The following is an 89,329-nucleotide window of genomic DNA, read 5'->3' on the forward strand; positions in this document are numbered from 1 at the left end:
GCCGGGACTAAACACCTAGTGGTGACTTTTCCCGTTATATGCTGTGCAAGCAAATCACCGCAATAGCTGGCCATGGCCACACCATTGCCGTGATAAGCCAGCGATGCCCATATTCGTTGCTGGCTGGTGATTTTTCCGACAAACGGCCGATAGGATTGTGACAGACAGGCAAGACCATTCCAGTGGTGGGTGATTTCTATATTGCGCCATGCTGGAAACATGGTGTGAAATTCACGAATTAATGTGGCACGGGCCTTTTTCTGCCCGTCTGGTGTGGCGTTAAGGCCGCCGCGGCCGCCAAACATGAAACGCCCGTCAGGCAATTTACGAAAATAATGCAGCAAAACTCGTGTATCATAGGCCATCATATCGCTGGTCCAGCCTTGCGCGCGCCATTCGCTGTCGCTTAGCGGGCGGGTAACCAGAATGCCCGATATGACAGGCAATAACCGCCCGGCCAGCCATTGGGGCAGGTTTTCAGCACTGTATCCGTTGGTGGCGATGATGGCGTGGTCTGCGGTGATGCGGCAATCCCCGCATTGCAGGATGACGTTTGCGGGGGTTTCATCAATGTCTTGAATTTCCGCCTGTTCGAAAATCTGAACACCTGCGGCAAGGCAGGCCTTGTGCAGCGCAGCAAGATATTTGAACGGATGAAGGCCAAATCCTGCTTTTACATGCAACCCTCCTGCAACACCATTGGCATTCATACCCATTTCGCGTAACGAATCTGCAGTGTGAAATGTACTTTTGATATCGGTGAAATGGCTTAATTCGCGCGCTTCTTCGTGTAAGTCTTCAATGCGGCTGGCTTTGTGGGCCAAGACCATTTCGCCGTCAGAATGGCGATCGACATTTGCCTGCCAATTTGAAATGCGGTGGGCAACCAGGTCAATCGCGGCGCGCTGGTGGGTCGCAAACTGGCGGCTGGCGTCCTCGCCAAATTGTTTTGCCAATATACCAAATGAATGAATTGACCCACCCAGACAGCAAAACCCGCCATTGCGGCCAGATGCACCCCAGCCCGGGCGACCCGCTTCAAATACCGATACTGATCGCCCTGATTGTGCAAGGCGCAAAGCCGCCGATAACCCGGTATAACCACCCCCAATGATAGCGATGTCGGTTTTCAGGGTATCGGCGGTGGGGGCTACCTGACAGGCGGGAAGGGCACCTACGCTATCTGCCCAAAAGCTGCGGGGAAGCGTGGTTGTTTGGTAAGCGTCTGGTTCATACAGACGGCGAAGGGGCGATGCAGTTTGGGGCATATCTGGTTTTCACCATTATTGGCAAATATGAATGACGCGGCGCAGGATAAGGCAGTTTTGATAATGGGCGTCGCTATCTTTCGTAATTGGCATGATTTTGGCTGCGCGGGACGTATAATCATTTGAGCATAAAGCAAACAGATTAATCCTTCCCATGGCACCGGAATACGAGCCTGATTGTTGTGACAAAATAAAACACCCGGCACAATCATGATCATGCCGGGTGTTCGCAATGGCGCCAATCGGTAAAGTTTACATCACGCCAATCTTTTTGGCCGTAGCATCAAAGGCCGCACGGGCACGTTTGACAACTTCGTCAACTTCATCCTGGCTGATAATCAGCGGTGGTGATAGCACCATGCGGTCACCACAGGCCCGCATGATAACGCCATTCGCAACACAGAAATCACGGCAAATGGTGCCAACAGTGCCGGGTTTATCAAAACCTTTGCGGGTTTTCTTGTCGGCCACCAGTGGCATGCCGGCAATTAACCCGACACTTTCAACGGCACCAACCAACGGGTGGTCTTCCAGTGTCGCCAGTTGTTTACGGAAATACGGGCCAATATCATCGCGTACCCGCTCGATCATTTTTTCGTCGCGAATGATGCGAATATTTTCAAGCGCGACCGCCGCTGATGCCGGGTGCCCCGAATAGGTAAAGCCGTGGGTGAATTCTCCGCATTCATTGATAAGAACATCGGCAACACGGTCACCAACCATAACAGCCGAAATCGGCAAATAGCCTGACGACATGCCCTTTGCCATCGGCATCAGGTCGGGTTTGATATCAAAAGTATCGGACCCAAACCAGTTGCCGGTACGACCAAAGCCGCAAATGACTTCGTCAGCAATCAGCAAAATATCGTATTTCTTGCAAATACGCTGAATTTCGGGCCAATAGGTTGATGGTGGAATAATGACGCCGCCCGCGCCCTGGATCGGTTCGCCGATAAAGGCACCGACATTTTCCGCGCCCAGTTCCTCGATTTTCGCTTCCAGCTTTTGTGCGGAGATCAAACCGAATTCTTCGGGGGTGTAATCACCACCTTCGCCGTACCAGTACGGCTGATCAATATGCACTACATTGGGCAGCATCGGACCGCCCTGTGCATGCATTCCGGCCATTCCGCCCAGGGATGCTCCTGCTACGGTTGATCCGTGATAGGCATTTTTGCGGCTGACAATATAGTTTTTGTCCGGCTTGCCTTTCAGGTTCCAGTATTGGCGGACCATCCGAACAACGGTATCATTCGCTTCGGACCCTGAATTGGCATAAAAAACATGGTTCATATGCGCAGGCGTAATTTCAGCCAGAACCTTTGAAAGTTCGATCACCGGTTCATGCGCGCATTGGAAAAAGTTATTGTAGTACGGCAGTTCAAGCATTTGCTTATAGGCTGCTTCTGCCAGTTCCTTGCGACCATAGCCGATATTGACGCACCACAGACCTGCCATGCCATCAAGGTATTTGTTACCGTCGCTGTCTTCAATAAAGACACCTGATGCCGATTTGATAATGCGCGCGCCGCGTTTGTTCAGATCGGCCGTGTCGGTAAACGGATGGATATGGTGTTGTTGGTCAAGATTTTGCCAATAGGCAGTTTTTTCGGGCTTGTTCATGACTTCTCCTGACGGCGTAACAGGGCTTTCTTGTCCGAAATGTCGAACGTTTGAACCAAGTGTTCGTTTTTTTGAACACCTTTGCAAGTGATAAATTTATTCGCACGTCATAAGAATTAGTGGCGGGTTTTCACCGATGTGGTTTGATATAACCTTGTTGTCGGGTGTGGTTCTGTATTTAAGGTAACTCTGTAATTTGGGGAACTTGAACGATATATCGAACGAAGGCTTGACCGTTTTGATGCGGCGCGGCACGATGACAATGTTATGACATAAATGAACAGCCGTGCAGGGAGTATTAGACGATGAACACGTCGTTCGTCGAAGACAGTAGGGCGGAAGCCCAGCGGTTTTTTGAGGCAAATCCTGATATTGAACTGGTTGAGTTGTTGCTCCCGGATATCAATGGGGTTTTTCGTGGCAAGCGTGTCACGAAAAACAAGTTCCTCAAAAGCTACGGCGAAGGCATTAATATGCCGGGGTCGATCTGTCTGGTCGATATTACCGGGGATAACCCGGAAGGAACCGGTCTTTTATGGTCCAGTGGAGACCGTGACAGTGTTGCCAAACCGATTACGGGCACACTTCATCGTGTTCCCTATGGGGAACAGGCGCTGGCACAGGTTATGGTCTCGCTTTACGATCTGGATGGAGAGCCATTTTTCGCTGATCCGCGTAATGTGTTGCAATCTGTCGTAAATCGTTTGGCTGCAGACGGGTTTTACCCGACTGTGGCGCTGGAACTGGAATTTTATCTGGCTGATCAGAACGAAACCGGGCGGCCCATTCCACCCGCACCTCTTGATGGCAGTTATGCGTCCGACGGTATTCAGGTTTATGGCCTTCAGGAAATTGAAAATTTTGACCGGGTTTTGCACGATGCTGTAAGCGAGTTAAACCGGCAGGGTATTCCGGCCGATACGATTGTTGCAGAAGCAGGCCCCGGCCAGTTTGAGATTAATCTCGGCCATGTCAGCGACCCGATGGAAGCTGCGGATCACGCCATGCAGCTTAAACGCGTTGTCAAAGGCATCGCCTGGGACAACAAGGTGACAGCAACCTTCATGGCAAAACCGTATTCTGATCAGGCGGGCAACGGGCTGCATATTCATGTCAGCTTGCGTGATGCCGAAGGAAACAATGTTTTCAGCCCGGTTGGTGACGAAGAAGTTTCCGATCTGTTGAAAAATGCCATTGGTGGCTTGCAGGCATCCATGTTTGAAAGCATGGCTGTTTTTGCTCCCAATCCGAATTCCTATCGCCGGTTTCAGAATAAGGCCTATGCGCCGATGTCGCCGAACTGGGGCCTGAACAACCGGACTGTGGCGTTGCGTGTCCCTGCGGGCAATGCCAAGGCCGCACGGGTAGAACACCGGGTTTCAGGGGCCGATGCAAACCCGTATCTGGTGTTGGCATGTGTGTTGGCCGGTGTTCATTATGGTTTGAAAAACAAGCTTGACCCTGGTGAACCGGTTGAAGGCAATGGCTACGAGCAAAACAATGGCCTGGTTGTGCCGCGCAGCATGATTTCGGCATTGGACCATTTTGTGAATGGCAAGATCATGCGCGATTATTTGGGTGAACAGTTTGTCGAGGTGTTCGATGTTTGCCGCCGTGCCGAGTATGACGAGTTTTTTGCCGAGGTCACACCGCTGGAACATCGTTGGTATCTGGACGCCGTTTGAGTGTCGGGATTGCCGGTGCCGAGGATAAAAAGATGAGCCACAAGGTCGGAGATCGTCTGAAGGCAATCCGGAATATGTATGGTCTGTCGCAACGTGAACTGGCACGACGTGCCGGGGTGACAAACAGTACGATTTCCACCATCGAGCAAAACCGGGTTAGCCCGTCGGTAGACTCGCTGGCAAAGGTGTTGCAGGGCATACCGATTACGATGATAGATTTCTTCACCATTGATATCGACAATGGTGAAGAAATTTTCTTTAAACGCGATGATCTGGTTGAACTGTCCGACGGCACAATGTCGATGCGTTTGGTCGGGGCAACCCGCAAGGATCGGCAGTTGCGCGTTTTGCACGAAATTTACCCGGTCGGTGGTGATACCGGCAGTAAACTGATTGTGCAAAAAGGCGAAGAGGCCGGTGTTGTGGTGCGAGGCAAACTTGAAGTAACGGTTGGCGATCGGGTGCAGATATTAAGTGCCGGAGATGCCTATTATTTTAATGCCGAAATTCCGCATCGGTTTCGCAATTCGGGTGACGTTGAATGCGAAGTGGTCAGTGCCGCAACACCACCGTCATACTGAATTCACAATTATGCGCAAGCAAGGTGCGGCACACTAAAGGCCAGCCCTGCGAAAGGAGTTATCCCATGACAAGCCCCCTTAGTTTTGAAGCCCTTAAATCGCAGGCCAGCAGCCTGAGTTTCCGTAACAAGGCGTTTATCAACGGTGATTATGTTGATGCGCTGTCGGGCAAGACATTTGATTGCATCAGCCCGCGTGATGGCGCGGTTCTGACCAAAATTGCCGAATGTGACCTGGCCGACGTGGATCGTGCGGTTGTGGCGGCACGGGCCGTGTTTGAAAAAGGTAGCTGGTCGGAAGCATCGCCTGGCACGCGCAAGGCGGTGATGATGCGATTTGCCGACCTGATGGAAAAACATGCAAGCGAACTGGCCCTGCTCGAAAGCCTTGATATGGGCAAGCCGATTACGCTGGCTGTGCGTGATGATATTCCTTTGTCCTATAAATGCATTCGCTGGTACGCCGAAGCAATCGACAAGATTTACGACGAAATTTCGCCATCTGACCCGCATTCGATCGGTATGATTACGCGCGAACCATTGGGCGTCGTTGCTGCTGTGGTGCCATGGAATTTTCCGTTGATGATGGCGGTGTGGAAATTGGGCCCGGCCTTGGCGATGGGGAATTCGATTATCCTTAAACCGGCAGAGCAATCGTCCTTGACCGCACTTCGCGTGGCTGAATTGGCGGTTGAAGCAGGTTTGCCCGAAGGTGTTTTGAATGTGGTGCCCGGGTTTGGCCCGACCGCGGGCAAGGCCCTTGGCCTGCACGAAGATGTGGACTGTATTGCCTTTACCGGGTCGGGCGAAGTGGGCAAGCTGTTTTTGCAATATGCGGGGCAGTCCAACATGAAGCGGGTGTGGCTGGAATGTGGGGGCAAAAGCCCAAATATTGTTCTGGCTGATTGCCCGGACCTGGACGCGGCAGCAGAAGCAGCGGCAGGCGGTATCTTTTATAATCAGGGTGAAGTCTGTACGGCAGGGTCACGTTTGATTGTCGAAGAATCAATCAGGGATGAACTGATTGAAAAAGTGATTGCGGCTGGCAAAGCCATGCAGCCGGGCGACCCGTTGGACCCTGCCAGCGAAATGGGCGCTATTGTGGATGAAACCCAGATGAACCGGGTTTTGGGTTATATTGAAAAGGGCCAGTCCGAAGGGGCGCGCTTGTCTATGGGGGGCAAGCAGGTGCGGACCGAAACGGGTGGTTATTACGTTGAACCCACGGTGTTTGACGGCGTTAACAATGATATGACCATTGCGCGGGAAGAAATTTTTGGCCCGGTCCTGTCGGTGATTTCAGTTGCCGATTGGAAAGAAGCCGTTAAAACCGCCAACGATACGCCTTACGGGCTTGCTGCAGCGGTCTGGACCAGCGACATCAACAAGGCGCATCTCGCAGCACGCAAATTGCGGGCCGGGCTGGTTTGGGTCAATTGCTGGGATGGCGGGTCGATGACCATGCCGTTTGGCGGCTATAAACAGTCTGGCACCGGTCGTGACCGGTCGCTTCATGCACTGGACAAATATTGTGAAATCAAGTCGACCTGGATTGCACTGGGCGACGCCTGAGATTGAAAGGGCGGATTAAAAATGAGCAGTACCGGCGTCATTGACACCAAAGGCGGCGATAACGCCTTTACCGCAAAATCGGTGCATCAAAACACCAGCGAGCCGATGTATTCCGGTGCGTTGTCTTTTATGCGCCGCCGTTATAGCCGCGATCTCAATGGTATTGATGTGGCGGTAACGGGTGTACCCTATGATTTGGCAACATCAAGCCGCCCGGGCACACGTCTTGGGCCGCAGGGCGTGCGCCGTGCGTCGGCGAACCTTGCATGGGCACCGCACTTTCCCTCGGGCCGCGATATTTTTGCCGAACTGGCCGTGATCGATTACGGCGATATGGTGATTGATCCTGGTCATCCGGAAAAACTGCCGGAAATGATCGAGGATCATGCACGTGATATCGTGCAGTCGGGGGCCAAAATGCTGACGATTGGCGGTGATCATTTTATCAGCTATCCGATCCTCAAGGCCCATGCAGAAAAATATGGTGATGGCATTTCGCTTATTCAGTTCGATGCCCATTCCGATACCTGGGAAGATGATGGCGACCGGATCGACCATGGCACTATGTTTTGGCACGCGGCACAGAAGGGCATTGTCGATCCGTCAAAATCGATCCAGGTGGGTATTCGTACCCACAATGAATCAACGCACGGGTACAACATTTTGTACGGCCCCGATGTGCAGGCGATGTCGATTGCGGAAATTGTTACCCGTATCAAGGAAACAGTTGGTGATCGCCCGACCTATATCACCTTTGATATCGACGGGCTTGATCCGTGCTATGCGCCAGGTACCGGAACACCGGTTCTGGGCGGATTAACCAGCCACCAGGCGGTGTCGATTTTGCGCGGGCTTGAAGGCATCAATCTGATCGGTAGCGACGTGGTTGAAGTGTCTCCTCCGTTTGATGTGTCCGACATTACCTCGCTTGCCGGGGCGACAATGGCGTGGGAAATGCTGAATTTGCACGCGGCAAATAAGAAATAATCGCTAAACCTTCTGTTGATGCGTTTAAAAATGGCCGGTGTCCGGGTAGGATGCCGGTCGTTTCTTTTTTACGCCACAACAGGATGATGCCATGCAATCGGTTTCGATTTCGCTGCTGACGATCTGCGGTATTGAAGAACTTCCCAGCCATGCTGAACGCAAAGTAACCCATATTTTGTCGGTGCTGGACCCGGAAACCCCGGACCCGGAAGCCTTTCAGAACTTTGCGCCGCATGAACGCACGATTTTGCGGTTCCATGATATTATCGAGGACCGGCCGGGCATGGAAATGCCCCGGCGCGACCACGTGGAAAAAGTGCTGGCCTTTGGCGATGAACTGGCGAAATCCTGCGATTTGCGCGAAGACGGGCATTTACTGGTGCATTGCCATATGGGGGTTTCACGATCAACGGCATCAATGGCAATGTTGATGGCACAGGCCCAGCCTGAAATTTCCGAGGATGACCTGTTTGAACAGATCGTTTTCATTCGCCCCCAGGCCTGGCCCAATTCCGTTATGATTGACTATGCCGACGATATCCTGGGCCGTGAAGGCCGTTTTAGTGCAGCACTTCGTCGTCATTATGGCCGCCAGATCAAACGCGATCCGCATTTTGTAACCTGGATGACCGAAATTGGCCGCAAACGCGAAGTCGATATGGCGACCGATTGAAATTTGTACTGATTGATCAAGCCGTTGTCTGGTGCAGCGGCTTTTTCTTTGCGCGGCGGATTGAATCGATTAAAAGAAGGCAGTCCCACACCGGTAACGTTACAGGTCGGTTTTATACCGGCGAAAAAAAGCGGAGAATATAGATGACGGCAAAAGCAGTTTGCCTTGGCGAGTTGTTGATTGATTTTGTGCCGACAGTCACCGGCACAGGACTTGCCGACGCGCCAGCCTTTGCCAAGGCTGCCGGTGGGGCGCCGGGCAACGTGGCTGTGGGTTTGCAACGGCTGGGCATTGAAACCGGCTTTATTGGCAAGTTGGGTGATGATGCCTTTGGGCATTTTCTGGTTGATACGTTGAAAGCCGACAATGTTGATACATCGGGCATTGTTTTGACCAAGGAAGCCTTAACCGGGCTGGCGTTTGTGTCGTTGCGTGCGGATGGGGAACGCGAATTTTCGTTCTATCGTTCGCCCTCGGCCGATATGCTGTTGTCACCGGCTGACCTTGATACCGGAATGCTGACCGGGTGCGAGCTGTTTCATTACGGCACATTGTGCATGATTGATGATGACCCGCGTGCTGCAACCTTGCGCGCCATTGAAATTGCCCGTGAAGGCGGCGCGATTATTTCGTGTGATCCCAACTTGCGTTTGCCACTGTGGCCCAACGAGGACAAGGCACGCGAAATTTTACGCCTGGCGATTTCAAAAGCCGATATTGTTAAAATTTCGGATGATGAAGTGACATTCCTGACCGGTGAAGAAGACTTTGAAGCCGGGGTCAAGCAGCTGTGGTGTGATCACTGGAAACTGGTTATCGTGACCATGGGGTCAAAAGGCAGCCGGTTTTATACCACCCGGTGGAATGGTTTTGCCGAACCCTTTTCAGTAACATCGGTCGATGCGACAGGGGCGGGCGATGGTTTTACCGCCGGGTTTTTGTCACGTTTGTTAAAAAACAGCGAATTGTTATCGTCGGCGGAACAGGTTAAGGCTGCGTGTCGTTTTGCCAATGCGGTTGGTGCGTTAACTGCAACCAAGCGCGGGGCCATTAACGCCTTGCCGACGGAAAGCGAAGTTTTGACATTTATGGCTGCGGTCTGATTTCGTTATTTAATCAAAATATTCAATATAGGGCGATTGTTCACAGGATCGCCCTATATTGTCTATAGACTGTCCCACACAGTATTGCACCGGCCACACGGCCCAACGACCTGTAAATCGAGGATAGCATGTCGACAGACCATTTAAGCGAATGCTGGGAAAACCTGAAACAGATTGGTGAAGATGTTTCCGCCAATCTGAACCTGCGTGAAGCCTTTGCCGAAGATCCGGCGCGTTTTTTGCGCTATCATTCCACACTGGATGATTTATTTGTCGATTATTCCAAAAATCTGATCACCGACAATGTGTTAAATGGCCTTCTTGAGCTGGCAAAAGAGGCGGGCGTTATTGATTGGCGCGACCGGATGTTTGCGGGCGAACGTATCAACATTACCGAACACCGTGCCGTATTGCACACCGCCTTGCGCAACCTGGATGGCGATGCCATTGAGGTGGATGGCGAAGATATTATGCCCGGCATCAAGGATGTTTTGGCCCGCTTAAAGGACTTTGCCAGCCGTGTTCATAATGGACAATGGCAGGGACACACGGGTAAAAAAATTACCGATGTGGTCAATATTGGTATTGGCGGGTCCGACCTTGGCCCGGTGATGGTGAATGAGGCCCTGAGGCCCTATCATATTGACGGGATTACCTGCCATTTTGTTTCCAATGTCGACGGGGCCCATATTGTTGATACGCTAAAGGGCCTGGATGCGGAAACAACCCTGTTTATCATCGCTTCAAAAACCTTCACTACCGATGAAACCCTGACCAATGCCTATTCTGCGCGGTCATGGCTGGTGAATGCGCTTGGCGATGATGCGGCAGTGGCAAAGCATTTTGTTGCGGTTTCAACAGCGCTGGATAAAGTTGCCGAATTTGGCATTGATACTGAAAATGCCTTTGGTTTCTGGGACTGGGTTGGTGGCCGCTACAGCCTGTGGTCGGCTATTGGTTTGCCGATTATATTGGCTGTTGGTTATGACCGGTTTGAAGAAATGCTACGCGGCGGTGCCGCAATGGACGAGCATTTTAAAACGGCTCCGCTGGCGGAAAATATTCCGGTTATTCTGGGGTTGATCGGGGTGTGGTATCGCAACATTCTAGGGGCATCCAGCCACGCTATTTTGCCCTATGACCAGCATTTATCGCGTTTGCCGGCTTATTTGCAGCAAGCCGATATGGAAAGTAATGGTAAATCTGTTACCCGCGATGGCAAGCCGGTACAAACTTCTACCGGGCCGGTGATCTGGGGCGAACCTGGTACGAATGGGCAGCATGCCTTTTATCAGTTGATCCATCAGGGAACCGAACTTATCCCGGTTGATTTTCTGATTGCGGCAAAACCGCTTCATGACTTGCAAAATCACCATGACAAACTGGTGGCCAATTGTTTTGCCCAGGCTGAAGCCCTGATGGTTGGTAAAACCGAAACAGAAGTGCGCCAGGAGCTTGATTTACAAGGTATAGCTGCCGATGAAATCGATGTTTTAGCACCGCATAAGGTTTTTGCCGGGAATAAACCCAGCACCATGATCCTGTATCGCCAGTTGGACCCGTTCACGCTGGGGCGGTTGATTGCCATGTATGAACATAAGATTTTTGTTCAGGGTGTTGTTTGGAATGTAAATTCCTACGACCAGTGGGGTGTTGAACTTGGCAAACAGTTGGCAAAGGAGCTGTTGCCGATGGTGCAAGGGGCTGAAAGTGCAGACCAGCGCGATGCCTCGACCGCAGGCCTGATTGCAGAATTGCGAACGTTGCAATCCTGATCTTTCCGGGTTTTCTTGGATTTTACAAAGGCAGCGCAATACGTGGCGCTGCCTTTCTGTTTGGGCTGCAGTCGCACAAGTTTTAATACGAAGACGCACTTATCGGTCATTGGATAGATGCGTTGGCGTCGGGCGGCCCGTGCGGCGAAAGGCAAGGGCTTTGTCGAGCCCGACCGCCGATTGAGGGGCTTGTTGGCCGGTTTTGATCAACAAGCTTTGATATAGCAGGCACGGACTATTTACAAACCGCCATGATTGCACGGGCAGCTGATTCGCCGCTTTGAAACGCAGCTTCGATCCTTGCGCCCATGCACCAGTCGCCAGCGGCAACGATCCGGCCATCAAGCGATGACAGGTGACTTTGGCCCAGTGGCTTGATTGTGCGGGCATAACGCCAGCGATGGGCTTGCCGCATGACAATTGGCGGGGTGGTGATGTTCATGTCTTTAAACAATGATTGCAGGCGGGTTTCTATCAGATGGCCGACTGTTTCGGCGTCATTTTCCAGATGGTCCTGTGACCACTGTGGGGATGCGTGAATTGTCCAGCGGTCAAACATATTGTCTGGTGCTGCGGAAGGCGCGTTATTCGGGTTACGTCCGATCCATGCAATATCGGGATGGGCATCGGGTAAAACATCAAAACCCGTTGCTGCCTTGTTTTGGAATGCGATCATGACAGCCCAGCAAGGTGCCATTGTAACATCGCCAATGCCATCAAATCTGGGCGACAATGGCATGAGAATTTCGGCGCATTGCGGTGCGGGTATGGCAACGATAACGCCGTCAAAGATGCCGTGGGACTGTGGTTTTATACGGTGCCCGGAACGTGGTCCTTCCTGACTGAACAGTTCGAACTGTTCATTATCCAGTGGGCGGATTGCGGAGATGCGGGTGTTTTTATTGATGGTAAAACCACAATCAAGAGGTGCCACCAGATTGTTCATTGCCGGCGTGCCACGGAACCAGCCAGCATTGCTATCTTGATGGTTTTGCCTGTCGAGCGAGCCACCAGGTATGGAACGGGTGTTATTGTTTTGCTGTGGCACATGGGGTGTAGGAACCCATTGTTCTGCGGCACCTTTTTGTTGGGCCATTTTCAGGTATTTGATAAAATCAGGGTGGCGGGCCGTGGCAAATTGCGCACCGTGATTAAATATTCCAAAATCGCTACGCCGTGTTGCCAGTCGACCACCAAGGCCCCGGCTTTTTTCAAAAACATGCACGTCCAGACCTGCCAGGTGAAGAATGCAGGCTGCGTTTAACCCGGTAATGCCCGCTCCGATCACTGCAATTTTTTGTAAGGTCATGGTAAATGCGTTTCCTGTTGAAAATGCTACCTTTCTAATACGGTTCAGTGGCGTGAATGGCGCACAGCATTTGCAAAGATATTTATCAAAGCATCATATTACGGTCATGAAACTGTTACGCCCTTGTCCCATTGTGCGTGGCTTAACAAATTTCATTAATACAAAGGGCCAAGTCATGCGTCGTTCCATATTGCTGGCAGGTGTTGCCATTTCGGGCTTTTTATTGGCCAGCACAGGTAATGCAGCACAAATGAAAAACGACATTTCATTGCGTAGCGCCAACAGCCCGCTACATTCGCTGTCGATTACGCCGCTGGGTGAATATCGGACACAATTGTTTGATGAAGGTGGTGCTGAAATTGTTACGTTTGACGGGGCTAGCAAACGGGCATTTGTCGTCAATGGTGGCGATAAGGGAATTGATATTCTTGATTTGGCCGACCCGCTGAATGTGCGCAAAATTTCGACAATCGACCTGGCAAAATGGGGTAAGGCAGCCAACAGTGTTTCGGTACATGATGGGCTGGTTGTTGCAGCAGTTGAAAACACCGACAAGCAAGCACCTGGAAAGGCCGTTTTTTTTGACGTTAATGGTCACTTCAAAGCAGCCGTAACGGTTGGTGCACTGCCAGACATGATTAAATTTACTCATGACGGTAAATATGTGCTGGTAGCCAATGAAGGTGAACCGAATGACGCATTTGATAACGACCCGGAAGGAAGCGTTGCCGTTATTTCTGTGCCGTCGGATATTTCTAAAATTACAGATGAAAATGTCAGATTTGCCACCTTTGAGGGGCTAAATAATATTGATTTGCCGGTTGGCATGCGCACGGCAAATCCCGGTACATCCAGCGTCGCCCAGGATGTGGAGCCGGAATATATTGCGGTTAGCGCCGATGGCAGCAAAGCTTATGTGACATTGCAGGAAAACAACGCTATCGCGATTGTTGATATTGCAACCGCACGTGTGACGGATGTTGTTGGCCTTGGTTTTAAAAACCATTCTGTAAATGCCCTTGATGCTAGCAACAAAGATGATGCCATCAATATAAAGCCGTGGCCGGTGTTTGGCATGTATATGCCTGACACTATTGATGGTATTGAAATTGATGGGAAAAACTATTTTATTATCGCCAATGAAGGCGATTCTCGTGATTATGCCGGGTATAGCGAAGAGGCTCGCATTGGCGATTTAAAGTTGGACCCAACGGCGTTTCCTGATGCGAAAACATTGCAGGAAAAGAAAAATCTTGGCCGCCTGAAAGTCACAACGGCACAGGGTGACGTGGATGGGGACGGTGATTTTGACCAGCTTTATACCTTCGGCGGGCGGTCATTTTCGGTACTGAACGAGCAGGCCGGGATGATTTTTGACAGCGGGGACCAGTTCGAACAATATCTGTCTGCGCATTTTGCGAAGAATTTTAATTCTGACAGCAGTGAAAATGGCAGTTTTGATGATCGTTCGGATGATAAAGGCCCGGAACCGGAAGGGGTTACCAGTGGCTATGTCAACGGTACACCCTATGCATTTATCGGTTTGGAACGTCAGGGCGGTTTTATGGTTTATGACCTTACCAACCCTGCAAACCCGCAATTTGTGACTTATCATACCGACCGCAAATTTGATGGGGATCCCAAAAATGACAGTGCAGGTGAACTGGCCCCCGAAGGTATGTTGTTTATTGATGCTGATAACAGCCCAACCGGTAATGCGATGTTGGTGATCGCCTCGGAGGTTTCGGGTAGTACCAAGGTTTATGACCTTAAATAAAATTCCGCCCGGCCCATAAGTGCTGTACGGATAGAAGTGTTTTAATGGCGGGCCAGGTTTTAATTTGGCTCGTCATTTTTGCCTGTGAAGTGAAATTGGCAGGGGGACACACGCAGAATGCTTCAAATTGTTACAAAAACCGACTACACTCCGCCGCAATCGGCCAAAGCCATTGATTTTACAGGAGACAGAGCCTGAATTCCCGTCGTGAACCCCATATTCTTGTTGTCGATGATGACCAGGAAATACAGAAACTGTTGAAAAAGTTTCTGATGCAGCACGGATATCGTATGACCACGGTTTCCGACGGGACGGAAATGCGCAAGGCATTGCGGGACTGGAATATTGATCTTTTGATTCTCGATATCATGCTGCCCGGCGAAGATGGCTTTGCCCTGTGCCGGGACGTGCGTCGCACCTCGAAAATTCCGATTATCATGCTGACTGCTGTTGGCGAGGATACCGACCGGATTTTGGGGCTGGAACTGGGCGCAGATGATTATTTGACCAAACCGTTTAACCCGCGTGAATTGCTGGCGCGCATTCGTGCCATTTTCCGTCGGGCCGAAACCGGCACGACGGAAATTGTTGAAAACAGTTCCGAAAAAGTTCGTTTTGGTAATTGGGTGCTGAATTTGGGATCGCGGGAATTGCGCGATGCGGATGACGTGGTCGTTCATTTATCAACCGGAGAATTTTCTCTGCTGCGTGCCCTGGTAAAGCATAACAAGCGCCCGTTATCGCGCGACCAGCTGGTTGATATTGTTCGCGGGCAAAGTTCGATCCCGTTTGATCGCAGTATTGATATTCAGATCAGCCGGTTGCGGCGTAAAATTGAAAAAGATGCCAAAAACCCGAAACTGATAAAAACTGTGCGCGGTATTGGTTATCAGTTTTGCGCCGACGTTTCCCCGCTTTAGGCCGGAGGGCAGGCGGTGCAGGGTGTATTGGAAAAATCCCGCAGGTTTAAACCGCGCACTTTGGGCGGTCGCATTTTTTTGATCATGATGATTGGCGGGCTGATTATTGCCGGGCTTGCCAGCATGGCATCAATTTACGTTATTGACCGCTCGGAACGCATCAGCAAAGCCTATACGCTGGGTTTTACCATTCGTGAGCTGGTACTGATTGCGGAAAACCCCGAATTGCGCGGCAACGCCCGCAATGTTGGTGCGCAGGATGGCCTTCATGTCGAATTGTTGCCAGTACAGGAAGTCGAAAGCCTGCTTTTGTATTCGCGCCCGGCCCAGCATATTGCCATGCCGGTGCGGTTGGGGGATGCAGGATGGCCCAGTGCGGTGAAAGTTCATTTTCGACACGGAAGGCTTAGTGTTGAACAGCGCGACGTGATTGAACAAGCCAAAAGCCCCAGTCTGTTTTTTGCCCAGTTATCCCGCGAAATTGCCCGGTTGGGGTTAAAGGCCCAGATCGAGCTTACCCTGCCATCGGGGCGCCGTATGATGCTGTCTCATGCCCGGTTATGGAACGATTATGCGTCGCCCTCGGTTGTATTTATTATGTTTTTGGTGGGCGTTATTGCCGTTCTGGCAGTATTTGCCGCATTGGCCGATTTGTTGGCGGGACCATTTAAAACACTGGCAAGCGCCATTCGCAAAAATGGTGACGAGGTTGAAGGCGAACCAGTTGAAGAACGTGGCCCAACCGAAGCGCGATCAATGGCGGAAGCCTATAATGCCCTACGTCAGCGCATAGCCCGGATGCTGGAAGATCGCACCCGGATGCTGGCTGCCATCTCGCATGATTTGCGGACACCCAGCACAAGGTTGCGGTTGCGGGCCGAATTTATTGATAATGATGAATTACGTGAAACCGTGTTGCGTGACCTTGATGAAATGGATGAACTTCTAAGTGACGCACTGGATTTTCTGGGTGACTGGATTCACAAGGAAGAGGAACGGACTGTCGATTTTACATCTGTTCTTGAAGCCATTTGTGATGACTACGCCGATTTGGGGCGCCCGGTGATGTTTGAAGGGCCGAAGCCGCTAACATTTAATCTGGTGAACACCGTGTTTGGCAGCAAAAATGATGAAGCCCATTCGTTTGGAGATAAACGCAGTATTCGCCTGACCTGCCGGGCGGGCACATTGAAGCGGGCCTTTACCAACCTGATTAACAATGCGCTGAAATATGGTCATCGGGCCTATGTTAGCCTGGATGCTACCGCAGATGACGTTATTGTGGTTATTCATGATGAAGGACCGGGCATCCCCGAAGACGAACAGGACAAGGTGTTTTTGCCGTTTTACCGGGTTGAAGGATCGCGTGCGCGCAGCACTGGCGGGAGCGGGCTGGGACTATCGATTGTGAAAACAGTCATTGATGCACATGAGGGGCATATTACCCTTGGCAATATGCCCCGTCGCGGGTTGAAGGTCACGATAAGGCTGCCCCGCAAAGTACAAATGCAGGCACCGTCTGGCAGTTAAATTACCAGACGGTTACGGTATGATGGGCCTGCTCACGAATTTCGGACATCGCGTAAAAAGGCATCGACTTCACGTTGAATGTGCGCAGCACGTTCACTTAGATCGCGGGCAGATCCCAAAACGTCCTTTGATATTTCACCCGTTTCCAAAACAACCTGGTTGGCCTGGCCGACATCATCGGCGGCGCGCCGGGTGGTGGAATTGGCAGCTTGGGCATTTTGTGAAATTTCGCGTGTGGCCGATGCCTGCTGTTCGATGGCATCCGACAAATTGGCCGTGATTGCATCTAGCGCACCGATGGTATCGCTGATTGCCTTTATTTCGCCGCGGGTTTCTTGTGTTGCGGTTTGAACCGCTTTAACACGGGTTTCTATATCCGCTGTTGCCTTTGCTGTCTGGTCCGCCAGATGTTTGACCTCGTTGGCAACAACGGCAAAACCTTTACCGGCGTCGCCAGCGCGGGCTGCTTCGATGGTGGCATTCAAGGCCAGCATATTGGTTTGGGTAGCGATATCGGAAATCAGGGTAATAACATCGCCAATTTCAATGGCAAGCTGGTTAAGCTGATCCATGCTTTGGGCGGAATCTTCGGCCCGGGCCGAGGTTGATTTGGCAATATGGGTGGATTCACTTGTTTGACGGCGAATTTCACCAATAGAGGCCATCAGCTGTTCGGCAGCGGCCGCAACTGTTTGTACGGATGATGCCGTTTCCCGCGTGGCGCGTGCCGCACTATCGGAACGTTCGGCACTTAATGTGCTGTGTTTGCCCAGACTTTCAGCTGACTGGTGCATGGTTTGGGCGGCAACGCCAATATCACTGGCAAGCGATTTGATCCGTTTTTCAAAATTGTCTGCCATGGCATTAAGTGCGTTTTTGCGTTCCTGTGTTGCCTGTACACGCTGGTTTTCCTCGCGGTCGTTGGCAACACGAATTTCAGCGGCATTATTACGGAAAACCTCTAATGTACGGTTCATTGCCGAAATTTCGTCGGAACCTTTGTCTTCAATGGTGATGTCGGTATTGCCATGGGCAATTTCATTCATGGCGTTGCGCATGCCTTCCAGCCGCGCAATCAGGCCGCGCCCAACATACAGCCACGCAAGCAACCCGGCAAAAACCAGTGATGCAATGCCAATGGCGATTAAGGCCCACCGTCCCTGAATGATAACCCTGGTTGATTGTTCTTCCACCGCACGGGCCTGCTTTCCGGCGGCGGTTGCAACTCCCTGAACTCCCATTGTTTCAACGGTTTCACGCACATTGTTCAGTTCGTTTCCAGCCGTTTGGCGGGCTTCAATTGCTGTGTGTTGCGGGCCGATGATAACATCGGGTACGCCCAGTTTTTGTGCTGCTGATATTAAATCAGCCTGGTTTTTAAGGGTGTTTGATAATTGGTTGGTGGTTTTACCAATGTCGCCGAGGCGGTTTGAAAGTTCGTTAAGGACGGCCATGTCGGGGGTGGCTGCCGCCTGATTTTGATAGCCGATGGCTAGATTGCCAACGGATTCAAGCCGGGCCATTGTAATGAGGGCCGTCAAGTCGTGGTTTAATAATCCGCCCAGATCAGACTGGGTTTGTTGCTGGATGCTGGCTGTTTTGGTGCGCAAACTTTCATCGGCCGCATTTACCACAGGTAAAATGGCGTCACGAAAAGCGGTTTGTGTGGCTAATAATTCGGTTTTGCGGTCATTGGCAAGTCGCGACCAGGTTGTTGTCGCCCGTTCGATGGCATCAAGTTCCTGTTTGCGCAAGTCAAACAACCCGCCGCGTGTGCTTCCCAGTTTGAAAAAATCACCAATTGGCTTTTTAAGGGTGGGCGCAATTGTTTCGGGGATTTTACGATTGTCGCGGTAAAATTTCAGAAACTGTTTTTTGAATTCTTTGGCCTGGTCTGCGGTTTGCGATGCGGTTCCGGCAACCATCAGGGCATAGGCCTCGGCGACCAGTGCGTTTAAATGAAACCGTTCAGCATCGGGTAGGGAAAGACCATTGACCGATTGATTAAGGCTGCCGAAGGTTTCGTGTAATTTGGCTTCCAGTCCTTCGCGGGCATTGCGAAAAACAGCACTGGATTGCGTTGTTGCCGTGATTTCGTTTTGGCGAATGGCGAAGATATTGTTGTTACCCTGCCCAAACCCGATCAGGGTTTCCGTAATCTGTTGCAGGTCCGGCGAGCCTGAGGCGCCGCCTAATTCTTGCAATTGCTGACTGGCGGCGTCAAATTTGGTTTGTAGTTCGTTTAACAGGGCAGGGCTTGCGGCATTTGCAGCCTCGATGAGCAAGCCCACCACCCGGTTTCCTTCTGCTTGCAAGGTCAGGGTCGTGCGTAGCGTACCAACTTCGTTGGAAATAAGTTGGTCAAGGTTTTTGCTGGCAGTTGCAATGACGTTATTGCTGTTATTAACCAGGTTGGCATTTGCCGCATCAATATGCTGGCTAACCTGTTTGCGAAACTCGTCGTGCTGATTGCGCAGCGCGGCGATGTTTTGTGTGACCTGATTATCATTTTTCTGCCGGGTTTGTGCCGCCGAGATCAGGGATGATAAATGTGGGCGCAATTGCCCGGCATCTTTTTCAAGGTCGGTGCCGGTTGTTGCTTCTTCCAGCTTTTCCATCCGGCTGATAGCCCGTGTCGACAGACTTTGAATATCAGCCTGGGGGTTGGTTGCCATTTCGGATGCCAGAACAGCAATCGCGTTGCTTTCGTCGGCCGCTTTTAAGGCCGATGTCACAGAGGATGTGTGAGTAACTTCATTTAGCGAAGAGGCAATCCGCTCGATTGATATAATGCCAACGATTGCGGCAATTGCAGTCAGTGCTGCCATTGCGCCAAAAGATGCCCCCAATTTAAAACGTATTCCTGCACCTTTGGTGCGGTTCGGGGTGGTCATATGTCGTTCCTCCCTAAAAGAACGTATTTTTTATGTGTTATTTATACGCACGATAAATGCCGGTTCTAATTGACCAGCTTGCTTATCAGCGCATTCACAATAGCAAAAATAATGGCGGGTGGCCCCCAGAACCACCCGCCATTCAGATCAGATCCGAAGTTCCGTTGTTGGATCAAACAGACTGATCTGATTCATATCCGCAGAGAATGTCATCATTTCTCCGGGGTTTGTCGCGCGGTCCGGTCTGACGCGGGCGACGATTTCCTTTCCACCAAGATTGATCACCGTCATGGTGTCGGCACCGGTGGGTTCAATGACTTCGACTTTGGCATCGAAATTGACATATTGGCTGCCGGGTTTATCCGACCCTGTGCGTTTGTGGGTCAGCCCTTCGGGGCGAATACCAAAAACAACATCCTTGCCAACCCAGGACTTATAGCTTTCCGGGCTGTTTTCAAGCAGCGGCAAAACAACTTTTTGGCCGTTATTGTCAAACGTCACGGCAATTTTACCGTTATCGTCAACCAGTTTGGCTTCAATGAAATTCATCGACGGCGAGCCGATGAAACCGGCAACAAACATGTTGTTCGGTTTTTCATAGATATGTTGCGGCGTATCGAACTGTTGCAGGATGCCGCCTTTCATCACGGCAATGCGTGATGCCAGGGTCATGGCTTCGATCTGGTCGTGGGTTACGTAAACGATGGTGGACCCAAGACGATGATGAAGTTTTTTGATTTCGGTACGCATATCAACGCGCAGCTTGGCATCCAGGTTTGACAATGGTTCGTCAAACAGGAAAATGTCCGGGTTCCGCACCAGTGCACGGCCCATGGCAACACGCTGACGCTGACCACCGGAAAGCTGGGACGGTTTGCGGTCCAGCAGGTTTTCGATTTGTAGCAGGCGAGCGACATCATCGACGGCCTTGTCACGTTCGGATGCCGAAACACCCCGAATTTCAAGACCAAAGGTGATGTTTTTGCGAACTGTCATGTTGGGATAAAGCGCATAGGACTGGAACACCATGGCGATGTTACGATCCTTGGGATGCACGTTATTGATAACGCGATCACCAATGCGAATTTCACCGTCAGACGATGTTTCCAGACCGGCTATCAGGTTAAGCAGGGTCGATTTGCCGCAGCCAGACGGGCCAACAAGAACGAGAAACTCGCCGTCTTCAATCGCCAGATTGATTTCTTTGAGGACCTCGACAGATCCGAAAGTCTTGCGGACTTTATCAAGGGTGAGTGATGCCATTTCTTTATCCCTTCACCGAACCGGCGGTCAGGCCACGGACGAAATATTTACCTGCCAGCACATAGACAAGCAGTGTCGGAAGCCCGGTCAGCAATGCTGAGGCCATATCAACGTTGTATTGCTTAACGCCCGTCGTGGTGTTGACGATATTATTGAGGGCGACAGTCATCGGTGCACTGCCACCAGAACTAAACGAAGCACCGAACAGGAAGTCATTCCAGATCTGGGTAAACTGCCAGATGATGGAAACAACAATGATCGGGCCGGAAATCGGCAGGATGATCCGCCAGAAAATGGTAAAGAAACCGGCACCGTCGATGGTTGCCGCTTTGACCAGTTCATCCGGGATCGACACGTAGTAATTGCGGAAGAACAACGTGGTAAAGCACAGGCCATATACCACATGGACCAGAACCAGCCCCATGGTTGAATTGGCGATACCAAGTTTGCCCAAGGTCACTGACATTGGTAAAAGCACAACCTGAAAAGGCACAAAGCAGCCAAACAACAACATGGCAAAGACGATGTTCGCGCCCTTGAACCGGAATTTGGTCAGGGCATAGCCGTTTAACGCCCCAAGGATGGTCGAGATCAAAACTGCCGGAATGGCCATCTGGACCGAGTTCCAGAAGAAGGTTTTGATGCCTGAGCATTCAACACCCACGCAGGCTTCGTTCCAGGCATAATTCCAGGCGTCGAAGGTAACTACACGGGGTAGGGAGATGAGCGATCCTTCGCGAATTTCCGTTAGTGATTTCAGCGATGTCGTAATCATCACAAATAACGGAAACAGGTAATAGATCGAAAACAGGATCAGAACCAGATAGAGCAGGCCGCGCAAGAGGGTATGTTTTAACCCTGAATCCTGACCGTAGGTTTGGAGATCAGCCATTTTTCTTGCCCCCGCGCAGTTCGGAATACAGATATGGCACAATGATCGCCATCACGGTTGCCAGCATCATCATGGCACTGGCGGCACTGATGCCCAGCTGGTTACGCTGGAAGGCCATTGTGTACATGAAGGTTGCCGGAAGATCGGATGAATAACCTGGTCCACCACCGGTAAGGGCAATCACCAGGTCGAAACTTTTGACTGCCAGATGGGCAAGAACGACGATTGCGCTTAGAAATACCGGGCGGATCGAGGGAATGATAATGCCGAAATAAATACGTGGCAGGCTTGCACCATCCATATAGGCAGCACGGATAATGTCCTGATCTACGCCGCGCAGGGCGGCAAGGAACATGGCCATGATAAAGCCCGATGCCTGCCAGACGGCGGCAATGACAACTGTGTAAATCGCAAAATCGGAATTCACCAGCCAGTCAAACTTGAAACTTGCCCATCCCAGATCATGCATCATCTTTTCAAGACCAAGACCGGGATTGAGGATCCATTTCCATGTGGTGCCGGTCACAATGAAGGACAGCGCCATCGGGTAAAGGAATATTGTTCGCAGAACGCCTTCTGCCCGGATGCGCTGATCAAGCAAAACAGCCAGCAGGCAGCCCAGGAAAAGGCAGATAACGATAAAAAGACCGCCGAAAATCAGCAGGTTTTCGATGGCAACATGCCAGCGTTCCATTTGCCACAGGCGTTCATATTGCCGCAGCCCGGCCCAGTCATAGACCGGCATCATGCGCGATTTGGAAAACGCCATCCAGGCGGTCCAAATAATGAAGCCGTAGACGAAAAACAGGGACGCCGCAAAGGATGGTGCCACAACGATCTTGGACAGATTGCGTTGCAGGCTGGCCATCAGGTTGCTTTCGGTGCTTGAAGAAGCCCCCATGCCCTTTGCCTCAAAATAATTAAAAGATAAGGGAAGCTGGCCCCGAAACCGTGTTTCGGGGCCAGTGATTATTGCCAGATCGGCAATGCGGATGCGATCTTAAGATCAGTCTTTGGCAAGCTCGATTGCTTCAGCAAGGCGGTTGACCGCTTCGTCCGAAGACATATCCGAGTTGAAGTGTGCCGTTACGACGTCAACAATGGCGCCCGAGAGATGACCGGGCAGTGCCATGCCATGTGCCATTGACGGCAGGAAACCACCGGTTTTTTCGTCAGCAGCCATGTCGGCAGCCGATTTTTTGGCGCAATCGTCAAAATCATCCAGTGACACACCGGTACGTGCCGGGATCGAACCCTTGAGAAGGTTGAAGGTTTTCTGGAATTTTTTGCCGACGATCAGCTCGGCCAGAAGTTTTTGACCTTCGATTTTGTCTTCGCCGTCAACTTTGAACATTGCAAAGCTGTCAGTGTTAAACAAGAAGCCATTGCCATTGTCAGCCGGGGTTGCAGAGCAAAGGAAGTCTTTGCCCGGGACTTTACCCGCTGCAAGGAATTCGCCTTTTGCCCAGTCGCCCATGATTTGCATGGCGGCTTTGCCATTCATAACCATGGCAGTTGCCAGGTTCCAGTCACGACCCGGGAAGTCCGGATCAACATAACCGCGGATCTGGCGCATTTCGTCGAACACTTTTTTCATGGTGTCAGATTTGAGTGCGTCTTCGTCGAGGTCTACCAGAGCTTTCTGGAAGAATTCCGGACCACCCATGCCAAGGACGACGGTTTCAAAAATCGTCGCGTCCTGCCACGGCTGACCACCATGTGCCAACGGCGTAATGCCGGCAGCTTTCAGTTTGTCTGCCAGGGTGTTGAATTCTGCCCAGGTTTTCGGTCCTTCCTTCGCGCCGACTTTTGCCAGCAGTTCCGGGTTTGACCAAATCCAGTTGACCCGGTGAATGTTCACCGGAACGGCGACATAATCACCCTTGTATTTCATGATGTCCTGGATGCGCTTGGGAATGACTTCATCCCAATTTTCTTTTTTTGCGACATCATCCAGGTTTGCCAGTGCACCCTGTTCGGCCCATTCCTGAATGGACGGGCCTTTAAGCTGTACGGCACTTGGGGCATCGCCGGAAAGAACGCGTGACCGCAGAACAGTCATTGCAGCATCGCCAGCGCCGCCCGCTACCGGGCTGTCCTGCCATTTGCCACCGTGTTCCTCGAAATCCTTTTTCAGGGCTGCAACAGCTTTTGCTTCTCCGCCCGAAGTCCACCAATGCAGGACTTCGGCGGTCGGTTCTGCATGTGCCAACGATGCAGAAGCAAGTGCGGCAATACCGACACTGGCAGCGAGAATGGATTTGCTAAGTTTCATTTAGGGTTTCCTCCCTGGTTTTAAACCAATTGCAGCGACACCATGCTGCGAGAGGGCCTTTATTGCATCCACAAAACTGTAACAGGTCGTTTCTGGATATGGATTTGAAATGTATTGTTACAAAAAATACAATTCCATCATGATTATAATGGGATTCAGGCAATGTTGATTAGTACATTTTACAGAATGGTAGTTTGCACGCGTGGGAATAAATGCGGCAGGTGCCGGTTTTCTGTTGTTATCGTGCAATGAGCCGAAGCGGGTAGGGCATTTTACACTACATGTAACAAAAGTAGTTCCCGGTCAGGGCTTCCTCGCAAATTTAGGGGCCCTGGCCGGCGAACCAACATCACATTTTATTCTTTTGCCAGTTCAAGAGACTGAACCAGTTTGTCGACAGCATCTTGCGACGACATTTCAGAATTAAAGTGCGCTGTAACGGTATCGACAATGGTGCCTGTCAGGTTGCCCGGCAGCGCCATGTCTACACCGACCGAGGGTAAAAAGCCGTCAGATGCCTGTGAAGCCTTCATGTCTTTTTCCGATTGCAGAGCGCATTCGTCGAATTTATCCATCGGCACGCCAAGGCGCGCCGGAATAGAGCCTTTAAGCAGGTTAAAGGTTTCCTGGAATTTTTGACCCAGAATTAAACTGGCAAGCAGGTTTTGCCCCTCGACCTTATCCGCGCCTTCGACATGGAACATGGCGAAGCTGTCGGTATTAAACAGATAGCCATGGTTTGACGGTGTGGCCGTACAGAGGAAATCTTTACCAGGGACTTTCCCTGCTGCCATGAATTCGCCTTTTGCCCAATCTCCCATGACTTGCATGGCGGCTTTGCCATTCATAACCATGGCCGTTGCCAGGTTCCAGTCACGACCGGAAAAGTCATTATCGACAAAACCGCGTAGAATGCGCATTTCGTCGAACACCTTTTTCATGGTGTCAGATTTCAGAGCGTCTTCGTCTTGTTCAATAAGGGCCTTTTGATAGAAGCCGGTACCACCAATACCCAAAACGACATTCTCAAACAGAATGGTTTCCTGCCATGGTTGCCCGCCAAGAGCGAGCGGGACAATGCCTTGCGCCTGCAGCTTTTCGGCCAGTTTGTTGAAGTCCTCCCAGTTTGAGGGAACTTCGGATGCCCCGGCTTTGGCCAGAACTTCGGGGTTGGCCCATATCATATCGGTGCGGTGAATATTGACCGGCACGGCGACATAATGCCCGTCATATTTCATAAGGGTGCTAAGGCGTTTAGGCAGGATTTCGTCCCATTTTTCTTTTTGGGCGACGTCATCGAGATTAGCAAGAGCCCCTTGTTCAGCCCATTCCATGATCGCAGGGCTTTTTAATTGTACAGCGGTTGGGGCATCCCCTGATAAAACCCGGGAACGCAATACTGTCATGGCGGCAGAGCCACCACCACCAGCCACGGGGCTATCGATCCATTTGCCGCCATGGGCTTCAAAGTCGTTTTTTAGGGCAACGGCGGCTTTGGCCTCTCCACCCGAGGTCCAGTAGTGCAAAACTTCGACTGTTGGTTCGGCCTGGGCGAGTGCCGGGGTGACCAGCGCTGTTGCACAAAGAATAGCGCCAAGTGTTTTCGTGTTGAACCGTGATTTAAGCGAATACATTTTTTCCTCCCGTTTTTTATGATGTAGCGACCATGCGACGGGAAGTCGGGTTTTGCATCCCGAATGGTGTAACAGAATATTGCCAGACGCCATTTTGAAACGAACTGTTACAATAAATGATAGCGCTAACATTGTATCTGTGATGATGGAGCGTTCTTTGCGCTGTCAGATGAACTTCACTTGGTCACTGATCCAAAGTTGCAAGCGCCTTGTTGCCGACTTTGGGGAGCAGGCAAGTTTCCACTTTGACGAGGTCACGGGAGGGGAAAGAGGGCTTTTTATTTCATTGTACAAGGGGCGACGACGGAATGAAGCGAATGTGGGTGCGGTGCGATATAATTGCGCAGAAGCAAAAAAGGCTTGTTTTTCTGTTGTTTATGGACGGATAGGTAGTTCAAAATCTAATTGAACCCATTCAATTATGACTATTTGGAACAGATGATATGCAATCTTGGTGGATTGAGATGTTTGATCAATTTCGTCATATTGCAACGCAGAAGAACGGAGCAGAGCGCATCCGGCAACATAATGAAGCCGAGATTTGAGCGCTCATCAGTTTGAAACACAGGAGGTTCAACATGTTCTTGTCCAGTATCATCGTTGCTGTTCGTCGTTGGGCCTATGCACGGTCAGTCGCGAACGAACTTTACGATCTCGACAGCCGTGATTTGGATGATGTCGGGATTTCCCGCTGGCAGATCAAAGACGTTGCACGCAAAGCTGCACGTGACGCGATCGCTTAAGCAGGCGGAAATAGATCGACAGCGTCTAACTAGTAGGCTGCTGTATGCAGAAGCCGGGCCATTGTGACCCGGCTTTTTGTATGTCTGGTCATCCTCTGCGCGCCAGCACCATATATAAATGACGATATGAACGCCGTCCGGTTCAGATTTTCATCCATCCATATATTTTAATCGGTATTGACCACAATCGACCTTATCTTTCCTGCAAGCCCGCCCCGGAGGGGCTGTCAGATGGTACTTCCGATTCGCATCGCCAGTTAAACAGATGTATCGATGAAATAATCCTCAAACTGCGTAACGATAATTGTTTGCACGATGTTTGTTAAGATTGATTTTTACTTCGACAAATTCTTTACCATGTTTTGCAAAAAATCGTTAAGTTATTGATAGTGGTAATCAATGACGTCGTTTTCCCTTGAATTAATTGGTGCTACTTCCCAGAATAGGCGTTAGCCAAATGGAGGAGACCCAATATGAAAGGTGATCGGCAGATCATTGGTTACCTTAATCGCATCCTCACGAACCAGTTGACCGCGATTAATCAATATTTTTTGCACGCCCGCATGCTCAAAAACTGGGGTGTCGCGGAAATGGGCGAATATGAATTCAAATTGTCCATCAAGGAAATGAAGCGCGCCGACGATTTGATCGAGCGCATTTTGTTTCTTGACGGGCTGCCGAACTTGCAGAATCTCAACAAATTGCTGATTGGCGAGAATGTTGGCGAGATCGTTGAATGTGACGTGAAGTACGAGCTGTCTGCGTTGCCATTGCTGCGTGAAGCTATTTCTGCCTGCGAAAAGGCAGAAGACTTTGTTACCCGCGATTTGCTTGTTTCTTTTCTGGAAGATCAGGAAGAGCATGTCGACTGGCTCGAAACCGAGCAGTGGCAGCTTGATAATGTCGGTGTTCAGAATTACATCCAGAGCCGTTCAGGCGACGGCGACTAATCATTCAGGGAGCGTGCGCCATGAAAGGCAGCCAGAAGGTTATTGATATTCTTAATCGGCAATTAACCGCCGAATTGTCCGCTGCGGACCAATATAACACCCATGCGGAAATGTATCTCGATTGGGGGCTTCATGCCCTGTATGAGCGGATGCATCATGAAAAAGACGAAGAACTTGATCACGCCAAGCGTTTGATCGAGCGTATTTTGTTTCTGGAAGGGGTGCCCGATACGGCATCGCGTACGCCGATTAGCGTTGGCCAGACGGTTCCGGAAATGATGAAAAACGATCTTGATCATGAATATATGGTGATCAAGTATCTTAAAGAATCCATCAAGGTTTGCGAAGCCGAGGGTGACTATCAGACCCGTAATGTTCTGACTCAGCTTCTTGACGATAGCGAGGAAGATCATGCGCACTGGATCGAACAGCAGATTCGCCTGATCGATATGATGGGTCTTCAAAATTATATTCAGTTCCGCGCTGTAGGTGAACCTTCGCCGCATGGCTAAGGCTTACACTCAAGTCTAAGGCGGACGTTTAAATAACGTGTCGAGGAAAGGGCTGCCAGATTTGGCGGCCCTTTCTGTTTTTGGGTGCAAATTTTTGTAAACGTACAATATGAAGCCCGCCTTTGATTGGGGCTGTTTTGCGGACAGAAAGGGCATTTGTGATCGGAGGTGGTGGTTCGGGCCCGCCGCGGCGAATTTACTTTAACAGAATGCTTGACCTTCCTGTCGCTGGAAACTTTATGTTGTCATACATATTGAAAAAGCGAGGTGTTCGCGATGACAGCAATGACAAAGCCACAGAGTGAAGGCAGCGATGTGACGTTACAGGTGGACGGCATGAGCTGTGCATCGTGTGCGGGGCGCGTGGAGAAGGCGATCAACAAGATCGATGGTATTGGCGAGGTGGATGTCAACCTGGCCATGAATACCGCCCATGTTCGGTTTGACGAAAATGGCAAGGCTGGAATTCGCGATGTCGCGTCCGCCATTCGTAACGCGGGCTATAGTGTTTCAGAACAGAAGCTGGCCTATGATATTGATGGCATGACTTGTGCCAGCTGTTCCGGACGGGTGGAAAAGGCGCTGGGTAAACTGCCCGGTGTGACCGAAGCAACGGTTAATTTGGCGATGGAACGGGCCGATATTTCAGTGATTTCTGGAATGGTAAGTGACAGTCAGGTGATTGCAGCAGTTGAGAAAGCGGGCTATCACGCAGTTTCCCGTAATCAAAAACTGTCTAATGACAATAAGGCCGAAAAAACCTCCGATCATGCTTTGTGGTGGTTGGCTGCGTCGATCATATTATCGGCGCCGTTAATCGGACAAATGATATGGATGTATCTTGGGGTTGATTTTCGCCTGTCCGCCTGGGTTGAGCTTGCCTTGGCAACACCGGTGCAGTTTGTCATTGGCTGGCGGTTTTACCGCGGGGCGTGGTTGGCATTGCGCAACCGTGCAGCCAATATGGATGTGCTGGTCGCATTGGGCACGTCGGCAGCCTATTTTCTGAGCCTTTATAATATGGTGCAACCTGGCATAAGTGGGGCAGGGCACCTGTATTTTGAGGCATCAGCCACGATCATTACCCTGATCCTGGGGGGTAAGATTATGGAAGAACGCGCCAAGCGTGGGGCATCGGCCGCCATTCGTGAATTGATGGCGCTACGCCCACGCAAGGCGCGCAGGCTGGATGTTGAAACGGGTGCAGAAACCGAGGTTTCTGTTGATGATTTGAACGTTGACGACATCGTACGCGTGCGTCCTGGTGAAAAACTGCCTATTGATGGTGAGGTGGTTGCCGGGGAAAGCGAAATTGATGAATCACTGATTACCGGCGAAACACGGCCTGTATTACGCAGCACAGGTGACGCGGTTGTTGGCGGCGCTGTTAACGGGACAGGGCGCATTGACATCCGGGTAAATGCGGTTGGCGAAGATACGACATTGTCGCGGATTATCCGGCTGGTAGAGCAGGCCCAAACGGGCAAAGCCCCGGTGCAGCAAATGGTTGACAAGGTAGCTGCTGTTTTTGTGCCCGTCATTATTATGATTGCCTTGTTAACACTTGCCGGGTGGTTGATCGCGGGGTTTGGCCTTGAGGCAGCGATTGTTGCATCTGTGTCGGTGTTGGTAATTGCCTGTCCATGTGCCCTGGGCCTGGCAACGCCAACGGCTTTGGTTGCCGGAACAGGGGCGGCAGCAAAGGCTGGCATTCTGATCCGCAATTTTGAAGCGCTTGAACATGCCCATAATGTCGATGCCGTGATTTTTGATAAAACAGGTACGCTTACTGAAGGGGTGCCGACGGTTCATGATGTTGTTCCAGCCCATGATTTTGGCAACAAAACTGAACTGCTGCGTCTGGCGGCGTCGCTTCAGCGCGCAAGCGAACATCCATTGGCCCACGCCGTGGTGCAGGCCGCAAATGACGATGATTTGAAACTGGCCAATGTCGATAATTTCAAAAGTACGACGGGTGCCGGTGTTAGCGGCACAGTCGACGGGCGACCTGTTCTGATTGGGACGGAAGCCTTGTTACGCGATAATAACGCAACATTGCCCGAGGCCGATATAACCAGGGCTATTGGCGATGCAGAACACAAGGGCAGAACAGTTGTACTGGTGGCTGTGGACGGCAAGTTTGCCGGGTATCTGACCCTGGAAGATAAAATTCGCGAAAGTGCCATTGCCGCCGTTAAACACCTCAAGCAGCGCGGTATTGTCAGCATTATGTTGTCGGGTGATGCCGAAGATGTTGCCGCCCATGTTGGGCAGGAAATTGGCATGGATAGCTGGCGTGGGCGCATTCGTCCGCAAGACAAGGCCCGTGAAGTTAAAAAACTGCGCAAGGAAGGCCGTCATGTTGCGATGGTGGGTGATGGTATTAATGACGCCCCCGCATTGGCCGCGGCAGATGTCGGCATTGCGATGGGGGGCGGCACTGACGTTGCCATGGAAACCGCCGGCATTACCCTGATGCGATCAGACCCGGCATTGGTGGCCGGGGCGATTGATATTTCCATCGCTACCCGACGCAAGATTACACAAAACCTGTTCTGGGCATTTGGTTACAACGTGATCGGGGTACCACTTGCAGCATTTGGTATTTTAAGCCCGGCGATTGCAGGGGCAGCGATGGCGTTAAGTTCGGTGTCGGTTGTGACCAATTCATTGATGTTGCGACGCTGGCATGTGCGCAATGAGGGAGGGCAAAAATGAATATTTCCGATGCCGCACAGGACAGTGGCCTGCCTGCCAAAACCATTCGCTATTACGAAGAAATCGGGTTGGTTCACCCGGGGCGCCTTGCCAATGGATATCGTGACTACAGTGATCAGGATTTGCATAAATTGCGGTTTTTGCAGCGATCGCGCGGTTTGGGTTTTTCGATAGAGGATTGCAGGACGCTGTTGTCCTTATACGAGGATCACAATCGCGCATCTGCTGATGTACGCCAGATTGCAAAAGCGCATCTCGACGATATTGACCGTAAAATTGCAGAACTAAAGAGCCTTCAGACGACATTGCGTCATCTGGTGCATCAATGTCATGGCGATGACCGGCCTGATTGCCCGATTATCGAGGATTTGGCCGGTCCGTCAGCATGATATGGCAACGGGGCCATACCCGTTAATGCCCGGTGTAAACTGGAACTATCTAAAATAGAGAGAGAAACAACCTGTGAAGAACAAATGGGGTTACAGTGCAATCGCGCTGGGCGTAGTCGTGCTTGCTATTGTCGGGTATCAGTATTTCAAACCCGGTCAATCACAGTCGCCAGCTGCAAATATTGATGCATCAGACCTGCATCTGGTGGCGGCAGGCAAAAAAATTTACGATGCCAATTGCGCATCCTGCCATGGCGATAAGCTGGAAGGCGAGGCAAATTGGCAAAAACGCGGACCTGATGGTTTGTTACCGGCTCCGCCCCATGATGCCAGCGGCCATACATGGCATCATCCTGATGATATGCTGTTTGATCTGACCAAATACGGTCCGGCTAAAATGGTTGGAAATGGCTATCAAAGCACGATGCCGGCATTTGAAGGTACATTGTCGGATGACGATATTGTTGATGTGCTGTCCTATATTAAAAGCCGTTGGCCCGATGAAATTCGCAAACGGAATGATCAAATGAATGCAGCCGCGCAGGCTGAAAAATAAAATCTGATTGTGCCCTATGGAAAACCTGCTACCCGGCAGATTTCAGGGGCTTACCCGGCGTGCGGCATTGGCAGGCATATTTTAACGGCAGTGCCGCAGCCGGGCTTGCTTTCAATGATAAAGCGTCCACCATGCAGTTCTGTAAGCATTTTTGCCAGTGGCAACCCAAGTCCTGTTCCGGCGCTTTCCTTGATGCCTTTGGGGTGGAGCTGCGAAAAACGGGTCAGGGCGCGAGGTATATCCTGTGGGGCAATACCAACACCGGTATCGCTAATGGTAAAAATGGCTTCGTTCGCAGTTGTATGCAGTTCAAGGGAAATTTCACCGCCATCCGGGGTGTATTTTCCGGCATTGGTTAAAATATTGATCAGGATCTGCTTTAATTTCAAACGGTCACAGTTAATGGTAATGGCTTGATCGGGCAGGTTTAATGTTAAAACATGTCGGCGACGGTTGAAATCGTCAGCTATCAATTTGATGGCTTCACGTGCAATCGTCACGGCATTGTTTGACTCAGGTTTGATTGTCATCGCCCCGTCGTTCATTTTTGCCGTGTCAAGAACATCGTTGACCAACGATAGCAAATGGGTTCCGGCTTCGTAAATATCCTGCCCGCATTCGCGGTAGGTTTGCGTTATATCGCCCAAAATAGCCTCGGCGATCAGCTCGGAATTGCCGATAATCGCATTTAACGGGGTGCGCAATTCATGACCCATATTGGCCAGAAAATCGGTTTTGGTGGCGTTTACATCGTTCCGGTCCTGATTATGGGCTAGCAGGTTTTGTTCTGCGATGCGGTTGTTGCTGTTTTCCATCAATGTTAGCAAAACCGCTGGTACGCTTTGATTTTCCGCTATCCATTCAAGTGCTGAAATCGTTAGCCGACATGGAACGTTTTGGTGTGCTGCATTCACAACTGTGATGTCGCCACACCAAAACCGGCCGGATGCAAAGATATGTTCCAGGTCATCTACGATGCCTTGCGACAGAAATGATGCCTTGTGATGAAGAAGGTCTTCGGCGCTGATGCCCAGAATTTGCCCAAGTGCATTGTTGGCTTGAAGGACTTTACCATCGCGCAGGCAAATTGCGGCCCCATATGGCAGGGCCAGCAGCAGGGCATTATTTTCGATTGGGCCGGTTGTTTTGCCATAATTTTTCGATTGGTTGGCACTCATCGTAAAACCCCAGCTTACGAAAAATTTCGGATCAGAAACGATCCACGTTCAGGCCGCCCAACGAAATTTCCGGGGTTTTGCCTGATATCAGGTCTGCTATCGCCTTGCCTGAACCGCAACTCATGGTCCAGCCCAGCGTTCCATGCCCCGTATTAAGATAAAGGTTATCATATTTCGTTGGCCCAAGCACAGGGGCAGAATCGGGGGTAACGGGCCTTAGGCCACTCCAATAGGTAATATCCTCACGTTTTCCGCATTGTGGAAAAAGATCGAAGGCTTTGTTAGCAATTAATTGCTGACGCCGATGTGACATACGCAGGGAATACCCGTCCAGTTCAGCGGTGCCGGCGGCCCGCAAACGGTTGCCCAGGCGCGAATATACCATTTTAACGCTGTCATCAATCAGGCTGACGGAAGGTGCGTGGCTTTCGTGCCCGCTGGTATCAATTGTAATTGAATAACCCTTACAAGGGTAAATGGGTAATTTGATGCCCAGGGGGGTTGTCAGAAGCGGACTGAAACTGCCCAGACAAAGCAGATAACAATCCCCGCGGACTTCGCCGCTATCGGTGCGAATATGGTCAATCGCCGAACCGCTTTTTTCAATCGAATGAATGGATGTATTATAATGAAACACAGCGCCCATGTTGCGACAGATTTTTGCCAGCTCTGTGGTAAATTTTTGCGCATCTCCGCTTTCATCGTCGGGTGAAAAACTGCCGCCGATGATCTGGTGTGCTGCAGCTTGAAGTGCGGGTTCAATTTCAAGGCATTCGCGTGCATTGACAACGTGTCGTTTTAACCCAAATTGTTTCATGATTTCAGATGATTGGGAAACTTTGTTCATTTCCTTTTCATCGCGGCAGATATGCAAAATGCCTTTTGACAGATTGTCATATTCTAGGCCAAGATTGCGGCGCAATTCCTTGATACAGTCGCGGCTATAGATTGCCAGGCGCAGTGATTTTTCAATGTTCTGGCGGGTACGGTCAGGGCCGCAATTGCGCAAAAAACGCAAACCCCAGGCAAATAGCTGTGGGTCAAACCGTAATCTGAATAATAATGGCGCATCTTCGCGGCCCAGCCATTTCAAACTTTGCCACGGCGTTTCAGGGGTAGCCCACGGGGTTGCATGACATGCCGAAATTTGCCCGCCATTGGCAAAACTGGTTTCCTGTGCAGCCATAGGCTGGCGATCTATGATGCTAACCTGATGGCCATTTTGCAAAAGATAATAGGCGGCGGTCGTCCCGATGACGCCCGCCCCCAATACAACAACATGCATGCCGGAATTGCCTTGTTCGCGTGGATTTAATTGGCAGAATCATATGCGCGGGGGCAATATACGCATTGGGAAAACAAATAGCTACCAGTGGCAATGCGTAACTGTGTTGTCAGAAACGGCTGTGCTTTCGGGCTGTTGCCAGGTCAAAGAAATTTTAAAACCGGGGCCGTGATGAGCGAAATTTTGACGATCGCACAAATGTATGAAGCCGATAAACGCACCATTGAAAACGGGCTTGCGGGCGAGGCTTTAATGGAAAATGCTGGTCAGGCTGTGGTCGATGCGATTTTGCAGCGTTTTTCTCCCTGTTCTGTATCGGTTTTGTGTGGGCCTGGGAATAATGGCGGCGATGGTTTTGTCGTTGCCCGGTTGTTACGTGCACAAGGCTGGAACGTTCGTTTGGGCCTGTTTGGCCAACTTGCTGACCTGACAGGGGACGCAGCATTGAATGCCGAAAAATGGCAGGGTGTTGCGGAGCTGTTATCACCCGCGTTGCTTGTGGGCGCGGACCTGATTGTGGACTGCATTTTTGGTGCCGGGCTGTCGCGGGATATAACCGGTGATATGGCTGAACTGGTGCATGCTGTAAATGATAGCAACGTTAGTGTTGTTGCCGTTGATATGCCCAGCGGTATTGATGGTGTATCAGGGGCCGTGCGCGGCGTTGCAATTGAGGCCGACCTGACAGTGACGTTTTGCCGGCCAAAGCCCGGTCACTATTTGCTGCCCGGACGTGAGATGTGCGGCGAACGGGTTGTGGCGGATATCGGCATTAGCGATAAAACAGTGGCGTCCTTGCACCCGGATATTTTTATCAACAATCCTCGTTTATGGGCCCGGCATATTCCGTGGCCGGGTATTGCCGGTCATAAATATAACCGCGGGCATGTGCTGGCGTTGGGCGGAGCACATGCCACCGGGGCCACCCGCCTTGCCGCACGGGCCGCACGCCGGGCTGGTGCCGGTTTGTTAACAGTATTGGCCGAACCGGCGGTATTACCGCTTTATGCGCAGGATGCGCCGGGGGTGATGGTTGCCCCGATTGCCCGGTTTGAAGACCTGATGCAGGATTGCCGCCATAATGGTGTGCTGATTGGCCCGGGTGCCGGGGTGGGCGACGATACCCGCAAGCGGGTTGTTCATGCCTTACATTGCGCGCGAGCCTGCGTACTTGATGCTGATGCCTTAACCAGCTTTGCCGATGAGCCCAGCACACTGTTTTTTGCCGTGCAGGGGCCAACCGTAATGACCCCGCATGAAGGTGAATTTGGCCGCCTGTTTGTCGACATGACCGGCGACAAGGTGACGCGCGCCCGTGCCGCTGCCAAGCGAAGCGGTGCAGTCATTGTTTTAAAAGGTGCGGATACGGTGGTGGCGGCACCAGACGGCCGGGTTACAATTAACGATGTTTTTGCACCCTGGCTGGCAACAGCAGGCAGCGGCGATGTTTTGGCCGGTATGGTGATTGGCTTGCTGGCACAGGGTATGCCTGCCTTTGAGGCCACATCGATGGCGGTGTGGCTGCACGGGCAGGCGGGCCATAATTTTGGACCGGGTCTTATCGCGGAAGACATTCCCGACGCACTGCCGGTTTTGCTTGCAAAGCTTTGGCAAGGCAGGATGGACGCATAAGGGCGCACAAACTCAGAGGCGCGCTTGTTTGTATGAGCATAATCAGTTTGCGCCGACTTTGCGAAAGCAGGTTTTGCGATGCAAGAACACTGGCCTTTATTTTGCCTGCTGGTGCCTTTGTGATTTCAATTTTGTACGGGATGCTGGCGAAATCCTGGTTGCCGCCCTTATGCATGATCGGAAATTGAATGAACCAGACTTTTATTGATCGCACGTTTGATAACATTCGTCAGCTTTGGCGAGAAATTCGCGAAAACCCCGTCGTTCGCAGTTTGGGATTTGATGACGAGTCTGCGCGCAAGGATCATTGGCGCCGCCAGGTTGCCGATTGCCTGGCGCATCGGGGCGGGGCAGTTTCGGCGCGGTCTCGCGCGGCAGAGTTGGGGCACGATTTTCTGCGTCTTGACGACGCAGGCCGCAAAGAGTTTTTGCATCTTTTGATCAATGAGTTTGATGTTGATCGTGGCAAACTCACCGCCCTGATGACAGACTGGCAGCAGGCTGACGATATGGCCGAACGCACCATGCTTGAAGGACAAATGCGGTTTGAGCTTGTACCGCCTTATCGGAAATTATTACAAGAATTCAATTCATTGCCGCAGGGTGTTAAGTTTCTGGTTGATTTGCGAGCAGATCTGTTACGCTGGCGGGGCGAAGCGCCGGGCCTGTCATTGTTAGAGCAGGATCTAAAAACATTGCTGGCAAGCTGGTTTGATATCGGCTTTCTCGAACTTCATCAGATTACCTGGAATTCTCCGGCATCCTTGCTGGAAAAACTGATTGCATATGAAGCTGTGCATCAGATTCGCAGTTGGGAGGATTTAAAAAGCAGGTTGGCACAGGATCGGCGCTGCTTTGCCTTTTTTCATCCCGGAATGCCAGATGAGCCGCTGATCTTTGTCGAGGTTGCCTTGGTGTCAGGTATTGCTGACAATGTTGATGTTCTGATTGATCGCGATCTGACAAGCGAAGCTGCTGATCCGTCCAAAGTGGATACCGCAATATTCTATTCCATTTCCAACGCGCAGTCGGGCCTGGCCGGTATCAGCTTTGGTGATTTTTTGATCAAACGAGTGGTATCAGAGCTGCAACGGGACCTGCCCAATTTGCGGCAGTTTGCAACATTGTCGCCCATTCCGGGGTTTCGGCGCTGGATGATGCGCATTAACGCCCAGCTGGAGGCATCACAACATATACAGGCCCCTGCACCCGATAAAAAAGATACGGAGGGCAAGGCTATTAAAACGATTTCAGGCGAGGATGCCAAACAGGCTGTTTTAGTGCCCGAAAATGTTTTGCAAGACCTTGCTATTTGTGCGCCGCTTGTTGCTGCCAATGGTGTTGGGCACCGTGAACACCAAGGAGATCTGAAAGAAATTTCAGCAACGGCCCGGCCGGCCTTGTTGCGGTTGGTGGCACATTATTTGTTAAACGAGCGCCGGCCAGGCCGAAATACGGCGCTGGACCCTGTTGCTCACTTTCATCTTACCAATGGTGCCAGGGTGGAACGGCTTAATCTGGATGCCAACAGTGCCCTTGCCGGGCAGGAACAGTCGTTTGGTTTGATGGTTAATTACCTGTATCAGGCGTCGGAAATTGAAAAAAATCATGAAAATTATATTGGCGCGGGAAAAATTGCGGCATCAGGCAATGTCAGGCGTCTTGCGGGGTGAAACCGGGCTTTGAGGGTCTTTTTGCCCCATCCGGGCGTTATTATTTGCCTGCTTTGCTCGGAAGACCTCAGGCGACGCTTGCATGAGGGGATCGAAGTTTGTATTAAGGCGCACCCACACCGGTTTTTCCGGTGCGGGAGGTATGCATTTGTGCGGGCGTGGCGGAATTGGTAGACGCGCTGGATTTAGGTTCCAGTGGAGAGATCCGTGGGGGTTCGAGTCCCTTCGCCCGTACCATTTGCAAACTGGAAAATAAAAAAAGCTATTCGTTAAGTCATATTGACTTCTGACGTCCGGACGACGTCGCGTAACGGACATTATTCGAACCTAAGCAAAAGAGTTATCCATGCAGGTTACAGAAACCAAAAATGAAGGCCTGGCGCGCGAATTCAAGGTCGTTGTGCCGGCCGCTACAATCGAAGAACAGGTTAATGCCAAGCTGGAAGAAATCAAAAGCCAGGTTCGGCTTCCGGGTTTCCGCCCTGGTAAAATTCCGGCCAAACTTTTGCGTCAGCGTTATGGCAAATCCGTTATGGGTGAAGTCCTTGAAGCTGCTGTAAATGAAAGCACCAGCAAGGTTCTGGCTGACAACGAATTGCGCCCGGCTGTTCAGCCGAAAATTGAAGTCACTGCCTTTGATGAAGGCAAAGACCTTGAATATGACATTTCGGTAGAAGTCATTCCGGCGATTGAGCCGATGGATTTCTCCAAGCTGAACCTGACCCGTGAAGTTGTTGAACTTGACGACGCCAAGGTTACCGAAACCCTGGACCGTATCGCTGCTGCACAGGGCACCACCGAAGCTCTGAAGCGCAAGCGCAAGTCCAAAACCGGTGACGTTCTTGTCATTGATTTCCTTGGTAAAGTTGGCGGCGAGCCTTTTGAAGGCGGCAAAGCCGAGGATTACGAACTGGAACTGGGTTCAGGCACTTTCATTGAAGGTTTCGAAGACCAGTTGACCGGTGCCAATGCTGGCGACGAAACCGTTGTCAAGGTGACCTTCCCTGAGAATTACGGTTCTGACGAACTGGCTGGCAAAGATGCCGAGTTCGATGTGACCGTCAAGGAAATCAAGGAAAAGAAACCGGCTGAAATTGACGATGAACTCGCCAAGAAGCTGGGTCAGGACACCCTTGAGTCCCTCAAAGAAGCGATCCGCAAGGATTTTGGTCGGGAATACGAGTCGGTTGCGCGTCAGAAAATGAAACGCGATCTGCTTGATCAACTGGCTGACAATCACAGCTTTGATCTGCCGTCCAGCCTGGTTGAGAATGAACTGACCGGTATTATCGGTCAGATCAAACAGGCACGTGAAGCTGGCCAGGAAGATGACGAAACCAAGGGCAAATCTGAAGAAGAGCTGACCGAAGAGTTCCGCGAAATTGCAGAACGTCGTGTTTTGCTGGGGCTGTTGCTGGCTGAAGTTGGCCGCAACAACAACATTCAGATCACCCAGGACGACATCAACAAGGTACTGGTTGCCGAAGCCCAGAAATATCCGGGTCAGGAACAGCAGGTTATTGAATTCTACAAAAATAACCCGCAGGCCTTGCAGGCGCTTCAGGGCCCTGTATATGAAGACAAGGTGGTGGATTACATCGTCGAACTTGCCAAGGTTGAAGAAAAGACCGTTACGGTTGAAGAACTTCTGAAACCGGAAGAGGAAGACGACGCGCCGAAAGCCGACGCCAAGAAGAAGGCTCCGGCCAAGAAAGCTGCGGCGAAAAAGCCGGCTGCCAAGAAAAAGGCTGCTGACGAAGGCGAAGAGTAATCTGCCGATAAGCAGACAAAGTTGCAGCAAGGAGATTGCGGTTGATGATTGAAGAGCAGATGAACTCGCTTGTACCGATGGTGGTTGAACAGACCAGCCGCGGGGAACGGGCCTATGACATCTTTTCCCGCCTGCTCAAAGAGCGGATCGTGTTCATCAATGGCCAGGTCCATGACGGCATGTCGTCCTTGATTTGTGCCCAGCTACTGCATCTCGAATCGGAAAATCCGGACAAGGATATTTCCCTGTACATCAATTCTCCGGGCGGGGTGGTGACATCCGGCCTGGCGATTTACGATACCATGCAATATATCCGTTGTGATGTGTCGACCGTATGTATGGGGCAGGCTGCCTCGATGGGGTCGCTGCTGTTGATGGCGGGTGCAAAAGGCAAGCGTTACAGCTTGCCAAATGCGCGGATCATGATCCATCAGCCGTCAGGTGGTTTCCAGGGGCAGGCGTCGGATATCGAAATCCATGCCCGCGAAATTCTGGCTCTGCGCCATCGCCTGAACGAAATTTATGTCGAGCATACCGGCCGTGATATTAAAACCATCGAAGATTCGATGGAGCGCGATAACTTTTTAACTCCTGATCAAGCCAAGGAATTTGGTCTGATCGATGAGGTGGTTACGTCGCGTCCCAAGCCGGAAAGCGATAAAAAAGACTGATTTCGTTTAATCGGTGTAATTTTGAAACGCCCCGGTTTTCTGACCGGGGCGTTTTTTATGTCTTGCGTGGTTTCGCCTGAAAGTCCTAGACATGTAAGTTACAGGACGATGAAACCCGGCGCAGATGGAACATCTGCCACCGGATGAACGTTTTGTGAACAGGGCAGGCTTCACTTTTAGCCTGTTCATCCTATATCAAAGACATGGCCGCAAGCTGGAAGGGGCCGATTAATCGTTGAGATCGGTATGCTTTCCCGGCTAACATGGCGATAACAGATAACGTCAAACATCATTGGGGTTTGTATGAGCAAATCGAATAGCGGAGACTCCAAGAACACTTTGTATTGTTCTTTCTGTGGAAAGAGCCAGCACGAGGTGCGTAAGCTCATCGCCGGGCCGACTGTCTTCATCTGCGATGAATGCGTCGAACTGTGCATGGACATCATCCGCGAAGAGCACAAAACCCATCTTGTAAAGTCCGCTGATGGGGTGCCTTCTCCGCAAGAGATTTGTAAGGTTCTCGATGATTACGTCATCGGTCAGGGCCATGCAAAGAAGGTGTTGTCAGTGGCTGTTCACAACCACTACAAACGCCTGAACCATGCCAGCAAGAACGAAGACATCGAACTGGCAAAGTCAAATATCATGCTGGTTGGTCCAACCGGTTGTGGCAAGACTTTGCTCGCCCAGACGCTTGCGCGGATTCTTGATGTTCCCTTCACAATGGCAGATGCCACAACCCTGACCGAAGCCGGTTATGTGGGTGAAGATGTTGAAAACATCATTCTGAAGCTTCTTCAGTCAGCAGATTATAATGTTGAACGGGCCCAGCGTGGCATCGTTTACATTGACGAAGTCGATAAGATTTCGCGGAAATCCGATAATCCGTCCATCACCCGTGATGTGTCGGGTGAGGGTGTGCAGCAGGCCTTGCTGAAAATTATGGAGGGCACCGTTGCATCTGTGCCTCCGCAAGGTGGCCGCAAGCATCCGCAACAGGAGTTTTTGCAGGTCGACACGACCAATATCCTGTTCATTGTTGGCGGTGCTTTTGCCGGGCTGGACAAGGTTATTTCGCAGCGTGGCAAAGGGGCCGGTATCGGCTTTGGCGCTGATGTGCGAAGCCCTGATGAACGTCGCACAGGCGACGTGTTACGGGCTGTTGAACCCGAAGACTTGCTGAAATTTGGCCTTATTCCCGAGTTCATCGGTCGTTTGCCGGTTTTGGCAACGTTGGAAGACCTGGACGAGGAAGCCCTGGTCAAGATCTTGACAGAGCCGAAAAACGCGCTCAGCAAGCAATATCAGCGTTTGTTCGATATGGAAGATGTCAAGCTGACCTTCCAGGATGATGCGCTGGTGGCGATTGCCGGCAAGGCGATTGAACGTAAAACGGGCGCCCGTGGCTTGCGTTCGATTATGGAAGGCATTTTGCTTGATACCATGTTCGATCTGCCGTCGATGGATAGCGTCGAGGAAATTGTCATCAATCGTGATGTGGTTGAAGGCAAGGCCAAGCCGCTTTTGATCCATGCGGAGCGCCGCACGGACGTTGAAAACAGTGCCTGATTGTTATTGCCGCGCGGGCAGCATTGCAGCGCGGCAATAACGTCTTATCTATTGAGGATGTTCGCGGTGCTATCGGGGCCTATTGCAGGACCGAAGCAGCGTTTTGGCTCAAAATAGGGAATAGAACACATGGTCGAACTGGCACATGCTGATATCTACCCGGTCTTGCCGTTGCGCGACATTGTCGTGTTTCCGCACATGATCGTTCCGTTGTTTGTTGGCCGTGAAAAATCGGTTCGCGCACTTGAAGATGTGATGCGCGAAGATAAACAAATTCTTCTTGTTACCCAGAAAGATGCCGGACTGGATGATCCGTCGGTCGATGACCTTTACCGGGTCGGGACTGTTGCGTCTGTTTTGCAGTTGCTGAAACTGCCCGATGGTACGGTAAAGGTTCTGGTTGAAGGTGGAAAACGTGCCCAGATTTCGGGCTTTGTTGATAACGCCGAATTTTTCCAGGCCTATGGCAGTGTGCGTGACGAAGATGACGAAGATGAAAGCGAGCTTGAAGCTCTTTCCCGCTCTGTCGTCACCCAGTTTGAACAATATATCAAGCTGAACAAAAAAATTCCGCCCGAAGTGCTGGTGTCGGTCAATCAGATCGAAGAACCGGCAAAGCTGGCGGATACTGTTGCGTCGCATCTGGCGCTTAAAATTTCAGAAAAACAGGAATTGCTGGAAACGGCGTCGATTGCGGCGCGGTTAGAGCGGATTTTCGGGTTTATGGAATCTGAAATTGGCGTGTTGCAGGTTGAAAAGAAAATTCGCAATCGCGTCAAACGCCAGATGGAGAAAACCCAGCGCGAATATTATCTGAACGAACAGCTTAAGGCTATTCAGAAGGAACTGGGCGAGGGCGAAGACGGCAAGGATGAGGCATCCGAGCTGGAAGATAAGCTTAACAAAGCCAAGATGCCGAAGGAAGCCAAGGAAAAAGCCCAGGCCGAGCTTAAGAAATTGCGTAATATGAGCCCGATGTCTGCCGAGGCAACGGTCGTGCGCAATTATCTTGACTGGATGGTGTCCATTCCGTGGAACAAACGGACCAAGATTTCGCATGACTTGAAAAAAGCCAAAAAAGTTCTCGATCAGGAACATTATGGTCTGGAGAAGGTCAAGGAACATATCCTTGAATATCTTGCAGTTCAGGCGCGAATTAAAAAAGTAAAAGGCCCGATTCTGTGCCTTGTTGGTCCTCCTGGTGTGGGTAAAACCTCGCTTGGGAAATCCATGGCCAATGCGACGGGGCGGAACTTTATTCGTATGTCGCTGGGCGGGGTGCGTGATGAATCGGAAATTCGCGGTCATCGCCGGACCTATATTGGATCAATGCCAGGCAAGATCATTCAGGGAATGAAGAAGGCGAAATCTTCAAATCCTTTGTTCCTGCTTGATGAAATTGAAAAGATGGGTTCCGACTTCCGTGGGGATCCGGCGTCAGCCTTGCTTGAGGTGCTCGATCCTGAGCAGAACGCTACTTTCAACGATCATTATCTTGAAGTGGATTATGATCTGTCAGATGTGATGTTTGTGACGACGGCCAACAGCCTGCGTATGCAACAGCCGCTGCTTGACCGTATGGAGATCATTCGGATTTCGGGTTACACCGAAGACGAAAAGGTTGAAATCGCCAAGCGCCATCTGATCCCCAAACAGGTTGAAGCCAACGGCTTGAAAAAGTCGGAATGGAGCATCTCTGACGATGCCCTTCGTGACCTGATCCGTTATTACACCCGTGAAGCAGGGGTTCGTAGCCTTGAGCGTGAGTTGGCCCGTCTGGCCCGCAAAGCGACCAAACGTATTTTGATCGAAGGTTTGAAAACTGTGCGGGTGACACCGCGGACCTTGGCTAAATATGCCGGGATTCGGAAGTTCCGTTATGGTGAAACCGAAGGTGAAGACCAGGTTGGTGTTGTGACGGGACTTGCCTATACCGAATTTGGTGGAGATTTGTTGCAGATCGAAGCTGTGACGGTTCCGGGCAAAGGGAACATGAAGACGACCGGCAAGCTGGGCGATGTCATGACAGAGTCGATCCAGGCTGCGACGTCGTTTGTCCGGTCGCGGGCGACGCAATTTGGCATTAAGCCATCCTTGTTTCAGAAGCGCGATATTCATGTTCACGTTCCGGAAGGGGCAACCCCGAAAGACGGCCCTTCAGCCGGTGTTGGCATGGTGACGTCGGTTGTGTCGATTTTGACCAGCAACCCGGTTCGCAAGGACGTTGCGATGACCGGCGAGGTGACCTTGCGTGGCCGCGTGCTGGCAATTGGTGGTTTGAAAGAAAAATTGCTGGCTGCAATGCGCGGCGGTGTCAAAACGGTTCTTATTCCGAAAGACAACGAAAAAGACCTTGAGGACATCCCCGATAACGTGAAGCGCAATATGCGGATCATTCCGGTTGCCCATGTAGATGAAGTTCTTCAACACGCTTTGGTTAACCCGTTGGTGCCGATTGAGTGGGATGAAGAATCGGATAACGTAACGGTGAAGCCAAAAGACAGCGAGGAATCGGAGGTCGGTGGGGTTACAACCCACTGATCAGCCGCAAAATCCTGCAGTTTTTGACAGGGACAGCTTGGCTGTCCCTGTTTTTTTGTGGATAACTTTGCCCGGAATCGATCAAGGCCAAAAGGGCTGTGCCTGTAAAGGCGAAAAAACTGCAAAAAAACCACCGAAACGGCAGAAAACTGCGTCTCTCCGATTGACGGCATGTTCCCGACCTGCTTACATTGCGCCTGTAACAGGTTTGGGGCAAACCAAATTTCCTTATAACTCCGAACGTCCAATAAGGGGGCCAGGAAGTGAATAAAAACGATCTCGTTGGAAGTGTCGCTGCGAAAGCTGATCTGTCTAAAGCAGACGCTGCCAAAGCCGTTGATGCTGTATTCGATTCTATTACCGATTCTTTGAAATCAGGCGATGAAGTTCGTCTGGTTGGTTTCGGCACGTTCGCCGTTGCTGCGCGTGCAGCTTCCAAAGGTCGCAATCCGCGTACCGGCGAAGAAATCGATATTCCGGCTTCTAAGCAGCCGAAATTCAAGGCTGGCAAAGGCCTTAAGGACGCCGTTAATTAATTTTAACCGTCTTTGAAAAAAAAATGCCGGTGACAGCGTCACCGGCATTGCATTTTAAAAAAACCATGTTATGTTCCGCTCGCTTCCGCAAAATGGGGCACACAAAAAAGGGTGATTAGCTCAGCTGGTTAGAGCATCTCGTTTACACCGAGAGGGTCGGGAGTTCGAATCTCTCATCACCCACCATGTTAAAGGCGCCCGAACAGGGCGCCTTTTTCTTTTGTCGGATCAATGAATTATATCGTCATATTGAAATCCCGGCCAGCACAGGTCTGTCAGTGCTTTGCCGCATCATATTCCATGTTGTCTGTCTATTCATGGGGCGGTGTAAGGCGGGTTCGATGGGGCTTATTGTAAGCATGCCGCTTAGAAAAATATTTCAATCTGATTTGCGCATTTGTTTAAAGTTCGGTCATTGATACCAGCTGGCATATTGCAGGCTTGGTCCGTAATTGCAGTAGCAATGATCTGAAACGGCGACGCCGTATTTTTCAGGCAAAACAAATATCATTTCCATTCTGATCTGTGTGATTTGGCATAATAGGGGCTGGTGCATACCCGGGCGGTCTGTAATCATATTCGGGCCCTACCGGTTTACATCGTCAGGTTGAGGTTTTTGATATCGGAGTTTTGTTCTTGTTAGTTTCAGCCCTTCACAGGTTTTACATCAGCTTCATCCCTGTATTGGGGAACTGGCGACGCCATATGACTGTCATGTTGTTTCTGGGGGCTCTTGCCGGCTTGCAAGGATGCTACCTGCCAGAGCAGTTCACAGCGGACCTGGAGCTATCGCGCAATGGCGATTATCATTTTACCTATAAAGGGCAGTTGCGGCACGCAAAGCTGGCCAAGGATCTGATGGATGGCAAGGTAAGCCCTGCGGACGAAAAACAACGTGCAGTAACGATTTTAAATGACCTGGAGCGCGATGCTGCTTTTGGGCCGTCAACCTATGTGGGGCGCGGGGTGTTTAACGTTAGTTATGACCGGCGCGGTAATATCCTGAAGGAAAAGACGTTTAATTTTGTCCGTCGCAATTCCCGAATTTTGCAATTGTTGTATCATGAGAAAAGTCAGACGGTTGAAGTTCGCGGTAGTTCAGTGCCAGAACAGTATCTCGATACGCTCGGGGCGATGGGATATGTGCCTAACGGAACCATTACAGTTCATACCAATGTTCATGTGCGCCGCGAAAATGCCACGAGTCGAAAGACGGTCGAAGATGAAACGACTCTAAACTGGATAATAAACAAGCTGGGTGAACCTGCTCTTATTCTGATTTTAGGGTAGGAAAGGCGGTTGAGGCTTTGCCTGCCAACAGTCGGGTCCCAAATACCATCTGTATAATAAAAAACCCGCCAAACGTAATTTTGGCGGGTTTTGTGAAGCGGATATAAATTGTTGTTAATAGACCATTTCGTCTTCGCCGCCGCCTTCGGAAATAACAATTTGACCTTGTGATGCAAGTTCCTTGGCCAACTGTACAATCATCATCTGACATTCCTCGACATCGGCCAGTCGCACCGGACCCAGGGCATCCATATCTTCGCGCATCATCTTGCCGGCGCGTTCGGACATGTTTTTGAAGAACAATTCGCGCATTGCGTCGGTCGAGCCTTTAAGAGCCAGTGCCAGCTTGTCTTTTTCGACCTGACGCAACAGGGATTGAACGCCGTTATTATCCAGACGGGCCAGATCTTCGAAGGTGAACATAAGCGCCTTGATCTTTTCGGCAGAGTCGCGGTTACGTTCTTCAAGGGCTGTCAGGAAGCGATCCTGGCTTTGGCGGTCAAGGCTGTTGAAAATATCGGCCATCAGTTCGTGGTTATCACCCCGTGACCCGCGCGCAAGGTTTGACATGAACTCGGTGCGCAGCGTTTTCTCAATATTATCAAGAACCTCTTTCTGAACGGCTTCCATGCGCAACATACGCATGATGACTTCCATCGAGAAGTTTTCCGGCAGAAGCGACAGAACAGCGGCGGAGTGTGTTGATTTCAGCTTTGAAAGAACCACGCCAACTGTTTGGGGATATTCGTTTTTTAGATAGTTTGCTAAAACAGCCTCGTTAACATTGTTCAGCTTGTCCCACATCGTGCGACCGGCCGGACCACGGATTTCTTCCATGATATTGTTAACGCGGTCTTCCGGCAAAACCTTGGTCAGCAGGCGTTCGGTTGTATCAAACGAACCGACAAGAGAACCGGTCGATGACAACTGATCCGCAAATTCGACAAAAAGGCGCTCGACGATGTTGGAACTGATGGTTCCAAGACTGGACATCGTTTGCGAGATTTCCTTAATTTCCTCGTCATCCATTAATGCAAACATCTTGGAGGCATGTTCTTCCCCCAGTGCCAGCATCAGGATGGCCGCTTTTTCCTGTCCAGAAAGCGACCGGTATTCTTCTTTAACGCGCCCCACGTAAAGCCCACTCCGTCAGCAATTCCAGATCCGCTTCAAAATAACGTATCCTCGTGAAGGATACGTTACGACCAGTCAATAAATCTATAAGGCCTAAGTGCGTGTATGAAAAGACCTCTAGCATGCCGCACTGCCAGACAAATTGCCATAATGTGGCGTACGGTGCAAAAAACCGCGGAAGTTTTTCTTTTAAGGTGATCATTTCATGCTGAAATGACGACGCAGTTGAAAGCGTTGCTATCAGCTTGACTTACCCTGGGGGCTGGTCTAACAAGAGCACGCCAATGGATGGCCGTTTTGGGGGCGTAGCTCAGTTGGTTAGAGCGCCGGCCTGTCACGCCGGAGGTCGCGGGTTCAAGTCCCGTCGCTCCCGCCAATCCGGTCATCGATTGTTTTCTTTCTTGGGCGCTGCGTCTTTCCCGCCCGTATTTCATTTGCTGCTATGCATCAATCTGAAATGCGTTCGTGACGTTCAGCTGACCTGAAATTGAAGGCAGATGGCACGAAATTTAGAAAAGTTCCGGGCTTGGCGAGGTGGAAACACATCTCCGGGGCTGGTGCTTGTGTGGTGCATACGTTATGGTGCGCCCTTACGGGCTAGGTGGGGACCTGGTCGGGTTCTGGTTAGACCTGTTCTTGAGAGGTCAGAGAGATGCAAGAGCTTCTTTCGGAATATCTTCCGATCCTGATTTTCATCGGGATTGCCGTCGGTCTATCGGCGGTTATCATCATCGCTTCGCTGGTTCTGGCCAAGCAGGCCCCGGATGCTGAAAAGCTGTCTGCATATGAATGCGGCTTTTCGCCATTCGAAGATGCACGCATCAAATTCGATGTTCGCTTCTACCTGGTCGCAATCTTGTTCATCATTTTCGATCTGGAAGTTGCCTTTCTGTTTCCGTGGGCGGTTACGCTCGGTAAAATCGGAACATTTGGCTTCCTCTCGATGGTTGTTTTCCTGACAGTGCTGACAATCGGCTTTGTCTACGAATGGAAGAAGGGAGCTCTGGAATGGGAGTGAGCACCAATACAGGCGCCCCTTTGGCCCCTGGTCACGATCAGGACGTGCTGCTTAAGGGTGTGTTTGACGAGATGAATGACAAGGGCTTTGTCCTTGCCAGCCTCGACAAACTGGCAACCTGGGCCAGCACCGGGTCGATGTGGCCGATGACCTTTGGTCTGGCCTGCTGTGCTGTTGAAATGATGCATGCTGCTGCGGCGCGTTATGACATGGACCGATATGGTGTCGTGTTTCGCCCAAGTCCGCGTCAGTCTGACGTCATGATTGTTGCCGGTACGCTGACAAACAAAATGGCACCGGCGCTCCGCAAGGTTTACGACCAGATGGCCGAACCGCGCTGGGTTATTTCGATGGGCTCGTGCGCCAATGGCGGCGGGTATTATCACTATTCCTATTCGGTGGTGCGCGGTTGTGACCGTGTTGTTCCGGTTGACATTTATGTCCCCGGTTGCCCGCCGACAGCCGAGGCGCTGATTTACGGTATTTTGCAATTGCAAAAGAAAATCCGCCGTACCGGTGTCCTGTCACGCTGATCCGAGAGTAGGGGGCTAGCATGAGCGAATTGCTCAGCGATAACAGCGCCGCGCTGAAAGATCTCAAAGATCTTTTAACGTCGCATTTTGGCGCCGATGTTATTGATACTGCGTACCGCTATGGCGAATTAACCGTCGTTGTTAAACGCGAATCAATTACGAATGTTTTGACATTCCTGCGCGATGATGCGGGTTGTCTGTTCAAGCAGCTTATCGATATTTGCGGGGTTGATTACCCGGAACGTGCCGAACGTTTCGAGGTCGTCTATCACTTGCTGTCGCTCAAGCATAACCTGCGCATCCGCGTTAAGGTTACCACCGACGAAGAAACGCCGGTTCCGACCGCTGTTGGTGTGTTTAGCGCCGCAGACTGGTTCGAGCGTGAAACCTGGGACATGTATGGCGTGTTTTTCGCCGGACATCCAGATCCGCGTCGTATTCTGACGGATTATGGTTTCGAGGGGCACCCGCTGCGCAAGGATTTCCCGCTGACAGGCTATGTCGAAGTTCGTTATGACGACGAACAGAAACGTGTTGTCTATGAGCCGGTGAAACTGGTGCAGGATTTCCGTAACTTTGATTTCGAAAGCCCGTGGGAAGGAATGCAAAGCATTCTTCCGGGCGACGAAAAGGCGGAGGGCAACGCCTGATGTCCGAGCAAAAAATTAAAAACATGACCCTTAACTTCGGCCCGCAGCACCCCGCGGCGCACGGGGTTTTGCGGCTTGTTCTCGAAATGGACGGCGAAGTTGTGGAACGTGCCGATCCGCATATCGGTTTGCTGCATCGTGGCACTGAAAAGCTGATCGAATATAAGACATACGTTCAGGCGACCCCGTATTTCGACCGCCTTGACTATGTTGCGCCGATGAATCAGGAGCATGCCTTCTGTCTGGCGATCGAGAAGCTGATGGGAATCGAGGTTCCCAAACGTGCCCAGTATATTCGTGTGCTTTATGCGGAAATCGGCCGTATTCTCAACCACATCCTTAACCTGACGACCTTCGCGCTGGACGTTGGTGCGATGACCCCGCTTCTTTGGGGTTTTGAAGAACGTGAAAAGCTCATGGAATTTTATGAGCGCGCCTGTGGCGCCCGTCTTCACGCCAACTATTTTCGCCCTGGCGGCGTTGCGGCTGATTTGCCTGCCGGCCTTCTCGAAGATATTTCGGCCTGGATTGATCAGTTCCCGAAATTTGTCAAAGACTTTGATCGGGTGTTGACGGGGAACCGTATTTTCAAGCAGCGTGCTGTGGGAATTGGTACCGTTTCGGCTGAAGAAGCCTTTGACTGGGGCTTTACCGGGCCAAATATTCGTGCATCGGGTATTGCCTGGGATTTGCGTAAATCCCAGCCTTACGATTCGTACGAAGATTTTGATTTTGACATTCCGGTTGGTAAATACGGCGACGTATATGATCGCTATCTGGTTCGTTTTGAAGAAATGAATCAGTCTTTGCGGATCATGCGCCAGGCTATCGACAAGATGCCGGATGGTCCGGTGATTGTGCAAAACAACAAGGTTGCTCCGCCGGCCCGTGCCGATATGAAGCGGTCGATGGAAGCCCTTATCCATCACTTCAAGTTGTTTACCGAAGGTTTCCACGTGCCGGCCGGCGAATGTTATGCCGCAGTTGAAGCCCCCAAAGGTGAGTTTGGCGTTTTCCTGGTGTCGGACGGATCGAACCGTCCGTATCGCTGCAAAATTCGCGCACCGGGATTTGCCCACCTGCAAGGCATGGATTTCATGTCGAAGGGTCATATGTTGGCTGACGTTGTTGCCAATATCGGTTCGCTTGACATTGTTTTCGGTGAGATTGACCGATGAGCCATTTAAGAAGACCAGCTCCGCGCGAGCTTCAGCCTACCAGTTTCGCGTTTACGCCCGAAAATATGGAAAAGGCGAAAAAGATCATCGCCAAATACCCCGAAGGTCGCCAGCAAAGTGCAACCATGCCGCTTCTCGATCTGGCCCAGCGTCAGACCGAAGGCAACTGGGTGCCGACTGTCGCCATGGACTATATTGCTGACATGCTCGATATGCCGGCAATCCGGGTCTATGAAGTGGCAACCTTCTACACCATGTATAATCTGGCACCGGTGGGGCAGAACTTTATTCAGGTTTGCACCACGACGCCATGCTGGCTGCGCGGGTCGTCTGAAATTGTCAAAATGTGCAAGGATGAACTTGGCATTGGCATTGGTGAAACCACCGAAGACGGTAAATTCACCCTGATCGAAGTTGAATGCCTTGGTGCGTGTGTTAATGCACCGATGATGCAGATTAACGACGATTATTATGAAGACCTGACCGGTGAAAGCACCAAGAGCATTCTTGACACGCTTAAACGCGGCGATAAACCCAAGGCGGGCCCGCAAAGCGGTCGTCGCGGGTGTGAACCGATTGATGGTCCCAAGGTTCTGAAAGCATTTTGTGGCTGTGGTGCTGCAGATCAGGCTGCTGAACCTAAAGACGGGGAGGCCTGATATGTTGCAGGATAAAGACCGGATTTTTACCAATCTGTATGGTTTTCAGGATTTTGGCCTGAAAGCGGCACAGGGGCGTGGTAACTGGGATGGTACAAAGGGACTGATCGAAAAAGGTCAGGACTGGATTATCGATGAAATGAAGGCATCGGGAATGCGCGGCCGTGGCGGCGCAGGTTTTCCGACTGGCCTGAAATGGTCGTTTATGCCCAAGGAATCCGATGGTCGCCCGCATTATCTGGTTGTGAACGCCGATGAAGGCGAACCGGGCACATGCAAAGACCGCGAGATTATGCGAAATGATCCGCATACCCTGATTGAAGGGTGCCTGCTGGCCAGTTTTGCCATGCGTGCGCATGCCGCCTATATTTATATTCGTGGTGAATTTTACCACGAGGCATCCAACTTGCAGCGTGCCATTGACGAAGCCTATGATGCTGGCCTGGTTGGTAAAAATGCCTGCGGTTCCGGCTGGGATTTCGACATTTACCTGCATCTTGGTGCCGGTGCGTATATTTGCGGTGAAGAAACAGCCCTGATCGAAAGCCTTGAAGGCAAAAAAGGTCAACCGCGTTTGAAACCGCCATTTCCGGCCAATGCAGGTTTGTATGGTTGCCCGACCACGGTGAACAACGTCGAGTCTATTGCCGCTGTTCCCGAAATTCTGCGTCGTGGTGGTGCCTGGTTCTCAAGCTTTGGGCGCGAGAAAAACCATGGGACCAAGCTGTTTGCCATTTCCGGCCATGTTGAAAAGCCCTGCACCGTTGAAGAAGCCATGAGCATCCCGCTGCGTGAGCTGATTGAACGCCATTGTGGTGGTGTTCGCGGCGGCTGGGACAATTTGCTGGCCGTTATCCCGGGCGGGTCATCGGTTCCGGTCCTGACCAAGGATGTGTGCGATGATGTCCTGATGGATTTCGATGCCTTGCGTGAAGTTGGATCAGGTCTTGGTACGGCGGCCGTTATCGTGATGGACAAGTCGACCGATATTGTTTACGCGATCGCACGCCTTTCCGAGTTTTACAAACATGAAAGTTGTGGCCAGTGCACGCCGTGCCGTGAAGGTACAGGCTGGATGATGCGCATGATGCAGCGCATGGTTCGCGGCGAGGCCACACTCGACGAAATCGACCTTTTGTGGGACGTGACCAAACAGGTCGAAGGCCACACCATTTGTGCGCTTGGAGATGCCGCCGCATGGCCGATCCAGGGCTTGATCCGTAATTTCCGTCCTGAAATGGAACGCCGGATCAAGGAATATCGCGCACGGATTGCGGCCTGAGAGAGGCCTGTTGAGAGGGATTGAGACATGCCGAAACTGACAGTTGACGGTATCGAAGTCGAAGTAGAAGCCGGAGCGACAGTTCTTCAGGCTTGTGAAGAAGCGGGAAAGGAAATTCCCCGTTTCTGTTATCACGAGCGCTTGTCGATTGCCGGTAACTGCCGCATGTGCCTGGTGGAAATGGAGCGTGCGCCAAAGCCGGTTGCGTCCTGTGCCATGCCAGCGGCTGATGGAATGGTGATTAAAACGGATTCCGACCTTGTAAAAAAGGCGCGCAATGGCGTGATGGAATTCCTGCTGATCAACCATCCGCTGGATTGCCCGATTTGTGACCAGGGTGGTGAATGTGACCTTCAGGATCAGGCAATGGCCTATGGTTTTGATGCGTCGCGCTACGCTGAAAAGAAACGTGCGGTAAAGGACAAGGAACTGGGGCCGATCGTTAAAACGATCATGACCCGTTGTATCCATTGCACCCGTTGCGTCCGTTTCTCGGAAGAAGTTGCCGGTGTTGGCACCATGGGTGCGGTTTACCGCGGTGAAGACACCGAAGTTGGACCTTATATCGAAGCGTCAATCAATTCAGAGCTTTCGGGCAACCTGATTGATTTGTGCCCGGTTGGTGCCTTGACCTCGAAGCCCTATGCGTTTACCGCGCGTCCGTGGGAACTGAAAAAAACCGATAGCGTCGACGTGATGGACGCGGTTGGTTCGAACATTCGTATTGATGCACGCGGGTCTGAAGTTTTGCGTGTTTTGCCGCGTCTGAACGAAGACGTGAACGAAGAATGGATTTCGGACAAAACTCGTTATGCTATTGACGGTTTGAAACGTCAGCGTCTTGACCGTCCTTATGTACGGGTTAACGGCAAACTGGCACCTGCCAGCTGGGACGAAGCTTTTGCTGCGATTAAAGCCCGCGTTTCCGGTCTTGACGGTAAAAAGATTGCAGCCCTTGCCGGTGACACCATCGATTGTGAATCCATGACGGCACTTAAGGATCTGATGGGCAAACTTGGCTCGGCAAATCTCGATTGCCGTCAGGATGGTGCAAAGATTGGTGGAACGCGTTCTTCCTATATCTTCAATTCAACGATTGCTGGTATCGAAGAGGCCGATGCGTGCCTGATCGTTGGGGCAAATGTTCGTGCTGAAGCGCCGATTATCAATTCACGTCTTCGCAAGCGCTGGCGTATGACCGCTGGTGATTTCCGTCTTGCCATTGTTGGCGAAAACTGGGATCCGACCTTCAAGCATGACTATCTTGGCGCAGGCCCGGAAACGCTGAGCGAAATTCTTGACGGCAAAAACGACTTTGCCAAGGTTCTTGAAAGCGCGTCTAAACCCATGATTATTTTGGGCATGGGTGCGTTGAATCGCGAAGATGGTGATGCCGTGTTGGCAACGGCGCGCGCGATTGCAGATAAATTTGGTCTGGTTACCGGTGAATGGAACGGCTTTAACGTTCTTCACACCGCAGCTGCGCGTGTTGGTGGCCTTGATCTTGGCTTTGTGCCGGGCGAGGGCGGGCTGTCGACTGGCGAGATCCTCGATGGTGCGGCCAAGGGCGATGTTGAAGTTGTCTATCTGCTTGGTGCCGACGAACTTGACATGTCCAAACTTTCCAAGGCTTTCGTGGTTTATCAGGGCTGCCTTGGTGATGCCGGTGCGCAGGTTGCAGATGTTATTCTGCCAGGTGCGGCCTACACGGAAAAGAACGGGACCTACGTTAATACCGAAGGTCGTGTTCAGTATGGCTGGCGTGCCGTATTCCCGGTCGGGGATGCCCGTGAAGACTGGAAGATCATTCGTGCGCTGTCAGCCAGCCTTGGCCTGACTTTGCCCTATGACAACATTGATGCAGTACGGACCCGCATGGTTGAAATCAACGATGTATTCGGCTCGGTTAATGTTCCGCGTAAAGCGGCATGGGGCGATTTCGGTAAGGCTGGTGTGATGAAGTCGGAAGGCTTTGCTTCACCGGTTCGCAATTTTTACATGACCGACCCGATCAGCCGGGCATCGGTGACGATGGCAAAATGTACTGAAGCCTTCGTCAAGGATGCGGCTGCCGGAAAGGTTGCCTGAGTTCGGGAACGGGCGGCGGGGAACCGTCGCCTTCTCTCGCTAGGGGGTGTCCCGATGACGGGACCAAACGCAAAAGATACGGTTTGACCGATGGAACTTCTTTGGGACGGATATATTCAGCCAGGAATTTGGATCGTCGCTAAAATCTTGGTGATCGTGCTTCCCTTGCTGATTGCTGTTGCCTATCTCACCTATGCGGAACGCAAGGTGATTGGCGCGATGCAAATGCGCAAAGGCCCGAACGTTGTTGGGCCTTTTGGCCTGTTGCAGCCACTGGCCGACGGCTTGAAGCTGTTTTTGAAGGAAACGGTCATTCCGACCAGTGCCAACAAGGCGGTGTTTCTGATTGCACCGATGTTGACCTTCATTCTCGCACTTGTCGCCTGGGCCGTGATCCCGTTTGGCGAAGGGTTGGTGGTTTCCAACCTTAACGTTGGTATTCTGTACCTGTTCGCCATTTCGTCACTTGGTGTTTACGGCATCGTGATGGCAGGCTGGGCGTCGAACTCCAAATACGCTTTTCTGGGTGCATTGCGCTCGGCGGCGCAGATGGTGTCCTATGAAATCTCGATCGGTCTGATCATTATTTCGGTTCTGCTGACCACCGGGTCGTTGAACCTTAGTGACATTGTTCTTGCGCAGTCGGGCGGGATCTGGAACTGGAACTTCATCTATCATCTGCCGATGTTTGTGATTTTCATTGTTTCGATCCTTGCGGAAACAAACCGCGCCCCGTTTGACCTTCCCGAAGCGGAAGCCGAACTGGTGTCGGGTTATAACGTTGATTATTCAGCAATGACCTTTGCGCTGTTTTTCCTTGGCGAATACGCCAACATGATTTTGATGAGCGCTCTTTGCGCGACCCTGTTTCTGGGGGGCTGGCAAGCGCCGTTGCCGTTCCTGGATTTCATTCCCGGTCCGTTATGGCTCATCATCAAGATCTGCATGGTTCTATTTATTTTCCTCTGGGTGCGTGCGACTTTCCCGCGTTACCGCTATGACCAGCTGATGCGCCTGGGCTGGAAGATTTTCCTGCCGCTGTCATTTGCCTGGGTCATGCTGGTTGCTACGTTCCTGGTAGTTTTCGACAAAGTCCCGGCCTGATCGCCGCGCATCGGGAAGAGAGAGGTAAACGATGTCATTTATAGATCGGACGGCCCGGAGTTTCCTGCTGGTGGAACTACTTTCCGGTATGGCGCTCACCTTCAAATATATGTTCAAGCCGAAGGTGACGCTGAATTATCCGTATGAAAAAGGTCCGCTGAGCCCGCGTTTCCGTGGCGAACATGCGCTGCGCCGATACCCGAACGGGGAAGAGCGCTGCATCGCATGCAAGTTGTGCGAAGCTATTTGTCCGGCACAGGCGATCACCATCGAGGTCGAACCGCGTCTTGACGGATCCCGTCGGACAACGCGTTACGACATTGATATGACGAAGTGCATTTACTGCGGTTTCTGCGAAGAAGCCTGCCCGGTGGATGCAATCGTTGAAGGTCCGAACTTTGAGTTCGCAACCGAAAACCGCGAGGAGCTTCTTTACGATAAAGACAAGCTTCTTGAAAATGGCGAGCGTTGGGAAGCCGAGCTTGCTGCACGATTGGAGGCAGACGCACCTTATCGGTAAGTGTCGCGTCTGATCGTTTGGAAAAAGTTCATGGAGCGCCTTCCGCCGCTTGCGGGGGCGTTTCGCCAAGGGGGTACCTTATGGTCGTACAGGCTTTGGCTTTCTATTTGTTCGCCATTATTGCAGTTATCTCTGCCGCCATGGTGGTAACTGTTCGCAACCCGGTTCATTCGGTGTTGTTTCTTATTCTGACGTTTTTCAACGCTGCCGGGCTGTTTGTCCTGTTGGGCGCTGAATTTCTCGCCATGCTTCTGGTTGTTGTGTATGTCGGCGCCATCGCAGTTTTGTTCATGTTCGTCGTCATGATGCTCGACATTAACTTTGTCGAAATGCGTGAAGGCTTTTTGAACTATCTGCCGATTGGTGTGCTGGTTGCCGCCGTATTATTTGTTGAGTTGGCCTTTGTTGGTGGCGGTTGGGTTATGACCGATGCCAAAATGGCTGCCATTGCCCAACCGGTTCCCGCCGGGGTTGGTAATGTCAATGCGTTGGGCATGCTGCTTTACACCGACTATGCTTATATCTTCCAGGCTGCCGGTCTGGTGTTGTTAACAGCAATGATCGGCGCAATCGTTCTGACCCTGCGTCATCGTGAAGGTGTCCGTCGCCAGAATATTTCCCAGCAGGTCCAGCGCCAGCGCGCCGAGACCCTTGAAATCAAAAAAGTACCGGTCGGTAGGGGGATCTGATGGAAATCGGACTTGCTCATTACCTGACTGTCGCTGCCATCCTGTTCACCCTCGGGATTTTCGGTATCTTCATGAACCGGAAGAACGTCATCATCATCATGATGTCGATCGAACTGATGCTGCTGGCAGTCAATATCAATTTTGTCGCGTTTTCGTCCTTTCTGGGCGATCTGGTCGGCCAGGTTTTCACCATCTTCGTTTTGACGGTTGCGGCGGCGGAAGCTGCCATCGGCCTTGCGATCCTGGTGGTTTATTTCCGTAATCGCGGCACGATCGCGGTTGAAGATATCAACATGATGAAGGGGTAAGGCACAGATATGTACGCTCTGATCGTTTTCCTGCCCCTTATCGCGGCCATCATTGCCGGTTTGATCACCCTTTCCGGGGCGATGAAAACGGCCAATGCACCTGCTGCCCATGATGATCATCATCACGGTGTTTCAACTTCCGACCGTTTGTCGCAGCTTGTAACTGTGGCTGGTGTGGTAACGGCGGCGGCCTTGTCCGTTGCTGCCTTTATCGACGTTGCCCTTAACGGCAATCCGGTAACGCTTGATCTGTTTACCTGGATCAGTTCGGGTGACTTCACGGCAAACTGGTCGCTTCGTTTTGATACGCTGACCTGCGTTATGCTGATTGTGGTAACCGGTGTGTCGTCGATGGTTCATATCTATTCCATCGGCTATATGTCGCACGACCCCGACAAACCCCGTTTTATGGCTTATCTCAGCCTGTTTACCTTTGCCATGCTGATGCTGGTAACGGCAGACAACCTGATCCAGCTGTTTTTCGGTTGGGAAGGCGTTGGTCTTGCATCTTATTTGCTGATTGGTTTCTGGTATTCCAAGCCGTCAGCCTCGGCTGCTGCGATCAAGGCGTTCCTGGTTAACCGTGTTGGCGACTTTGGTTTCGCACTGGGTATCTTTGCTGTTTATGTGCTGTTTGGCACGGTTCAGTTCGATACCATTTTTGCCAATGCTGAAGAAGTTTCCGGTGCCACGCTGGTATTTCTGGGACATGACTTTTCCGCGCTGAACATTGCCACCTTTCTGCTGTTCATTGGCGCGATGGGTAAATCGGCCCAGTTGGGCCTGCATACCTGGTTGCCAGATGCGATGGAAGGTCCGACGCCGGTTTCTGCGCTTATTCACGCAGCAACGATGGTGACAGCGGGTGTGTTCATGGTCGCGCGTTTGTCGCCGATCTTTGAATATGCCGAAACCACACTCGCGATCGTGACGGTTGTTGGTGCAACGACGGCATTCTTTGCGGCGACCATCGGTTGCGTTCAGAATGACATCAAACGCGTGATTGCCTATTCTACCTGTTCTCAGCTTGGCTATATGTTCTTTGCTTGCGGCGTTTCTGCCTATAGTGCCGGCGTATTTCACCTGATGACACATGGCTTCTTCAAGGCTTTGCTGTTCCTCAGTGCCGGTTCGGTCATCCATGCGATGTCTGACGAACAGGACATGCGCAAGATGGGCGGCATTGCAAAGATGGTACCGCTGACCTTTGGTGTCATGGTGATTGGGACCCTGGCCATTACCGGTGTTCCGGGGCTGGCTGGTTACTATTCCAAGGACATGATCATTGAAAGCGCGTTTGCCGCTCATACCGGTGTTGGTACTTATGCTTTCTGGATGGGTATCATTGCTGCCTTCATGACATCATTCTATAGCTGGCGTCTGATTTTCATGACCTTCTTTGGCGCCCCGCGTGCGGATGAACGCACCATGGCCCATGTTCATGAAAGCCCGGCTGTCATGACGGTTCCGTTGCTGATCCTGGCGGTTGGTGCAGTGTTCGCAGGCTGGTTTGCCGTAAACTGGTTTGGTGGCAATTACGAAGAAATGCTGTCCTTCTGGAACGGTGCGATCTTTGTTTCTGAAAACCATCAGGCGCTTGAACATTCTCATCATGTTCCCGAGTGGGTCAAAATGGCACCGTTTGTTGCCATGATGCTTGGCCTTGCTTTGGCTGTGCTGATGTATCGTCTGGTGCCGTCACTGCCGCGGACTTTGGCGAATACCTTTAACGGTATCTACCGCTTCTTGCTGAACAAATGGTATTTCGACGAGCTGTATAACGCGATCTTCGTCAAGCCGGCCTTTGCTTTGGGTCGTGGCTTCTGGAAGGCAGGCGATGGCGCCCTGATCGACGGTGTTGGTCCGGACGGTGTTGCTGCAGCGTGTCGTAATATTGCGCGGCGTGTCAGCGCCTTGCAAAGCGGCTTCGTCTACCACTATGCGTTTGCCATGCTGATCGGCATCGCGGCCTTGGTGTCTTACACAATCTGGAAGATGGGTTAACGGGCGATGAGTGAATGGCCAATTCTTTCGATCATCACTTTTTTGCCGCTATTGGGGGCATTTTTTATCCTCCTGATCCGCGGTGAAGAAGCGAATGTCGCCCGCAACTCGCGCTGGGTCGCGCTGTGGACGTCTGGATTTACTTTCCTGGCATCGCTGATGCTTTGGATCAACTTTGATACAACAACCGCAAATTTCCAGTTCGTCGAAAAGGCGGAATGGATGCCGGGCCTTAATGTGTCCTATCACATGGGCGTCGATGGTATTTCGGTTCTGTTTGTTATCCTCGCAACGTTCCTGACCCCGATCTGCATTCTTTCCGCATGGGAAGCTGTTCAGAAACGGGTCAAGGAATACATGATCGCGTTTCTGGTTCTTGAAACCATGATGGTCGGTATGTTCAGCTCGCTTGATGCCATGCTGTTCTACATCTTCTTTGAAGGTGTGCTGATTCCGATGTTTATCATCATTGGTGTCTGGGGTGGGCCGCGCCGTGTATATGCAGCTTTCAAGCTGTTCCTTTATACGTTGCTGGGTTCGGTTTTGATGCTGGTCGCGTTGATGGCAATGTATTTCGACGCTGGTACCAGCGACATTCCAACCCTGATGACACATACCTTCAGCTATCAGGCCCAGCTTTGGATGTGGCTTGCGTTCTTTGCTTCCTTTGCGGTCAAGGTGCCAATGTGGCCGGTCCACACCTGGTTGCCAGATGCCCACGTGGAAGCACCGACAGCAGGTTCAGTTATTCTGGCTGGCGTGTTGCTGAAAATGGGCGGTTATGGTTTCTTGCGGTTCTCGCTGCCGATGTTGCCGTTGGCATCGGAAACCTTTGCGCCGCTGATTTTTACCCTGTCGATTGTTGCCATTATCTATACATCCCTTGTCGCACTGGCACAGGAAGACATGAAAAAGCTGATCGCTTATTCCTCTGTCGCGCATATGGGTATTGTCACCGTGGGTGCCTTTACCTTTAATCAGCACGGTCTTGAGGGTTCGATCTTTCAGATGCTCAGCCACGGTGTGGTTTCGGGGGCCTTGTTCCTGTGTGTCGGTGTGGTTTATGACCGCATTCATACCCGTGAAATTGATGCCTATGGCGGGCTGGTACACCGGATGCCGGGATATGCCGTCACGTTCATGTTCTTTACCATGGCGTCGGTTGGTTTGCCGGGGACGGGTGGTTTCGTTGGCGAAATCATGACCCTTCTGGGGGCATTTGAAGCCAATACCTGGGTTGCATTTTTTGCCTCTACCGGTCTGATCCTCGGGGCTGCTTATGCGCTGTATCTTTATCGCCGGATCGTTTTTGGGGCCCTGACCAAGGAAAACCTGAAAAACATCCTCGATATGAGCCCGCGTGAATGGCTGCTGTTTGCACCGCTGATTATTGTTGTTTTCTGGATGGGGATTTACCCCAGCTCGTTCCTCGATATCATGCATGCATCGGTTCTGCATTTGGTCAACCAAGTTGAAACGGCGCAGGCCGCTGCGGCAAGTGCCGCGCAGCTTGCGGCGAATTAAGGGGAATGAACATGGGAGATTCTATGCTCAACCTCGGGGCGGCATTGCCCGAAATTTTTATGGCCGTGGCATCGCTTGCGTTGTTGATGCTGGGCGTTTTCACCGGCAAGGATCGTTCGTTCCGTACTGTTTCCTGGGCCGCGGTTGGTGCCATGGTTATCGCCCTGATCCTTGTGATCACGGGCGAGGGCGGGGCCGCTTTTTCGGGCCAGTTCCTGGCTGATCCGTTTGCGCGGTTCTGCAAGGTTCTGATCCTGATCGGTTCTGCACTTGGTGTGATCATGTCGATGAAGTTCGCTGAACGCGAACGGATGGCACGATTTGAATTTCCGATTCTGTTGATGCTGGCAACCCTTGGCATGATGGCGATGGTGTCGGCATCCGACATGCTCTCACTATATGTCGGCCTGGAATTGCAGAGTCTTGCGCTTTACGTTGTTGCGGCCATTCGTCGTGACACGGTGCGCGCCACGGAATCCGGCCTGAAATACTTTGTTCTGGGGTCTATTGCATCGGGCATGCTGCTTTATGGTATGTCGATGGTTTATGGCTTTACCGGGTCGACCAACTTTGCCGTTATTAGCGATGCGGTGAGCAATGGTGGCTTGTCGGTAGGTACTTTGGTTGGTCTGGCATTTATTTTTGCCGGTCTGTGCTTCAAGGTATCGGCTGCACCTTTCCACATGTGGACGCCGGATGTGTACGAAGGTGCCCCAACCCCGGTTACTGCCTTTTTCGCTGTTGCTCCGAAAATTGCCGGTCTGGCATTGTTCGTGCGTGTTGCGTTGGGGCCGTTTGCCCATGTCGTTGCTGACTGGCAACAGATCATTGTTCTGGTTTCCATCCTGTCGATGGTCTGGGGCTCGTTCGCGGCTTTGCGTCAGAACAATATCAAACGTCTGATGGCTTATTCATCCATTGGCCATGTCGGCTTTGCCCTTGTTGGCCTTGCCGCAGGAACCGAAGCCGGTGTCCAGGCTGTACTGGTATATCTGGGTATTTATCTGGTGATGAATATCGGCACCTTTGCCGTGATCCTGTCGATGCGTCGTCACGATCGTATGGTGGAAGAAATTGCCGATCTTTCAGGTCTGTCGCGGACCAAACCGTTAATGGCGGCTGTTAGTGCGCTTCTGATGTTCTCGATGGCCGGTATCCCGCCGCTCGCAGGGTTCTTTGGTAAGTTTTATGTGTTTAAGGCAGCGGTTGATTCCGGCCTGATTACCCTTGCAGTGATTGGTCTGGTGACGTCGGTTGTTAGCGCATATTACTATTTGCGCGTTATCAAGGTCATGTATTTCGATGAGCCCGTTGAAGGTTTTGACCGGAATGGCACCGAACTTAACGTGATCATGGCTGTTGCTACCATCATTATTCTGGTTTTTGCGTTCTTCCCGAACCCGTTAACCGATAGTGCTGCTGCGGCGGCGTCTGCCCTGTTCGGACATTGATATGACGGATCCTGTCGTTCGCCTTCCTAACGGATATGTTCTGCATTTCCACGAAGTCATCGACAGCACGAATGAAGAGGCAAAGCGCCTCGGAGATAAGGGCGCCCCTGGTGGCGCCCTTATTTGGGCCCGGCGCCAACTTGCAGGGCGGGGAAGACGCGGGCGGGAATGGAAGTCGCCTGTTGGCAATTTGTTTTTGTCATTGTTGCTCCGGCCTGATGGCCCATTACAGGAAACGGCCCGGCTGACATTTCTGGCGGCCCTGGCAATGGCCGAAGCCATTGATATGGTCACGGCAAGGCAGGTTGTCGCACAATGTAAATGGCCCAATGACCTTATGGTAGATGGGCGCAAGCTGTGTGGTATATTGCTTGAAAGTGCCTCTGTCTCTGGTCGTGATACCGATTATCTGGTGATTGGGACGGGGGTGAATATTGCGTTTCATCCTGATGATAGTGAACGTCCTTCGATATCACTTGCCAGTTTGGGCGCGATGATCCGTACCGAAGATCTGATTTCTGCCTATGCTTCCCGAATGGACGATTTATTGGACCAGTGGCACATACATGGCTTTGATGCCGTGCGTGAAAGCTGGCTGGCACGCGCGTATGGTTTTGGCGACCCTATTGTTGCCAGGTTAAGTGAACGAACCCTTGCTGGAACTTTCGTCGGGCTTGATCACGGCGGTTCGTTGATTTTAAAAGACCAAGAGGGCATTGAACATATTATCGGTGCTGGCGAAGTGTTTTTTAAAAGCTGATCCGGTAATTCTTTAAGTGCAGGTCCAATATATAGGACCGGGACGTTTCTGGCGTTTTAACCAGGGAACCATGATCGACCATGTTGCTGGCAATAGATGCTGGAAATACCAATATCGTTTTTGCTGTATTTGATGGGGATACCATTAAAGGACAGTGGCGCTGTTCTACGACAGTTGAGCGGACAGCAGACGAACTGGGTGTCTGGCTTCATCATCTTTTTGAATTATCAGGTGTGCCGCGTACCGCGATTAGCGGAGCGATTATTGCAACGGTGGTGCCTGCGGCCGAGTTCAGTTTGAAAACCCTGTGTCGTCAATATTTTAATGTTGAGCCAATGGTTGTTGGGACGCCCAATGTTGATTTGAAAATGAAAATCATCATGGATCGCCCTAGTGAAGTTGGCGCAGATCGCCTGGTAAATGCTGTTGCTGCACATCGTTTGTTTGGGGGGCCATTGGTTGTGCTGGATTTCGGAACAGCGACGACCTTTGATGTTGTTGACGGGCAGGGCAATTATTTGGGCGGGGTAATTGCACCGGGTGTCAATTTATCCATTAAGGCCCTGCACATGGCGGCGGCCCAGTTGCCAATGGTTGCTGTCGAGGCCCCCGGCAATGTTGTTGGCAAAAATACAATCGAAGCTATGCAGTCCGGTGTTTACTGGGGCTATATTTCCATGATCGAAGGACTGTTGATGCGTATTCGTCATCAGCAAAACGAACCGGCAATGAAAGTTGTGGCTACCGGTGGTCTGGCCCCGTTATTTGCGCGCGCGATTGACGAAATTGGTCATTCGCATGGTGATTTGACGATGATGGGCCTTTTGATGATATATCGTCAGAATTTGGAAAACGACAAAGCCGGACATTTGGCGTAAAAGAATTATGTTATTGGCTGCGTATGGTTTTTCATACGCATGCAATCGGTTTGATCGAAAAAGTGAGGTTTCGTGGATTTGTTTTTGCCAAAGGATGAGTTGCTGTTTGTCCCGCTGGGTGGTTCCGGCGAGATCGGGATGAACCTTAATCTCTATGGCTATAATGACCAGTGGTTAATGGTTGATATGGGGGTTTCTTTTGGTGAGGAGGGTTTGCCTGGCGTAGACGTTGTCATGCCGGACCCGACCTTTATCGAAGACCGCAAAGACAAACTCCTGGGCCTGGTTTTAACCCACGCGCATGAAGATCATCTTGGGGCGGTTCCCTATATGTGGCCGCGCTTGCGTTGCCCTATTTATGCAACGCCGTTTGCCGCCGAATTTTTACGAGCCAAACTGGCCGAAACCGATTTTGCTGATCAGGTGCCCATTCACGAAGTTGAACTGGGCGGTCGCTTTAAGCTGGGCGCATTTGATATCGAAATGGTCACCATGACCCATTCGATACTGGAGCCAAACGCCCTTGCAATTCGTACCCCCAAAGGGCTGGTTGTGCATACGGGCGACTGGAAGTTCGATCCCGATCCGCAAATCGGCAGTGCAGCGGATATGGCAAAGCTGGAAGCCCTGGGCGACGAGGGCGTGAACGCCCTGATTTGTGACTCGACCAATGTATTTTCCCAAGGCGAAACCGGTTCGGAAGGGCAAGTCGCACGTAATTTGGCAGATTTGTTTGCCAAAACCCCGACCGGTCGTATTGCCATCGCCTGTTTTGCCACGAATGTAGCGCGTATTCAGTCGATTATCGAGGCTGCTCACGAAAACGGACGCTGCGTTGCCCTGGCAGGCCGGTCCATGCGCCGGGTTACGGAAGCGGCAAAAAAGGTGGGTTATCTTACGGGGTATCCCAACCTTTTATCTGATGAAGATGCGATGGAAGTTCCCAAGGATCAGGTGTTATTGATTTGCACCGGATCACAAGGTGAACCCCGTGCCGCAATGGCCCGCATCGCGCGGGGAGAACACCCGACAATCCAGCTTGATGCCGGCGATACGGTTGTCTTTTCGGCGCGTGAAATTCCCGGTAACGAAAAATCGATCGGGTTTATTCAGAATGCGCTGATTAAACGGGGGATCAACGTGATTACCGCCCGTGACGAACCAATTCATGTTTCGGGCCACCCGGGGCGGGCTGATCTTGCGCGCATGTATCAGTTGACCCGGCCAAAAATTCTGGTGCCCGTTCATGGGGAACCTCGCCACTTGCGAGAGCAGGCCAATCTGGGACGGGAATGCCAGATACCTGAAACAGTGGTCCCCCATGATGGCACGGTTATTCGCCTGTCTCCGGGCTTTGCCAGTGTGATTGAGGAAGTTGATACTGGTATTCTATGCCTGGATGGTGGGCGGCTGATCAAGCGGGATTCCAATACCATTCGTAACCGTAATCGCATCATGTGGAATGGCGTGATGTTTGTGACCGTCGTGCTTAATCAGTTTGGTGAAATGGTGGGCGAGCCCATGATTACCGCCCCCAGTCTTTTTGACGAAGCTGATGATGACGTTCAATTAAACCGGTTTGCTGCTGAAATTGGCAATCGTGTTGATCAGCTCGACGATGATGAAGTGTTGAACGATTCCGCAGTAATTTTGGCCATTCGCCAAGCCGTGCGCCGACCCATTCGCCAGCGTCAGGGCAAACGTCCATTGATCGAAGTTCATTTGATGCGTGTAACCGAAGAATAATGCGTATTGCCCCGATCCGCCTGAAAGGGCCGGGGCAATATCTGTTTTAATCAGGATGCAATCAGGAGCCCGCGATGATTGGCCGTCTAAATCATGTTGCCATTGCCGTTCCCGATCTGGATGAAGGCATACGCCTTTACCGTGATGTGCTGGGTGCGCATGTTTCCGAACCGCAAGATGAGCCTGATCATGGCGTTCGCGTGGTTTTTGTCGAATTGCCCAATACCAAAATTGAATTGTTATATCCGTTGGGTGACAATTCGCCGATCCTGGCATTTCTGGAAAAAAATACCGCCGGTGGCATTCATCATGTTTGTTATGAGGTTGAGGATATTCTGGTTGCACGCGACCGTTTAGTTGCGCAAGGTGCGCGTATTCTTGGAACGGGCGAACCAAAGATCGGTGCGCATGGCAAACCGGTTCTGTTTTTGCATCCCAAGGATTTTAATGGCACGCTGGTTGAGCTTGAACAAAGCTGAGAAAGGGTAACGGCTTTTTTATAGTCGGCTTAACTGTTTATGTAAGGATATCCCATGGGCTGGTTTTCGGGTTTGGTCACCTATCTGATCATTTGGTGGCTGGTTTTGTTCACGGTCTTGCCGGTTGGGGTCCGTCGGCAGGAAGTTGTTGAAAAAGGCCATGATAGTGGTGCGCCGCAAAACCCGCATATGTGGAAAAAAATACTGGCGACATCGTTGATATCGGCAATTCTGTGGGGCGTGGCATATTTTGTGATTACCAGTGGCCTGATTGATATTCGCCCGGCAGCTGACGCCTTTAAATAGGTGCAGTAAATATACCTGATGTCGTAAAAAGGGGAAATCTTTCAGGATTTCTCTTTTTTTGTTGGGAGATTATCCTTGCGGGAACAAAAAAAAAGCAAGATCCTAAGATCTTGCTTTAGCGCTATTTTATAGCTGTTTTCCCGTTATCTTTATTACTTCCTCCTAGACCTGGGCTCATTGGCACAGGTTTCTATTCGACGTCGCGCCTGCTTCTTTTGTGCTTATTGGCAAAAAAGCCTCCCGCATTTTATGAGCGGCTGCGGATCGTCTGTCCGTTACGATCTTGCGTCGTTTCAGGACGGTTAAAAAGCCATATAATTCACGATTATGCAAGATGTTTTGACCAAACTTCACAAATGCATGTAACGTTGTGTAACAAAATTATGTTACGTCAAATAGTTAGAAGGTGTTTTTGCCATGAAGCTGTTTGTTTGTTCGCGCTTTAAAAGGGCGTGTTTACAGGTGCTTGTGCCTGTTTTTGCCGTAATTACAGCGCTGATGAATCCTGTTTTTGCTGCGGATTCTGCACAAAAAGATTCGGGTGCATCAAGTACCCCAACCGTGACGGTGACCAAGGATGCCTGTCAGGCTGTGGTGGCATATCAAGCGGATGCCGGTGTTGCGTATCAACCCGGCGTTGACGTTAATGGCAAAGCCGTAACGCCTGCCGAAGGCCCCGGGGTAGAAACAAATCCGATTATCCTGCCGGATGTGATCGAATTTCCCGTCACGATCGATTTTTTTAAATTTGCCGGTATTTCGACACCGGCAGGAATTAGCGGCGAGGGAGACCTTGGCCGGATTACATATCGCAACGGTCAAGTCTATTTTAATGACAAACCAATTGGAAATGCTGCCCACAATGCCGATTTGATTGCAGCATGTCAGGCTGCGGGGTATCGTTGATCCTCTTGGAAGATGCGTGCAGGGAATTTTATATGGTTCAGGTCTGATGTTTTCTTAGATTTTGGTCCGGGTCTATTCCGGCAAATTTCAAGTTCCGTCTTGCCTTTCCGCTGTGGCTGTCGCATGTTCCGGGCAAGATTTTTGGTAATTGTTACCTTCCCAGATTGCTTTATTACGAGGCATTGATGCGTCTTTCCCAGTTCTTCCTGCCCACCCTTAAAGAAACCCCGTCAGAAGCGCAGATCGTTTCTCATCGGTTGATGTTGCGCGCCGGGATGGTGCGGCAGCTTTCGGCTGGCATTTATTCCTGGCTGCCGCTGGGATATCGCGTTCTCAAAAAGATCGAACAGATTGTTCGTGAAGAGCAGGATGCCATTGGCTGTAACGAACTGCTGATGCCAACCATTCAGCCTGCCGAGTTGTGGGAGGAAAGTGGCCGTTATGAAGATTACGGGCTGGAAATGCTGCGCATTACCGATCGACATGATCGCAACATGCTGTTTGGGCCGACCAATGAAGAAGTCATTACGGATATTTTCCGTAAAGATATTCGGTCCTATAAGCAGGTGCCGCAGATGTTGTACCATATTCAGTGGAAATTCCGTGACGAGATCCGCCCGCGCTTTGGCGTGATGCGGGGTCGCGAATTTCTGATGAAAGATGCGTATTCGTTCGATATCGACTACGAAAGCTCGCGTCATGCCTATAACAAAATGTTTTTGGCCTATTGCCGGACATTTTCGCGACTGGGCGTGAAGGCCATTCCGATGGTTGCCGATACCGGCCCGATCGGTGGCGATTTAAGCCATGAATTCATTATTCTGGCGGAAACCGGTGAAAGCGAAGTTTTCTGCGATAAGAAATGGCTGGAAAAAGACCTGACCGGGCAGGGTGTTGATTTAAATGATCGCACCAACCTTGAAGGCTGGGTCCAGACCACGCTGGAAGATTACGCCGCGACCGACGAAAAACACGTGGCCGAAGATTGCCCGGTTGCAAGTGGTGACCTGATTGCCACGCGTGGCATTGAAGTTGGTCATATCTTCCATTTTGGCAGCAAATATTCCGAACCGATGGGGGCAACTGTTCTGGGCCCTGATGGCAAGGAAGTGCCGGTCATGATGGGGTCGTATGGAATTGGTGTGTCCCGTCTTGTTGGTGCCCTGATTGAGGCGTCACACGATGAAAACGGCATTATCTGGCCCGAAGAAGTGGCCCCTTTCCGGGTTGGTCTGATCAATTTGCGGACCGGTGACGATGCGTGTGATGCAGCCTGCGAAGATATTTATGGCAAACTCAAAAATGCCAAAATTGATGTGCTGTATGACGACCGTGACATTCGTGCCGGCGGTAAGTTTGCCGATATGGACCTGATCGGCTTGCCCTGGCAGATCGTGATTGGGCCCAAAGGGTTGGCCAATGGTGTTGTGGAGCTTAAAAACCGTAAATCCGGTGAACGTTCCGAAGTCACCCTTGAGGCTGCCTTTAGCCAGATCGGTATCTGATGCCGGATACGGGGCGGGATGACCGCCCCGTACGAAAATTTGATATGACCCATACGGGTTTCAGACGAAACCCTTCTCCACAAGGATGATGTGCCTATGTTCAGTCCGTTCGAACGCATGGTGGCGTTTCGCTATCTGCGTCCCCGTCGGCAGGAAGGCTTTGTCTCGGTAATTGCGATTTTTTCGTTGCTTGGCATTATGCTGGGTGTGGCGACGCTGATTATCGTGATGTCCGTGATGAACGGTTTTCGTGCCGAACTGCTGTCTCGCATTCTTGGACTGAACGGGCATATATCGGTTTACGCACAAAACCCTGACGGCTTGCCTGATTATGCCGATATTGAAAAAAAGATTGTTGAAACCGGCAATATAACGCTGGTCAATCCGATTGTTGAAGGCCAGGTCATGGCCTCGAAAAGCGGACGGGCGACCGGTGCGATTGTACGTGGCATGCTGCCTGACGATATCGTCAAGCGCGATACACTGGCCGACAACATCGTTTTTGGCAGCCTGAAAGATTTTAAAGGCGACGATGCGATCATTATGGGCGCACGTCTTGCGATGAAACTGGGCCTGGGTGTTGGCGATACGGTTAATCTGATTTCGCCCAAAGGCAAGGTTACGGCATTTGGGTCGGTCCCGCGGATGCGGTCCTACCATGTGGTCGCCCTGTTTGATATTGGCATGTATGAATACGATTCCGGGTTCATCTTTATGCCAATGCAGGCAGCACAGACCTATTTTCAAATGTCAGGCAAGATTTCAAATTTTGAAATTGTGTTAAAGGATCCATCGCGTCTTTCCGATACGATGGATGATTTGCTGCAAAATTTACGCGGTGAAAATTTGCGGCTGGTGAACTGGCAACAGTCCAATTCCAATTTCTTCAATGCCTTGCAGGTCGAACGTAATGTGATGTTCCTGATCCTGACGCTGATTATTCTGGTGGCTGCCTTTAATATCATTTCCGGCATGGTGATGCTGGTGAAGGATAAGGGGCGCGATATCGCGATTTTGCGCACCATGGGGGCGACACGTGGGGCTGTGTTGCGGATCTTCTTTTTGACAGGTGCGTCGATTGGCGTGTTGGGAACATTAAGTGGTTTGCTGCTGGGCGTTGTGTTTTGTGAAAATATCGAAAGCATCCGCCAGTTTATTCAAAGCCTGACCGGGGCCGATCTGTTTAACGCTGAAATATACTTCCTGTCGCAATTGCCTGCCGATCTTGATGTCAATGAAGTGGTCATGGTCTGCCTGATGTCGCTGGTATTGTCGTTCCTGGCAACGATTTACCCGGCATGGCGCGCGTCGCGCCTCGATCCGGTGGAGGCGCTGCGGTATGAATGATGTGCAGAAAAAATCGGCCGCCCAGCGCCAAGTAAAACCGATGCTGAAACTTGAAAAGGTTGTGCGCTCTTTTTCGCAAGGGGCGGAAAAACTTGAAGTTCTAAAAGCGATTGATCTGACAATTAACGAAGGCGAGATTGTCGCCCTTGTCGGCCCGTCGGGGGCAGGTAAATCAACTTTGCTTCAGATCGCGGGTTTGCTGGAACGCCCGGATTCGGGAAGCGTTTCGATTGGCGGAAAACGCAGTACCGATCTGTCCGATCTGGCGCGCACCGAAATGCGTCGAAATCATATTGGCTTTGTGTATCAGTATCATCATTTATTGCCGGAGTTTTCGGCACTTGAAAATGTGGTTATTCCGCAAATGATTGCCGGTCTGAAACGCAAGGATGCCGAAGTTCGCGCGATGGAGCTGTTGCAATGCCTGGGTATTGAAGCCCGTGCGCAACATCGCCCTGCACGCTTGTCAGGTGGGGAACAGCAACGTGTTGCTGTTGCCCGGGCGCTTGCCAATGTGCCCGATGTGTTATTTGCGGATGAACCAACAGGTAATCTGGACCCGCAAACGGCGGATAATGTTTTTGGTATGCTGGTGTCGCTGGTGCGTCAAACGGGGTTGGCCTCGTTAATTGCAACGCATAACCCGGAACTGGCCCGGCAGATGGACCGTATCATTACGTTGCGCGATGGTCACCTTGTCGAAATTGATCCGGAAACACTTTCATAATCGGGTTTCGGTTCCTATAAATGTATGATCGGCGGGCGCCCTTGTGGCGCCCTTGGTCTTTGTTGTTGTGCTTTTTTATCGAGGTCCCCTGCAATGGAAAGTGGTTTCATCCATCTGCGCGTTCATACCAACTATTCGTTGGCCGAAGGGGCGATTACGACAAAAGAACTGGCAAAGCTGTGCGCGGCTGACAATCAACCTGCTGTCGCCATGACAGATACCAACAATATGTTTGGGGCGCTGGATTTTGCCGGGGCTGCCAGTGGTGCCGGTATTCAGCCAATACTGGGTGTCCAGGTTGGTATTGAACGTTTCGGCACCGAAGTTGTTTTGGGGAAAGCAGGCCGGGAACCGGACCCCGATGAACTTGTTTTGCTGGCACAAAACAAAACCGGTTATTTTAACCTGCTGAAAATTGTGTCGCGCGCCCACATGACGACTGAAGCAGGCAGTACGCCAAAGGTGCGGCTTGATCATTTGGCTGAACATTGTGACGGTGTCATTTGCCTGACCGGTGGCCCATCGGGCCCATTGGCACGATTGTTAAGTGAAGAACAACAAAGCAAGGCGGTTGATTGTCTAAAGCGCCTGAAAGAGATCTATGATGATCGGCTTTATATTGAAATTCAACGTCACGGCCTGGCGTCGGAAGAATTGGTTGAGCCTCGCCTGATCGATCTGGCCTATGATCATGATGTGCCGCTGGTGGCGACCAATGATTGTTATTTTCCACGTGCAGAGATGTATGAAGCCCATGACGTGTTCATTTGTATCGGGCAAGGAGCCGTTGTAGGTCAGGATGATCGCTGGCGATTGACACCAAACCACCGTTTTAAAACCGCCGAAGAAATGCGCGCGCTGTTTGCCGACCTTCCCGAGGCTTGCGACAATACGCTGGTTATTGCTCATCGCTGTGCCTGGCATGTTGAAAAAATCGATCCGATTTTGCCACCGTTTGACTGCGGTGAAGGCCGGACGGAAGTGGATGAATTGCGCCATAAATCCTTTGATGGCCTGCAGGCGCGACTGGATAAATATGTTTATACCGCTGATATGACCGAGGCGGAAAAACAGAAGGTCGCGGAACCCTATAATGCGCGCCTTGAATATGAACTGGGTATTATTAACCAGATGGGGTTCCCTGGTTACTTCCTGATCGTTGCCGATTTCATTCAGTGGGCCAAGGAACATGAAATTCCTGTGGGTCCGGGCCGTGGGTCCGGGGCAGGGTCGCTTGTGGCTTATGCCTTGCTGATTACCGATCTGGATCCATTGCGTTTTTCATTGCTGTTTGAACGTTTCCTTAACCCGGAACGCGTGTCGATGCCGGACTTTGACGTCGATTTTTGTCAGGATCGGCGCGGCGAAGTTATTGAATATGTGCAACATAAATATGGTTATGATCGCGTCGCACAGATCATTACCTTTGGTAAATTGCAGGCCAAGGCGGCTGTGCGCGATGTGGGCCGTGTGCTGAGCATTCCGTATGGTTATGTTGATAAAATCTGTAAAATGATCCCCGGTGATCCGGCCAAACCTATCCCGCTGAAAGAAGCGATCGATATGGAGCCGGATCTGCGCCGTATTGCGCGTGAAGATCCCGATATTGACCGTTTGCTAACCATCGCCATGCAGATCGAAGGGCTTTACCGGAATTCGTCTACCCATGCTGCCGGTGTGGTGATTGGTGACCGCGACCTTGATGAACTGGTGCCGCTTTATCGCGACCCCCGATCAGATATGCCGGTAACGCAGTTCAACATGAAGTTTGTTGAAAATGCCGGGCTGGTCAAGTTTGACTTTTTGGGTTTGAAAACCCTGACGGTGATTATTGAAGCCGTTAATTTGATGCGTCAACGTAAGGACGTTCCACAAGACTTTGATATCAGCGCAATTCCGCTTGATGATCGCCCATCTTTTAAGTTGTTGTCTGCGGCTGAAACCGTCGGCGTGTTCCAGCTTGAATCCCAGGGCATGCAAGACGTATTGCGTGGCCTTAAGCCCGATACGCTGGAAGATATTATCGCTGTGGTGGCGTTGTATCGTCCGGGGCCGATGGACAATATTCCCTATTACATTGCACGTAAGCACGGGCGCGCAGAACCCGACTATATGCACCCGATGCTAAAGCCGATCCTTGAAGAAACCTATGGCATCATGATCTATCAGGAACAGGTCATGCAGCTGGCCCAGTTGATGTCGGGTTATTCCCTGGGCGGCGCAGATTTGCTGCGCCGGGCCATGGGTAAAAAAATTGCCGAGGAAATGGAAAAGCAGCGTTCGCTGTTTGTGGATGGTGCGGAAAAAAACAATGTTGATCGGCAGCAGGCATCGGATATTTTTGACCAGGTTGCCAAGTTTGCATCCTATGGGTTTAACAAATCGCACGCGGCAGCCTATGCGCTGGTGGCGTATCAAACAGCCTATTTAAAAGCGAATTATCCGGTCGAATTTATGGCCGCACTGATGACGCTTGATATGCACAACACTGACAAGCTGGCAATTTTCAAACAGGAAATTGAGCGGCTTGGTATCGAAATATTGCCGCCGTGTATTAATAATTCCGGCGTTGCCTTTACGGTTGAAAACCAGGGTGGTGTGCGCAAAATTCGGTATGCATTGGCTGCGGTACGCAATGTGGGGGATGCGGCAATGGAAAGCCTCGTTGCCTCGCGCGACGCGAATGGTGCGTTTAAGGATTTAACCGATTTTGCATCCCGGATTGACAGCAAGGCGTTAAACAAGCGGTTGCTTGAAAACCTGGTACGTGCCGGGGCTCTTGATTGCCTGCATGATAATCGCCGCGTGATGTATGAGAATGTCGATAAAATATTAGCTGTGTCGCAGCGTGAAATGCAGGCGCGCAACAATGACCAGATCAGCATGTTTGGTGATGATAGCGGTTTTGGCAAGGATACCATCCGTATGCCGGATGGCCGCGATTGGGTGCCGATGGAAAAACTGACCGAAGAATTTTCGGCCATCGGATTTTATTTGTCGGCACATCCGCTCGATACATTTGGTAAAAGTTTACAGCGTATTGGTGTTGCCCCGTTTTCCGAGCTGGAAGCCCGGATGCGTGCCCAGAACAAGGGGGCGATCAAGCTGGCCGGAACGCTGATTAATGCCCGCGAAATGATTTCAAAAAAGAACGGCTCCAAATTTGCCTTTGTCATGCTGTCTGATGCGACCGGTAGTTTTGAAGTAGCTTTTTGGGCCGAAGCATGGGCTGCCTATAAAGAAGTGATTAATTCCGGCAAGCCGTTATTGTTAATTGTGTCGGCCGAGTTCCGCGAAGGCCAGTTGCGCATACAGGGGCAACGTGTCGAGGACCTGGAGCAGGCCGTGACAGGCGCGGCAGAAGGTATTCGCATTCGTCTGACCCGGACCGAGCCGATTTTGGAAATTCGTGAACTGCTTGAAAAAGCAGGGCGGGGACGGGGGCTGGTCAATATTTCTTCGATCTGCCCGGATGGCCGCATTGCGGAAATTGAATTGACAGATAACTATAAGGTTGGCCCTACATTGATCGGGGCCGTTGGGGCAATTCCCGGTGTGGAATTTGCCGAGGAAATCTGATTGTTTTGTTTGGCAGGTTTTTGTGGGGCTTGTTGCCTACTTAACGCTTGCAATATTGGGGATGCGGCGCTAAAACCCGCCTCGAACATCGCACGTGGGAGCGTGGCGAATAGTTATGTATTCGTCCATCCGGTGTTTTGCCATTTGGCAAAATTCCTTCCCACGGAGGTATTAACCGGAAAACGGTAGGAAATTATCATGGCTTTGCCAACCTTTACCATGCGTCAGCTGATGGAAGCTGGCGTCCACTTTGGTCACCACACCCGTCGCTGGAACCCGAAGATGAAGCCTTACATCTTTGGTGCGCGTAACGACATTCACATCCTGAACCTTCAGGAAACCGTTCCGATGCTGCATCGCGCGATGCAGGCTGTTCGCGACGTGACTGCTGCTGGTGGCCGTGTTCTGTTTGTCGGTACCAAGCGTCAGGCATCCCCGGTTGTTGCTGAAGCTGCAAAACGTTGCGGCCAGTACTATGTGAACCATCGTTGGCTCGGCGGTATGCTGACCAACTGGAACACTGTTTCGGGTTCGATCAAACGCCTGAAAGAACAGGACGAAATCCTGAATTCCGGCGCTGAAGGCCTGACCAAAAAAGAAATCCTAAACCTGACCCGTTCGCGCGATAAACTTGAACGCGCACTGGGCGGTATTAAGGATATGGGTGGTCTGCCCGACATCATCGTCGTGGTTGATACCAACAAAGAAGCGTTGGCAATCCATGAAGCACGCAACCTGCATATTCCGGTTGTTGCCATTCTGGACTCCAACTCGGACCCGCAAGACGTTCAGTACCCGATCCCGGGTAACGACGACGCGATCCGCGCAATTCAGCTTTATTCTGACCTGTTTGTTGGTGCCGTTCTTGACGGTATCCAGGCAGAAATGACTGCTTCGGGTGCAGATCTCGGTGAAGCCGAAGAACTCCCGGCGCAGGAAGCTGCTGCTGCCGAAGCCGCCGATCAGGCTGCTTCCGCTTAAATTTCATTTTATATCTGGGGATCCGGCGGCTATCATGCCGCCGTTTCTTTAGGTGTTATCCACTTGATCGCGTAATAGGGGCTTAAAAAATGGCTATTACCGCTGCTCTCGTGAAAGAGCTTCGCGAAACTACCGGCGCCGGCATGATGGACTGCAAAAAAGCGTTGTCCGAAACCGACGGCAATATTGATGCCGCTGTTGACTGGCTGCGCACCAAGGGTCTTGCTGCTGCTGCCAAGAAAGCAGGCCGCGTTGCTGCCGAAGGTCTGGTTGGTGTTGCTGTTAATGGTACTGCCGGTGCCGTTGTCGAGTTGAACGCCGAAACCGACTTTGTATCGCGCAACGAAGACTTTCAGACGTTTGTTTCCGAAATTGCAAAGCTGGGTGTTGTTGCCAATGGTGACATCGAAACCCTGAAGGCAACCCCGTTCCCGGGGACGTCACGCAATGTCGAAGAACAGGTTACCCACATGATCGCCAAAATCGGCGAAAACATGAACCTGCGTCGCGTTGCTTCGATTTCGGTCGAAAAAGGTCTTGTCGCATCTTACGTTCACTCTTCAATCGCTTCCGATCTGGGCCGGATTGGCGTTCTTGTTGCTTTGGAATCCGAAGCTGACACCGCTGTTCTGGAAGGCCTTGGTAAGCAGATTGCGATGCACATTGCCGCCACCAACCCGGCATCGGCAACTGTTGCTGATCTTGACCCGGAACTGGTTGAGCGCGAGAAAGCTGTTCTGACCGATCAGGCTAAAGAATCTGGCCGCCCGGATGAAATCATTGCCAAGATGATCGAAGGCCGTATTCGTAAATATTACGAACAGGTTGTGCTGCTGGAACAGACCTTTGTCATCGACGGTGAAAGCCAGGTTAAAGCCGTAATCGAGAAAGCAGCGAAAGACGCTGGTACCGCGATTACCCTTAAGGGCTTCCTGCGCTTTGAACTCGGCGACGGGATCGAAAAAGAAGAAAAAGACTTCGCTGCCGAAGTTGCTGAGCAGTTGAAGAAATAAGACATCTTATCGAATTGATGCGGAAAGTATCAATTCGTGTATGATCCAGGCCGGCGGGGTCTTCAGAGTGCTAACACCCTGTTGCTCGCCGGTCTTTTTATATCTGAAGTTTGCTACCTGCTTGAATGGTGGCACAAATCAGCGTTGAGAGGCATCTGGATATGGCAGAAAACGGCCCGTTGAAGTTTCGTCGTGTGCTGTTGAAATTGTCTGGCGAAGGCTTGCTGGGCAAACAACAATACGGTCTTGACCCCGATACCGTTGATCGGATCGCCAGCGAGATCAAGATCGTTCATGACATGGGGGCTGAAGTCTGCATGGTGATTGGTGGCGGAAACATCTTTCGCGGTGTGAAGGGTGCGTCGCAGGGCATGGAACGTGCCACAGCTGATTACATGGGCATGCTTGCTACCATTATGAATGCCCTGGCGGTTCAGAACGCGCTTGAGCGCCACGGGGTTCAAACCCGTGTGCAGTCCGCCATTCCGATGTCATCAGTGTGTGAGCCCTATATTCGGCGCCGTGCCGTGCGGCATATGGAAAAGGGCCGGGTGGTTATTTTCGCAGCAGGCACGGGCAACCCGTTTTTTACCACCGATACCGCAGCGGCCTTGCGCGCGGTTGAAATGGGATGCGATGCCCTGTTAAAGGGAACGCAGGTTGATGGCGTTTACACTGCGGACCCCAAAACCCATCCTGATGCAGTTCGTTATGACTCACTGACATATATGGATGTACTTGCGAAAGATTTGCGTGTTATGGATGCTTCCGCTATTTCTTTGGCGCGTGAAAATGATATTCCCGTAATCGTATTTTCTTTGCATAATCCGGGCGCTTTTGCCGACGTTGTTTGTGCAAAAGGTACGTTTACGATTATTTCGAATGGAGACTGAAGGTGTCTGACGTTGCTGGCCTAAAAAAAGACCTGTCCCGCCGTATGGAAGGGGCCCTTGAAGTGTTGCACAAGGAATTCACCGGTCTGCGTACCGGTCGCGCCAGTGTTAGCCTTCTCGACCCGGTCATGGTTGAAGCCTACGGGACGATGACGCCGCTTAACCAGGTTGGGTCGGTCAGTGTTCCTGAATCGCGGATGCTGTCGGTTCAGGTTTGGGACAAAACGATGGTTAAGTCGGTTGAAAAGGCCATTCGTAATTCCGGTCTTGGTTTGAACCCGGCTGCCGATGGTACCCTTGTTCGGGTGCCGATTCCTGCTCTGAACGAAGAACGCCGTGCTGATCTTAGCAAGGTTGCCGGTAAGTATTCCGAGCAGGCCCGTATTTCTGTGCGTAACGTGCGTCGTGACGGCATGGATCAGCTGAAGAAATGGGAAAAAGACAGCATCATTTCCGAAGACACATTGCGTTCCGAGGAAAAAGAAATTCAGAAGCTGACCGATAAGGTGATTGCCGATATCGACGAAGCTCTGGCCCATAAAGAACAGGAAATCATGCAAGTCTGACCATGACTGTTCTGGCATCGAACCTTAAGCCGTCTGGCGACCAAATTGTTCCGCGCCATGTTGCCATCATTATGGATGGCAACGGGCGTTGGGCACGTGCGCGTGGAAAGCCCAGGACAGCCGGACATCGAGCCGGTGTCGAAGCCGTTCGGCGTACTGTGCAGGCTGCTGCCGAAATAGGCATTGAATATCTGACACTTTACGGTTTCTCGACGGAAAACTGGAAGCGCCCGGAAGGTGAAGTCAGTGATCTGATGGGGCTGCTACGTCTGTTTATCAAACGTGAGCTGGGTGCTCTGGATAAAAATGGTGTTCAGATCAAAATTATTGGTGATCGGGACCGTTTTGCCCCGGACATCCGTGCATTGCTTGATAACGCAGAAAAGCGAACCGTTTCGAATTCGCGCCTGAAACTGACAATTGCGCTTAGTTATGGTGCAAGGTCTGAACTGGTGGATGCTGTTCGCCAGATTGCCCGGCGGGTTGCCCTGGGCGAATTGTCAGAAAGCAACATAAACGAAGACCTGATTGAACAAAATCTTGCAACTGCCGGTATGCCGGACCCCGATTTGTTGATCAGAACAAGTGGTGAGCAGCGAATCAGTAATTTTTTGTTGTGGCAGTCTGCCTATACCGAATTTGTGTTTGACGAGGTGCTTTGGCCCGATTTTGACCGGCAACATCTGGAACAGGCAATAGAAAATTTTGCCGGGCGGGAGCGGCGTTTTGGCGCAGTCCTCTGAAGTAAGTGTTCCACCGAAATCCGGTCTGGGGTTGCGCATTGCATCGGCTCTGGTGATGGCCCCTGTTGCTGTTGCCGCGGTGTGGTTCGGCTCACCTTGGTTTGGCATGCTGATTTTTGTTTTTAGCGCCGCCATGACCTGGGAATGGTTGCGCATGTGCGCGCCTGATCGTGCCTTGCCTTTGGCTGTTGTTTCTGGTTTTGGTCTTGCCATTGCTATGTATGCGCAGTTTCTTGCGCCTCAAATATTGGTGCTTATACCAGTTGCTGTGACGGCCCTTGTCGTGGTGGCGCTGTGCGGGCGTGAACGGTTGCTGGTGTCGGTCGGATGTGTCTTTATTCCGCTTACTGCCCTTGCCGTACAGTGGTTGCGGGTGTGGCATCAGGATGGCCTGTTGCTGATCATGTGGCTGTTTTTGATTGTATGGGCGACCGATACAGGCGCATATGCATTTGGTCGTGCAATTGGTGGCCCCAAACTGGCCCCCAGGTTTAGTCCGAAAAAAACCTGGGCGGGTTTGGTTGGGGGAATGATTTGTGCCGCAATTATTGGTGGTCTGATTGTTCATTTCAGCGGCGGTGCAGCTATCTGGGCCATAACGTTTGCCAGTGCCGTGCTGGCGATTGTTGCCCAAATTGGTGATCTGGCGGAATCGGCCCTTAAACGTCGATTTGGTGTGAAAGACAGCAGCAATTTAATTCCTGGTCATGGTGGTTTTCTGGACCGGGCCGATGGAATGCTTTCGGTTTTGCCTGTTGCCTTTGTACTTGTTTATTTTTTCGGTCTGGGTCTGCGCTAGGACTAGCACTAGCAAAGTTCTTTGACCGGTTTGTTATATTGGTGCCGGATGTCGGTTACGAAATCTGTGTGTATTATGGGCGTCACGGGCTCGATCGGTAAAAGTACTGCCGATGTGGTTCTGGCCCATCCTGATCGTTACCGGGTCGATGCGGTGACTGCGCATCGCAATGTCGATGAACTTGCATCAATGGCTATCAAGCTCGGTGCCCGTTTTGCAGTTATCGCTGATGAAGCACTTTTCAATGATTTAAAAGTAGCACTTGCCGGTTCGGGGATTGAAGCAGGGGCAGGGGAAAATGCCCTGATTGAAGCGGCCTGTCGTCCTTCGGATATTGTTATTGCGGGTATTGTTGGCGCGGCAGGATTACGTGCCACACTGGCCGCTGTTCGCCGCGGCGCTGTCATCGGCCTGGCCAACAAGGAAACCCTTGTTTGTGCGGGCGAATTGATGACAGATGAAGTGCGGCGTTATAATGCCACAATTATTCCTGTCGATTCTGAACATAGCGCAATTTTTCAGGTCCTTGATGATCGTGCGCCAGACCGGATCGAACGAATATTGCTCACGGCTTCGGGCGGACCGTTTCGAACGTGGTCATTAAGCGATATGGCCGCGGTTAGCCGTGAACAGGCGCTTGCTCATCCGAACTGGAGCATGGGGGCAAAAATTTCAATCGATTCTGCCACCATGATGAATAAGGGGCTTGAACTTATCGAAGCTTGCCGTCTTTTTCCCGTGGCCGAAAGCAAGGTCGAAATACTGGTGCATCCGCAATCAGTCATTCACAGCATGGTAGAATATGTGGATGGATCGGTGCTGGCCCAGCTTGGCACGCCTGATATGCGCACCCCCATTGCTTATGCGCTGGGGTGGCCTGAACGCCTGCCATTGGCGTTGCCGCGGCTTGATTTTGCTGCTATCGGCCAGTTTAGTTTCGAAGCACCCGATGAAGAACGTTTTCCCGCATTGAGATTGGCGCGTGAAGCCTTGCGCGCAGGCGGGACCCTGCCTATTGTTCTTAACGCTGCGAACGAGGTTGCTGTTGCGGCGTTTCTTGCAGGGCGTATTGGTTTTCTTGATATCACAAAGCTGGTCGAAGCAGTTATGGTCGCCCATGCTGGCGAAAAACTGAGCGATATTGATCATGTGTTCGCGACGGATGATCTGGCGCGGCGTTTGACTAAAGACATGATTGAACGACTATGCCTTTAAAGGCCCCGAACAATTCGAGGAATCCTACCTGATGGTCACTATCCTGTCGTTTCTTTTTGTGTTGTCCGTTCTGGTATTTGTCCACGAGTTTGGGCATTACTGGGTCGCGATCAAGGCCGGGGTAAAAGTTGAGTCTTTTTCCATCGGTTTTGGGCCGGAAATCGTCGGCTGGAACGATAAAAGTGGGACACGCTGGAAAATTAGTGCCTTGCCGCTGGGCGGTTATGTCAAGATGTACGGTGACATGAACCCGGCCAGCGCGGGCATCCGGGATGACCTGCCTGCGGAAGACCGGCAATATGCCTTTCATCATAAAGGCCTTTTGGCGCGCGCCGCCATTGTGTTTGCGGGTCCTTTTGCCAATTTTATTTTCGCGATTGTCATTTTCACCGTTTTATTTGCCGCTGTAGGTCAGCAACGTGCCTTGCCAGTGGTTGGAACGGTTACTGACGGTAGCGCAGCTGCATCGGCTGGGTTGTTACCCAAAGACCGGATTGTTGCCGTGGACGGCCAGAAAATTGAATGGTTTGACGAACTTTCGGTGCAAATCAGACAAAAACCGGGTCAAAGTGTTGACCTGACGGTGATGCGCGATGGCAAAACCATTGATGTGATGGCAACCCCGCAAGCTGTTAGCGAAGGCGAGGGACCAAACGCGATCACGTATGGCAGGCTTGGTGTCTCCGCCGGCGATTTTGTTGCGCAACGCGACGGTATTTTTGATGCTGTCGGACATGGCGTTTCGACGACTTTTGGAATTGTCACGCAAACATTTGGCGCAATCGGTGAAATGATTGCCGGTGAACGCGATAGTTCCGAGCTTGGCGGCCCGATCCGGATAGCGCAAATGTCGGGACAGGTTGCCGAAGGCGGTATCGCGCCGCTTCTGTCATTTATGGGATATCTATCTGTTAGCCTTGGCCTGATTAATTTGATGCCGGTGCCGCTTTTGGATGGCGGACATCTGGTGTTTTATCTGATCGAAGCCTTGCGCGGAAAACCAATGAGTGCGAAAGCGCAAGAATATGGTTTCCGTCTGGGCGCGGGTTTGGTATTCAGCTTAATCATTTTTGCAACATGGAATGATCTGTCGCATCTTGGCGTATGGAATTTTTTTAAAGGCCTGGCTGGCGGATGACTGCATATATCAGGGGGTTGGTTTTGCTGCGTAAAATGCGAACTGCTGCGATGATGGTGGCCCTTGCGGGCGCCGCTACTCCAGCATTCTTGCCTGTGGAAGCACTGGCTCAGAACTATCCCACCATCACGCAGATCCGCGTAGAAGGTAACAATCGTATCGAAACCGGTACGGTGGATGCGTATCTTAAGGTGCGTACGGGTGATCCGTATGACCCTCAAAAGATCAACGAATCGCTTAAGGCGCTGTTTGCCACCGATTTGTTCGCTGACGTTTCCATTTCATATAATGACGGCGTGATGAAGGTGAAGGTTGTTGAAAACCCGATCATTAACCGCATCGCGTTCGAGGGGAACAATCACCTCAAGGACGACGCGCTGACCACGGAAGTACAGCTTAAACCGCGTGTGGTTTATACCCGTACCAAGGTGCAGGCCGACGTTCAGCGTATTCTGGATTTGTATCGCCGGTCGGGCCGTTTTGCCGCGACCGTGAATCCGAAGGTTATTCAGCGCGACCAGAATCGCGTTGATCTGGTGTTTGAAATTAAGGAAGGCGAGGCAACTGGCGTTCGTCGTATCAATTTTGTCGGGAACTCGGCATTTGATGATAGCGAACTTTCAGGTGTGATTCGTACTACCACCAGTGCCTGGTGGAAAATTCTGACATCCGATGACAACTACGACCCTGACCGGGTTACCTTTGACCGCGAGTTGTTGCGCCGTTTCTATCTGGCTGCCGGTTACGCTGATTTCCAGGTTTTGTCTTCGGTTGCGGAATTAACACCGGACCGTTCCGACTTTTTCATCACGTATACTGTGAATGAAGGTGAACGTTATAAGTTTGGTGACATCAAGATTAATTCGGAAATTGATAAACTGGATGTCAGCGAATTGACGCCGTTGATCAAGGTTGAAAACGGCGACTGGTATAATTCCGAAGTTGTCGACGACATGATCAAATCCCTCACCGATTATGTCGGGGACCGGGGTTATGCTTTTGTCGATATCAAGCCGGAAATCAAACGCGACCGCGAAACCAATACGATCAATGTGACGTTTAACATCACCAAAGGCCCGAAGGTCTATGTTGAACGTATTGATATTGTTGGTAATGTTCGCACGCTGGACGAAGTGGTCCGCCGCGAGTTCCGTTTTGTCGAAGGCGATGCGTTTAGCAGTTCCAAACTGAACCGTTCACGCCAGCGTGTTGAGAACCTGAACTTTTTCAAAAATGTTGATGTCAAAACCCTGCCGGGCAGTGAGCCTGACAAGTCGGTTGTTGAAGTTGACGTGGATGAAAAATCGACAGGCGAGTTCTCGATTGGTGCCGGTTATGGTACGGACCAGGGGCCGTTTGGTCAGGCCGGTATTCGTGAACGTAACCTTTTGGGACGCGGGCAGGATTTGCGTCTTGGTTTCACCGTTGGTGGCAGCAGCCGCCAGATCGACCTTTCCTTTACCGAACCGTACTTCCTTGATCGTGACGTGAGTGCCGGGTTTGATATTTTCCGTCGGGAAGACGATAACCAGGACGAAAGCTCGTATGATGAAGAACAGACCGGTTTTGGTTTGCGTGCGGGATATAATTTCACCGAACATTTAAGCCAGCAGGCCCGCTACGGCTTTGAACTGGACAAATATTCGGATGTTGATTCGAACGCATCGCGTTTGCTGCGCGAAGAAGACCCTGAATTTAGTGAATCTACCATCGGACAAACGCTGACCTATGACCAGCGGGATAGCTCAGTTTCACCAAAAGATGGTTATTTTGCCCAGGTGTCTAACGATCTGGCCGGTTTTGGCGGCTCGGAACGTTATTTGAAATCCCGTATTTCCGGTGGATATTACTATCCGCTGGATCGTCAGAAAGAATGGGTGCTTAGCACCAAGGGATCCTCGGGCTATATTTTCGGGATCGGCAAGGATACGCGTATTTCGCAACGGTTCCTGCTAGGCGGCTCCAGCTTGCGTGGTTTCTCGGCCGGGGGTGTTGGGCCGCGTGACAAAGCCAGTGATGATGCTGTCGGTGGAAAGTTCTATTATGCCGGTACTGTGCAGCTTGATTTCCCGTTAGGCTTGCCGTCTGAATTTGCGCTTAAAGGACGTATTTTCTCGGACTTTGGTTCGGCATCGGGGGTTGATGGCGATCGGTCAGGCGAGATTTATGATACGGGGTCGCTTCGTGGGTCTGTTGGTGTTGGGGTAGGCTGGGAATCGCCGTTTGGCCCGATTGGTGTCGACCTTTCGCAGGCTGTGCTCAAAGAAGATTATGACAAAGAGGAAGTGTTCCGCTTGAACTTCGGAACCAGATTCTGATGTATATGATGAAAACCGCCCAACGACTTTTTTTGGTCTTGCTGATGGTGACAGGTCTGGGGCTGCAAGCGCAGGCCCAGGCGGCTGATACCAAACAGGAAACGACTGCGATTGTCATGATCGTCGATTTTGAAGGCATCATGCGTGAAGCCTCTGCTATGCAGGATATGCGTAAGCAGGTGGAAAAACGCCGTGATTCCTATCAAACAGAAATCGAAAAACGCCAACAGGCGTTGCGTGACGAAGACCAGAAGCTTGCCCAGCAACGTACTTTGCTAAGCGCAGATGTTTTGCAGCAAAAACGTGCAGAATTTCAGAAGAAAGTTGCTGAATTTCAGAAGTTCGCCCAGGGCCGTAACAAAGTCTTGGATGAAGCGGTAAATGAGGCACGGATCAAGTTTCAAAAGAAGCTGATTGAAATTATTGCTGACGTTGCCGAGGAACGGAAGGCGACACTGGTTTTGCATAAAAGCCAGGTGATTTTGCATGCCAATGCGATGGATGCGACCAAAGAGATCTTTGAAAAGATCAACGCCGCCATCCCGTCTTTGACCGTTGAATTCAAGGAAGCGTCCTGATGGCAGATCCGCGTTTTTTTAAACGCAAAGGGCCATTCGACGCGGCGGAAATTGCTCGTATTTCCGGTGCGACGCTTGTACAAACGACCGGCGAGAGCCGGTCTTTTGTTGATGTGGCGCCTTTGCAAGTGGCAGACGAAACCTGCCTGAGCTTTTTCGATAATCGCAAATATGTCGACGCCTTTGTTGCAAGCAAGGCCGGTGCCTGTTTTTGCCGCCCGGAGTTCGCTGATCGCGCGCCTGAAGGGATGCTGGTTTTCACCAGCGATGATCCTTACCGTGCTTACGCCAAAGCGGCGACTGCGTTTTACCCTGCCGAGCCTGCGAATGGCGATATATCCGAGGCGGCTTATGTTCACGCATCGGCTCGTATCGGAGAAAATGTTCAGATCGATCCTGGTGCTGTGATCGAGGAAGGCGCTGAAATTGGCGCGGGTACGCGGATTTCGGCAAATGCCGTGATCGGGCGCGGTGTTGTCATTGGCGCGGGGTGTTATATCGGCCCGGGGGCAGCACTGACCCACACTTTGGTTGGAAATTTGTGCATTATCCATTCCGGCGCCCGTATTGGGCAGGACGGTTTCGGGTTTGCCATGGGCCAACAGGGGCATTTAAAAGTTCCGCAACTTGGCCGTGTGGTAATAGGCAATGATGTAGAAATTGGTGCCAATGCCACAATCGACCGTGGTGCAGGGCCTGATACGATTATTGGCAATGGTTGTCGTATCGACAATCTGGTGCAAATCGGCCATAACGTTGAAATGGGTATGGGCTGCGTTATCGTGGCACAGGTTGGTATTTCCGGTTCAACCAAACTGGGACATTTTGTTGTTGCAGGCGGGCAGGCCGGAATTACCGGACATCTGACATTGGGCGATGGCGCGAAAATTGCCGCACAGGCCGGTGTTATGAAGGACATGAAACCGGGTGACGTTGTAGGCGGGAGCCCGGCGGTCCCGATGATGGAATATCACAAACAGACGGTTGCTTTATCGCGGCTGATACGAAAAAAGAAATAAGGGCACTGTTTATGACCGAATTGGTAAATGTTGATATCCAGCGCATTCTGGAGATGATCCCGCATCGTTATCCGTTCCTGCTGATCGACAAGGTCATTGATATCGAAGCGGATGTAGCGGCTATCGGCATTAAAAATGTGACGATGAATGAACCGCAATTCACCGGTCATTTTCCGCAACAGCCGATTATGCCGGGTGTTTTGATTATTGAAAGCATGGCGCAGACGGCAGCAATCCTGGTTGTTCATACGCTGGGTGAGAATGCCGAAGGCAAGCTGGTTTATTTTATGAGCATCGATAGTGCGCGTTTTCGCAAGCCGGTTGTGCCGGGTGATGTGATGCATATTCATGTTCGCAAAAAACAAAGCCGCGGCCCGGTGTGGAAATTCGAAAGTGAAGTTCGTGTAGACGGAGCAGTGGTTGCCGAAGCAACGATTGCTGCGATGATCCGGGATAATTGATGATGACAAACGTGCATCCGACAGCAATTGTCGAAGACGGTGCGCAGATCGGTCAGGATGTCGAAATCGGCCCTTATTGCATGGTCGGTGCGTCGGTTGTTCTGGGTGATCGGGTTAAACTGCATTCGCATGTTGTCGTTGCCGGGCATACAACGATTGGGGAAGACGGTGTTGTTTTTCCATTCGCTTCGATCGGGCATGCCCCGCAAGACCTGAAATTCAAGGGTGAAGCATCGCGCCTGGTGATTGGCAGCCGTACTAAAATTCGTGAAGGGGCAACTTTGAACCCTGGCACCGAAGGTGGCGGGATGCTGACGTCGGTCGGGAATGATTGCCTGTTGATGGCTGGTGCGCATGTTGGTCATGATTGTATGATCGGCGATCATTGCATTTTAGTGAACAATGCCACCTTGGCCGGACATGTGCATGTTGATGATTTCGCCATTGTCGGCGGCTTGTCAGCTGTTCATCAGTTTGTTCGAATCGGTCGTCACGCCATGATCGGTGGAATGACCGGGGTTGAAAGCGACGTTATTCCCTACGGCTCGGTCATTGGTAACCGCGCCTATCTTTCCGGGTTGAATATTGTTGGTTTAAAACGGCGCGGGTTTGACCGTGAAACCATTCATTCCTTGCGCAAGGCCTATCGACTGGTTTTCGCCCACGAGGGCACACTTGCCGAACGGGTTGAGGAAGTCGCGAAGGACTTTGCCGAGGTTGGTCCGGTTATGGAAATTATCAATTTTTTGAAAGCCGAGAGCACGCGCTCGGTTTGTACACCGAAATATGACAGTTCAGCAGGGTAAAATTGGCCTGATCGCTGGTGGTGGTGATTTACCCGCCCGCCTTGTCGACGCAGCAAAAGCGTCGGGGCGGGCGGTGTTCGTTGTTGCCCTTGAAGGGCACTGTGAAACACCTGAAGCTTTGGGGGCTCCTTACGAAATTGTTCGTTTGGGGGCTGCATCAAAAATTCTAGGCCAACTCAGGGCGCATGGATGTGTCGATGTTGTGTTGGCAGGCAAGGTGCAACGCCCGTCTTTTGCATCTATTCGGCCAGATTTGCGGGCGGCAAAAATTTTGGCTCGAATTGGCCTGAAATCGCTTGGTGATGACGGTTTGCTGCGCATCGTTGGACAGGAACTGGAACGTGACGGTTTTCGGTTGATCGGCGCGCACGAAATTATGCGGGATCTGGTGACACCTGTAGGTGTTTTGGGTGCTGTTTCGCCGGATGATCAATCGAGGGCTGATGCCCGTCGCGGATTGGAAATTGCCCGTATTTTAGGCCAGGCTGATGTCGGGCAGGGCTGTATTGTTCAACAGGGTCTGGTGCTTGCAGTAGAGGCGATTGAAGGCACTGATGAAATGATTCGTCGCTCGGCCGAATATGCGCGACCGGGCCCTGGCGGGGTTTTGGTTAAATCCAGCAAGCCCCAACAGGATCAACGCCTTGATTTGCCTGCCATCGGCGTGACGACGGTTGAGCAAGCCTATCAGGCAGGGCTTTCAGGCATTGCCCTGTTGGCCGGTGGCACCATGATTATCGACCGTGAAGCAGTGATTGCACTTGCAGACCGTTACGGCATGTTTCTTGTCGGCCTTTCCCTGCCAGATGGATCTGACCATGACAAATAACGTGGTGTCGCCGACCCTCGATTCTGTATCTTCACAGGCGCGTGCGACAGACGGGGCCCGCCATAACCCGGTGAAGATTATGCTGGTGGCTGGCGAGGCATCCGGGGATCAATTGGGCGGTCGTTTGATGGCAGCGATCAAACGACAAAATCCGGCGGCAACGTTTATTGGTGTTGGTGGTCCTCGCATGATTGGCGAAGGCATGCAAAGCCTGTTTTCGATGAATGAAATGTCGGTTATGGGGCTTGCTGAAATAATCCCGCATATTCCGCGATTGTTGCGCCGGATTCGCGAGACAGCTGATTTCGCCCTGTTAGAACAGCCTGACATTGTCGTAACCATTGACGCCCCCGATTTCAGTTTTCGGGTCGGCAAGCGGCTGGCGAACAAGGGCATACCGCTGGTGCATTATGTCGCCCCGTCGGTTTGGGCATGGCGACCGGGCCGGGCACGCAAGATTGCAAAGTTTCTGGACCATCTGCTGGCCCTTCTTCCGTTTGAACCGCCCTATTTTGAAAAAGAAGGGCTGGCAACCACCTTTATCGGTCATTCAGCAGTTGAAGAACGACATGGCGGGGACGCACAGCGTTTTCGTGCGACACATGGCCTTGACGAGCATCAGAAAGTGATTGCCATTCTGCCGGGCAGTCGGCATTCCGAAGTCGGCCGTTTGTTGCCGGTCTTTAAAGAGGTGGTCACCAGGCTTCATCGCGACCATCCTGATTATGCCTTTGTCGTACCGACTGTTAGCAAGGTCGAAGATGTTGTACGGCAAGCGGTTTTAGAATGGCCAGGTAAAGGGATTGTCGTTTCGACCGACCAGGAGAGGCGCGATGCGTTTAGCTCTGCGCATGCGGCTTTGGCGGCTTCTGGTACGGTTTCTTTGGAGCTGGGCATTGTTGGCGTTCCACATATCATTGGTTATCGCGTTAGCCCAACCAGTGCATGGATCGCCCGTCGACTGTTAAAGGTCGATACCGTTACGATTATTAATCTTGTTCTGGGGCGTAAGCTGGTGCCTGAATATTTGCAGGAAGATTGCACGCCAGACAGGCTTTACGCTGCGATGACCGCCCTGATCATGGAAGGTCCGGACAGGACAACGCAACAGGCCGGGTTTGATGAAGCAACGACGTTGCTGGGTTTTGGTCAGGAACCACCCAGTGACAAGGCTGCATCGGTTGTTTTGCAGGTCGCGAGCGCACACCCCTGAAAGGTACAACGTTTTGTTCCGTTGATGATGTGAAAAAGTTTTACAACTTCGCTGTTCTCAAGCCAGTCGAATTGTTTTAGCTTTCCCGCATTCAACAAGACATAATCGGAGAGTTTTAATGCGTTATTTGCATACGATGGTGCGTGTCACCGATATTGATGCGTCGATGAATTTTTATTGCAATTTGCTGGGGATGGAAGAAACCCGCCGCATCGAAAGCGAGAAGGGCCGGTTCACCCTGATTTACCTGGCACCGCCGCATGATGTTCCCAGTGCCAAGGCAAACAAGATGCCCGAATTGGAGCTGACATATAATTGGGACCCGGAAGAGTATACTGGCGGACGTAATTTTGGCCATCTTGCCTATGAAGTCGAAGATATTTATGGCCTCTGCCAGAAGCTGATGGATGCCGGTGTTGTAATTAATCGTCCGCCGCGCGACGGGCGCATGGCTTTTGTTCGCTCGCCCGATGGTATCTCGATCGAGTTTTTGCAGCAGGGTGATGCACTTGCGCCGGCTGAACCGTGGGCCAGTATGGAAAATACCGGCAGCTGGTAATTTCAATAATCTGATAAATAACGCAAAAAGGCCCGGATTTCTCCGGGCC

76 protein-coding genes and 3 tRNA genes are annotated in these 89,329 nt (G+C 51.4%); 67 read left to right on the plus strand and 12 right to left on the minus strand.

Going from position 1 to position 89,329, the window contains the following annotated elements:
• Both THS27_RS14320 and THS27_RS14325 read right to left on the minus strand, forming a co-directional pair.
• Positions 1-1,268: FAD-binding oxidoreductase (locus tag THS27_RS14320; RefSeq protein WP_139835591.1), on the minus strand; the 1,268-nt coding region annotated here is incomplete at its 3' end.
• Positions 1,269-1,520: 252 nt separating this feature from the next.
• A complete protein-coding gene (locus THS27_RS14325) occupies positions 1,521-2,891 on the minus strand; it encodes an aspartate aminotransferase family protein (RefSeq protein WP_085592020.1) in 1,371 nt (456 codons plus the stop codon).
• A gap of 305 nt (positions 2,892-3,196) precedes the next feature.
• On the opposite strand from THS27_RS14325, the gene THS27_RS14330 reads away from it, so the two are divergent.
• The 7 genes from THS27_RS14330 (at position 3,197) to pgi (ending at position 11,266) form a co-directional block, all read left to right on the plus strand.
• Positions 3,197-4,576 (plus strand): glutamine synthetase family protein, encoded by a 1,380-nt coding sequence (locus tag THS27_RS14330; protein ID WP_085592021.1) that lies wholly within the window; start codon positions 3,197-3,199, stop codon positions 4,574-4,576.
• A gap of 32 nt (positions 4,577-4,608) precedes the next feature.
• Positions 4,609-5,157: a cupin domain-containing protein gene (locus THS27_RS14335; RefSeq protein WP_085592133.1), complete on the plus strand. Its 549-nt coding sequence runs from the start codon at positions 4,609-4,611 to the stop codon at positions 5,155-5,157.
• 65 nt (positions 5,158-5,222) lie between these two features.
• Positions 5,223-6,728 (plus strand): aldehyde dehydrogenase, encoded by a 1,506-nt coding sequence (locus THS27_RS14340; protein ID WP_085592023.1) that lies wholly within the window; start codon positions 5,223-5,225, stop codon positions 6,726-6,728.
• Between the two features lie 21 nt (positions 6,729-6,749).
• Positions 6,750-7,715 (plus strand): agmatinase, encoded by a 966-nt coding sequence (speB, locus tag THS27_RS14345; protein ID WP_085592025.1) that lies wholly within the window; start codon positions 6,750-6,752, stop codon positions 7,713-7,715.
• 91 nt (positions 7,716-7,806) lie between these two features.
• Positions 7,807-8,388: a tyrosine phosphatase family protein gene (locus THS27_RS14350; protein ID WP_085592027.1), complete on the plus strand. Its 582-nt coding sequence runs from the start codon at positions 7,807-7,809 to the stop codon at positions 8,386-8,388.
• Between the two features lie 143 nt (positions 8,389-8,531).
• Entirely contained in the window at positions 8,532-9,491 is a 960-nt protein-coding gene (locus THS27_RS14355) for a PfkB family carbohydrate kinase (RefSeq protein ID WP_085592029.1), read from the plus strand.
• 128 nt (positions 9,492-9,619) lie between these two features.
• Complete coding sequence (gene pgi, locus THS27_RS14360) at positions 9,620-11,266, plus strand: glucose-6-phosphate isomerase (RefSeq protein WP_085592030.1); 1,647 nt, start codon at positions 9,620-9,622, stop codon at positions 11,264-11,266.
• A 235-nt stretch (positions 11,267-11,501) separates the two neighbouring features.
• On the opposite strand, the gene THS27_RS14365 is transcribed toward pgi, so the two are convergent.
• Entirely contained in the window at positions 11,502-12,575 is a 1,074-nt protein-coding gene (locus tag THS27_RS14365) for an NAD(P)/FAD-dependent oxidoreductase (RefSeq protein ID WP_085592032.1), read from the minus strand.
• Between the two features lie 175 nt (positions 12,576-12,750).
• Here THS27_RS14365 and THS27_RS14370 point away from each other — a divergent pair, with 175 nt between their 5' ends.
• The 3 genes from THS27_RS14370 to THS27_RS14380 all read left to right on the plus strand — a co-directional run bounded on the left by THS27_RS14370 (position 12,751) and on the right by THS27_RS14380 (position 16,802).
• Complete coding sequence (locus tag THS27_RS14370; protein WP_246832966.1) at positions 12,751-14,352, plus strand: choice-of-anchor I family protein; 1,602 nt, start codon at positions 12,751-12,753, stop codon at positions 14,350-14,352.
• Between the two features lie 194 nt (positions 14,353-14,546).
• Entirely contained in the window at positions 14,547-15,272 is a 726-nt protein-coding gene (locus tag THS27_RS14375; RefSeq protein ID WP_085592034.1) for a response regulator, read from the plus strand.
• Positions 15,273-15,287: 15 nt separating this feature from the next.
• The gene (locus tag THS27_RS14380) at positions 15,288-16,802 is read left to right on the plus strand and encodes an ATP-binding protein (protein ID WP_246832967.1); all 1,515 of its coding nucleotides are present in this window, start codon (positions 15,288-15,290) and stop codon (positions 16,800-16,802) included.
• Positions 16,803-16,834: 32 nt separating this feature from the next.
• On the opposite strand, the gene THS27_RS14385 is transcribed toward THS27_RS14380, so the two are convergent.
• The 6 genes from THS27_RS14385 to THS27_RS14410 all read right to left on the minus strand — a co-directional run bounded on the left by THS27_RS14385 (position 16,835) and on the right by THS27_RS14410 (position 25,760).
• A complete protein-coding gene (locus tag THS27_RS14385; protein ID WP_085592036.1) occupies positions 16,835-19,696 on the minus strand; it encodes a methyl-accepting chemotaxis protein in 2,862 nt (953 codons plus the stop codon).
• 147 nt (positions 19,697-19,843) lie between these two features.
• Positions 19,844-20,959, minus strand: coding sequence for an ABC transporter ATP-binding protein (locus THS27_RS14390; RefSeq protein ID WP_085592038.1), 1,116 nt, complete (start codon positions 20,957-20,959; stop codon positions 19,844-19,846).
• A 4-nt stretch (positions 20,960-20,963) separates the two neighbouring features.
• Positions 20,964-21,851: a carbohydrate ABC transporter permease gene (locus tag THS27_RS14395; RefSeq protein WP_085592040.1), complete on the minus strand. Its 888-nt coding sequence runs from the start codon at positions 21,849-21,851 to the stop codon at positions 20,964-20,966.
• Positions 21,844-22,752: a carbohydrate ABC transporter permease gene (locus THS27_RS14400; RefSeq protein ID WP_085592042.1), complete on the minus strand. Its 909-nt coding sequence runs from the start codon at positions 22,750-22,752 to the stop codon at positions 21,844-21,846. The genes THS27_RS14395 and THS27_RS14400 overlap by 8 nt, the downstream gene beginning before the upstream one ends.
• Positions 22,753-22,857: 105 nt before the next feature.
• Positions 22,858-24,126, minus strand: coding sequence for an ABC transporter substrate-binding protein (locus THS27_RS14405; protein WP_085592044.1), 1,269 nt, complete (start codon positions 24,124-24,126; stop codon positions 22,858-22,860).
• A gap of 356 nt (positions 24,127-24,482) precedes the next feature.
• Entirely contained in the window at positions 24,483-25,760 is a 1,278-nt protein-coding gene (locus tag THS27_RS14410; protein WP_085592046.1) for an ABC transporter substrate-binding protein, read from the minus strand.
• Positions 25,761-26,338: 578 nt separating this feature from the next.
• On the opposite strand from THS27_RS14410, the gene THS27_RS14415 reads away from it, so the two are divergent.
• The 6 genes from THS27_RS14415 to THS27_RS14440 all read left to right on the plus strand — a co-directional run bounded on the left by THS27_RS14415 (position 26,339) and on the right by THS27_RS14440 (position 31,628).
• Positions 26,339-26,503 carry a DUF1127 domain-containing protein gene (locus THS27_RS14415; protein ID WP_085592048.1) on the plus strand — a complete coding sequence of 55 codons (165 nt, stop codon included), beginning with the start codon at positions 26,339-26,341 and terminating at the stop codon, positions 26,501-26,503.
• 473 nt (positions 26,504-26,976) lie between these two features.
• Positions 26,977-27,453 carry a bacterioferritin gene (gene bfr, locus THS27_RS14420; protein WP_085592050.1) on the plus strand — a complete coding sequence of 159 codons (477 nt, stop codon included), beginning with the start codon at positions 26,977-26,979 and terminating at the stop codon, positions 27,451-27,453.
• 20 nt (positions 27,454-27,473) lie between these two features.
• Complete coding sequence (bfr, locus tag THS27_RS14425; protein ID WP_085592052.1) at positions 27,474-27,965, plus strand: bacterioferritin; 492 nt, start codon at positions 27,474-27,476, stop codon at positions 27,963-27,965.
• Between the two features lie 276 nt (positions 27,966-28,241).
• On the plus strand, positions 28,242-30,683 hold the full coding sequence (locus tag THS27_RS14430; RefSeq protein ID WP_085592054.1) for a heavy metal translocating P-type ATPase: 2,442 nt from the start codon (positions 28,242-28,244) through the stop codon (positions 30,681-30,683).
• Complete coding sequence (cueR, locus tag THS27_RS14435; RefSeq protein ID WP_085592056.1) at positions 30,680-31,072, plus strand: Cu(I)-responsive transcriptional regulator; 393 nt, start codon at positions 30,680-30,682, stop codon at positions 31,070-31,072. The genes THS27_RS14430 and cueR overlap by 4 nt, the downstream gene beginning before the upstream one ends.
• 73 nt (positions 31,073-31,145) lie before the next feature.
• Positions 31,146-31,628, plus strand: coding sequence for a cytochrome c (locus THS27_RS14440; protein ID WP_246832968.1), 483 nt, complete (start codon positions 31,146-31,148; stop codon positions 31,626-31,628).
• Between the two features lie 50 nt (positions 31,629-31,678).
• Here THS27_RS14440 and THS27_RS14445 read toward each other — a convergent pair whose 3' ends face one another.
• Together THS27_RS14445 and THS27_RS14450 are read right to left on the minus strand one after the other, a co-directional pair.
• Positions 31,679-32,806 (minus strand): PAS domain-containing sensor histidine kinase, encoded by a 1,128-nt coding sequence (locus THS27_RS14445; protein ID WP_085592058.1) that lies wholly within the window; start codon positions 32,804-32,806, stop codon positions 31,679-31,681.
• A 31-nt stretch (positions 32,807-32,837) separates the two neighbouring features.
• A complete protein-coding gene (locus tag THS27_RS14450; protein WP_085592059.1) occupies positions 32,838-34,091 on the minus strand; it encodes a D-amino acid dehydrogenase in 1,254 nt (417 codons plus the stop codon).
• Positions 34,092-34,262: 171 nt separating this feature from the next.
• On the opposite strand from THS27_RS14450, the gene THS27_RS14455 reads away from it, so the two are divergent.
• The 10 genes from THS27_RS14455 to THS27_RS14505 all read left to right on the plus strand — a co-directional run bounded on the left by THS27_RS14455 (position 34,263) and on the right by THS27_RS14505 (position 45,774).
• Positions 34,263-35,723 carry an NAD(P)H-hydrate dehydratase gene (locus THS27_RS14455; protein ID WP_085592061.1) on the plus strand — a complete coding sequence of 487 codons (1,461 nt, stop codon included), beginning with the start codon at positions 34,263-34,265 and terminating at the stop codon, positions 35,721-35,723.
• 188 nt (positions 35,724-35,911) lie between these two features.
• A complete protein-coding gene (locus THS27_RS14460) occupies positions 35,912-37,396 on the plus strand; it encodes a malonyl-CoA decarboxylase (RefSeq protein ID WP_085592063.1) in 1,485 nt (494 codons plus the stop codon).
• A 152-nt stretch (positions 37,397-37,548) separates the two neighbouring features.
• Positions 37,549-37,633: transfer RNA gene (locus tag THS27_RS14465), tRNA-Leu, on the plus strand.
• Between the two features lie 109 nt (positions 37,634-37,742).
• Complete coding sequence (gene tig, locus THS27_RS14470) at positions 37,743-39,167, plus strand: trigger factor (protein WP_085592065.1); 1,425 nt, start codon at positions 37,743-37,745, stop codon at positions 39,165-39,167.
• Between the two features lie 44 nt (positions 39,168-39,211).
• Positions 39,212-39,838 (plus strand): ATP-dependent Clp endopeptidase proteolytic subunit ClpP, encoded by a 627-nt coding sequence (gene clpP, locus THS27_RS14475; RefSeq protein ID WP_085583355.1) that lies wholly within the window; start codon positions 39,212-39,214, stop codon positions 39,836-39,838.
• A gap of 303 nt (positions 39,839-40,141) precedes the next feature.
• Complete coding sequence (gene clpX / locus THS27_RS14480) at positions 40,142-41,407, plus strand: ATP-dependent Clp protease ATP-binding subunit ClpX (RefSeq protein WP_085592067.1); 1,266 nt, start codon at positions 40,142-40,144, stop codon at positions 41,405-41,407.
• 129 nt (positions 41,408-41,536) lie between these two features.
• A complete protein-coding gene (gene lon / locus THS27_RS14485; protein WP_085592069.1) occupies positions 41,537-43,948 on the plus strand; it encodes an endopeptidase La in 2,412 nt (803 codons plus the stop codon).
• Between the two features lie 263 nt (positions 43,949-44,211).
• On the plus strand, positions 44,212-44,484 hold the full coding sequence (locus THS27_RS14490) for an HU family DNA-binding protein (protein ID WP_008891813.1): 273 nt from the start codon (positions 44,212-44,214) through the stop codon (positions 44,482-44,484).
• A 109-nt stretch (positions 44,485-44,593) separates the two neighbouring features.
• A tRNA-Val gene (locus THS27_RS14495) sits at positions 44,594-44,670 on the plus strand.
• Positions 44,671-45,189: 519 nt separating this feature from the next.
• Positions 45,190-45,774 carry a hypothetical protein gene (locus tag THS27_RS14505; protein WP_085592072.1) on the plus strand — a complete coding sequence of 195 codons (585 nt, stop codon included), beginning with the start codon at positions 45,190-45,192 and terminating at the stop codon, positions 45,772-45,774.
• Positions 45,775-45,888: 114 nt separating this feature from the next.
• Here THS27_RS14505 and fliG read toward each other — a convergent pair whose 3' ends face one another.
• Entirely contained in the window at positions 45,889-46,908 is a 1,020-nt protein-coding gene (fliG, locus tag THS27_RS14510) for a flagellar motor switch protein FliG (protein WP_085583347.1), read from the minus strand.
• 299 nt (positions 46,909-47,207) lie between these two features.
• Between fliG and THS27_RS14515 the strand changes: the two genes are divergently transcribed.
• From THS27_RS14515 to THS27_RS14715, 41 genes are all read left to right on the plus strand, one after another.
• A tRNA-Asp gene (locus tag THS27_RS14515) sits at positions 47,208-47,284 on the plus strand.
• Between the two features lie 276 nt (positions 47,285-47,560).
• The gene (locus THS27_RS14520) at positions 47,561-47,926 is read left to right on the plus strand and encodes an NADH-quinone oxidoreductase subunit A (protein ID WP_085592074.1); all 366 of its coding nucleotides are present in this window, start codon (positions 47,561-47,563) and stop codon (positions 47,924-47,926) included.
• The gene (locus THS27_RS14525) at positions 47,917-48,459 is read left to right on the plus strand and encodes an NADH-quinone oxidoreductase subunit B family protein (RefSeq protein WP_085592076.1); all 543 of its coding nucleotides are present in this window, start codon (positions 47,917-47,919) and stop codon (positions 48,457-48,459) included. Before THS27_RS14520 ends, THS27_RS14525 begins: the two co-directional genes overlap by 10 nt.
• 20 nt (positions 48,460-48,479) lie before the next feature.
• On the plus strand, positions 48,480-49,109 hold the full coding sequence (locus THS27_RS14530) for an NADH-quinone oxidoreductase subunit C (RefSeq protein WP_085592078.1): 630 nt from the start codon (positions 48,480-48,482) through the stop codon (positions 49,107-49,109).
• Complete coding sequence (locus THS27_RS14535) at positions 49,109-50,287, plus strand: NADH-quinone oxidoreductase subunit D (protein WP_085592080.1); 1,179 nt, start codon at positions 49,109-49,111, stop codon at positions 50,285-50,287. Before THS27_RS14530 ends, THS27_RS14535 begins: the two co-directional genes overlap by 1 nt.
• Positions 50,284-50,946 carry an NADH-quinone oxidoreductase subunit NuoE gene (gene nuoE / locus THS27_RS14540; protein ID WP_085592082.1) on the plus strand — a complete coding sequence of 221 codons (663 nt, stop codon included), beginning with the start codon at positions 50,284-50,286 and terminating at the stop codon, positions 50,944-50,946. The genes THS27_RS14535 and nuoE overlap by 4 nt, the downstream gene beginning before the upstream one ends.
• Before the next feature lies 1 nt (position 50,947).
• Entirely contained in the window at positions 50,948-52,228 is a 1,281-nt protein-coding gene (nuoF, locus tag THS27_RS14545; protein ID WP_085592083.1) for an NADH-quinone oxidoreductase subunit NuoF, read from the plus strand.
• Between the two features lie 27 nt (positions 52,229-52,255).
• On the plus strand, positions 52,256-54,316 hold the full coding sequence (gene nuoG, locus THS27_RS14550; RefSeq protein ID WP_085592085.1) for an NADH-quinone oxidoreductase subunit NuoG: 2,061 nt from the start codon (positions 52,256-52,258) through the stop codon (positions 54,314-54,316).
• A 90-nt stretch (positions 54,317-54,406) separates the two neighbouring features.
• Positions 54,407-55,420 carry an NADH-quinone oxidoreductase subunit NuoH gene (gene nuoH / locus THS27_RS14555; RefSeq protein WP_085592087.1) on the plus strand — a complete coding sequence of 338 codons (1,014 nt, stop codon included), beginning with the start codon at positions 54,407-54,409 and terminating at the stop codon, positions 55,418-55,420.
• Positions 55,421-55,451: 31 nt separating this feature from the next.
• The gene (gene nuoI / locus THS27_RS14560; protein WP_073954581.1) at positions 55,452-55,940 is read left to right on the plus strand and encodes an NADH-quinone oxidoreductase subunit NuoI; all 489 of its coding nucleotides are present in this window, start codon (positions 55,452-55,454) and stop codon (positions 55,938-55,940) included.
• An 80-nt stretch (positions 55,941-56,020) separates the two neighbouring features.
• Positions 56,021-56,629, plus strand: coding sequence for an NADH-quinone oxidoreductase subunit J (locus tag THS27_RS14565; protein ID WP_085592089.1), 609 nt, complete (start codon positions 56,021-56,023; stop codon positions 56,627-56,629).
• Positions 56,629-56,937 (plus strand): NADH-quinone oxidoreductase subunit NuoK, encoded by a 309-nt coding sequence (gene nuoK, locus THS27_RS14570; protein ID WP_022732390.1) that lies wholly within the window; start codon positions 56,629-56,631, stop codon positions 56,935-56,937. Before THS27_RS14565 ends, nuoK begins: the two co-directional genes overlap by 1 nt.
• A 9-nt stretch (positions 56,938-56,946) precedes the next feature.
• Complete coding sequence (gene nuoL / locus THS27_RS14575) at positions 56,947-58,941, plus strand: NADH-quinone oxidoreductase subunit L (RefSeq protein WP_085592091.1); 1,995 nt, start codon at positions 56,947-56,949, stop codon at positions 58,939-58,941.
• 6 nt (positions 58,942-58,947) lie between these two features.
• Positions 58,948-60,465: an NADH-quinone oxidoreductase subunit M gene (locus THS27_RS14580; protein ID WP_085592093.1), complete on the plus strand. Its 1,518-nt coding sequence runs from the start codon at positions 58,948-58,950 to the stop codon at positions 60,463-60,465.
• A gap of 11 nt (positions 60,466-60,476) precedes the next feature.
• Positions 60,477-61,916, plus strand: a complete 1,440-nt coding sequence (gene nuoN / locus THS27_RS14585) for an NADH-quinone oxidoreductase subunit NuoN (protein WP_371455678.1) — start codon at positions 60,477-60,479, stop codon at positions 61,914-61,916.
• Position 61,917: 1 nt separating this feature from the next.
• Entirely contained in the window at positions 61,918-62,676 is a 759-nt protein-coding gene (locus THS27_RS14590) for a biotin--[acetyl-CoA-carboxylase] ligase (RefSeq protein ID WP_085592096.1), read from the plus strand.
• A gap of 80 nt (positions 62,677-62,756) precedes the next feature.
• Positions 62,757-63,554 carry a type III pantothenate kinase gene (locus THS27_RS14595; RefSeq protein WP_085592098.1) on the plus strand — a complete coding sequence of 266 codons (798 nt, stop codon included), beginning with the start codon at positions 62,757-62,759 and terminating at the stop codon, positions 63,552-63,554.
• Between the two features lie 84 nt (positions 63,555-63,638).
• Positions 63,639-65,300, plus strand: a complete 1,662-nt coding sequence (locus tag THS27_RS14600; protein WP_085592140.1) for a ribonuclease J — start codon at positions 63,639-63,641, stop codon at positions 65,298-65,300.
• Between the two features lie 74 nt (positions 65,301-65,374).
• Positions 65,375-65,779 (plus strand): methylmalonyl-CoA epimerase, encoded by a 405-nt coding sequence (gene mce / locus THS27_RS14605; protein WP_085592099.1) that lies wholly within the window; start codon positions 65,375-65,377, stop codon positions 65,777-65,779.
• A gap of 54 nt (positions 65,780-65,833) precedes the next feature.
• Complete coding sequence (locus tag THS27_RS14610) at positions 65,834-66,085, plus strand: DUF1467 family protein (protein ID WP_085592101.1); 252 nt, start codon at positions 65,834-65,836, stop codon at positions 66,083-66,085.
• A gap of 417 nt (positions 66,086-66,502) precedes the next feature.
• The gene (locus THS27_RS14615; protein WP_085592103.1) at positions 66,503-66,991 is read left to right on the plus strand and encodes a hypothetical protein; all 489 of its coding nucleotides are present in this window, start codon (positions 66,503-66,505) and stop codon (positions 66,989-66,991) included.
• Positions 66,992-67,176: 185 nt separating this feature from the next.
• Positions 67,177-68,496, plus strand: a complete 1,320-nt coding sequence (gene proS, locus THS27_RS14620; protein WP_085592105.1) for a proline--tRNA ligase — start codon at positions 67,177-67,179, stop codon at positions 68,494-68,496.
• Between the two features lie 96 nt (positions 68,497-68,592).
• Entirely contained in the window at positions 68,593-69,843 is a 1,251-nt protein-coding gene (locus THS27_RS14625; protein WP_085592106.1) for a lipoprotein-releasing ABC transporter permease subunit, read from the plus strand.
• The gene (locus tag THS27_RS14630) at positions 69,836-70,570 is read left to right on the plus strand and encodes an ABC transporter ATP-binding protein (RefSeq protein WP_085592108.1); all 735 of its coding nucleotides are present in this window, start codon (positions 69,836-69,838) and stop codon (positions 70,568-70,570) included. Before THS27_RS14625 ends, THS27_RS14630 begins: the two co-directional genes overlap by 8 nt.
• Positions 70,571-70,663: 93 nt before the next feature.
• Positions 70,664-74,149 (plus strand): DNA polymerase III subunit alpha, encoded by a 3,486-nt coding sequence (dnaE, locus tag THS27_RS14635; RefSeq protein WP_085592109.1) that lies wholly within the window; start codon positions 70,664-70,666, stop codon positions 74,147-74,149.
• A gap of 198 nt (positions 74,150-74,347) precedes the next feature.
• Positions 74,348-75,130 (plus strand): 30S ribosomal protein S2, encoded by a 783-nt coding sequence (gene rpsB, locus THS27_RS14640; RefSeq protein WP_085592111.1) that lies wholly within the window; start codon positions 74,348-74,350, stop codon positions 75,128-75,130.
• A gap of 89 nt (positions 75,131-75,219) precedes the next feature.
• Positions 75,220-76,143, plus strand: coding sequence for a translation elongation factor Ts (tsf, locus tag THS27_RS14645; protein WP_085592112.1), 924 nt, complete (start codon positions 75,220-75,222; stop codon positions 76,141-76,143).
• Between the two features lie 161 nt (positions 76,144-76,304).
• Positions 76,305-77,036 carry a UMP kinase gene (gene pyrH / locus THS27_RS14650; protein WP_085592114.1) on the plus strand — a complete coding sequence of 244 codons (732 nt, stop codon included), beginning with the start codon at positions 76,305-76,307 and terminating at the stop codon, positions 77,034-77,036.
• 2 nt (positions 77,037-77,038) lie between these two features.
• A complete protein-coding gene (frr, locus tag THS27_RS14655; RefSeq protein ID WP_085592116.1) occupies positions 77,039-77,602 on the plus strand; it encodes a ribosome recycling factor in 564 nt (187 codons plus the stop codon).
• A gap of 2 nt (positions 77,603-77,604) precedes the next feature.
• On the plus strand, positions 77,605-78,345 hold the full coding sequence (locus THS27_RS14660; protein ID WP_085592118.1) for an isoprenyl transferase: 741 nt from the start codon (positions 77,605-77,607) through the stop codon (positions 78,343-78,345).
• On the plus strand, positions 78,329-79,144 hold the full coding sequence (locus tag THS27_RS14665) for a phosphatidate cytidylyltransferase (RefSeq protein ID WP_246832969.1): 816 nt from the start codon (positions 78,329-78,331) through the stop codon (positions 79,142-79,144). Before THS27_RS14660 ends, THS27_RS14665 begins: the two co-directional genes overlap by 17 nt.
• A gap of 48 nt (positions 79,145-79,192) precedes the next feature.
• Positions 79,193-80,359, plus strand: coding sequence for a 1-deoxy-D-xylulose-5-phosphate reductoisomerase (locus THS27_RS14670; protein WP_085592120.1), 1,167 nt, complete (start codon positions 79,193-79,195; stop codon positions 80,357-80,359).
• Positions 80,340-81,497: an RIP metalloprotease RseP gene (gene rseP, locus THS27_RS14675; protein WP_349591690.1), complete on the plus strand. Its 1,158-nt coding sequence runs from the start codon at positions 80,340-80,342 to the stop codon at positions 81,495-81,497. The genes THS27_RS14670 and rseP overlap by 20 nt, the downstream gene beginning before the upstream one ends.
• A gap of 23 nt (positions 81,498-81,520) precedes the next feature.
• Positions 81,521-83,815, plus strand: coding sequence for an outer membrane protein assembly factor BamA (gene bamA / locus THS27_RS14680; protein WP_246832970.1), 2,295 nt, complete (start codon positions 81,521-81,523; stop codon positions 83,813-83,815).
• 44 nt (positions 83,816-83,859) lie between these two features.
• Complete coding sequence (locus THS27_RS14685) at positions 83,860-84,393, plus strand: OmpH family outer membrane protein (protein WP_246832971.1); 534 nt, start codon at positions 83,860-83,862, stop codon at positions 84,391-84,393.
• Entirely contained in the window at positions 84,393-85,412 is a 1,020-nt protein-coding gene (gene lpxD, locus THS27_RS14690) for a UDP-3-O-(3-hydroxymyristoyl)glucosamine N-acyltransferase (RefSeq protein WP_085592126.1), read from the plus strand. The genes THS27_RS14685 and lpxD overlap by 1 nt, the downstream gene beginning before the upstream one ends.
• Before the next feature lie 11 nt (positions 85,413-85,423).
• Positions 85,424-85,873: a 3-hydroxyacyl-ACP dehydratase FabZ gene (gene fabZ / locus THS27_RS14695; RefSeq protein ID WP_085592127.1), complete on the plus strand. Its 450-nt coding sequence runs from the start codon at positions 85,424-85,426 to the stop codon at positions 85,871-85,873.
• Between the two features lie 2 nt (positions 85,874-85,875).
• Complete coding sequence (gene lpxA / locus THS27_RS14700; RefSeq protein ID WP_085592146.1) at positions 85,876-86,679, plus strand: acyl-ACP--UDP-N-acetylglucosamine O-acyltransferase; 804 nt, start codon at positions 85,876-85,878, stop codon at positions 86,677-86,679.
• Entirely contained in the window at positions 86,660-87,508 is an 849-nt protein-coding gene (locus THS27_RS14705) for an LpxI family protein (RefSeq protein WP_085592129.1), read from the plus strand. Before lpxA ends, THS27_RS14705 begins: the two co-directional genes overlap by 20 nt.
• Entirely contained in the window at positions 87,498-88,721 is a 1,224-nt protein-coding gene (gene lpxB, locus THS27_RS14710; RefSeq protein WP_085592148.1) for a lipid-A-disaccharide synthase, read from the plus strand. The genes THS27_RS14705 and lpxB overlap by 11 nt, the downstream gene beginning before the upstream one ends.
• 118 nt (positions 88,722-88,839) lie before the next feature.
• Positions 88,840-89,280, plus strand: coding sequence for a VOC family protein (locus THS27_RS14715; RefSeq protein ID WP_085592131.1), 441 nt, complete (start codon positions 88,840-88,842; stop codon positions 89,278-89,280).
• The last annotated feature ends 49 nt before the right edge of the window (positions 89,281-89,329 follow it).

The organism is Thalassospira sp. MCCC 1A01428 (genome assembly GCF_002115825.1).
Classification (GTDB): Bacteria; Pseudomonadota; Alphaproteobacteria; order Rhodospirillales; family Thalassospiraceae; genus Thalassospira.

Bases quoted from the DNA above. Each gene is read 5' to 3' on its own strand.
- THS27_RS14580 (WP_085592093.1), top strand. From the start codon at position 58,948: ATGAGTGAATGGCCAATTCTTTCGATCATCACTTTTTTGCCGCTATTG.
- nuoL (WP_085592091.1), top strand. From the start codon at position 56,947: ATGTACGCTCTGATCGTTTTCCTGCCCCTTATCGCGGCCATCATTGCC.
- lpxB (WP_085592148.1), top strand. From the start codon at position 87,498: ATGACAAATAACGTGGTGTCGCCGACCCTCGATTCTGTATCTTCACAG.
- THS27_RS14705 (WP_085592129.1), top strand. From the start codon at position 86,660: ATGACAGTTCAGCAGGGTAAAATTGGCCTGATCGCTGGTGGTGGTGAT.
- dnaE (WP_085592109.1), top strand. From the start codon at position 70,664: ATGGAAAGTGGTTTCATCCATCTGCGCGTTCATACCAACTATTCGTTG.
- cueR (WP_085592056.1), top strand. From the start codon at position 30,680: ATGAATATTTCCGATGCCGCACAGGACAGTGGCCTGCCTGCCAAAACC.
- THS27_RS14535 (WP_085592080.1), top strand. From the start codon at position 49,109: ATGTCCGAGCAAAAAATTAAAAACATGACCCTTAACTTCGGCCCGCAG.
- tig (WP_085592065.1), top strand. From the start codon at position 37,743: ATGCAGGTTACAGAAACCAAAAATGAAGGCCTGGCGCGCGAATTCAAG.
- THS27_RS14610 (WP_085592101.1), top strand. From the start codon at position 65,834: ATGGGCTGGTTTTCGGGTTTGGTCACCTATCTGATCATTTGGTGGCTG.
- speB (WP_085592025.1), top strand. From the start codon at position 6,750: ATGAGCAGTACCGGCGTCATTGACACCAAAGGCGGCGATAACGCCTTT.
- THS27_RS14370 (WP_246832966.1), top strand. From the start codon at position 12,751: ATGCGTCGTTCCATATTGCTGGCAGGTGTTGCCATTTCGGGCTTTTTA.
- nuoE (WP_085592082.1), top strand. From the start codon at position 50,284: ATGAGCCATTTAAGAAGACCAGCTCCGCGCGAGCTTCAGCCTACCAGT.
- nuoI (WP_073954581.1), top strand. From the start codon at position 55,452: ATGTCATTTATAGATCGGACGGCCCGGAGTTTCCTGCTGGTGGAACTA.
- lon (WP_085592069.1), top strand. From the start codon at position 41,537: ATGGTCGAACTGGCACATGCTGATATCTACCCGGTCTTGCCGTTGCGC.
- THS27_RS14445 (WP_085592058.1), bottom strand. From the start codon at position 32,806: ATGAGTGCCAACCAATCGAAAAATTATGGCAAAACAACCGGCCCAATC.
- pgi (WP_085592030.1), top strand. From the start codon at position 9,620: ATGTCGACAGACCATTTAAGCGAATGCTGGGAAAACCTGAAACAGATT.
- THS27_RS14390 (WP_085592038.1), bottom strand. From the start codon at position 20,959: ATGGCATCACTCACCCTTGATAAAGTCCGCAAGACTTTCGGATCTGTC.
- THS27_RS14450 (WP_085592059.1), bottom strand. From the start codon at position 34,091: ATGCATGTTGTTGTATTGGGGGCGGGCGTCATCGGGACGACCGCCGCC.
- THS27_RS14595 (WP_085592098.1), top strand. From the start codon at position 62,757: ATGTTGCTGGCAATAGATGCTGGAAATACCAATATCGTTTTTGCTGTA.
- THS27_RS14530 (WP_085592078.1), top strand. From the start codon at position 48,480: ATGAGCGAATTGCTCAGCGATAACAGCGCCGCGCTGAAAGATCTCAAA.
- THS27_RS14525 (WP_085592076.1), top strand. From the start codon at position 47,917: ATGGGAGTGAGCACCAATACAGGCGCCCCTTTGGCCCCTGGTCACGAT.
- THS27_RS14670 (WP_085592120.1), top strand. From the start codon at position 79,193: ATGTCGGTTACGAAATCTGTGTGTATTATGGGCGTCACGGGCTCGATC.
- THS27_RS14625 (WP_085592106.1), top strand. From the start codon at position 68,593: ATGTTCAGTCCGTTCGAACGCATGGTGGCGTTTCGCTATCTGCGTCCC.
- nuoF (WP_085592083.1), top strand. From the start codon at position 50,948: ATGTTGCAGGATAAAGACCGGATTTTTACCAATCTGTATGGTTTTCAG.
- rpsB (WP_085592111.1), top strand. From the start codon at position 74,348: ATGGCTTTGCCAACCTTTACCATGCGTCAGCTGATGGAAGCTGGCGTC.
- THS27_RS14505 (WP_085592072.1), top strand. From the start codon at position 45,190: ATGACTGTCATGTTGTTTCTGGGGGCTCTTGCCGGCTTGCAAGGATGC.
- THS27_RS14405 (WP_085592044.1), bottom strand. From the start codon at position 24,126: ATGAAACTTAGCAAATCCATTCTCGCTGCCAGTGTCGGTATTGCCGCA.
- THS27_RS14715 (WP_085592131.1), top strand. From the start codon at position 88,840: ATGCGTTATTTGCATACGATGGTGCGTGTCACCGATATTGATGCGTCG.
- THS27_RS14590 (WP_085592096.1), top strand. From the start codon at position 61,918: ATGACGGATCCTGTCGTTCGCCTTCCTAACGGATATGTTCTGCATTTC.
- lpxD (WP_085592126.1), top strand. From the start codon at position 84,393: ATGGCAGATCCGCGTTTTTTTAAACGCAAAGGGCCATTCGACGCGGCG.
- nuoG (WP_085592085.1), top strand. From the start codon at position 52,256: ATGCCGAAACTGACAGTTGACGGTATCGAAGTCGAAGTAGAAGCCGGA.
- THS27_RS14520 (WP_085592074.1), top strand. From the start codon at position 47,561: ATGCAAGAGCTTCTTTCGGAATATCTTCCGATCCTGATTTTCATCGGG.
- THS27_RS14350 (WP_085592027.1), top strand. From the start codon at position 7,807: ATGCAATCGGTTTCGATTTCGCTGCTGACGATCTGCGGTATTGAAGAA.
- THS27_RS14365 (WP_085592032.1), bottom strand. From the start codon at position 12,575: ATGACCTTACAAAAAATTGCAGTGATCGGAGCGGGCATTACCGGGTTA.
- tsf (WP_085592112.1), top strand. From the start codon at position 75,220: ATGGCTATTACCGCTGCTCTCGTGAAAGAGCTTCGCGAAACTACCGGC.
- nuoK (WP_022732390.1), top strand. From the start codon at position 56,629: ATGGAAATCGGACTTGCTCATTACCTGACTGTCGCTGCCATCCTGTTC.
- clpP (WP_085583355.1), top strand. From the start codon at position 39,212: ATGATTGAAGAGCAGATGAACTCGCTTGTACCGATGGTGGTTGAACAG.
- THS27_RS14565 (WP_085592089.1), top strand. From the start codon at position 56,021: ATGGTCGTACAGGCTTTGGCTTTCTATTTGTTCGCCATTATTGCAGTT.
- proS (WP_085592105.1), top strand. From the start codon at position 67,177: ATGCGTCTTTCCCAGTTCTTCCTGCCCACCCTTAAAGAAACCCCGTCA.
- THS27_RS14355 (WP_085592029.1), top strand. From the start codon at position 8,532: ATGACGGCAAAAGCAGTTTGCCTTGGCGAGTTGTTGATTGATTTTGTG.
- THS27_RS14615 (WP_085592103.1), top strand. From the start codon at position 66,503: ATGAAGCTGTTTGTTTGTTCGCGCTTTAAAAGGGCGTGTTTACAGGTG.
- THS27_RS14460 (WP_085592063.1), top strand. From the start codon at position 35,912: ATGAACCAGACTTTTATTGATCGCACGTTTGATAACATTCGTCAGCTT.
- THS27_RS14335 (WP_085592133.1), top strand. From the start codon at position 4,609: ATGAGCCACAAGGTCGGAGATCGTCTGAAGGCAATCCGGAATATGTAT.
- THS27_RS14340 (WP_085592023.1), top strand. From the start codon at position 5,223: ATGACAAGCCCCCTTAGTTTTGAAGCCCTTAAATCGCAGGCCAGCAGC.
- bfr (WP_085592050.1), top strand. From the start codon at position 26,977: ATGAAAGGTGATCGGCAGATCATTGGTTACCTTAATCGCATCCTCACG.
- THS27_RS14385 (WP_085592036.1), bottom strand. From the start codon at position 19,696: ATGACCACCCCGAACCGCACCAAAGGTGCAGGAATACGTTTTAAATTG.
- THS27_RS14400 (WP_085592042.1), bottom strand. From the start codon at position 22,752: ATGGGGGCTTCTTCAAGCACCGAAAGCAACCTGATGGCCAGCCTGCAA.
- THS27_RS14430 (WP_085592054.1), top strand. From the start codon at position 28,242: ATGACAGCAATGACAAAGCCACAGAGTGAAGGCAGCGATGTGACGTTA.
- nuoH (WP_085592087.1), top strand. From the start codon at position 54,407: ATGGAACTTCTTTGGGACGGATATATTCAGCCAGGAATTTGGATCGTC.
- lpxA (WP_085592146.1), top strand. From the start codon at position 85,876: ATGACAAACGTGCATCCGACAGCAATTGTCGAAGACGGTGCGCAGATC.
- nuoN (WP_371455678.1), top strand. From the start codon at position 60,477: ATGGGAGATTCTATGCTCAACCTCGGGGCGGCATTGCCCGAAATTTTT.
- THS27_RS14410 (WP_085592046.1), bottom strand. From the start codon at position 25,760: ATGTATTCGCTTAAATCACGGTTCAACACGAAAACACTTGGCGCTATT.
- clpX (WP_085592067.1), top strand. From the start codon at position 40,142: ATGAGCAAATCGAATAGCGGAGACTCCAAGAACACTTTGTATTGTTCT.
- bfr (WP_085592052.1), top strand. From the start codon at position 27,474: ATGAAAGGCAGCCAGAAGGTTATTGATATTCTTAATCGGCAATTAACC.
- THS27_RS14455 (WP_085592061.1), top strand. From the start codon at position 34,263: ATGAGCGAAATTTTGACGATCGCACAAATGTATGAAGCCGATAAACGC.
- THS27_RS14330 (WP_085592021.1), top strand. From the start codon at position 3,197: ATGAACACGTCGTTCGTCGAAGACAGTAGGGCGGAAGCCCAGCGGTTT.
- THS27_RS14325 (WP_085592020.1), bottom strand. From the start codon at position 2,891: ATGAACAAGCCCGAAAAAACTGCCTATTGGCAAAATCTTGACCAACAA.
- THS27_RS14630 (WP_085592108.1), top strand. From the start codon at position 69,836: ATGAATGATGTGCAGAAAAAATCGGCCGCCCAGCGCCAAGTAAAACCG.
- THS27_RS14660 (WP_085592118.1), top strand. From the start codon at position 77,605: ATGACTGTTCTGGCATCGAACCTTAAGCCGTCTGGCGACCAAATTGTT.
- THS27_RS14415 (WP_085592048.1), top strand. From the start codon at position 26,339: ATGTTCTTGTCCAGTATCATCGTTGCTGTTCGTCGTTGGGCCTATGCA.
- fabZ (WP_085592127.1), top strand. From the start codon at position 85,424: ATGACCGAATTGGTAAATGTTGATATCCAGCGCATTCTGGAGATGATC.
- THS27_RS14395 (WP_085592040.1), bottom strand. From the start codon at position 21,851: ATGGCTGATCTCCAAACCTACGGTCAGGATTCAGGGTTAAAACATACC.
- mce (WP_085592099.1), top strand. From the start codon at position 65,375: ATGATTGGCCGTCTAAATCATGTTGCCATTGCCGTTCCCGATCTGGAT.
- THS27_RS14685 (WP_246832971.1), top strand. From the start codon at position 83,860: ATGGTGACAGGTCTGGGGCTGCAAGCGCAGGCCCAGGCGGCTGATACC.
- pyrH (WP_085592114.1), top strand. From the start codon at position 76,305: ATGGCAGAAAACGGCCCGTTGAAGTTTCGTCGTGTGCTGTTGAAATTG.